Below are 100,888 nucleotides of genomic sequence, written 5' to 3'. Positions count from 1 at the left end.
GCGCGAGCATCATCGTGTCGGGCGGCCGCGGCCTGGGCAGCGGCGAGAACTACACGAAGGTGCTGGAGCCGCTGGCCGACAAGCTGTCGGCAGCACTCGGCGCATCGCGCGCGGCGGTCGACGCCGGCTACGTGCCGAACGACTATCAAGTCGGCCAGACCGGCAAGATCGTCGCGCCGCAGCTGTACATCGCGGTCGGCATCTCGGGTGCGATCCAGCATCTGGCCGGCATGAAGGATTCGAAGGTGATCGTCGCGATCAACAAGGATCCGGAAGCGCCGATCTTCGGCGTGGCCGACTACGGCCTCGTCGGCGACCTGTTCGCGCTCGTGCCGGAACTGGTCGACGAACTCTGACGGGAACGGCTGCAAGGGCACGCTCGCGCGAGCGCTTGCAGCCTTCACGACGCTTCAATCATCGAGAGCGCGAAACGACATGAGTGTCGAGCAACCCGAATCATTCGATGCCTGGATCGGCCGCAGCGAGGAAAGCACGGACCGGATCACCCACGCACCGATCCGGCTCCTGCAGGCGACGCTGGACTACGCGGATGCGTCCGCGCTGCCGGATGCCCTGCCGCCGCTGTGGCACTGGCTGTACTTCCTGCCCGGCGAGCGCCAGTCGAACATCGGTGTCGACGGCCACCCGCGGCGCGGCGGCTTCCTGCCGCCGGTCGCGCTGCCGCGCCGCATGTGGGCCGGCGGGCGGCTGCAGTTCCTGCGCCCGCTGGCTGTCGATGCGCCGGTGCAACGCCGGTCCACGATCCTGAACGTGCAGAGCAAGTCCGGCCGCAGCGGCCAGCTCGCGTTCGTGACCGTGCTGCACGAAATCGGCGATGCGCGAGGCGTGGCGATCCGCGAGGAACAGGACATCGTGTATCGCGATGCACCGCCGCCCGCTTCGCCCGGCGCAGCGGCACCGGCTCCGCAACCGGCCCCTGTCGACGAACAGTATTCGCGCACCATCACGCCCGACCCGGTACTGCTGATGCGTTTCTCCGCGCTGACCTTCAACGGCCACCGGATCCACTACGATCGTCCGTATGCGATGCGGGAAGAAGGCTATCCGGGCCTGGTGGTGCACGGCCCGCTGATCGCGATGCTTCTGATGGAGGAACTGCGCCGCACGCACCCCCGCAAGACCATCCGCACCTTCGAATTCAAGGCGGTCAGCCCGCTGTTCGACACCGCGCCCTTCACGGCGAACGGCGCGCTCGACGGTCACACCGCCCGTGTCTGGGCACGCGGCCCGCAAGGACAGCTGGCCATGCAGGCCAGCGCCGAACTGGAATAACGATCCGACCATGCAAGCTCGAAAAGGCCCCCTGAGCGGGATGACCGTCGTCACGCTCGAACACGCGATCGCCGCCCCCTTCTGCACCCGCCAGCTCGCCGATCTCGGCGCGCGCGTCATCAAGGTGGAGCGCCCCGGCGTCGGCGATTTTGCACGCGCCTACGATCACCGTACGCGCGGACTCGCGTCGCACTTCGTCTGGACCAACCGCTCGAAGGAAAGCCTCACGCTGGACCTGAAACAACCGGCCGCGCAGCACGTGCTCGGCGAACTCATCGCGCAGGCCGACGTGCTGGTGCAGAACCTCGCACCGGGCGCGGCCGCGCGCATGGGGCTGTCGTTCGATGCGTTGCACGCGAAACATCCGCGGCTCATCGTGTGCGACATCTCCGGCTACGGCGGCGACGGCCCGTATCGCGACAAGAAAGCCTACGACCTGCTGATCCAGAGCGAGGCCGCGTTCCTGTCGATCACCGGCACGCCCGACGAGCCGAGCAAGGCCGGCAACTCGATCGCGGATATCGCGGCCGGCATGTACGCGTACACCGGCATTCTCAGTGCGCTCCTGCAGCGCGGCGTCACCGGCGAAGGCTCGCACGTGGAAATCTCGATGCTGGAAGCGCTGGCCGAGTGGATGGGCTTCCCGATGTACTACGCGTACGACGGCCAGCAGCAGCCCGGCCGCAACGGCGCGGCGCACGCGACGATCTACCCCTACGGCCCGTTCGCGGCGGGCGATGGCCGCGTGGTGATGCTGGGCCTGCAGAACGAGCGCGAGTGGAAGGCGTTCTGCGACACGGTGCTGCGCGACCCGGCGCTGGCAACCGACCCGCGCTTCGACGCCAACGTCCGGCGCTCGGAACATCGCACCGAACTGAAGGCCGTGATCGAAGCGGCTTTTGCCGGCCTCACCGCGCAGGAGGTGATTGCCCGGCTGGACGACGCGCAGATCGCGAACGCGGCCGTCAACCAGGTGAGCGATCTGTGGACGCACCCGCAACTGCATGCGCGCGAACGCTTCCGCACCGTCGATTCGCCCGCCGGCGAACTGCAGGCGCTGCTGCCGCCCGCCACGATCGACAGCTTCGACATTCGCATGGATGCGGTGCCCGCGCTCGGCGAGCACAGCACGGCGATTCTGCGCGAACTCGGACGCTCAGACGCCGATATCGAACAACTGCGCGCCGCCGGCGCGATCTGAACCATGTCCACGCCCTCCTCTCCCGCGCAGCACGCGCGCAGTTTCCTGTTCGTGCCGGCCACCCGGCCCGAACGTTTTGCAAAGGCGCTCGATTCGGCAGCCGACTGCATCGTCATCGATCTCGAGGATGCGGTCGGCTTCGACAGCAAGGACGCCGCACGCGATCGGCTTTCGCAGCACCTGCCGCTGCTGACGCCGGAACAGCGCGCGCGCACCGTCGTGCGCGTGAATGCCGTGGGTACGCCGTGGCACGACGCGGACCTCGCGATGCTGCGCGACTGGACAACGTACGGCGTCGTCGTGATGCTGCCGAAGTCCGAAAACGCGGGCGCGCTGCGCCACGTTGCGCAACAGCTCGGCGACGCAGCACGCATCGTCGCGCTGATCGAATCGCTGGCCGGGCTCGATGCGGCCGATGCGCTCGCGCGCGATCCGCAGGTCGTGCGACTCGCGTTCGGCCATCTGGATTTCCAGCTCGACCTCGGCATGCGTGCATCGGCCGAAGAACCGGAACTGGCCTTCGCGCGCAACGCGCTCGTAGCCGCATCGCGCCGCGCCCGGCTGCCCGCGCCGATCGACGGCGTGACCGTGCGTACCGACGACGCCGGGCGCCTCGCGGCCGATGCCCGGCGTGCCCGCGCATTCGGCTTCGGCGGCAAGCTGTGCATCCACCCGGCGCAGGTCGCCGGTGTAAACGACGCATTGGGCTATTCGGATGAAGAACAGGCGTGGGCGCGCCGCGTGATCGACGAAGCCGCGAAGCACGGGGGCGCGGTGTTCAACCTCGACGGCCGCATGGTCGATCTTCCGGTGATCCGCGCGGCCGAGGCGATCGTCGCGAGCGTGCGGAAATAGGCGGGAGCTTCGCGATTCACACGCGACGTTGACGGCCCGGTATTCGAGGGTCAACGCGGAAAAGGATGGGCGGCGTCCGGTATCCCGGCGCCGCCCATTGTCTTGTGTGGCGCCCGCCCGGGGATGCGCATGGCGCCCCGGACGGCTCTCACGGTCAGCCTTCGACGGCCCACATCGCAGTCAGCTCGGCGGCCTTCGTCGCCGGATTCAGCTCACGCAGCGCGGCCAGCAGCGCGCGCGCGCGTTCGGCCCCCAGCACGTCGGCGGTCAGGTCCATGAACTTCGCATCCTGCTCGTGCTCCGGCATCGGGTTCGTGTCGGTGCCGATCGGGTCGCCGACGAACACGTGCTCGGTGCGGCCGTCCTTGAACGTGACGGTCACATCGGCCACGAACTTGCCCGGATGCTGCTTCTCCAGCTCGGGTTCCTCGGTGATGCGGATACCGCGCGCGACGTCGATCACCGGCGCCATGTCGACCTTGCCGGCCAGGTAGTCGCGATGCACCGGGTAGCCGTTGCCCTTGCCGAGCAGCGTGAACGCGGCCTGGATCGGCAGGCTGAACTGCACGTGCTCGATGTTCTTCGGCGCATACGCGTTGACATTGGCCGTGCCGACGACGACGTTGAAGTGCGGCGTGATCTTCAGGTGGATGTCGGCGATGTCGTCGCGACGGGCCGCGAACGGCCGCAGCGCGTCGATGTACGCGTGCGTGCAGTAGCACGCGCAATACGCCTTCAGCCACACCGTGCCGATCTCGAACGGCCGGTCGATGACGAAGCGCTTGTCGGCGTGGTCCCCGGCCGTGCGTTGCAGGAAGGTGCGGAAGAAGCCCTTGTTGCCGCTCAGGAACGCACGCGGGCCGGTGATGCCGGCGCGGGCCATGTCGGCCGCGGCCATCCCGTTGCGCGTACCGATGCCCGCATGGATGCGCTTGATCGAGCCGCCGGTCGACGTGTACTCGGTGGTACCCGACACGTGGCTCAGCGCGATCGCCAGCGCGTGCAGCGTCGTCTCGGCGTCGAACCCGCGCAGCTTGGCGGCCACGGCCGCCGCGCCGAAGTTGGACAGCGTGCCGTGCGGGTGATAACCGCGCTGCAGCAGCTCGGGTGCGGCCAGCATGCCAATGCGCGCATAGACTTCGTAGCCGGCCACCATCGCGACGATGATTTCCTCGAGCGACGAACCCAGTTCCTCGCCGATCGCGAGCGCGGCCGGAATCACGCAGCTGCCGGGATGGCTGTAGCTGGGGCCGTGCGCGTCGTCGTACTCGAAGCCGTGCCCGTACGAGCCATTGACGAACGCGGCGTCGGCGGCGCTCATCGTCAGCGCCGACGCGCTCACGCGGCTGTTGCCCGGGCGCTGCCGGGCCGTCGCATACGCGAGCAGTTGCTCGGACCACGGCAGTTTCGAAATGCCGACCTGCAACGCGATCTGGTCGCGCATCAACCGGCTGATGCCGGCATGCGCGCGCGCGTCGAGATGCTCGTATTTCAGTTCCTGGATGAAGCGCACCACCGCTTGCTCGAGCGGCGGGCAGTTGTCCGGCGCAACGGGCCGGGTGTCACGGGTGTCGATCATGACAGTCTCCTTGATGATCGAGAGATGAATGGCCCGGCGTGCGCGCGGGCCACGTCGGTTCATGCGGGGCGACAGGTGCGGCGCTGCCGCCCCACCGAAAGCGCGATGCCGGCGGCAAGCAGGGCGACGACGGCCATCAGCAGCAGCGCCGCCGCGTAGCCGCCCGTGCGGTCCCTGGTCACGCCCAGCAGGTACGGTCCGGCGAAACCGCCCAGGTTGCCCACCGCGCCGATCCACGCGATGCTGGCTGCCGCGGCGGCCCCGGACAGCAGGTCGGTATTGATCGCCCAGAACGCGGGCAGCGCGCCGAACACGCCGAACGCCAGCACGCAGAAGCAGCCGAGCTTGAGCACCGGCGCGTCGATCAGGCCGGCGCCTACCAGCGCAGCGGCGGCGATCAGCGCGGGAATCGCGATGTTCCAGCGCCGCTCGCCGGTCCGGTCGGCGCGGCGCGCCCAGAACACCAGGCTGGCCGAGCCGATCACGTAGGGGATCGCCGTGACGAAGCCGGTCTGCACGTTGGTCAGGCCGAAGGATTTGACGATCTGCGGCAGGAAAAAGCCGATGCCGTAGATCGTCAGGAAGAAGCCGAACGCCATCGCGGCCAGCATCCACACGCGCCGGTCGCTGAACACGCGCGCCACCGGGATGTCGTGTTCGTCGCGGCGCCGGTTGTCCTCGCTCGTCATGCGCGCGGCGAGCCACGCGCGCTCGTCCGCCTGCAGCCAGTGCGCGTCGCGCGGCGAACCCTTCAGGTAGCGCAGCGTGACGAAGCCCAGGATCACGGCGGGCGCCGCCTCGATCAGGAACATCCACTGCCAGCCTTGCAGCCCGCCCAGGCCGTCGAGCCCGCGCAGCCCCAGCAGCAGGCCCGAGATCGGCGAGCCGATCACCGACGACAGCGGCGCGGCCACCAGCAGGTAGCCCATCACGCGCGCACGGTACGCCGACGGGAACCACAGCGTGATGCAATAGGCCACGCCGGGGAAGAACCCGGCTTCGGCAAGGCCCAGCAGCAGCCGCACGGCATAGAAGCTCCACGGGCCGGTCACGAAGGCCGTGGCGCCCGAGATCAGCCCCCAGGTAATCAGGATGCGGGCGATCCAGATGCGCGTGCCCACCCGCACCAGCAGCAGGTTGGACGGCACCTCGAACAGGAAATAGAGCAGGAAGAACAGCCCCGAGCCCAGACCGTACTGCGCGGGCGTGAGGCCGATCGCATCGTTCATCTGCAGGCTGGCGAAGCCGACGTTGACGCGATCCAGGAACGAGATGAAATAACACAGCATGAAAAACGGGACGAGGCGCCGAAACACCTTGGCCATCGTGACCTGCTCGAGCGATTGCATGCGGTCTCCTCACATGTTTTTATGGTGCCGGGCGATCGCCGCGATTCGCCCGGCACGAACGTCCTGCTCCGGTTCCGTCCGGGTATCGATCAGTGCCCGGACGGAACGAGCGGATCGAGCAGCGCGGCGGCCACGTCGTCCACTTCGTCGAGGTGCAGGATGTCGCCGATCATCCTGTCGACGGTCTGCTGCGGCAGCTCAATCGCGGCATACGGCACGCAGAGCCTGAACTTGGCGACGAAGTCTTCTTCCGTGAACGGGTTGCGCGGGTGGCCCTTCACGTACACGCATTCCTGCTTCAGCACGCGCCCGTCGCGCAGCGTGACGGCGAGGCGCGCCCCCCAGTCGGATACTTCCGGGTTTTCCTCGGCGGTGATGCGCGTCATCAGCTCGCGCACCTCGGGCCGGCTGCGCGCGTCCTCGTTGTACGACTCGAGGAACACCTTGTCGTCGAACGCGGCAATGGCCACCACGTAAGGCAGGCTGAACTGGCACTCGGGCACCGTGACCGGATGCCACTTCTTCTCCCGTGGCTCGCACACGGCGCGCCAGCTCGGCGTGGACGTCTCGATGTGGATGCCGGCGATGTCGGCCGCGCCGAACCGGTGCGCCTTCATCAGTTCGCGGATGGCGTCGATCGACGAATGCGAGAAATAGCAGGCGCTGTAGCCCTTGGTGATGATGTTCTCCATCTCCCAGTGCTCGCCGAGCGCGTGCAGGATGAAGTCGGGATCGGTCTCCCAGCGCGCCGTGCTCAAATAGCCCTTGGGCCCGGTCAGCACCTCGTCGCGCGGGCCCGTGATGCCGCGCTGGGCCAGTTGGCAGCACGTGATCGCGGCCTGGCTCACCAGCCCGTGATGCATCCGCACCATCAGCGTGGCCGGCGAATAGATGCCCATCGTGTTGGGCTGCGTCATGGTCCGCGCGATGCCCTGCGCGTTTTCCAGCTGGTCCTGGGTCAGCCCGAGCAGCTTGCCCACGGCGGCCACCGCGCCGAAGATGTAGTGGCCGCCGCATTCGTGATGCTTGATCGCCCGGTTGATCACCTTGTAGGCCGTGCCGAGCCGCACCAGGATTTCCTGCCCGACCGCCATCGCCGCGAGGAATTCCTTGCCCGACACCTTGCCGCGCAGGCCGGTGGCGGCCAGCAGCGTCGGCACCACGTATTCGGTCACGTGGCCGGCTTCTTCGTGCAGGTCGCCGCAATCCATCGCGCGCGGCATCGGGCCGAGCGCGAGCGCCGCCTCGTGGGCCGGCACGCGGCCGCCGTAGAACGGCAGCGGCGTCTGCGGGTTGCCGCCCCGCTCCTTCACGAGCGCGACGATCTCGGGGATGCCCTCCATGGCCGAACCGCCGATGGTGACGCCCATCGCGTCGAGCAGCGTCTGCTTCGCATGGCGCGTGACGCCGGCCGGCAGGTCGGCATACCGCGTCTGCAGCGCCATCCGGCACAGCGTGGCCATCGGGTCTTCGATCCCTTGCCGTTCAAACTTCGCCATTGTTCCGTCTCCTTGTCGCGGGATGCCGTGGCGTGCTCAGAACAGGAACACGCCCTTGCCGCCCGCCTGCGCGTCGAACTGCCGGTAAGCCTCGTCGGCCTGCTCCAGTTTCCAGCGGTCGGTGAACAGCTTGTCGACGTCCACGCCGTGATTCGCGATGAAATGGATGCAGTCCTTCATCCCGACTTCCGAGAACGTGTAGGAGCCGATGATGGTGCGCTGCTTGCCGATCACGTCCTTCATGCCGTCGACGTTGAGGTTGCCCCCCACGGCCACCAGCGCGATGCGGCCCCACGGGCGCGTGCTGCGCACGGCCTGCTGCTTCGGCACGTCGCCGCCCGCGCAGTCGATCGCGCAGGTCACGCCGAGGCCGCCGGTGAGCTTGTGGATTTCCTCGATCGGATCCTGCTGGCTGCCGTCGATCACGTGGGTCGCGCCGAACTCCTTCGCGCACGCGACGCGGTCGGCCGCGATGTCGATGCCGATCACCTCCACCCCCATCGCCGCGGCGAGCTGCACGGCCGACAACCCGACCGGGCCGAGGCCGAACACCGCGAGCGTGTCGCGTGCGCTGATGTCGAGACGCAGCAGCGCACCCCAGGCCGTTCCGGTGCCGCAGGAAATCGCGGCGCCGGTGGCATACGACACTTCGTCGGGCAGGTGGACCAGCGACGTCACCGGCACCTTCATGTAGTGCGCGTGGCCGCCGTGCTTGATGACGCCGTGGATATCCGCGCCGTGGCTGCACATCTGCGTCCAGCCGGTGCGGCAGTGGTCGCAGTGCATGCAGCCCTCGTAGTGGAACACCGCGACGCGGTCGCCGACCTTGAACGCGCGCGGATCGACGCCCGCGCCGACGGCGACCACCTGCCCGCACGGCTCGTGACCGCCGATGATCGGCGTGTCCTCCGACATGCCGCGCGACGCGAGATCCTTGAAACCCAGCGAGCGGATCACGTCGGCCGGCTTGTTGCGATAGAAATGCAGGTCGCTGCCGCACATGCCCGACGCCTTCATCTCGATCACGGCATCGCCCGGGCCGGGCGTCGGGTCGTCGAACTCCAGGATTTCCAGCGTGCGCTCGCCTTTGAAAACTACGCCTTTCATGTCTTGTGTCTCCTGTGCGGTCGGGCAACGGCGTCGTGCCGGCTCAGACCAGGTTGATATAGGTGGCCTTCGGGTACAGGAAGCTCTCGACGTGCTCCTTCCCGCCCTTCCATCCGTAACCGCTCATCTTCGTGCCGCCGAAACCCACGGCCGGGTCGATCACGCCGTAGCAGTTGACCCAGACGGTGCCCGAGCGAATGCCCTGCGACACCTGGTGCGCGGTCGACAGGCTGCTCGTCCACACGCCGCCGGCGAGGCCGTACGGCGTGTCGTTCGCGAGCCGCAGCGCGTCGTCCATCGTGTCGAACGGGATCACCGACGCGACGGGCCCGAAGATTTCCTCGCGGGCGATCGTCATGTCGTTGCGGACATCGGCGAACACGGTCGGCTCGACGAAGAAGCCGCCGGCCGGCGCGCCGTCGGGGCGCCGGCCGCCGTGCACGAGCCGCGCCTCCGTGCCGCCGATGTCCACGTAATGCATCACGCGATCGAGCTGGCGCCGCGAGATCAGCGGGCCGATCTGCGTATCGGGATCGCGGCCGTCGCCGATCCTGATCGAGCCGGCGAACGCGGCCAGGCGCTGCACGAATTCGTCGTGGATCGCGCGCTGCACGAAGATCCGCGTGCCGGCCACGCAGACCTGGCCGGTGTTGGTGAACACGCCCATTGCCGCACCGGGCACGGCCTTGTCGAGATCAGCATCGGCGAACACGATGTCGGGCGACTTGCCGCCGAGTTCGAGCTGCAGCCGCTTCAGGTTGCCGGCCGACGCGCGCACGATGGCCTGCGCAGTGCCGACCGAGCCGGTGAAGGCCACGCGATCGACGTCCGGATGTTCGGCCAGCGCCTGGCCGACGTCCTTGCCGTAGCCGGTCACGACGTTGATCACGCCGTCGGGCACGCCGGCTTCCATCATCAGCCCGGACACGCGCAGCGACGACAGCGACGCATCCTCGGCCGGCTTCAGCACGGCCGTGCAACCCGTGGCGAGCGCAGGGCCGTAGATCCACCACAGCCCCATCAGCGGGCCGTTCCACGGAATGATGCCGCCGACCACGCCCACCGGCATCAACTGCTTGAGCGCGGTGAAGCCGGGTGCGATCGACATCGGCGGCGTTTCCACCGCGCCGGCGCCGGTTTGCGATGCGTAGAACTGCAGCAGTTGCGACAGCCATTCCTTGTAGCCGCGCGTGCGGGCGAGCGGCGCGCCCATGTCGAGCGTCTCGATCAGCGCGAGCTCGTCGAAGTGATCGAGGATCACGTCGTGCACGCGCAGCAGCAGCTTGCGCCGCTCATGCGGCGTGAAGCGGCTCCACGGCCCTTCGAACGCGCGGCGCGCGGCCGCGACCGCGCGGCCAACGTCCTGCGCGTTGCCCTGCGCGATATGGCACAGCACCTCGCCGGTGGCGGGATTGACGGCCTCGATGCGTTCGCCGCCGGCGGGTTCGACCCATTGCCCGCCGATCAGCAGTTTCTTGGTGCCGCGCACGAAATCCGGAATGCTCGGGTTGATGCTCAAGGGTGTCTCCTTCTGAATTGGTCCGGATGCCGAAATTACATGCGGAGCATGATCGACTTGGTCTGCGTGTAGGCCTCGATCGACTCCTGGCCGAATTCGCGCCCCCACCCGGATTGCTTGTACCCGCCGAATGCCATGGCCGGATCGGATTCGCCGAAGGTGTTGATCCACAGCCGCCCGGCCTTGAGCGCACGCACGACCTTGTGCGCGCGCGCCACGTCGCGCGTCCACACCGCGGCGGAAAGGCCGTAGGTCGTGTCGTTGGCCTGCAGCACCGCATCGTCCTCGTCCTTGAACGGGATGATCGACAGCACCGGCCCGAAGATCTCTTCCTGCGCGATCCGCATGCCGTTGCGCACGTTGTCGAACACCGTCGGCTCGACGAAGTAGCCGGCGCCGCTCCACGGCTGGCCGCCGAGCCGCAACGTCGCGCCGCCCTCGCGGCCCACGCCGATGTACGACCGGACGCGCTCGCGCTGCGTCGCCGAAATCAGCGGGCCGATCTTCGTGTCGGCCGCGAACGGGTCGCCCGCTTTCCATGCGGCCGCCACCTGCGCCACGCGCTCCGCCACCTGCTCGTGGACGCTCTCCTGCACGAACAGCCGCGTGCCGGCCGAGCACACCTGGCCCGAGTTGCCGCAGAAGGTCTTCACCGCGGCCTGCACCGCCTTCTCGATGTCGGCGTCGGCGAACACCACGTTGGGCGCCTTGCCGCCGAGTTCCAGCGTGACCTTCTTCAGGTTCCCCGTGGCGTCGCGCGTGATCTGCTTGCCGACCGCCGTCGAGCCCGTGAACGCGATCTTGTCCACACCGGGGTGCTGCGCCAGCGCCGCGCCCGCCGTCGCGCCGTAACCCGGCAGCACGTTGATGACGCCCGGCGGCAGGTCGGTTTCCTGGATCAGCTCCGCGAGGCGAATCGACGTGAGGCAGGCCAGCTCGGCGGGCTTGAGGATCACCGTGTTGCCGCAGCACAGCGCGTTGGCGAACTTGATCGCGGCCATCAGGATCGGCACGTTCCACGGGATGATCTGGCCGCATACGCCGAGCGGTTCGCGCAGCGTATAGATCAGCGTGCTGCCGTCCGACGGGATCGTGGTGCCGAGCACCTTGGAACACCAGCCCGCGTAGTAGCGCACGATGTCCACCGTGGCGGTCACGGCGCCCTGCGCGAACCATAGCGGCATGCCGTTGTCGAGCGATTCGATCGCGGCCAGCTCGTCGATATGGGCCTCGATCTTGTCGGCGATTTTCAGCAGCGCCCGCGTGCGCGCATGCGGCGACAGCGCCGACCAGGACGGCGCTTCGAACGCCTTGCGCGCGGCAATCACCGCGGCGTCCACATCGGCGCTGTCGGCCTCGGCGACCCGGCAAAGCAGTTGTTCGGTCGCGGGATTGATCGTCTCGAAGGTCTTGCCCGACGCGGCATCGACCCATTGCCCGCCGATCAGCAGGCGCTTCGCGCCCTGCCCGATCCACGCGAGCGCTTTCGTACGCGCGGCTTGCGCGGTGTCAGTGATGGTCGTCATGAATTCTCCAGTTGGTGTGGCCTGATGCCTCAGGCGAGCGGAACGTCGACGCGTGTCGACAGCACCGCGCTCAACGGATTGGCGCGGCGCACCTCCGGATTGAAATCGGCGGGCGTCACGCACATGAACAGCGTGCGGCCGTCTTCGCCGCCCAGCGCGCAGGCATAGCAGTTGCGCTCGCCGGTCTGGATCTCCTCGAGAATCCTCCCGCCGGGCGCCACGCGCAGCACGCGCGTCTTCGTGAAATCCGCAACCCAGATCGCGCCCTCGGCATCGACCTGCGAGATGCCGTCCGGCGCCACGACGATCTCGGCCATCGAGCGGATCACGTCCTCGTCCTGCGGCACCGGGCCGAAGGTCGCCCAGTCGCGGCGCGCGGAGAGCGAGCCGTCGGGCCGGATGTCGAACGCCGACATGCGGTTGCCCCAGGATTCGGACACCACCAGCGTGCGTCCGTCGACGATCGTCGCGCCGTTCGCGAAGTGCAGCGGCTCACTCACCATCGTGACCGTGCCGTCCGGATCGACGCGCGCGAGCCGGCCCGGGCGGCGCGGCGCAAGCTTCATCACGTCGAAGCCGAGGTTGCCGACCCACGTGCGGCCTTGCGTGTCCACCACCATGTCGTTGGGTTCGAATTCCAGATGCGGCGCCAGGTCGGCATGACGCACGACCGAGCCGTCGTGCTCGCGCCGCAACAGCGCGCGGTCGTGCATCGACACGACGATCAGGCGCCCGTCGGGCAGCCAGCCGATGCCGGACGGGCATTCGGGCACGTGCATTTCCTCGCAGAGGTTGCTGCCGTCCTCGCGGATCGAGTACACGCATTCGGTATAGAGATCGCTGAACCAGAAGCGGCCGTCGTGCCAGCGCGCGGCTTCGGTATGCGTCATGCCGTCGAGAAGCAGGGTGAGCTGTCTCATTTGACCTGTCGTTAGTTAGATTGAAGGATGCAGCGTGATCGCGGTCCGTGCGTTCGACCGGTCACGACTGCGGCAGCCGGGCCGACGGAAACTCGGGCTGGCGCTTGCCGCGCAATGCGGCGACGCCCTCCTTGACGTCCGCCCCGAGGAAACACAGCATCTCCAGCGCGAGCGAGTTGTCGAATACCGGCCCCGCCACGCGCATCCAGTTGTTGAGCGATTTCTTGGTCGCGCGAATCGCGGTCTGGCTGCCGCGCGCGAGGTTGGCCGCGATGGCCAGCGAGCGCGACAGCACCTCGGCGCGCGGCGCGCAAAAGCTGACCAGGCCGATCCGCTCGGCTTCCTTGCCGTCGACGAAATCCGCGGTCATCAGGTAATACTTGGCCTTGGCCATCCCGCACAGCAGCGGCCACACGATGGCCGCGTGATCGCCGGCCGACACGCCGAGGCGCGCATGTCCGTCGGTCAGTTTCGCGTCCTCGGCCATCACGCTCACGTCCGCCAGCAGCGCGACGGCGAGGCCGGCCCCGACGGCCGTGCCGTTGATCGCGGAAACGATCGGCTTGTCGCACGCGAGCATGTTGTAGACGATGTCGGACGCCTCCTTCATCACGCGCATCGTGGCCTCCTGGCTCGCCGCCATTTCCTCGACCACGGAAAGATCGCCGCCGGCCGAGAACGCGCGATCGCCGGCGCCGGTCACGACGACCACCTTCACGCCCGGATCGTCGCCGACGACGCCCCAGATCTTGGTCAATTCCCAGTGCATCCGGTCGTTCGTCGCGTTCATGACCTCCGGACGATTGAGCGTGACGAGCAGGACGCCGTCCGGCTGGCGATCGAACAGGAGGAACTGGAAATCTTCGTATTTCATGCTGGACCCTGGGATTGTCTGGAACGGCGGTCGACGTGTGTCGACACCCGCCGATGAAGTGACCTGCGTCGGTTCGCGGCACCGGGGAAAGCGCGAGGGATCGTCGAGATACCCTGCAATCTAACTAACAGTTGTTATTCTATTTTGCTTGCGGGGATTTCCCATCAGGGAATCCCCGCATGCTGCCGGTCGAGCGCGCGCCTTCCGGTGCGCGTTTTTCGACGCGCGGAACGTTTTCAACGCAAGCATTGCGCGCGGCGGATTCAGCGCCAACCCTGACGGCATTCGCGGACACGGAATCAGAACGAGGAGCGAGACACGTGAGTCACCCCACCCTCATCCAGCAACTGGCCGATTTCTCGGCCGGCGTCGATATCGCCCGATTACCCGACATCGTCGTGCAGGAGTGCAAGCGCGACATTCTCGATTCGCTGGGTGTCGCGCTGGCTGGCATCGATCATCCGAGGGGGCGTATCGGCATCGAAACGGGCCGTCGCATCGGCGGCAGCGCGGGAGACGCGACCATCATCGGCACCGGCGAGCGCTCGACCGTGTACGGCGCCGCGTTCGCCAACAGCGAATTGCTGAACGCGCTGGATGCGGACTCGGTGCTGTTGCCGGGCCACGTGAGCCCGTACGTGCTGCCCGGCGCATTCGCGACGGCCGAGACGCACCGGCGCTCCGGCCGCGACCTGATCGCCGCCGTGGCGGTGTCGCACGAGATGTCCTGCCGCTTCGGCGCCGCGATGAGCGGCTACCGGGACACCCGGGACGGCAAGCCGGCCAATCCCGCATCGGTCGTGGGCTACAGCAGCACCGTGTTCGGCGCGACCGCGTCCGCGGGCAAGCTCAAGCGCCTGTCGGCGACCCAACTGGCCAACGCGCTGGGGCTGGCCGCCGCATCGGCGCCGGTGAATGCGCAGCGCGCGTGGTTCACGCACGCGCCCACCGCCACCATCAAGTACCAGTTGGCAGGCGGCCTGACCAACATCGCGCTCACGGCCGCCGACCTGGGCGAACTCGGCCATCGCGGCGACGTGCGCATCCTCGACGACACGGTCAACGGCTACGCGAGCTTCATCGGCACCGACCGCTGGATGCCCGAGGTCATCACGCGGGATCTGGGCGACGAGTGGCGCTTCCCCGGCTTCCAGATGTTCAAGCCTTATCCGCACTGCCGCGTGATGCACGCGCCGCTCGACCTGCTGATCGACATCGTGACCCAACACGATCTGAAGCCCGACGAGATCGACGGCATCACGTCGTTCGGCGAAGGCTGGGCCTATGTGCTGCCCTGCTTCACCAGCCGCGAAATCCTGGAAGTGCACGACGCGCAGTTCTGCTTCTCGCACGGGCTGGCCGTCGCGGCCCACCGCATTCCGCCCGGCCCGCGGTGGCAGGACCCGGCCGTCGTGTTCGACCCGTCCGTGATGGCGCTGATGAAGCGCGTGTCGCTTGAAACCCATCCGGACTATTTCCAGTCGATCTCGGCGGACATCTCCAGCCGCCCGTCGCGCGTGGAAGTGCGGGCGCGCGGTCAGGTCTACTCCGGCGAGAAGATGTTCCCGAAAGGCACGCCGTCGGCGGATCCCGCGACCCGCATGACCACCGACGAACTGGTGAACAAGTTCCGCACGTTCGTCGACGGCCTGCTGCCGCCATCGACCATCGAGCAGGTCGTCGACAGCGTACTGAACCTCGAAAAGGTGGAGGACTTCGGCACCGTCATCCGCCGCTTCGTGCGGGCATCCGGCAACTGAGCGCCGGCATACGAACAATCAATCGATCACACGAGATCAGGAGGAGCAACGAATGAACACTGAATCCCACCACGCGGCACCGCACGACTGGATGATCCATTCACGCATCAAGGGGCTGGTCGCGCTGGTGGTCGGCGCGGGCAGCGGCATGGGCGAGGCCAGTGCGAAAACCTTCGCGGCGAACGGCGGCGCGGTCGCCGTTGCCGACCTGCATGCGGGCAACGCCGAACGCGTGGCCGGCGAGATCGCGCGACGCGACGGCCAGGCGCTCGCGCTCGGCCTCGACGTATCGAAACAGTCGGACATCGACGCGGCCATCGCCGGCACGGTCGAGCGCTTCGGCCGGCTCGACGTCGTCATCAACACGGCCGCGCTGGTGCGCTCCGGGATGCTCGAGGACGTGCCGATCGACGAATGGCGCAGCGGGTTCCAGGTGAACGTGGACGGCGCACTGATGCTCGCGCGCAGCGCGCTCCCGCACCTGAAGAAGAGCCCGCATGCGGCAATCGTGAACACGGCTTCGCTGGCGGGCGTGCACGGCTATTCGCAGGGCGGCGCCTATGGCCCGAGCAAGGCGGCGCTCATCACGCTCAGCCGGCAGATGGCGCACGAGTGGGCGCACTACGGCGTGCGCGTGAATGTCGTGCTGCCGGGCGTGATCGACACGCCGATGGCGCGCGGCTCGGTGCCGCAGGATCTGCTCGACCGGCTTGCGGCAATGCTGCCGATGAGCCGGGTCGGCCGGCCGGAGGAAGTCGCCGACCTGATCGTGTATCTCGCGTCGCCCGCGGCCGGCTACATCACGGCCCAGGCAATCGCATGCGACGGCGGCATGTCGCACATGATGTTCGCGAAACCGATGGGCAAGTAAGCGCGCGGCGCGAAGTACCCACGCCGTTGGCGGCGAAGTCCCGCCCGAGCCTTCGCCGCCGGCGCCCGCACTGTCAGCACCTCCCGCATCGCCCGGCGCGACCGCCCGGGCTGCGGGCAGCCGGCCCGATCCCCCGCAAGCGGGCCCCGGATCGCGGCTGACGTCCCCCTTCCCCTCCGTCTCTCCCGCGACACGCTGCCCGGGCCGCGCCAATCCGCACGCCCATCCGGCTTTCGATGACACCGCGCACGGTATCGATCGGGCCTCGCAGCTCGCGATGAAATACCGGCCAACGGACGAACACGCCGATTTCCGGTTCGGGCTGCGCTTGCAGCCCCGACGAGCCTGAAAAAGTTCGTTCCGTCGGATAAAACGCCATGCGACAGGGGCGTCTGCTTCGTATCACGTGAACATTGCCACCAACGCCAGGATGGAATCGCTTCCACACACATCATTACGTAGAACGGATCATGTTTCCGATCGCCACGATCGTTTGAATGCGTTGAAGTACGGAACGCCGAAATTCAGCCAACGGATCATTGCCTAAAAGCACGAATTCGCCTCGGGTTATACCCAATGGAGCTTCGATGTCTCGCGCTTCAATCTACCGAACGTTAGATTGTCTTGGCATCTGGAAACGACTATCCGCACCCGGATATCGAGTACCGACCGGCACGTCCATCCGGTCCTGAATCCGCCGCGCCGCAGCAGCAGTCCGACACACGCCGTTCCTTCACTTCTCATTGAATTCGGATAACGAAATGAATGTCAGCCGGTCATCAGGGTTGCACGCGAAGAAGACGATACTCGCGCTCGGCATGGCGCTCCTGCCCGCCTGGGCGTGGGCACAAAGCAGCGTCACGCTTTACGGCACGCTCGATACGGGCCTGCTGTTCACCAACAAGACGCTCAATTCGGCGACCGGTGCGAGCGGCGGCAAGCAGGTCAGTCTCATCAACGGCGGCCTGGAACCTTCCAATTTCGGCCTGTTCGGGCAGGAGGATCTGGGCGGCGGGCTGAAAGCGACCTTCAGGCTGGAAAGCGGCGTGAGTGTCGTCAACGGCGGCTTCGACAACAGCAACGGCAATTTCTTCGGCCGTCAGGCATGGCTGGCCCTCGACGGCCACTTCGGCCAGCTGAAGGCCGGCGTGCAGTACTCGCCGTTCGTGCTGGCGATCTACGAGGCCGACCCGCGCAACGCCGGCCAGTTCGGCACGGCGTTTTCCGTCTACGGCGCCAACACGTTCGTCGGCAGTTTCAATCCGAATGCGATCACCTATACGAGCCCGAAGTTCGCCGGGTTTTCCGCCAGTGCGATGTATGCGTTCGGCGGCGTGCCGGGCGACTATCGCGCGGCGCAGCAGTATTCGGTCAGCGCGCGCTACGAGTTTCACGGGCTGGTCGTGAACGCCGCGATGTACGACTCGAGTTCGGCCAGGAATTCCGCGGGGCTGACCATCTTCCAGCAGCCGTTCCTCGGCCGGATGATCGGGCTCGGCTACCACTTCGGCTCGTTCGCCGTGAAGGGCTCGTTCACCAGCTTCAAGCTGCCGACGACGGTCGCCGGCGGCGTGACGAACGGCGGCACCAACAACGTGTGGAATCTCGGCTTCGATTACTATCCGCTGCCGCAGCTCGATATCAACTCGGGCGTGTGGTACATCCGCGATCCGCAGGACTCGAACAATCACACGCTGCTCGGTGCGCTGACCACGCGTTACTTCCTGTCGAAGGCGACCTCGCTGTATGTGGAACTCGGCGCCGCGAACAATCATGGCCGGGAAAAATTCGGCCTGTCGATCGACAACGCGCTGTACGGCGCGCCGGGCACGACGATCGGCGCGATCGTCGGGATCAACAAGCGGTTCTAGTCGTGCGCCATGGAGCGCGACGCGACGTGCGCCGCCCCGTTCGGCCGGAGTACGGAACATTCCGGCCGCGTCGATTGACTCGCTTGCAAACCGCCGCGAACGTATGCGGGGGCGTGTCGAATTCCGTTCGACCGCATGACATTTCGGCAATTCAGCGCCGCACCCCGGCTGCAAAAAGGTCACGAATGGCGGGCGCTCCGGCCTGGGCGCGTGCAACGCAAATGCAATCGGATCATGAACAATGCGATGACGACGGGAACGCGCGCGGCCGGCCCGGCCGGTACGATGCACACATGGCAAGGCGCCGACGGAATCCGGCTCGCCGGCCGCTCGTGGGGCGACCCCGACGGCACGCCGGTCGTCCTGCTGCATGGCAGCGGGCAAACGCGCCATGCGTGGAGCGGCATGGGCCGCTCGCTCGGCGCGGCGGGTTTTCACGCCGTTGCCTTCGATGCACGCGGCCATGGCGATTCCGACTGGTCGCGCACCGGCAACTACAGCCAGGGGGCGATGATCCGCGATCTCGAGCGCGTCGTCGCGATGTTCGAAGGCCGGCGGCCGGTACTCGTTGGCGCGGGGCTCGGCGGCGGGACAAGCCTGCTCGCCGTCGGCGAAGGCTATCTCGACGCCGAAGCGCTCGTGCTCGTCAACATCGCACCGTACATCGAACCGGCGGGCGTCTTGCGCCTGCAGTCGTTCATGCGGCAGCAGCCCGACGGCTTCGGCTCGCCCGACGAAGCGGCCGACGCGATCCGCAACTATCGCTCGCACCCGGCGCACACGCTCACGCAGGAAAGCCTGATCCCGATCCTGCGCCGCGAGGACGGGAAATATCGCTGGCATTGGGACCCGCACTTTCTCGCCTGGCCGCGCGACCTGGCGCGCCGTCACGTGCGCTTTGCAGCCAGCGCGCGCCGCCTGAAGCTGCCGACGCTGCTCCTGCGCGGGGAAGATTCGGAAATCGTCAGCAAGGCCGGTGCGCGCGAATTCCTCGAACTGTGCCCGCACGCGGAATATGCGGACGTGCGGGATGCCGGCCACACCGTCGCGGGAGAGCACAACGATCCGTTCGCCCATGCCGTGCTCGGCTTTCTCGAACGCCGGATCCGGCGCGGCCCGGCGCTGCGGGATCGCGCGGTCGCGTGACCCGGCCGCGTGCGCGTTGAAGCGCACGGCCGGCCGGTCGGCCGTGCGGCGTCAGGAGGACGCGGCCAGTTCCGCCTTGCGGCTGCCGCGCCTGGCCTTCGCCGCGGGCTTTGCGCCTGCCGCGGGCTTCACGCCTTCGAAGAACATCGTGGCGAGCTGGTCGGCGACCTTGTCCAGCGACCCCTTCTTCGGATCGAACCAGGTCTGGACGGAGTTGATGCAGCCGAGGACGAACACACGGCACAGCGCGATGTCGACGTCCTCGCGCAGCCACCCTTCGGTGCGCAGGTCGTCGAACACGGCGGTCCACAGCTGTTGATGGCGCTCGCGCCGCTTGACCTGACGCTCCCGCACCTTGTCGGGAAGCTGGGTCAGCAGCCGGCCGTGCGCGAGCGCGTAGTCGCCGAACTTGATCAACGCGCTCATCTGCCCGACCAGCGCCGCCTTGAAGCGCGCCTCGGCCGTCGCATCGGGCGGCAGCGCGTCGAAGTGTTCCTTGATGTGCTGCACGATGCTGTCCGCGCCGTGCTCCATCACGACGTCGACCAGCTCTTCCTTCGACGAGAAGTGATAGTAGATGCTGGCCGCCTCGATCCCCGCCTGGTCGGCGATGGCCCGCATCGTCGTCGCGGCGTAGCCCTGCGTCGCGAATGAGCGCGCGGCAAGCTGCAGCAAGGTTTCCCGGGTATCCGCGCTGGGATTTACATTTCGCTTTCGCACGTTCGTGTATCAGCCGTCCGCTGTTGTCAAGATGAAGTGAAGAGCCCGATGCCGCCTGGGCGAAGCCACGGCCCGCGGTGCCCTGGAGGGCGCCGCGCGAGCGATCGCCCCGTGGCCGGTCGGGTTCGCCGATGGCGGCCGGCGGCATGCTTCGTCTCCCCGGGTACTGCCTGATCCTCTCGAATGCCGCCGTGCGGCACAAAACTAATGTTTGAGAGGGTAGCGCATTTTCATGGTGCGGGCCAGCGAACCCAAGCGCCGTCGGCGAGCCCGTCGCGCACGGTTCGCCGGCCGTGCGATTGCCTGAACCTCTCGCCGGCGGCTCGACATCGCGAAGCCGTTCGCGGCCAGCCGTCGAACGGCGCGTCGTCCGCACGCTCACTGTACGGAACGTCTTGGCCGCTCGCGTTGACACGCATGCGCCCACCGGCGAAGTTCGAAGTCGCGGCGCACCATGTAAGCGGCCCGCCGCTCTCCGTCCACCCTTCAACGCTCCGTCATGCCTTCATCGACCCAATCCGTCGTGCGCGCCGCGACCAGACCGGGAACCCGCCTGCCCGGCACCCCCGACCCCGCCCATCTGTGGCGCACCGCGGACGGCGTGCGGCTCGCCGGCGATACGTGGGGGCATCCGGACGCCCCGCTCGTCGTGCTGCTGCATGGCGGCGGCCAGACACGTCATGCGTGGGGTGACACGGGTGCGCTGCTGGGCAGCGCCGGCTACTTCGCCGTTGCCTACGATGCGCGCGGGCATGGCGATTCGGACTGGAGCGCCGCGGGCGACTACAGCCAGGACGCGTTCGTCGGCGATTTGCGCCATGTCGTCGACGCGCTCGGCGGGCGCCCCCCGATACTCGTCGGCGCATCGCTGGGCGGCGGCACCGGCCTCGTCGCGATCGGGGAACGCCGGATCGACGCGCGCGCGCTGATCCTGGTCGACATCGTGCCGTACACCGAGCCGGCCGGCGTGTCGCGCATCAGAACGTTCATGCAGCAGAATCCCGACGGTTTCGGCTCGCTCGACGAAGTCGCCGACGCGATCGGCCGCTACCGGTCGAGCCGGTCGCGGCCGCGCAATCCCGCCGGCCTGTCGAAGAACGTCCGGCTCGGCGACGACGGCCGCTACCACTGGCACTGGGACCCGCGCTTCCTGTCCGGCACGACCGATCTGCCGGCCCGTCACGCACGCTTCTCGGCTTGCGCGCGCAACCTCGCGCTCCCCACGCTGCTGGTGCGGGGCGGCAGCTCCGACGTGGTGAGCGAGGCCGGCGTTCGCGAGTTTCTCGAACTCTGCCCGCACGCGGAATACGTGAATGTCGCCGCGGCGGGACACATGGTCGCCGGCGACCGCAACGACGTGTTCGGCCAGGCAGCCGCGCAGTTTCTCGCGCGCCACGTCCCCGCGGCATGAACGCGACGCGCGGACGCCGGAGCGTCCGCGCATGTGGATCGGCCGATTCAGATCGGCGGCGTTGCGGGCGAAGTCGAAAAATGATGCTGGCGGACTTTCCATTCTCCCTGTTGCAACGCGATCACGAGCGTCGTGCGCAAACGCGAGCGCGACGTGTTGCCGTCGCCGAGGACGAACGTGAATTCGCCGTAGCCCTGCGCGAGAAAGCAATCGTCGGCCAACCGGATGAAGTGCTGGTCCACCAGCGCCAGCGCGGCCGACCGGATCACGCCGTCGTACGACGCGAAGTACGCGCGAATCGCGTCGCGGCCGGCCGAATGACCGGGCCGGCCGCCGAAGAACAATGCGTCCGCCGTGTAGATGCCCGTCAGTGCGTCGGGATTCCAGTCGCGCGCGGCCGCGTTCCACGCGGCCTGCACGATTGCCAGCGCGGGGCCGGGCGTGTCGTTCGTTCCCACCATCGTGTCCTCTCCTTTCCTGGGGCGCCGGCCGGCGCCGTTACCGGATGCGAGCGCCGATCCGCTCCGCCGTTGCCACGTTGCACGGGCACGGCGGATGCCGAGCGGAGCGCGACCGTTCAGACCATCCGCATCACGTCCGCCGTCGCCGCGCGCGTGGAGCGGAACGCGTTCGCCGGATGCGCCATGTCGGCGTAACCGAACCCGATGCCGCAGACGAATTTGCGCTCGTCGCCGATCCCGAAATAATGGCGGATGAATCGGGCGTGATGCGCCAGCGCCGCCTGCGCCGTCGTCGCAATGCCATGCGCGCGCGCCGCCAGCATGAACGATGCGACGAACGCGCCGCAGTCGAGTGCCGCATACGGCCCCAGCTCGGCCGGTATCGTCAGCAACGCGACGTGCGGCGCGCCGAACAGCCGGAAATTCTCCGCAACCTGCCGCTCGCGCGCCGGCCTGTCGCCGCGCGCGATGCCGAGCGCCGCATAGAGCGCATATCCGACCTCCCTGCGCCGCTCACCGTACACCCCGCGATATTCGTCCGGGAACGGCAGGTCGGAATCGATTCCGGGATGCCGCGCGGCATGCGCGGCGAGCGCCTCGCGGAAGCGTTCGGTCGTGTCGCGGGACGTCACGATCGCGTGCCACGGCTGCACGTTGCACCACGACGCCGCGCGTTTCGCGATGTCGACGATGCGTTCGATCGCGTCCGTCGGGACCGCATCCGGCAGATATGCACGGCAGGTGAACCGCTCGAACGACACGCGGCCGAGCGCGTCCGCGTCGGCTGTCGACCAGGCAGTTGAACCGCCGCTTCCGGCTTGCACTCGCATGTCACGTCTCCGGTTGTCGGCACCTCACGGCGCCTCGCGCATCAAATATAACGATCATTAGTTAGCCTTCCAAACCGGCCTGGCCCCTGCCCGCGCCAGGTTTTCAGGGCTCGCAGTCGACGTCGCTCAGGATGAAGGACAGCGTTTCGGCCGCCGCCTTCAATTCCGGCATCACGCGCTGGCGGATCGCTGCCATGTCGGGCTCCAGTTCCACGGCCCCGCAATTCAGCGCCATCAGCGTGCGGGTGCGGCCGACCACGATCGGCAATGCGATGCCGTACGCGTTGCGCTGATATTCGCCGACCGACATGCACACGCCCGATTGCCTCAGGTCGTCGAACGCCGCATCGAGGTTCTCGCGAACGGTGTCCGCATCGTCGCCCGCCGCGTCGAGCAGCTCGGCCATCAACGGCTCGCGCAGTGCGTCCGGCAGCCCGTACAGGTATGCTCGCCCGACCGAGGTCGTCGCCATCGGCAGCAGCGAGCCGACGCCGAGGCGCAGCGTCGCGATCCGGGCGCTCGCGCGCCATGCGATGTACACCATGTCGAGCCGATGCGGAACCGCGAGCGCGACCGACAGGTTCAGCCTGTCGGCCAGCTTCTGCATCACGGGTGTCACGAGGCGCGTGACGGGATTCGCTTCCAGGTAGGCGTGGCCGATGCTCAATGCGCCGGCACTGAGCTCGAACTGACGCCCGCCGCCCACCCTGCGCAGGTAGCCGATCGAGATCAGGGTGGTGGTCAGGCGCGACACCGTGGCTTTCGGCAGGCCGGTGCGCCGCACCAGTTCCGCGTTGGACAGCGGCGCGCGCGCCGCACGGAATGCGTGGAGTACCTCGAGCCCGCGTTCGACGGTCAGCGTGACGCCCTGTTGCTTGTCGGTCCGGTTCATGTTCGTGTCAGTCGACGACGACCGCCTGCTCCTGCAGATGCCGGGCCGCCGCGACCAGCCGGGGCCCGAGTTCGCGTTCGACCCGCGCGCGCCCGAGCCGCGCGCTGCGCCCGATGCAGGCGAGCACGAGCGGCGTGTGGTCCTGAACCACCAGCGGCACCGCGAGGATCGTCAGGTCCGGCTCCCACTCGCCGAGCGACATGCAATAGCCGACGTTGTGCACCTGCGAAATGCCCTCGCTGATGCGGCGGCGCAGGTTGGGCCAGTCGCGGCCCGTCTTGCGTTCGATGTTGCCGAGCAGGTAGAAGCGCTCGAGCTCCGGCAACGCAGCCAGCAACGCCCAGCCCATCGGCGACGACGCAATGCGCAGGCGCGTGCCCGCATACAGCTTCAGGTCGACCGACGCCGGCTTGCCGGCGCACGTTTCCAGCACGATCACGTCGAGACGGTCGCGCGTGCCGAGCATCACGTAGGTGTCGTTCGTGTTCGCGAACGCCTGCATTTCGAGGCGCGCGAGCAGTTGAACGTTGGAATGCGCGATCGCCGCATAGCCGAGCGACAGCACGGGGGCCGCCAGCCGGTACTTGCGGCGTTGCGGCGAGTAGTGAAGATAGCCGAGCGCGACGAGCGAGCGCACCATCCGCGACACGGTCGGCGCGGGAATGCCCGTTTCGATCACGAGCTCCTGATTGCCGAGCCAGGGTTCGTGCGGCGAGAACGCGGCCAGGATCGCCAGGCTTCTCGCCAGCGGAACGACCATCGCGCCGGACGCGTGCCCGCCGTCCGGGCGCTCGCCGTCCGGGCGCTCGCCGTCTCCGACCGGCACGTCATGCCAACTCGCGTCTTCCTGCCCTGACACGGGCAGCGCTGCCCGGTTTGCCTGCGGCGACATCGATTGCTCCGTTTGTCTCGATCCGGCTCTGAAAGCGGCCATGAAATGCTTGTTCCGATCGGTCGGGGCGGGACGCCGCACACGGCGACGACGCTCGCCCATGCGACCGTCCGATGGCTTCATTACACGAGCCAACCGGGAAGCGCGTCAATTGTAGCGCCGATATGTTCCGTACTTTGAAATACAAGCCGAAGCGACGATCGGGCGCCCGCCGTCCGAAGCGGGGCTGTTCCGACAATTTCGAGGCGGAACAAGCATGCGGGAATCCATCAATGTACGGAACATTGAATCGACTCCCGAAGCGCCTCGCGGCGCTGCGGCCGGCGCACGGCCGGCCCTGCGGAACCCGCCCGGTTCGAGCCGTGCCGCGCGGCAGGCCGCCGTGTCGAGACGGCCCGCCCGAGACGCAACGGGCGCCGCGCGCGTTACGCCGCGCCCTTCAGCTCGATCAGCAGGTCCTTCGCCGCGACGCGCTCACCGGGCTTCACGTGCACGGCCGCGATTTCGCAGTCGCGCTCGGCCGCGATATGCGTTTCCATCTTCATCGCCTCGAGCGCGAGCAGCGTCGTGCCGGCCGTGACGCGCTGCCCCGGCTGGACGGCGACCGTGACCACCGAGCCAGGCATGGGAGCGGCGATGTGCAGCGGATTGGACGGATCGGCGCGCTGCGGACCATGACGCTCCTTGCCCGCCTGCACCACGCTCTTCTGCTCGACGAGCGCCGAGCGCGACTGGCCGTTCAACTCGAACAGCACCTTCACGATGCCGTCCTGCGCATCGGCGTGCTGCCCCTGCAGCGACACGAGCAGCGTCTTGCCCGGCTCGATGTCGATCGCCGCCTCCTCCTGCGGCTGCAGCCCGTACAGGAACGCCGGCGTCGGCACGACCGACGTATCGCTGTATGCACGCACGTGCGCGTAGTAGTCGACCGTCTGCTTCGGGTACATCAGGTAGGACGCGAGTTGACGGTCGTCGAGCGGCTGCTCGCAGGCGGCTTCGGCCTGCGTACGCACCGCGTCGAGATCGACCGGCGGAATCTGGTCGCCGGGGCGGTACGGCGCCGGCGGCTCGCTCTTCAGCACCTTGCGCGACAGGTCCGCCGGGAAGCCGTCGGGCGGGAAACCCAGCTCGCCCCTGAACAGCGACACGACCGATTCGGGGAATGCGATGTCCTTGTCCGGATTGCGCACGTCGTCCACGCCGAGATCGTTCGCGACCATCATCAGCGCCATGTCGCCGACCACCTTCGACGTCGGCGTGACCTTCACGATGTCGCCGAACAGGCGGTTGACGTCCGCATACGCGCGCGACACCTCGGTCCAGCGATGATCGATGCCGAGCGAGCGCGCCTGCTCGCGCAGGTTCGTGTACTGGCCGCCGGGCATCTCGTGACGGTACACGTCGGCTGTGCCCGCCCGGATTTCCGATTCGAACGGCTTGTAATAGTGGCGCACGCCTTCCCAGTACATCGACGCTTCATGCAGGCGGTCCTGGTCCAGGCCCGGATCGCGTTCGCTGCCGGCCAGCGCCGCCGCGATGCTCGACAGGTTCGGTTGCGACGTGAGCCCGCTCATCGCATCGAGCGCGCCGTCCACCGCGTCGCAACCTGCCTCGACCGCCGCGAGCACCGACGCGGCGGCGATTCCGCTCGTATCGTGCGTATGGAAATGCACGGGCAGCCCGGTTTCCTCCTTGAGCGCCTTCACCAGCGTCGCGGCCGCCTGCGGGCGGCAGATGCCGGCCATGTCCTTGATGCCGAGCACGTGCACGCCGGCCTGCTGCAGCTCGCGCGCGATGCCGACGTAATACTTGAGGTCGTACTTCGAACGCGACGTGTCGAACAGGTCGCCCGTGTAGCAGATTGCGCCTTCGCACAGCATGCCGCTCTCGCCCACTGCATCGATCGCGACGCGCATGTTGCGCACCCAGTTCAGCGAGTCGAACACGCGGAACACGTCGACACCCGCGCTCGCGGCCTGCCGCACGAAGAAGCGCACGACGTTGTCCGCGTAGTTCGTATAGCCGACCGCGTTCGAGCCGCGCAGCAGCATCTGGAACAGGATGTTCGGCACGCGCTCGCGCAGCAGCGCGAGGCGCTCCCACGGATCTTCCTTCAGGAACCGCAGCGCGACGTCGAAGGTTGCGCCGCCCCAGCATTCGAGCGAGAACAGTTGCGACAGCTCGCGCGCGTAGAACGGCGCGATCGGCAGCATGTCGGCGGTGCGCATGCGCGTCGCGAACAACGACTGGTGCGCGTCGCGCATCGTCGTGTCGGTCAGCAGCACCTGCTTGCGGTCGAGCATCCAGCGCGCGAACTTCTCCGGGCCGAGCTCGCGCAGGCGATCGCGCGTGCCGGCCGGAATCGGCGCCACCGTATCGATCTTCGGCAGCACGGGCTTCGACAGCGGCAGCGCCGGCAGCGTGCGGCCGTTCATCTCGGCGTTGCCGTTCACGTTCAGCTCGCCGAGATAGCGCAGCAACTTCGTCGCGCGATCGCCGCGCTTCGCGAATTCGAGCAGCTCCGGCGTTTTGTCGATGAAGCGCGTCGTCACGTCACCCGCGATGAACGCCGGATGGTTGATCACGTTCTCGAGGAACTGCAGGTTCGACGTGACCCCACGAATCCGGAACTCGCGCAGCGCGCGATCCATCCGGTGAATCGATTCGGCGGCCGTCGGCGCCCAGGTCGTCACCTTGACCAGCAGCGAGTCGTAGTACGGCGTGATCACCGCGCCGCCGTAGGCAGTGCCCGCGTCGAGGCGCACACCGAAACCCGCGGCGCTGCGATAGGCGGTGAGCCGCCCGTAGTCGGGCAGGAAGTCGTTCTCCGGGTCCTCGGTCGTGATCCGGCACTGCAGCGCGTTGCCGTTCAGCGGAATCGCATGCTGTTCCGGCACGCCCGCCGCACGCGCGACGAGCGTGCCGTCGCCGTCCGTCGCGTCCTCGGCGAGACCGATCCGGCCGCCTTCCGTGATGCGGATCTGCGCCTTCACGATGTCGATCCCGGTGATCATCTCGGTCACCGTATGCTCGACCTGGATGCGCGGGTTCACCTCGATGAAGTAGAACCGGCCGGTATCGGCGTCCATCAGGAATTCGACGGTGCCCGCATGCGTGTAGCCCACGGCGCGCATCAGGCGCAGTGCGGATTCGCACAGCGCCTGCCGGCCCGCGTGATCGAGATACGGCGCCGGCGCACGTTCGACCACCTTCTGGTTGCGTCGCTGCACCGTGCAATCGCGCTCGTACAGATGCACGACCGTGCCATGCCGATCACCGAGCACCTGCACCTCGACGTGCCGCGCGTTGCGCACGAGCTTCTCGACATACACCTCGTCGTTGCCGAACGCGGCCAGCGCCTCGCGGCGCGCGACCGGCAGCAGGGTTTCGAGATCCTGGGCGTTTTCCAGTACGCGCATCCCGCGTCCGCCGCCGCCCCAGCTCGCCTTCAGCATCAGCGGATAGCCGACTTCCGCGGCCAGCGCCTTGCAGGCGCCGAGATCGTCCGGCAGCGGCGCGGTCGCGGGCATCACGGGCACGCCGGCGGCGATCGCCGCGTTGCGCGCGGCCACCTTGTTGCCGAGCGTGCGCATCACGTCGGGCGACGGGCCGATCCAGCGAATGCCGGCGTCGATCACCGCCTGCGCGAAATCGGGGTTCTCGGACAGGAAGCCGTAGCCGGGGTGAATCGCGTCGACCTTCGCCAGCCGCGCGACGCGCAGGATGTCGTCGATGTCGAGATACGCGGCGAGCGGCTTCTTGCCCTCGCCGATCAGGTAGCTTTCGTCCGCCTTGAAACGATGCAGCGCGAGGCGGTCTTCCTTGGAATACACCGCCACCGTACGCATGTTCAGCTCGGCGGCGGCGCGCATCACGCGGATCGAGATTTCGGAGCGGTTCGCGATCAGGATGGACTGGATGGGGATAGGCGTCACGGCAGCCATGGAGTATGAATGGTTGAATTAAGGTCGCCGACGCGCCGCCAGCCACCCGCCTGCTTCACGGGGCGGCGTGCGGATCGGCACGTCGGTCATTCGCGGTTGCATCGTCCCGGCTTTCGCCAGTCGACATGTTCGTCGCATCGCCCGGTGGTCGCTATCGACATCGCGACGGCGAACAGTATTCAGCCGACCGCCGGCGAGGACGAGCGGGCAGCCGGCCGGTCGTCATGCGGAACACGGCGGGCGGGCGCCACGCCGCGGCCCGCCACGGCTTCAGTCGCCGTGCTCGAACAGCGGCGCGTGATCCATCCAGTCGTAGCCCGCACCGGATCTCGCCCACGCCCAGTTCGCATCGCGGGGCCGCTCGCCGGGCCGCGCCGTCGATCGCCCGCCCTCCGCCCCCCGCTCGGGCACGCCCCCGCGTGCGTCGTCCTGCGGTACGCCATTTCGCTTCTGGTAGCCAGTCATTGCATCCCCTTACGTTTGTGCAAGCTTCCCGTTCTTCGGCCAGGCCCGTCCGGCGCAGGGAATATCCTCCTTGAGCGGCGGGCGACGAGTACGTCCAGGTTCAACCATGCAAAAAGCAGGCCACATCGGCGCCGGGGCTGACGGCCCCGATTCACGGGGAGATCATCCGAAACCGGATTTCAAAATGTGTTCAATTTTGAAATTGCGGCCCTGATTTTGAAATTTTCGCCATGCCGGCGCCGCGCCGCGCGGTGGCCCATCGTGGCCGTGCACGCACCGGCGACATGACCGGCGCCTCGTCCACGCGCAGGGTCGCGGCAGAACGCAATTCCGGCGTTGTTCCGGACCGTGTGCGCAATCGCGTCGCGGTAACGACGAGCGGCGCCTGCCGCCACGGATCGATGCGGAGCGACCCGTGCGCCTTCGCCCGGCTTGCACGAAGCGGCAAGACACCCCGTAAGCAGCGCCTTATTGCGCGTCGCGAACCATGTTGCGGGCAATCACGATCTGCTGGATCTGGGTCGTGCCTTCATAGATGCGGAACAGGCGCACATCGCGGTAGAAACGTTCGATCGCGTATTCGGCCATGTAGCCGGCGCCGCCGAAAATCTGCACCGCACGATCGGCCACCCGGCCGCACATCTCGGACGCGAACAGCTTCGCGCACGACGCCTCGGTGCTCACCGGCAGTTTGTCGTCGCGCCGGCGCGCGGCATCCACCACCATGCAGCGGGCCGCGTAGATCTCGGCCTTGCTGTCGGCAAGCATCGCCTGCACGAGCTGGAAATCGGCGATCGGCTTGCCGAACTGCTTGCGTTCCATCGCATACGCGAGCGCCATCGACAGCATGCGCTCGGCCACGGCGACGCACACCGCGGCGATATGGATGCGGCCCTTGTCGAGCACCTTCATCGCCGTCTTGAAACCCTGCCCCTCCTTTCCGCCGATCAGGTTCGCGGCGGGCACGCGCACGTTGTCGAAGATCACGTCGCACGTATGGGCGCCTTTCTGCCCCATCTTCCTGTCGCGCTTGCCGAAGCCGATGCCGGGCGTCTTCGCGTCGACGATGAACGCCGAAATGCCGCCCGAGCCCTTGTCTTCCGGGTTGGTGCGCGCCATCAGCGTGAAGATGCCCGCATGCGGCGCGTTGGTGATGAAGCGCTTCGTGCCGTTCACCACGTAGTCGTCGCCGTCGCGGATCGCGGTGGTGCGCAGCGACGCCGCGTCGGAACCGGCTTCCGGTTCGGTCAACGCGAACGAGGCGATCAGTTCGCCCGTCGCGAGGCGCGGCAGGTACTTCTCCTGCTGCTCGGGCGTGCCGTCGAACAGGATGCCCTGCGAGCCGATGCCCACGGTGGTGCCCAGCAGCGAGCGGAATACCGGCGAAGCCCGGCACAGCTCGAACACCGCCAGCACCTCCTCCTCCATCGTCAGCTCCAGACCCCCGAAGCGCTCCGGAATGGTGAGGCCGAACAGGCCCAGCGCCTTCATGTCGGCGACGATGTCGTCGGGAATCTCGTCGGTTTCGGCCACGTGCTCCTCGTTGGGCACGAGCCGCTCGCGCACGAACCGGTTGATGGAGTCGAGCAGGCCGTTGAGCGTTTCTTGATCGCGAATCATGTCGGTACGCCTGAAAGGATGGAGAAAACGCCCCGATGCTGCGCCGGCGGCCGGCGCGAAACAACCGCCCCGCCGAAAACGTTCCGAGGGATGAAATTGCGCCGGCGAGGCCGGCATTGGCGCGGCGAGCATGGCGCCCCGGGCGTCTGCCAAGGTACGGAACAATGTACGCCGATCCGTTGACCGGCCAATCGGGCGGTTCCATCGTGGGAACCCGAATCCACTGCCGTCACGTTCGCCATGCCGCTCCAGCCCGATCATCTGCTGTCTCGTCCGTTCCCGCCCATCGAGCATGCGTACTCGCTGCGCGATACGCAGCTGTACGCGCTCGGCCTGGGCTTCGGCGCCGACCCGCTCGACGCCGGGCAATTGCGTTACGTCTACGAAGGCCGGGAAGGCGCGTCGCTGCGCGCGCTGCCGACCATGGCGAACGTGCTTGCGTATCCGGGCTTCTGGGCGCGTGAGGCCGATACGGGCATCGCGTGGCAAAAGATCCTGCACGCGGAACAGGAAATCAGGATTCACGCACCGTTGCCGGCCAGCGGCCGCGTCAAGGGCACGACGCGCATCACCGGCCTGTGGGACAAGGGCGAAAACAAGGGCGCGTTTCTGCGGCAGACGCGCGAGATCGTCGATGCCGACACGGGCCGCCTGCTGGCGACCGTCGTGCAACTGAGCCTGCTGCGCGGCGACGGCGGCTTCGGCGAGGGCGGCAGCACCGAACCGCTGCCGGTGCCCCATGCAATGCCCGACGGCGAGCCCGATCACGTCTGCGAGCTGGGCACGCCCGCGCAACTGGCGCTGATCTACCGTCTGAGCGGCGATCTGAATCCGTTGCATGCCGACCCGTCGGTCGCCTCCGCGGCCGGTTTCCCGCGCCCCATCCTGCACGGCATGGCGCTGATGGGCGTGGCCGCCCACGCGGTGCTGCGCACGGTGCTGGCTTACGACGACACGCGCTTCGCGGGCATGCGCGTGCGCTTCACCGCGCCGGCATGGCCCGGCGACACGCTGCGCACCGAGATGTGGGTGCGCGACGACACGGTTTCACTGCGCGTCACGGCCGTGGAGCGCAACGTGGTGGTTTTGACCAACGCGCGGGTCGACCTGCGCTGACACGCCATTCTTCAGGAGACACACATGGATCTGGGTTTGACCGGCAAGGTTGCCATCGTCACCGGCTCGGCGCGCGGCCTCGGCGCCGCCACCGCGCGCCGGCTCGCGCAGGAAGGCGCGAGCGTCGTCGTCACCGACATCAACGCCGAACTGGCGCAGGCCACGGCGAAAGCGCTGCGCGACGACGGCCTGGCCGCGCACTGCGTCGTGGGCGACATCACGCAGGCCGCCGACGTGCAGCGCCTCGTCGACGAAACGGTCGCGCATTTCGGCGGCGTGCACATCCTCGTGAACAATGCCGGCGCGCCGCGCGACAAGTACCTCGTGAAGATGAGCGAGGACGACTGGGATTTCGTGATGACGGTGATGCTCAAGGGCGCGTTCCTCGCCGCCCGCGCGGTGATGCCTCACTTCATCGAGCAGGGCTGGGGCCGGCTGATCAACATCAGCTCGCGCGCCCACCTGGGCAACCCGACCCAGGCCAACTACTCGGCCGCCAAGGCGGGCCTGATCGGCATGGCCAAGGCACTGTCGATGGAGGAAGGCCGCTACGGGATCACCGCGAACTGCGTCGCGCCGGGCTTCATGGAAACGGAAATGGTGCAGGCGCTGCCGACCTACGAAACGATCAAGGAGCGCGCGGTGGCCGCGCAACCGATCAAGCGGGTCGGGCGTCCGGACGACATCGCCGACGCAGTGGCCTTCCTCGCCAGCGAGCGCGCCGGCTTCATCAGCGGCGAGGTGCTGCACGTCACCGGCGGCCGCTACGGCTGATCCGGCGGCCGCACCGCACACGATAGCCGCCGGCGCGTGACACGCGAGCACGGGTGGCTGAATATTGATGACATTCAAGAGGCATTCGAAATGAAACGAGCAGCCATCGTCTCCCCGCTGCGCACCCCCGTGGGCGCGTTCGGCGGAATGTTGAAGGGCGTACCCGTCGAGGAGCTCGGCGCGACCGTCGCGCGCGCCGTGGTCGAACGAACCGGGCTCGATCCCGCGCGCATCGACGACGTCGTGTTCGCGCAAAGCTATGCAAGCGGCGAGACGCCGTGCACCGGGCGCTGGATCGCGCTGCAGGCGGGCTTCCCGATCGAGGTGGCCGGCATGCAGCTGGACCGGCGCTGCGGCGGCGGCGTGCAGGCGCTGGCCACGGCGGCAATGATGGTGCAGACCGGCGCGGCCGACGTGGTGATGGCCGGCGGCGTCGAAAGCATGAGCAACGTCGAGTTCTATACCACCGACATGCGCTGGGGCAAGCGCGCGGGCTCGGTCACGATGCACGACCGGCTCGACCGCGGCCGCGAGCGCTCGCAGCCGGAAAGCCGTTTCGGCCGCATCAGCGGGATGATCGAGACCGCCGAGACGCTGGCGCGCGAGTACGACATCACGCGCGCGGCGTCGGACCGGTTCGCCGCGCGCAGCCAGCAGCGCGCGGCCGCCGCGCAACGGGCCGGGTATTTCGACGCCGAGATCGTTCCGGTATCCGTGCCGCAGCGCAAGGGCGATGCACTGATCGTCGCGCAGGACGAAGGCGTGCGCGGCGACACGACGCCCGACAGCCTCGCGAAACTGCGCACCATCGTGAAGGACGGCGTCGTCACCGCCGGCAATGCATGCCAGCAGAACGACGCGGCCGCCGCGTGCCTGATCGTGGCCGAGGACAAGCTCGACGCGCTCGGCCTCACGCCGATCGGCTGGCTGGTCGGCTGGGCCGCCGCCGGCTGCGACCCGGCCCGCATGGGCATCGGCCCCGTGCCCGCCGTGCAGAAGGTGCTGGCACGCACGGGCCTGACGTTCGGCCAGATGGACCTGATCGAGCTCAACGAAGCGTTCGCGTGCCAGGCGCTGGCCTGCGTGAAGGGCTGGGGCAGCTCGATGGACGCGCTCGAAGACACGCTCAACGTAAACGGTTCGGGCATCTCGCTGGGCCACCCGGTCGGCGCGACGGGCGTACGCATCATGACCACGCTGCTGCACGAGATGCACCGCCGCCAGGCCCGCTACGGGCTCGAGACGATGTGCATCGGCGGCGGCCAGGGCATCGCGATGATCGTCGAGCGCGCATAAGGCTGGAGACCGACCATGAGCAACCCTGAATCCGGCCAGACCTGGCAACCCGGCCAGCGCGAGCTGCAGAACGCCGGCATCGTGAAGCTGATGCGCGCGCTGGAGGTGCCGTCGTACGACGAACTGATGCGCGTGTCGCTTGCCGAGCCCGAGCGCTACTGGAACACCGTGATGCGCGAATGCGCGATCGCGTGGGACACGCCGCCGACCGGTTACGTGGACCTGTCGCGCGGCCCGCAGTTTCCGGGCTGGTTCCCGGGCGGCAGGCTCAACTGGGTCAACACCATTTACGGCTGGGCGCGCCACCCCGCCACTGCGCGGCAAAAGGCCGTCGTCGCCGAGCGCGAGGACGGCAGCGTGAGCGAGTTGACCTACGCGGAGCTGGAGCAACGCGTGCGCGATTTCGCGGCCGGACTCGCGCGGCACGGTGTCGCGCAGGGCGATCGTGTCGGCCTGCTGATGGAAAACGGCGTCGAGGCGACCGTCTCGCTGCTGGCCATCGTGCATCTCGGCGCGCTGGTCGTGCCGTTGTTCAGCGGCTTCGGCGTCGATGCGATCGTGGCCCGCCTGTCGGCCGCGGAGGCGCGCCTCGTGATCGCGTCCACCGGCTTCTCGCGTCGCAACAAGCGCGTGGACGTCCAGGGTACGTTGCGCGATGCATGGCGGCAGTTGCCGCTGCTCGGACGGGTGATCTGGAAGCGCGGCGAGGACGCCGCCGCGCAGGACGCGCGCGATCTCGACTGGCACGACACCGCGACCGCCGCGTCCGGCCAGGGGATCGCGCCGGTGTCGGTCACGCCCGATACGCCGTTCATGGTGATCTATACGTCGGGCACCACGGGCAAGCCCAAGGGCGTGGTGCACACGCACGGCAGTTTTCCGGTCAAGATCGCGCACGATTCGCTGGTTCACTTCGACGTGCATCCGGGCGACGTCTACTGCTGGCCCGCCGACATGGGCTGGATCGCGGGCACGCTGGTGCTCGGCTGCGCGCTGCTGCGCGGCGCGACGCTGGTGTGCTACGACGGCGCCCCCGACTACCCCGACTGGTCGCGCATGTCGCGCGTGGTGGCGCGCCACCGCGTCACGCACTTCGGCTCGGCGCCCACGCTGATCCGCGGGATGGCCAGCCACGAAGCGCTCGCGCTCGCGGGCGACCGCTCCACCGTGCGCTTGCTGATCACGGCCGGCGAAGGTATCGCGCCCGAGCATTTCAACTGGTTCCTGCAGCGCTTCGGCGACGGCACGGCGCCCGTCATCAACTACACGGGCGGCACCGAAGCGTCGGGCGCGCTGCTCGCGAGCGTCCCGATCCGGCCGATTCCGCCGAGCGGCTTCAACACCGTCTCGCCCGGCGTGGCGGCGGACGTGGTAAACGCCGACGGCGCAAGCGTGACCGGCGAAGTCGGCGAGCTGGCGATCCGCGCACCGTTCGTCGGCATGACGCAATCGTTCTGGCGCGACGACGACCGCTACCTGGAAACCTACTGGCAGACCATTCCCGGCCTGTGGGTGCACGGCGATCTCGCACTGCGCACGCCCGACGGCAACTATTTCATGATGGGCCGCTCCGACGACACGCTGAAAGTCGCCGGCAAGCGCCTCGGGCCGGCCGAGGTCGAGGAGGTCGTGCTCGAGCTGCCGGACGTGGCCGAGGCGGCCGCGATCGGCGTGGCCGATGCCGACAAGGGGCAAAAGCTGGTCGTGTTCATCGTGCCGAAACCCGGCGCGCGCGTCGCGGGCGCCGAGCTGGAAGCCGTCGTGTCGGGCCACGTCGACAAGCGCCTGGGCCGCCCGTTCCGGCCCGGCCGCGTGCACGTGGTCGCGCAACTGCCGAAGACGCGCAGCTCGAAGATCATGCGGCGCGTGATCCGCAGCGTGTACTGCGGCCAGCCGCCGGGCGACCTGTCGTCGCTCGACAATCCCGGCGCGCTCGACGAAGTGCGTGCGGCCTCGACCTCCGCCTGACTCAACCGTGAACGCAACATGAAAGTACTCGAAGGCATCAAGGTCCTCGATTTCGGCCGCTTCATCGCCGGGCCGTTCTGCTCGGCGCTGCTCGCCGACTATGGCGCGGACGTGATCCGCATCGACCGCGTCGGCGGCGGCGAGGACCGCTTCATCGTGCCGGTGACCGAACACGGCGAGGGCGCGCTGTTCCTGCAGGTCAACCGCAACAAGCGTTCGATGACGCTCGACCTCGACAGCCCCGAGGGGCGCGAGATCGTGCGCAAGCTGGTCGCCGATGCCGACGTGGTGATCGCGAACATGCCTCCGCGCACGCTCAAGAGCCTCGGGCTGGACTATGGCAGCCTGAGCGCGATCAAGCCCGACATCATCCTCGTCGCGTCCAACGCATTCGGCAACAGCGAGGCCGTGCGCGATCGCGTGGGCTTCGACGGCGTCGGCCAGGCGTTGAGCGGCGCCGTGTACATGGCGGGCACGCCCGACCGGCCGCAAAAGGCCATGGTGCCGGTGGTGGACTTCGCCACGGCGTTCTCGTGCGCGCTCGGCGTGATGCTGGCGCTCTACGAACGCCAGCGCAGCGGCATGGGCCAGGAAGTCAGTGCGTCGCTGCTGTGCACGGGCCTGAACATGGCCAGCGGCGCGCTGATCGAGGAAGCGCTGCTCGGCCTCGATCGTCAGGCCACGCTGAACCGCGCGTCGGGCTACGCGCCGTCGGACATCTTCAAGGCCACGGACGGCTGGTTCATCACGCAGGTCATCGGCCGGCCGATGTTCAAGCGCTGGACGCAGCTCGTGGGCCGGCCGGAACTGCTCGACGATCCGCGCTTCGCCGACGATACGTTGCGCGGGGAGAACGGCGCGCTCCTGAGCGATCTCATGAGCGCATGGTGTGCGGACAAGACGCTCGCCGACGCACTGGCCGCACTGGAGCAGGCGCGCATCCCGGCCAGCCCCGTCAACTCGCCGCGCCAGGCGCTGGAGGACGAAACCATCAAGGCCGCCGACGTGATCCGCTGGATGGACTATCCCGGCGCGCCGAAGCCGGTGCCCATTTTCGCGACGCCGGTTTCGCTGTCGCGCACGCCACCGGAAATCCGTACGCGTCCGCCGCTGACCGGCGAGCATACGGACGAAATCCTCGCCGGCATCGGGCTCGACGCGCACGCGGTGGCCGATCTGCGATCGCGCAAGATCGTCTGACGGAACCCGTCGCCGCGTCACGCGCACCGCCGTCGCAACGACGACGGTGCCCGCCCTCTCCGTTGTCCGCGCCGCATGCCGGACGGCCGCCGCGCATCCGCACGGCAACCGGGCCCGTCGACACGGCGTGCGGCGGGCCGTCTTCGCCTTCCCCCGTTTCCCGCTCGCCGTCCGGCGCATTGACGCGCGGCACGCCATCGCATGCCGCGCCTCGCGCCGACACCGGCATTGTGCCGATTACCGGACGATCAAATATCGACTATATTCGTCAACCGAACTTGACAATCGCATCATGGACCCGTCCCAGCTCCCTTCCCTCGCGTGGTTCGTGCATATCGCGCACCATCTCAGCTTCACCAGGGCCGCCGCCGAGATGGGCGTGTCGCGCGCCGCGCTGTCGCAGAACCTGAAAGCGCTCGAACGGCAACTGAACGTGAAGCTCCTGTACCGGACCACGCGCGACATGTCGCTGACCGAGGACGGCCAACGGCTGTACGACACGCTGCGGCCGGCATTCGGCTCGATCGAGCTGGCGATCCGCAACCTGCACGAAGTCCGGCACGAGCCGTCCGGGCTGCTGCGCATCAACACGTCGCGGGTCGCCGCCCGAAAACTGGTCGAGCCGCACCTGGGCGAGTTCATGGCCCGCTATCCGCTGCTGCGGGTGGAGCTCGTGATGGACGACGGACTGTCGAACATCATCGCCGACGGCTACGACGCGGGCATCCGGCTGGGCGAAAGCCTCGCCGAACACATGGTGGCCGTGCCGATCACGCCGATGCTCGAGATGGCGGTGGCCGGCTCGCCCGACTATTTCGCACGCCACGGCACGCCGGCCACGCCCGCCGACCTGATCGAGCACAACTGTCTGTGCTATCGCCACACGACGAGCGGCGCGATCTATCGCTGGGAGTTCACGTCGCCCGAGATCGAGGGTCATGCGTTCGAGGTCGAACCGCAGGGCAGCGTGGTCACGAACGACGACGACGGCATGATTCGCGCGGCGCTGCAGGGGATCGGCCTGATCCAGCACCAGGACATCGCGCTGCGCGAACACCTCGATGCCGGCACGCTGGTGCGCGTGCTCGATCCGTGGTGCAAGCCGTTTCCCGGCTACTACCTGTACACGCCGTCGCGCGAGCAGATGCCCGCGAAGGTGCGCGCGCTGATGGATTTCCTCGTCGAGAAGCGCGAACACCTGGCCACCGAGATGGCCAGCCGCGCGGCCAAACCCGCGAAGACCGCCACGCCGAACCCCCGCAAGCCGCGCGCCGCGCGAGCATGAGCGGCCGCGTATCGCCGCGCGCCGTTCAGCCCGGCTCGCGCCGCGCGAAATCGTGCACGGCCGTCACCAGCGACGGCGACTCGATGCGATAGCGGTACTGCATCCACCGCTCCATCGACAACCCGTCGTGCAGCGGCATGTCGAGCGCGCGGCGGGTCATGTGCTTCATGGCGGCCAGCGCATCGGCATCGGTGCGCGCGATCTCGCGGGCGAGCTGCATCGTTGCGGCGTCGAGCGCATCGCCGCTCACCGCGAGCGACGCGAGCCCCATCCGCTCGGCCTCGCGCCCCGTCATGCGCCGCCCGGTAACGAGGTAGTACATCGCGCGCGCGAGCCCGATCTTGCGCGGCAGCCGCTGCGAACCTCCGCCGCTCGGCAGCAGGTTGCGCTGCAGATGCGCGTCGCCCAGCTCCGCGTGTTCATCGACGACCACGATGTCGGACGCCAGTACCAGCTCGAACCCGCCGGCCACCGCATAACCGTTGACCGACGCGATCACGATCTGCCGCGACGCTTCCATCAGCGCGAACGTGTCCTGCATCAGGTCCTGATGCCGCATGTGCGCGGCGGGATCGGCGAGCACGCCGCTCGCGAGCCATTTCAGGTCGTTGCCCGCGCAGAATGCGCGGCCGCTGCCGCGAATCACGATCACGCGGACGTCGCGGCCCGGATCGGCGGCCGTTCGCACCGCGTCGTTCAATGCCGCGAGCGTCGCGCCATCCAGTGCATTCATCCGCTCGGCGCGATTCAGCGTGACGACGCGGATGCCGGGCGTCGAGTCGTCTGTCAGCAACGTGTTTGTCATGGTGTCTCCTGATCCGGACGAACCGATCCGCGCCGGCCGGCGCGTGACCGTTCTTCCGGAAAGTGGTGTCGGTCGGAACCGTCGTTCATCCGTCGCGCGTTGTCAGTACCTGCAGCGAAGCCCCGTTCCATCGCGATCGGCCATGCGGCGCGTGCGTCGTTCCGCCGGCCGGCAACGCGCATGCTGTCCGTCACGCGCGACGGCAATGCAAAGCGACAGCGGTATTGTCCTCACGTCTGCATCGCATACGACTCGCCCGCCGACACCGGTCCCGGCGCGATCGCAGCCGCGTCGTACCGCCGCGCGCCGCTCGCTTTCCGCATCGGCGACCCGTCGCCCTCGCGCACGACGAAACGCGAAATCATCGCGACGAGCTGCTTGCCCTGATCGTCCAGCGACTGCGCGGCGGCGGCGACTTCCTCCACATACGCCGCGTTGTGCTGCGTCGCCTGGTCCATCTCCGACACGGCCTGATTGACCTGATCGATGCCGTGCCCCTGTTCGACCGAGGCGGCAGCGATTTCCTCCATCAGGTCGGTCACGCGCGAGATCGCATGCATGATCTCGGCCATCGATGCCCCCGCGGCGTTCACGAGCGCTACGCCTCCCCTGACATGTTCGACGGATTCGTGAATCAAGCCCCGTATTTCCTTCGACGCCAACGAGGATCGCTGGGCGAGCGAACGCACCTCCGACGCGACCACCGCGAAACCGCGCCCCTGCTCGCCGGCCCGTGCGGCTTCGACGGCGGCGTTGAGCGCCAGGATGTTGGTCTGGAACGCGATGCTTTCGATGATGCCGACGATCTCGGCGATCCTGCCGGAACTTGCATCGATACTGCCCATCGCATCGACGACCCGCGAGACGACACCGTTGCAACGCCCGGCCGCCTGCACGGCCTGCACCGCGACCTGGCTCGCCTGGCGGACGTTGTCCGTGTTCTGGCCGACTCGCGACGAGAGTTCCGCCATGCTCGCCGCGGTCTCCTGCAGCGACGCGGCCTGCAACTCCGTACGCCGCGACAGATCCAGATCGCCGGCCGAGATCTGTGCGGCCGCCGATGCGATCGAATCGGCGCTTGCCTTGATGCCGTTGATGGCGGCCGACAGATTCGCCTGCATGCGCTTCATCGAGTACAGCAGGCTGCCGCGATCGCCCGGCGCGGTCGCGATGGCGGCCGTGAAATCGTTGGCCGCGATTCGTCCGGCAATCTCGACCGCATAGCCCGGCTCCCCGCCCAGCGTCCTCGCAATGCCGCGATTGAGCGCCACGACGATGCTGCTCATCGCCAGCGCGATCAACGCGCAAATGCCGAGACTTTGTAGCAGGCCCGCATGAAACGCCGTGTCGATGTCGTCGACGAACAGGCTGGTGTTGACGATCCAGTCCCACGGACGATAGGTGTCGATGTACGCGATCCGGGCCGCGTCCGTGGTCACCCCGGACGTCTCCTTCGGATAGTCGAAGCGCTGGAAGCCGCTGCCGGCGCCGGCCACCAGATCGATCTGTTGCCGGACGATGGCAGCGGCTTTCGGGTTCAGTTCGCTCAACGGCCTGTTCTGAATCGACGTGTCGAACGGGTACATCAGGACCACGCCCTTCGAATTCACGATCGTGAAATAGCCGCTGCCGGCTTCACCGTAACGCATGCCGCGAATCACGTCCATCGCCTGCCGTTGAGCCTGCTCGATGCTCAGCTCTCCCGAGGAGGCCCGCTTCGCGTACAACCCGACCGTGGCGAGCGCGATTTGGGTTGCGTGCACGAGGTCGGCCTTGCGCTCGTCGAGACGCATCTCGCGACTCCGGTACGCATCGGCGACGGACAGCAGGATCAGACAGAGCAAGCTCAGTACCAGCGGCAACCCGAGCCGCTGCTTGAATGACAACTTCATCGTCGTGGCATCTCCTCGTTTTTATCGATATGCGGGCCGCACCCGGCAGCCGGCAGACGGCTCGGGGTCGCGCTGCCCGCTGCCCGCCCCTCACCCGCTTCCGCCGCATCGGTGCGGCGACCGACCGACAGCGCCGCCCGACATCGACGACACGCAGCTGGGCCGATGCTACTGACGGCTAGGTTCCAGCGTCAATTTCGCATTATTTAGTGTTCCGTACATTGGCGATCTCGACGCGCCCATTCGTCCCGACGGGGCGGTCCTCGCCTGCATGCTCCGATGTACGGAACAGCGTGGCGGAGGATCGACCGCAACGCCGCACGCCGTGGTTGAATCCATCCGCCATGTACGGGCCCTCGCCAGGTATTTCTCGACGATGCCTGCCGGCTGCTCCCCCCGAGCGCCCGCGGTCAAGCGCCCCGCGCCCCCTCTCCAAGGAAGAACGCCATGCCGTTGCTGCACACCATTCGTTCCCGGATCGGTCGCGCGGAAATCGTGCAGATCGTCGAGATGGACATCGGTGGCATCCTGGGCACGCTGTTGCCGGAAGCCACACCCGACGTGATGAAGTCCATTCCGTGGATGAAGCCGCCCTACGTGGATGACGCACATCGCATGCGTGCCGTCAGCCAGTGCTTCGTCGTTGCGACCGGCAAGCGCGTGCTGGTGATCGACACCTGTGTCGGCAACGACAAGCAGCTCGCGGGCTTCGACGCGTTCGCCGAGCTGCGGCTCGACTTCCTGGCCACGCTGGAGCAGGCCGGAATCGACCGCCACGCGGTCACCGACGTGCTGTGTACGCACCTGCATTTCGATCACGTCGGCTGGAACACCTACAAGCAGGACGGCCGCTGGCTGCCCACCTTTCCGAACGCGAAATACCACTTCGGCAAGACGGAATACGCATACGCGCAACAGGGCGACCCGAACGACGCGATGTACGACGCGCAGGACATTTCGTTCCGGGAATCCATCCAGCCCGTCGTCGACGCGGGGCTCGCGAACTTCATCGATCGCGACACCGACCTGGGCGACGGCATCTCGGTGTTCTCCACGCCGGGACACTCGATCGGCCACATCGCGGTCGAGGTCGACGCGGGCACGGAGACATTCATCATCGGCGGCGACGCGATGCACCATCCGGTGCAGGTCGCCAGGCCGGACATGGCGCTGGTGCTGGACTACGACAACGCGCAGTCGGCCGCCACGCGGCACGCGCTCCTGTCGCGCCTCGACGGGAGCGCCACGCTGTTTGCCTGCACGCATTTCTGTTCGCCGTCGTTCGGGCTGGTCAGCAAGGACCCGCACGGCGGCTACGTCTTCACCGGGGTGCCGAAGTAAGCCCCTTACCTTTCCGAATCCATGCTCAGTCTCGTTTCCCGGCTCGACGCGCTGAATGTCAGCCCCGGCCGCCTTTTCATCGGCGGCCGGTGGCTCGACTGGCCCGATGCGCGTTTCGACCAGATCAATCCCTGCACGAACGAAGTCATGACCCGTTTCGCCGAGGCCGGCACGCGCGGCGTCGCGCTCGCGGTGGCCGCGGCGCGCAAGGCGTTCGACGAGGGTCCGTGGCCGCGCATGCGCGCGCAGGATCGCAAGCGCCTGCTGCAGCCCGTCGTCGAGCGGCTGTATGCGGCCGAGGACGAAATCGCCCGATTGCAGACGCTCGACAACGGCATTCCGTACACGTTCAGCCGCAACTCGCGCGTATCGGCCAAAGCCGCCGCCGACATCTTCGACCATTTCCTCGGCTGGATCGACAAGATCAACGGCGACACGCTGCCGATCTTCTCCGGCGCGTCGAACATGCAGTACATGACCTTCCGCGACCCGGTGGGCGTCGTCGCGGCGATCCTGCCGTACAACGGCCCGGTGATGACGTTCGCGATGAAGGTCGCGCCGGCGCTGGCCTGCGGCTGCACGGTGATCGTCAAGCCGTCGGAGCTCACCAACCTCGCCGTGAGCCGGCTCGCGCAGATCCTGGCCGACAGCGATTTGCCGCCCGGGGTCTTCAATCTCGTGACCGGTGCGACCGAAACGGGTACGGCGCTCACGTCGCACCCGGGCGTCGACAAGGTGACCTTCACCGGCAGCCCGCTCGTCGGCGAACGCATCACGGCGGCCAGCGCGCCGACCATGAAGCGCCTGTCGCTGGAACTGGGCGGCAAGAGCGCGGCGCTGGTCTTTCCCGACACGCGCAGCGTGCCGGCTACCGCGCAGGCGCTCATGGGGCTGTGCTCCACTTTTCTGTCGGGGCAGGTCTGCACCACGCCGTCGCGCGCGATCGTGCATCGCTCGATCATGGACGAGTTCCTGCATCACGCACAGGCGCAACTCGCGAAGGTACGGTTCGGCGATCCGTTCGACGCCACCACCACGTCCGCGCCGATGATTTCCAGGCGCCACCAGGCGCGCGTGCTCGACTACGTCGAAAGCGGCCGGCAACAAGGTGCGACGCTGCTGGCCGGCGGCGGTGTTCCGGGCGCGGGATTCGGCATCGGCAACTGGGTCGAGCCGGCGCTGTTCGCGAACGTGCGCAACGACATGCGGATAGCGCAGGAGGAAATCTTCGGCCCCGTGCTGTCGGTGATTCCGTTCGATACGGAGGAGGAAGCCGTACGCATCGCCAACGACAGCGAATACGGCCTCGCCGGCTGCGTATACACCACGGACGTCAGCCGCGCGTTTCGCGTCGCGCGCGCGGTGAAGAGCGGCTCGATCGGCGTCAACGGCTTCGCCAGCATTCCGAACGCGCCGTTCGGCGGCATCAAGCGCTCGGGCGTGGGTCGCGAAGGCGGCTGGTCGACGATCGAGGCGTTCACCGAGCTGAAGACCGTCAATTTCAATCTGGACGCGTGAACCATGACCGACACATTCGACTATGTGGTCGTCGGCGCGGGCAGCGGCGGCAGCGTGGTGGCCGCGCGGCTGGCCGAAGCCGGCCATACCGTATGCGTCCTGGAAGCCGGTCCGCCCGATATCAACCCGTTCATCCACATTCCGGCGGGCTACATCAAGAACCTGTTCAACGACCGGCTGGTGTGGCGCTTTCGCAGCGGGCCGATCGCCGGCACCGACGGGCGCACCATCGAGCTGACCCAGGGCAAGGTCGTGGGCGGCTCGGGTTCGATCAACGGCATGGTCTACAACCGCGGTCAACAGGCCGATTTCGACGGCTGGGCCGCACTCGGCAACCCGGGCTGGCGCTACGACGACGTGCTGCCGTTCTTCAGGAAGGCCGAGACGCGCATCGGTCCCGGCGACGATCGCTATCGCGGCCGCAACGGCCCGTTGATCGTGACCGACCCGATCATGCCCGCGCCACTGTGCGACCTGTTCGTCGAAGCGGTCGAGAGCCTCGGTTATCCGTATGTGGCCGACGCCAATGCCGACGCGCAGGACGGCGTCGGCCCATGGCATTTCATGATCGACACGCGCGGCCGCCTGGCGCGGCGCTGGAGCGCCGCGAGAGCCTACCTGCATCCAGCCGTCAGGAAGGGACGGGTGACGCTGCGCACCTGCAGCCCCGCGACGCGCGTGCTGCTGGACGGCCGCCGCGCGATCGGCGTGCGGTATCGGACCGGCGGCGCCGGCGCACCCGAGCGCGAGGTGCGCGCCAATCGCGAGGTGATCGTTGCGGCGGGTGCGTTGAACACGCCGCGCCTGCTGCAGATCTCCGGCATCGGCGACAGCACGCATCTGCGCGCCATCGGCGTGCAACCGCGGGTCGACCTCCCCGGCGTGGGCGCCAACCTCGTCGATCACTTCAACCTGCGCGTGGCCGTCAAGGTGAAGGACGTCGCCACCCTCAACGAACGCGGGCGCGGCCTGCCGCTTGCCCGGGAGATCGCCCGGTATTTCCTCGGGCGGCCGAGCATCCTGAGCATGGGCCCGGTCCCGATGCGCTTTTTCTTCCGCTCCGAGCCGTCGCTGCCGCGCCCCGACCTGCAGGTTTCCTTTACGCCCGGCAGCTATCAGGAAGGATTGCCCGGCCTGCTCGATCACTATCCGGGCATGACGCTGGGCGGCCACAAGCAGCGCCCCGACAGTCGCGGCTGGGTGCGGGCGCGTTCCACGAACATCGATGAACTGCCCGAGGTCCAACCCAACTACCTGACCGACGAATCGGACCAGCGCGCGATGGTGAGCGTGGTCAAAATGGCGCGGGCCGTACTGCAGGCGCGGCCGTTCGCGCCGTACTACGTCGACGAGATGTTTCCCGGCAGCGACATACGCAGCGACGACGAGATTCTCGCGTTCGCGCGCCAACGCGGCGGCACCGTCTATCATCACAACGGCACCGCACGCATGGGGCCCGGCAGCGACCCGATGGCGGTGGTCGACGCGCGACTGCGCGTGCGCGGTGTGCAGGGCCTGCGCGTCGCCGATGCGTCCGTGATGCCGCTGCCGATTTCGGGTGCGACCAATGCCGCCACCATCATGATCGGCGAGAAAGCCGCCGACATGCTGCTACAGGATGCGAAAACGACGCCCTGAGCACGCGTTCGAACCTCGCGTCGCGCCGGGCGGCCGCAGGCAGGCCCGGGCCGTTGCGCATCGCGGGTTTCGCGCCTCGATGAAAGCAGGCGGGCCGGTGCGTCGGCGACCGGCAGCGGCCGATCGCCGACACCGGCGCTACGCGATCGCGTCCTTCACGGTCGACGCCGACGACCATCGGACAACCTGCTCGAGCCCGTGCCGGCACAGGATCTCGCTCTCGTTGAAATGGACGAACGGTTTCGCGCCCGTCTCCATGCCGGCCTGCATCGATTCAATGTTGCCGAGATCCTCGAGCATGCCGTCGGAGATGTGCGACGTGAAATGCTCGAGTTGCAGACGCTCCCGCACGCTCTTCGGTTTCTTGTTGTAGAAGCGCGCTTCCCAGACCGTCGTGTTCGCCGACGTCGGCCAGAACTCGTGCGTCCAGAACTGGTTCGCCGAGATCTGCAGATGCCAGTTCGGGAAGAACCAGTTCACGTCCTGCGACCAGTCCGGATGCCGCTCGGGATTCACGCCGCGGTGCTCGGTGAGCGGATTGGCCTGCGCGACATTGCGCGTGCCGGTCACCGTCTCGCCGGCCGAGAACAGCCAGCGCATCACCTTCGCGTGCGCCGGCACCTGGACGCTCTGGTTCAGCCACAGCGAGAACGAGCGATGCGCCCCGCGCAGGGTCGCACCCAGCGGCCGCCCGAACGGGTTTTCCCTGCCCGTGTAGATCGGCCCGAACGTTTTCGGGTGGATCGACGCGATGTGATACACCTCGCTGAAGTTTTCGGCCACCGCCTTCCAGTTCGCCTTGAACTCGCCGCGCAGCACGATCGCGTTGTCGGCGTCCGGATAGTCGATGCCGGACAATGCATCGGCCATCGGCCCGAGGAATTCCGCGAGACCGACCTCCGGCGCCGGCGCCAGGTTGATGAAGATCCAGCCGTCCCACACGTCGAGCGCGACGGGCGTCAGCCCGCATTTCTTCCGGTCGAGATGGAAGAAGCCCGCTTCATCGGGCACGTTCGCCAGTTCGCCCGCGTTGTTGTAACCCCAGCTGTGGTAACGACAGACGAAGCGCTTCGCGTTGCCGGCCGGACGGTGCTCGACGATATTCGCGCGATGCGCGCAGACGTTGTGAAACGCGCGGATCTTGCCGTCTTCCGAACGCGCGACGATCACGGACGCCTTGGCAACCGCCAGATCCTTGACGAAGAAATCGCCCGGCTTCGGGATCCGCTCGACGCGGCCCACCATCAGCCATGCGCGGCGGAAGATTCGCTCGCGTTCGGTTTCGTATTGCTCCGGATCCGTGTACAGCGTGGTCGGCATCGGCCTCGTCGACAGGCCGACGGATTCGGTCAGGCTCGGTTTGAGTTCACCAGGGTGGTTCATGCCAGCTCCTGAAAGGGATGGGGACGACGGGTTCTGATCGCCCGAGGACGCGCGCTCAGCCGTGCGGCTGAAAGCCGGCCGCGATCGTCAATGCGTGAACGGGTGGCGCATGCCGGATGCCCGACGCCTTGTGCATTTCGACGGCGATCGCGGCATGGCACATCGCGAGCAGCAGGCGAAACAGGTTCCGCGCGGGCGCCGGCATGTCGTCGAGCGGAAATTGCTCGAGATAGACCGTCGCCTCCTCCGCCCGCTCGGACATCGCTTCGTAGAACGTCACGATCTCTGCGTACGGCGTGGCCGCGCGATGGATCCAGCGCGCGTGCGACGTCGGCGCATGCCATCGGTCGAGAAACGGTTCGAGCGCCTCGAAGCCTTCCGGCAAGCGCTGCGAATCGCGTGATACATCGTCAGTCATCGTGCTCCTCCAGTTCCGGAACGCTACGCCTGCGCCCGGGATGGGCGCAGCGCATTGCGTCGTGTCACAGCGTGATACGCGACCTCACGGCATCGACGCCGGGCCGTTCGTGCGGCCTCTTTTCCCCTGTCGATCGGCAACGCCGACGTATGCGCGTTCCATCGGCCAAGCGTCGCATTCCGTGCTTCGGAATGCGGAGCGGGCTGCCGGCGGGCACGCCATCTTCGGCATCCTCCGTTTACCTAACGAACGATAGATTGATTCGACGCAGGCGATCGCTCCATCCGGTCAAACCCGAACGCGGATGCCGATTCCGGCGGGACCGGGCGCGCTGACGTATCGACAACGCGCGCGCCGGACGCCGCGTACGCCACATCGGGTCGCACCGCGTGAAAGTCGCCGCTTGATTCATGGCCCGCGGCAGCGATGCTTAATGGATAACACGCATGGCACATCGCTTGGCGTCACGCCAAACTACCTAACGATAGTTTGGTAATCGAGCACGTGTGAGCGGCATCCCTCATGCGTCGAACGACCACCCAGGCTGACCAGATGCCCATGACCGGCCTGACGCGCAAGCGGCATGCCGTCCCGACATCCCCTTTCACATGCATCAGACGATCGTATCGGAGACAAGATGAGGAATGCCATGAATGAAGTGCCGCCTGTCGGCGGCCTGGACGATGCGCTATCGGGACGAACCTCGTCGAGGGTCGTCCATGACAGCCTCCGGTCGTGGTACATCCTGGCCATCATCACGCTCGCGTATTCCCTCGCGTACATCGACCGCCAGCTTCTCAACCTGCTCGTCGACCCGATCCGTCACTCGCTCGCCATTTCCGACACGCAGCTCAGCCTCGTTCAGGGCATCGCGTTCATTTCCGCCTACCTGATCGCGTCACCGCTCTTCGGCCGGCTCGTCGACATCGCCAACCGGCGCAACATCCTGCTGGTCGGCATTTGCATGTGGTGCATCTTCACGGCCCTGTGCGGCAAGGCCACGACATTCCAGGGGCTGTTCCTCGCACGCTTCGGCGTCGGGGCCAGCGAAGCCTGCGTGTTTCCGATCGCGCTGTCGATGATTGCCGACTGCTTTTCGGCAAGGCAGATGCCGCGCGCGATGAGCGTGTTCATTCTCGGCCCGATGCTCGGCGGCGGGCTTTCGCTCGTCGCCGGCGGCCTCGTCATCTCGTTCGCCCGCGACGTTCATCGACAGTTCCCGGTACTCGCCGGGTTCGAGACATGGCAACTGGCATTCGTGCTGATCGGGCTGCCGGGCGTGCTGTTCGCGTTGCTGGTGTGGCTGACGGTGCGCGAGCCCATGCGCAGCAAGGTCGTCAGCGGCGGTGCGGACGACCGCCAGTTCTCGACCCGTGAATCCGCTGCATTTCTGTGGGCGCGGCGCGGGTTCTACGCGCGCATTTTGCTCGGCGTCGGCATGCTCGCCATTGTCGTGCTGGGCATGCCCGCGTGGATGCCGACTTACCTGATCCGTTCGCACGGCATGCCCGCTGCGCTCGTCGGGTTTCGTTTCGGCGCGCTGGTGGTCTGCTGCGGGATGGCGGGCGCACTGGCGGGCCCGTGGGTCGTACGCCGCTTCGAACGGCGCGGGTACGAGGACGCACCGTTGCGCACGGCCGCGTTTGCAATGATCCCGATGCTGCTGTGCTGCGCGAGCATCCCGTTTGCGCCCGGTGCGACAGGTACGCTGGTCGCAGCCGGCGGCACGGTGTTCTTCTTCACGTTGCCGACCGGGTGCATGGCCGCGGCGCTGCAACTCGTCGCGCCCAGCCGCATGCGCGGCACCGTCGGTGCGCTCTACTCGTTTTTCGCGCAACTGATCGGTTTCGGGCTCGGGCCGACGCTGATCGCGCTCTTCAGCGATCGCGTGTTCGGCAATCCGAAGATGGTCGGCGATTCGATCGGGATCGTTTGCACGATCGCGGCCGCGCTCGCGGTGTGGTTACTGTTTGGGGCACTGCCTCACTATCGCCGGTTGCTTGCGGAGGAGCGTGGCGCGCAGGTGGGGTGACATCGGGCGATGCGGCCAGACTCCGTACCGTTGCGGCGAAAGTCTCGCGAAGCGGGTACGGGGCTCGATACGGACCGGCGTCACGTTCGCCCGTCCGATTTCAAACCAAAGGATTCCGATACGAGGTTGAAACGACAGGATCCCAATATCTTTATGAGGCGGTTTCACGAAGGTTGACGAGTCCGCTGCAAAGTATTCCAGGCGATCGAGCGGCAGCCGAGTTTGAGGAGTGCGCGGCGAATGTGAGCACGGCGCTCGAAACGCATACGAAGACGACAGAAGTGATGCAGCCTGGCATGCGTGCGCTCGGCGACCCACCGATATTTGCCGAGGCCGCTGCCATGGATGGCACGGCGCTCGGCGCGCAACGGCTCGATACCGCGCTTGCTCGACGTCAGAGCAGTACCCGTCGCACCGCTCCCCACGGCGGGTTCACGATTCACTCATGCCCTCTCCAGAATGCCAGCAGACCAATCAGGGAGATCCCCGTGAACGTGGCCCATCCCGGCGTAAGCACGGTCCAGCCGGCGGCAACGCTGCCAATGAAGTTGCCGAGCATCCCGCCGATCGCCCAGGAGATCGCCGATGCACCAAAATAGCTGCCGGCGTTACCCTCGGTCGTCAGATCGGCAAGCGCGATATTCGATGCCGGAAGGATCAGGCTTTCGCCAAACGTGAAGACGATCGCGACGACAATCAGAATGACCAGCGACGCGCCGGCGCCATCGATGCGACCGAACAGCAATGCAGCAATCGCAAAGCAGCAACACATTGCCGCGTGCCCAATGGTCATCAGGGATCGCCAGGCCGTCCTCTGAAACCAGTTCATGCCAAGCGAAGCAGTGGCAATTCCGATCAGCGCGTTCGCGATGTAGAACGGCCGAACGCCGTTGTAGCCGTTTGCGCCATGCGAAAACGTCAGCGGGATGAAGACATAGATCTGCGTGTACACCGTCCAGAATGGAACGAGCGCCCAGCATAGCCGGCGGAACCGCCTGTCTCCGAACACGATCAGCAAGCCGCGCAGCGGATGTACCGCGGCAGCTTTGCGTGCGCTCCGCCCCGAGATCCAGGGCGCCACGAATGCGAGCGCGGTGAAAATCACGCCGCTTGCCAGAAACGGCATCGAACGGTCGTTGTTCGGCACGGCAATCAGCAGCGCCGGACCGATCAGCGCCCCTAGATTGAGCGCCAGATTATTCAGTGCAAACACCTTTGGACGCACGGCAGAATCGAGCGACCCGAAGATCGAATACGCGGTTGTTTCATAAAGAGCAGCACCGAGCCCGGACAAGCATGCCCACATCAGCAGCCCCGGAAACGACGACGTAAACGCGAATCCGAAAAATCCTGCGGCACGGCAGATCAGACCGAGCGTGGCCAGCACGCGGCTGCTGAAACGATCCGTCGACGCACCCAGCACCAGCGGCATCAACCGGCTCGCCAGCAAGTTCACTGTCAGTACGCTGGCAACGCGGCCGGCGTCCAGATGACGCTCAAGGTCAAGAAACGCAGCGAGCAACGGCAGCGACCCGAACACGGACAGATTCACAAGGAACTGGAAGATCAGCAGGATTCGCGTTGAAATCGGCACGTCCTCGGCTATTCCGGCAAGCCATACCGACGCGCGCGTGAACTTGATTGCATCCATCGTCTCACCCCGGTAGTGCGATCGACTCGCGAGCCGTCTCCAGCCCGCGCTGGAACGTACGCTCGAGCGCAAGCGCGTCGGACCGCTCCCCCGCAGACACCATCCCCTCGATCGTGCCGCCGCCAGCCGTGCCTTCCGTGAGCACGACGGCTGCGCGGTCCCGCACCCCATCGTCGCCGGCACGGACCGCTGGCTTCGTCGACAAAGTCACATCGAATTCTCCAAACCCTGAATCTGCATGGATCGTCCGTGGCAACACACCGAATCGTGCGACTTTGGCCTCGATCCGATCAGGCGTACGGAGAACCTGGGCATCGTCCTGAGTGAACGCGCGGGCACGCATGGGGCCATGGCGCACCCCGGACGGTTCGGCTCGATGGACTGCCCCGAATGCGGAGTATCGAATCGGGAGATCCGGGTGCGATCGGGCGCCTTTCTTGAAGATCTGCACGCGACACGGGCAACTCATCGGCTTGAGACCGTGCGGGTTGCTATCGTCTTCAATGGGAAACATAGGTATCCATAGCGTCTCAAACCGACCGCTCCGTTTCCGAAGACTGCACGAGATAATCCGAGGAGGCCACGCGTCGGAGAAGCCGACCTGGCGCATGCGGACGTGGATATATCCCCCCACGATCCGATAAGGAATCATTCCGCGCCGGCACCCCAAAATGGCGACTGGACTTTCATCTTGCCGGTAAAACAGATCCAGTTTTTTACCAGGTACTCGGTGGTCGACTTCGCCCATTATGTTCTCCGTTGACATGGGTACCAGTCGAACGGAGCATTAAAAAAGCCCCGTCCGTTTCCGGCGGGGCTTGGGGATCGCTTGAGGCGCCAGCCTACGACGTACAACCTCTCCCCGGCCCGCCATTGGCGGTCGTGGTAGTAGTCGTGGCAGTCGTGGCAGTCGTGACGAAAAGTGCGCTCATGTGATCAATCTAACCAGTCGGCCCACGCCTGTCAATAAGACATTCGAGTCTTGATTTACTTTATACATCTCATGATTCTTAAAAATCGCCAAATTGCAGCGACAACGAAAGAATATGAAAGCAACAAGAAATGACGTCGTGGAAAGCGCACGACGTCTTTATTCGTGAATCAGAGATCGTCCGGCCACGGTATGCACATACTCGCCGCCAGCAGTCCCTCCCAACGCCTGGCTTGAATCGCACCTCGTCTGGTTCAGAGTCGCGGCACCGCAGGTTCGACACGGTAGAACGTCACGTTGCGCAACCAATTCCGCCGTTACTTGAAAAAGGGAATCCGATCTGCTTCCGGCTCCCCGCCCCGCCAATCGCCACGTCAACCTGTTCGCGAAATCACGCGCCCTGGTCATCGTGTACGACAGCCCGCAGTATTCAGTGCGGTCATCAGGAACGATCGTCCGCTGAATAGAGTAAGCGCTCGACATAACCCGACAACGTTGCGGCCTTCGACCGCACGCTTCGAACCGATTCGATAGCGTCCCACCGCCCGCGCGAGTAAGCTGCGCATCGATGCCGGCCCCGGGCATACCCCGGGAGCAACCACTGCGCAACACGAGATAGGTCTCCGCATGAATTTGCTTAGAACACTGATAGTGGGAAATTCCGGTTCGGGAAAGAGCTGGCTTGCCGAACGCATTGCAAATCGCATGGGGTCGCCCTGTATCGATCTGGATTCGATTCATTGGCTTCCAGGCGGGTACAACGTTGCTCGCGAGCGCAACGAGGCCATACGGTTGCTGCGAGACGCCGCGAAAACCGACCGCTGGGTGATAGAAGGAATTTACGGTTCGCTCGTCAATGAGATCCGCAGCGACTCCACGGCACTCATCTGGCTGTGTCCCGATGAAACGGAATGCGTCGAGAACATTCGCCAACGGGGCGTGCGTCGTGGAGGAGACGCGGCGTCATTCGACGCATTGCTGGATTGGGCTTCGACGTATCGAAGCCGTCAAGGGCCAAGTTCATACATTGGCCACCAGCGACTGTTTGGCGACTACGGGGCAGACAAGAAAATTCTTGGATCACGCGACGCGATAATGGCGTTCCTGGATCGCCTGGAAACGTAGCCTGCCCTCGTGTTTGCGATTTTCGGCGCAATGAATCGCGTCCATAGGGTCGCGACGTACCGAAGGCCCGCTCGAGAATACGTCGAACGACTGCAGAAGCGCGGCATCGACGTCAGCTTCGCGGACGCGCCAGCAAAGCCACCATGCGTGCCACGGGGCAAACCACCCCGCGGCACGCGCCCTGCCGTTCGGCAAGGACGCAGCGCAAGCGTCAGGCGGCCTGCTTCATCGCAGTGGCCGCGGATTCCGCCTTGAGCGCGGCAACCGCGCCGATCGTATCGACGCATGCACGCGCGAGCTCCGCGCCTTTCACGAGGAAGTGTTCGTGGAAGAAACCGACATGCTCGGCCGATCCATGGAAATGATGCGGCGTCAGCACCGCCGACAGCACCACCACCTCGGTATCGAGCTGCACCTGCATGAGACCCGAAATCACCGCTTGCGCGACGAAGTCATGGCGGTAGATGCCGCCATCGACAACCAGCCCGGCGCAGGCGATGGCCGCGTATTTGCCGGTTTTCGCGAGTAATTTGGCATGCAGCGGAATCTCGAAGGCGCCGGCCACTTCGAAGAAATCGCAATCCGCTTCGCTCATGTTCGCATGGCCCAGTGCATCGACAAACGCGATTCGGCACTGGTCGACGATCTCCTTGTGCCAGCACGACTGGACAAAAGCGATACGGGGAGCGGCAGTTGGGGAAACGTGGGAAATCTGTGTCATCGGCTGATCCTGTGTGAGTTGAATGGGCGCACAGGGACAAGCCGCGTACCTTGCGTACGCAACGAACCCCGCTCTCTCTCATCCGGACTTTAACCGTCGGCCCCGGAATCACACCGGGTCTGCTGACCTTGCCGTGACAACCATCCCCGGCAAGCGCTCGCGGGCTACGCGCAATCGCGCGATTACCGCCGGTGGGGAATTTCACCCCGCCCTGAGAACGTTCGCAGCACTTGGCTGCAGACGGAATCTACCACAGTCCTGCCGCGATTGTTTCTGGCTTCGATCGTCCTGTACGATCGCGCACGCGAACCTGGATTTTGCAGGCTGGCGGCTGACACGCTCCATGCCTCACCAGTTGCATCCGCCCATCAACGGGGCTCTTCGGCAAATTCAGACGGCCCCAAAGCGTGATCGGCTTGACGCAAGCGCAACCGGTTCATGGCAAGCCGCTGCCAGGTTCCGGCCACGTGTTCCGCAAGACTCGCGCCCGGATCGCTCCAGGTTTCCTTGGCGCGATTCCGTAGCACGAGAGCATCGCCGCATCGCCCGAAGATGCCTCCCGTCAGACCATCGCGCCCCGGCGGCCGGGCCGGAACCCATGCATCCTGGCCGACTGCGCCACGGCCGGCGCGAGCAACGCCAACGCCACCATCGCCCACGGCAACGAGGCGGCCCCTTCGCGCCCCAGCAATAATGACAGGGACGCGAATTCACGGATAGGTGTATAGAGTCAACCGATTATTCGATATTTCATGTTCCATCAATGCAATTGATTCGAAAATACATTTGCAAATCGATATCGACTTACCTTCTCGCCAGGCAGTTTTCCCGAACGAAATTGACGTCTCGATAGCGTTCCCGCTTCACACGATCGACCGCAGCTTGCGTTACATCAAGGCGATCGACATTCGCCACTGCGACAGCTCGCCCAATCGCAATGGCGAATGCAAACACGGGGAAACCGCCTGTAGCGGCCAGGATGTAAATCGGCGACCATTTCACGATCGCGATGGCGTTCGACTATCCTATCCGGCATCGTCACGCGCGCAACCAGCCATTGTGATGCGCGGAGGCCCCGTGGACCAACCCGCCGCGCTCGCTCGCCTACGGCTGCGTGCTACTCTCGTTAAAGGCACCGGCCGAGACAGTTCAGTGGTGCGCGACCAGTGAACATCGTGGATTTACGCATCATGTACTCGATCTTTCCCGCGTTCATATCTGCCCTGTTCCTCGGGTTCGGCCTCTACGTGCTGGCCACCAAGGGGCTCACGCGCGTGTCCGTCCCGTTCGCGTTGATGTGTGCGTCGACCTTCGTCTGGCAGGGAACATGGGCGTTCCTGTTCCAGACGACCGATGCGAACGTCGCCAACCTGCTGGTCAAGGCAGGCTATCTGTTCATCCTGTTCCTGCCGACGACCTTCTATCATTTCGTCACGGAGATCGTGTCGCGCCGGAGCGAGCGGCCGATCATGTTCGCATCCTACGGGCTCTGCGTCCTGATGGCCGGGCTGCTGGTCACGAGCAATGATGTCGTCGATGGATTCCGCCTGCATTTCTTTGGCCCGTATCCGAAGGCGGGATTCCTGCATCCGTTGCACGTCGTGCAGACGGCTTTCCTGGCCGGCCGCAGCGCCTGGCTCCTGATCGAGGCAAGGCGGCGGGAGAAGGCGCGAGACGTCCGTAAACTGCTTGCGCAATGCCTCGTCAGCCTGGCCCTCTACTCGCTCGCGGCCACCGACTATGCCGTGAACTACGGAGCCGATTTCTATCCGGTGGGGGTGCTGTTCATTGCGCTCAGTCTCGGGATTCTCGCGGCGTCGATCGTCCGCTATGGCCTGATGGGCCCCTATCTGCTGGCCGCGACGGTCGCACACGAGGTAGCCACGCCGCTGGCGGCGATCGGCCTGCACGCGGACGAGTTGCGGAACGTCCTGCCGGTGCTGCTGCGCGGGTATCGGTTGGCGGTGGAGCACCGGCTGTGCGCCGACGGCTTGTATCCTGGACAACTGGAGCGGCTGCCGACGCTCGCATCGTCGATCCGGCGCCAGGTCGACACCACGAGTACCGTGGTCGAAATGTCCCTGGCCTCGTTTACGCTGGACCGGCTGGATCGCCACGGCTTCGCCGCCTGTCCGATACGGGCCTGTGTCGACGCCGCGCTGGATCGCTTTCCCTTCCGGCCCGGCGAGCGGGACCGCGTATCGGCCGACGCGATCGATCCGGGCCTTCAGTTTTCCGGATCCGACTCGCTCGTGACCTTCGTCATCTTCAATCTGCTGAAAAACGCCCTGTACGCGATCCACGCAAGCGGCCACGGGCTGATCGAGATCGAGGCCGATCGCAGCGACGGTTACTGCGTGGTGCGTTTCAGCGATACGGGACCGGGCATCGCCCCCGATGTGCTCCCTCGAATCTTCGACGATTTCTTCTCCACCAAATCGCACGGCCAAGGCGCCGGCATAGGCTTGAGCTTCTGCCGCCGCGTATGCGAAGCGTTCGGCGGCACCATCGCGTGTGAATCCGTCCCAGGCGTCCGGACCACGTTCACGATCCGGCTGCCGGAACCCGGTTCGCCGGCGGACCAGGCATTGCGCGATCCGCCGGCGCCCACCCGGCGCTATCGCATCGGGTAAGGCAGTCTCACCTTCAGTTCGCGGCCGACGGCAGGATCAGTTCATACGCCTTGACCCGCTCGATGATGCCCGCCGGAAACCGGCGGATCCGCTTGTCGGAACCGGCAAACACGATCTGCTGATACCCCAGCGACACCTGCCGCCCGTCAACGTAGAAGCGGAACAGCAGATAGGCCGAGCACTGCCGAACCTCGAACGTATTGAGGTAGCAGTCGACCCGCTGGAACGGAAACGTCTCCTGGACGTATTCCTGATGCGCGCGCTTCGTCACGAACGACCCGCCGGCCGCCAGCAGGTTGTTGTGGATGCATTCGTGAAACCAGCGTTCACGGCACACGCCCTGCCATTCGAAATATCGTGCGAAATAGGTATTCATAAAGGCATTGGAATCCTTGAGGTAAATGTCGACCACGTGATGAAAGGTCTTTTCGGACAGATGGGTCGTTTCGTTGGAAAGGACGTGAAGAATCGCGTCTCGCGTCAGCATGGAAAACTCCTTGAGTCGCTACTGGCGGTAGCTGCGCATTCCTTCAACGAGAAGGAATGGCCCGATTCTCCCTGTGCATTTCTGCCGAGTGGCGCGATTGACACACGCCGAATGCGCGGATGAGTAACAGTTGATGCGCATCCCGTTTTCGCCGGATAATTGACGCGGTCGTGCAACGCGGCCGTCGTTTGCGGTAAAGCGTCTCCGGTACCGCACGTTCCTCTGCTGATTTATCGAGACTCGAATGCAATCCTTCGCTAGGCAGCCGGTGCTTTACCCCGTGTCCGTGGTGTTTGTCGACGACAACCCGGATTTCCTGCAGGCACTGCGCGGCGCATTTCCGGACGAACACCTGCACCGGTTCTTTACGCAGCCCCAGGCGGCGCTCGACTTCGTGTCGTCGCGTGACGCGGAGATCCCACCGGCCGCCGCGGACTATTTTGGTGCAGAGAAGAGCGGCGGAAATGCGATCGGCCACGATGTGCTCACCGATCCCGCCCGATTCGAGGCGGTGGGCGCGGTGGTCGTCGATTATTCGATGCCGGAGGTCGACGGCATCCGGTTTCTTGCGTCCATCCGCAACGCGAACTGCATGAAGATCCTGCTGACCGGCATCGCCGACGAGCGCGAGGCGGTGGAAGCATTCAACGCGGGACTGATCGATTGCTATCTGAAGAAAACCGACGTCGAGATGCCCCGCAAGCTGGCAACCGTGCTGGACAACGCGAAGCGCAAGTTCTGCGCGGCCCGCGGGCACATCGGCCTGCATGAGGCGGGGGCGACCTACCGGGATCCGCGGATCGTCAAGCTGATCGACGAGGTGGCCGCGCGGGAAGGCATCGTCGAATACTACTGGCGCCCCAATCAGGACGCGGTGCTGATGTTCGATGCCGCCGGTGCGCCAAGCGTCTTTCTCGCCTGGAACGAGGAGGACTGGTCGTTCCACTGCGAAATCGTGGCCGACGCGGGCGGGCCGGCCGAATTGCGCGAAGGCATGGAAGCGCGCCGCATCATGCCGCTGTTCTGGCCATCCCAGGCCTATCGGCCGGGCCTCGCGGACATTCGCTGCGCGGCTCCGCTGCCCGTTCCGGGATGGGACGGTACGTTCCATAGCTGGACCCGTCTGGACGATGCGGCCGTCGAGCGCGAACTGCCCACGTTGGCAAAATGGCGTCACGCGTAAGCGATCGTCCGCTCAGCCCTGAATGGAAACGGCGGGCAAGGCGGTGCTGCCGTCGGCTCGGTAACAACGTGAATCAGGGCGACACCTGTCAACATTGACAGTTATCATCGGCGCGGACTTTTGCTTTAATAGCGCCCTATTCCGAGGGCCACTCACTATTCCAATCAGGTGGCTCGTCCATTCGGGCAGGTTTCAGAAGCGAGGAAAAGGCCCGTCAGCGCGCGACCGATATCTACGTCGGTAAAACGCAGCGAAATCAACGGCCACCTGGTAGCGCCGCAGGGCTTCGATTGGCCGGCGGTACGTTCCCTGCCCGTCATCCGAATGCGAAACCTGCCGAGCAGATCGGACAGTTGGGCAGTCTGATAGAGCATGTCACCCTTGCGCTACCGCTCCCCATCCGCGCCTTTCGAGGCTCGATGTAGCCGATCCTGCTCCGCTGCCTTATTTGCAACACCCCCAACTGCTTACGCAGTGTCCAGAGTGTTGCATCGACCAGTTGAATCCCCCTGACGGCCACTCATCAACTTGTGCGACCAGATTGTCCACAATCGCCCTTTTTTGCAATCCGCCACATCTCGACACGCCGATTCGCGGCATACCGCAGTTCAGGCTTCTCATCGGCGCGTCACGCGCGGATGGTCCGAATAGAATCGCTTTTTTGTGGTGGAGAGGACTCAAATGTTCACGCCGGAAATGGTAAACACCGGGTTGGGCGAGTTCGTTCTGGTAGCCAACCACAGCCTGGAATCCACCGAAGCCGTGCGACTCAGCGTCGAATACAACCGTGCGCGAATTCTGCACGGTCGGCCGCACCTGCCTTCAGACTCCTGGAAATGCAGACTTGTCCATGACGTCCGTGGGCAATCGGTGAGCGAAGCGACGCTTGATCGAGTCAGAGCACAACTCCGTGATGTTGCCGCCGTGGAGTTCAAGCGCTGATGGGCATTCAAGTCGTCGTTGTGGCAGGGAGCCACGCCGAAGTGGTCGAGAAATTGGGCAGTGTGGCTCCGTTCGCCGAGATCTTTCCCCTGCCGGAAGGTCGTTTCGGAATCTCCGTCCCATTCAAGGTCGTCGATGACATCGGCGAGCAAGTCGTGCTCGGCCGAATCTCCGCCTTCAGGTATTTCGATCTATGGGCAGGCGAATGGAAGTCGCCGACGTAAACGCTGCATCGGGAAGAGAAGGCGACACGTAAAGGGCCGCCGGCGTCGGTCGCCAGGCGGCCAACTCCTGTCAACGATTGATGGCTTACAAATGACCGAACTGACTGTTGGTCTCAATACGTGGATTATCCAGGACGGAAACTACGAAGACTTCAAGCGCGGCGAGTCGTACACGCTTGCGCTTGAATTCGGTGGTTCGGCATTGGCTCCGTCCGACGAGCGCGCAATGCGTTGCGCCCCAAATGGGGATTGCCGCTACAACGTTGTAGCGCAAGTGATATTCGCGACCCGTCATGTGTGGGTCATAGACTTCGGAGTCAAGGTCTTCTCCAATACCAGACCACCAAGATTCGCGAGAGTCGGGCAGTGGGTGGAGGGTCTGATATGGCTGGGCGTCGACCCGTACTTTTATAAGGAGCAGTTGCACCGAACACCGCGAATGCCGAACCTTTTCCTGGAATGGATAGTCATTCGAATACAACTGGATATCGCACGCCCGATCGAAAATAATTTCGGATCTGGAAAAGTAGTCGAGCGTGACCTTGATCCCAAGGACCGGGTCGATCGAACAGAAACGAATGTGTGGAGGGACGGTGGTCTAGCGGACTATCTCCTGTCACTATCGAAATCATGAACCGGTCGAAGCGTCCCCTTCGGACGGCCATGGAAGTAGCATCCAGTGGGAGCGCCCCCATCTGCCGCGGTCGGCGATCAGCCAACAACGGTCCGTGAACTGACGCGTCCGGATTGGCGACAATCGGGCGATTCCCGGGGCGCCCGTCTCTGCGTGGCTACCATTATTCTTCTTCTGCCCTGAACTGAAAATGTTGCGTCTCTACAAACTTGTCCTCGGCCCCGTTCTGTTGATACAGGCGCGCAGGCTAAGGCGAACCGCGCTGCGTCTGCCGGAAGCAGCAGGACCTCGTTGCGGGAGTGAGGGCTTGCGAGACGCCCCGCAACCGGCATTGCGAATTCTGGTCGTCGGTGATTCCTCGGCGGCAGGAGTGGGCGTAGAAGATCAGACGCAGGCATTGGCGCAACCCGTCGCCAAACTGCTGGCCATCAAATTGGGCAGGCCAATTACATGGCAACTGGTCGCAAAGTCGGGTGTCAACACCGAGGAGTCGCTGGCGTTGTTAAGGCAGAGCCAATTGGAACCGGCGGACTTTCTCGTGATTGCATTGGGCACGAACGATGTAACGTCGCAACGTTCGCCACTCCAGTTCCTGCAAGACTACCGGCGGCTGGTCGAAGAAGTCCGCCGTCGCACCGGCGTAGTTGGCCTGGTTGCAACAGGGTTGCCGCCATTGAGGATTCTGCCGGCGGCCCAGCACCCGCTACGCTGGTATCTGGGCCGATATGCAACGCGTCTGGACCGTATGCTGCGACGGTGGATAAGCCAGGACGACGCCGCGCGCTATATATCGCTCGACTGGGCAGCAAAGCCGCTCGAGATGGCCCGTGATCGATTTCACCCGGGTGCTGGCCAATATCGTCGCTGGGCCGAACTCGTCAGCGAGCAAATCGTGGACTTGCTGGTCAAGCAGCGCGGTTTCAAACAGGCAACCATCCGCAGTGATTGTTGAGACCAACGTGCGTGCCGAGTGGTCGATATGGGCGGGTACGGCGCAAAGCCCGAACGTTCGATATCGAGAAAGGCAACGGGCCGAAATGGGTCGGCTACCTTCCTCCGCGTTCGTCGGTGTCGTGAGCGTGGACGTTCATGCGGCCTGTCGAATCGGCTAATGTAATCGGCATGACAAACGACCGGGATCAAAATGGATTTTCTCGAATTTTCTTTCGCCGAATCCCTTGAGTCAAATGACCATGAGGTGCGTCCGCTGGCCACCGGGATTGATATTCTGAACACGCTTGGGCCAGACTGTCTTGGCCTCGACCCTCCAGAGTTCTTTGGTCAGCCCGCACTTCGGGCCGGCGGAGAATTTCTTATCGGAAGATGCAGTTGCGGTGTAATTGGCTGCGGAGATCAGCTCGCAGACGTTGAGGTGTTCAGTGACCAAGTCGTCTGGCACCTGGCCCAAGGTCACCGCATCGTCTTCAAAAAGGAGCAATACGAAGCGGCCCTCGCGCAGGGCGCAGCGTCGACTCATTGGGAATCACCGGAGCGGACGGCTGAAAGACTCGTCAGTTGCCTGGACTTCTCCAGTCGAAACGAGCGTGGCTATGTTTTCCAGTGGGCCTCGACAAGAATCAAGAGGGGGCAGGTCACGCTTTTGTTTGGTGAAGGCGAGCGCCAAGTAATGATCGATGTCGGATGGAATCGTCGGGATCCAGAAGACGCCCGAAACAGCGTCCTGGCATGGATCGCGGCGGATGTTTAGTCCGTTTTTCCAGCAAACCTCTTGGTCGATCACTGAACAAGGCACGACCGCTTTCTGGCGTCGAAGTGGGCAAGTGGAAGGCCTGCAAAGGACCGGTTTCGACCGAGCGTATCGGTCGGTGGCCGGCCACTGCGAGACATTCGACACGCCAGGCCAGATCGATGATAATCGGCATGCAGTGCCATGAGATTGATTAGTCGCGTCACATTTTCCAGCATGCGCTCGTCAGTTGTCGTTTGGTAATTTCGGGCCGTCGGCATGCGGAGATCGACATTTTTTGTTAATCCGATGAAGCGCCGAATAAAATGCCAGCGATAAAGTTCAATCTTCTCGAGAGCGTTCCGATCCTCAACAGGGACGCCCCGGCAACTACGCAAGTTGCCGCCCTTATTTATCTGATTTCTTTCTGTCTATCCCTGCGTCTTTTGGCCAGCCTTTCCTACGCCACCTATCTGCTCTCCCTGGAAGATTTCTCCATTTCCACCAAGATTTCGGGTAGTACTTTTAGAAACATTACGATCTTCAGCGTGGCGGCATCCGCAGTATGGGTGCTAGTGAAAGGGACATTGATTGCAAAGTTGTTTTATCGGCGACGCTGGGCAAAGAACGTTTTGTCAGCAATATCGTTACTCACCTTCCTTCTTCTCCTGCTAAGCCACTCGATGAATCCGGAGAACCTATCGACGAGTCTAGGCAACAATCTTGAGAACGTCGCCGAAGTTCTGGCCGTAATACTTTTGTTTACACCGAAAAGCACGGCGTGGTATCGATCCAAAGCGTAGACACCGACGAGATTCCAATCAGTCGAGCGTCTGCTTTGTAGGGAGTCAAACGACCATTCAAGGTCGAACGAAGCCAGTCTCAACCTGCGAACGCGCCACCACCTTCTGTCATTCACGATCGGGGCGGCGCGAACGGCATCCGACATTCGCGCCCTCGCCATGCGGCCCCACGAGGGAAGCGAGCCATCCCCCTTGTTCTCAAAGGCAGCGCCTTAAACCCACTGATCGTTTGCCACAGTGCGCTCGCTCGTTGCGCTGTCCCCGGTATTCACAACCCCGCGCGGCTCGATCAGCAGCAGTTTGACTTCGGCAGGCGCGCAGGGCTTGTGCTCGACGCCTTTCGGCACAACGGCGATCTCGCCGGCGTGCAACACGATAGTGCCGTCGCCCGACGGCCCACCACGAAAGTCGATTCGCAATTCGCCGGCCAGCACGATAAAGGTCTCGTCGGTATCGCTGTGTTTGTGCCAGACGAATTCGCCCTCAAGCTTGACGACCTTGAACTGATAGTCGTTCATTTCCGCGACCACACGCGGTTGCCAGTGCCCGTCGATCAGTGCAATCCTGCCGATCAAGTCGATCGCCTCGCATTGACCGCGTGAGGCGGGAGCCGTGCCGGCATGTGTTGATGTGGACATCGTTCTCTCCGTTCGGTATGGACATGCCGTCGAGAATAATCAGCCGCCCGACGGCTGTATTGAACGATTGTGGGTAACGACTCAACCGGCGGGCACGTTGCCCGCGATCCGAAGCCAGCGCCCCGGAGTCAGACCGAAGGTCTTGAGGAAATGACGCGTCATGTGGCTTTGATCGGCAAAGCCTGCGTCCGCCGCCGCACTCGCGAGCGGCACGCCTGCGAGCAAAAGGCGCCGCACGGCATCGAGTCGACGCATCGTGAGGTAGCGATACGGACTCGTGCCGTAGAACGCACGGAAATCGTGCGAGAGGCTCCAGCGGTCGCGGCCTGTTGCGGCTTCAACTTCGTCGAGCGTGACTACGCGGGTGAAGTTTGCGAGCAGGAAATCGCGAGCACGGCGCGCCGCGAAATAATCGCCTTTGCCTCGTTCGCGCGGCATTCCCGCGACAGCGGACAACGCATGCGCCAGCTCCGTCAGCGCCTCGCTCTGCTCAAGCGGTTCGAGCGTGTCGCCCACCCCTTGCAGCAGGATTTCCGTTGCCGCGCCGATACGCGGATCCGTTGTCACGCCGCCTTCGAGGAACGGAAGCGCCCGGCCACCCAATATGTCCTGGATCAGTGCCGGTTCCACGTAAATCATGCGATACCGGAACCCCTCGCCCGTACCCGCCTGACCGTCGTGCGCCTCGTCAGGGTGCAGCACGATGGTGTTGCCCGGCAAGCTATCGCGCCGACTACGCCGATAGCTGAAACTCTGCACGCCAGCGAGGGTACGGCCGATCGCGTACGTATCGTGGCGATGCATCGCGTAAGCTTTGCCGCGAAACCAGGCCTCAATGCGCTCGATGCCGTCGGCCGGCTGGGCGCGCATCACCCAGTCAGGGCTTGTGGATGCAGGCTTTCGGTGCATGACGACCCGCAAGGGTAAGTGAGTGAAATCGCGCAAACGCGACGGGTTATTTTACATAGCGCCGCATGAGTGGCCCGAGCGTGGCCCACTTTCGCGTCGAACCGATCCCGTCGAGCGACGCAGATACGAAGCCGGCGTCAGCAACCCGGCACACACGGTTGCCGCACTCAGGCCTCGGCGCAGAACTGCTGATAAAGCACGGCCATCACGGCAAGCGCCTGCTGGCTCGCCACCGAGTAGAAAATGTTCTTGCCCTCGCGCCGGGCGGTCACCAACCCGTTTTCGCGAAGCACGGCCAACTGCTGGGAAAGAGTCGGCTGGCGGATGCCAAGTTGCTCCTCCAGTTCGCCGACGGACAGCTCGTCCTGCGACAGGCGACACATGATCAGCAGACGATCCGGATTGGCAAGTACCTTGAGCAACGCGCAGGCTTTTGCCGCCGACGCCTGCATGGTGCGAAGGTCAATGGAGGGATCGGAAGGGCTCATCGGACATCACCATTTTATGTTTTTATAATCTATCAAAAGCTTATGTGAAATGCTTGGTTTGAGGTGCAAGACCGCCTGCATAGACTTCGTCCCTGATAACTGTTCCAAACATTATTCGGGGAAACGCATGAGGCTACAAGGGATCACTTGCGCATTCGTTGGCGTCGTCGTCGCAGCACCGGGCTTTGCGTGGGCCACCAACGGTTACTTTTCCAATGGCTACGGGGTCGCGTCGCAGGGCATGGCCGGCGTCGGCATCGGCCTGCCCCAGGACGCACTCGCCGCCGCCGCCAACCCCGCAGGCATCGCCTTCGTCGGCAACCGGTTCGACGGCGATATCAGCCTCTTCCTGCCCAAGCGCGGTGCGGACGTGTCGGGCAACGGATACGGCGTGAACGGCAGTTACGCCGGCAACAACCGCTCGATCTTCGCCCTGCCGGAATTCGGCGTGACCTACCAGTTTCTGCCGAACGCATATGCCGGCCTTGCACTGTACGCGAACGGCGGCCTCGACACCGGCTACGCCAACAACCCGTTTCGCGCGTTCGGCGCCTCGGGATCGGCTGGCGTGGATCTCGAGCAGGTGTTCCTCTCCCCGACGATTGCCTACAAGCTGTTTGACCGGCACGCATTCGGCATCGGCCTGAACCTTGCCTATCAACGCTTTACCGCAAGCGGCCTGCAGCCGTTCACGGCGATGTCGGCCGCGCCCGACAACGTGACCGACCGGGGCGCCGATTCGACGATCGGCGTGGGCGTTCACCTCGGCTATACCGGCGAAATCACGCCGACACTGACGGTCGGCGTGACATGGGCGTCGAAGATCCACGGCCGCTTCGACAAATACAAAGGCCTCTTCGCGGACGGCGGTTCGTTCGACATTCCGGAAAACTACGGCATCGGCTTCTCCTGGAAGGTCACGCCGGCCTGGACCGTGGCCGCCGACTTCCAGCGCATCCTGTACGGCAACGTGAACGCGATCGCGAATCCGCTCGCCAACCTGTCTGCCGGCAATGCCCTCGGCTCCGCCAACGGCCCGGGCTTCGGCTGGCGCAATACCAACGTGATCAAGATCGGCACCAGCTACGACGTCACGAGCCATCTGACGCTCCGCGCCGGCTACAGCCATTCGAGCCAGCCGGTGGCCAGCACCGAGACGTTCCTGAACATCCTCGCGCCGGGGGTCGTGCAGGATCAGGCGACCGTCGGCGCCACGTGGAAGACCGACGCAAAGACGTCGTTCGGCGTGTTTTACGGGCATGCGTTCAGGAAGACCGTCGACGGCGACAACTCGATTCCCGCGGCCTTTGGCGGGGGCAACGCGAACGTGCATCTTTCCGAGGACGTGGTGGGCCTCTCGTTCGGCAGGCAATTCTGAGTCCGGCGGGCCGGCAGCGGCCCGGCGCCCGCGCGCCTGCCCGGATTGCGCGACATCGCATCACGCGGCCTTGCATTGGGGGAAATGGAAACGATGGCGACATCCTTGACGCCCTGGAGCGCACTCGCCGGCGGATTGCTGATCGGGCTGTCGGCAACCCTGCTTCTCTGGTCCAACGGAAAGATCGCCGGAATCAGCGGCATCGCCCGTCGGTTCATCTGGGGGCCGCGATCCGGGGCCGCGTGGCGGGCAGTATTTCTGTCCGGCCTGGTCGCCGGCGCGGCCGTCTGGTACGCAATCGCTCGCTCGATCGGGCATGCCGGGTGGGCGCCGCACGCGCGCCCCGGATTCCCTCCGGTCCTGCTGATTGCGGCCGGCCTCGCGACGGGCTTCGGCACCGCGCTCGCCAACGGTTGTACGAGCGGACACGGCGTATGCGGGCTTGCTCGCCGGTCGCGTCGCTCGGCCGTCGCGACCGGCACGTTTCTGGCGACAGCGATGGTGTCGACCTATGTGGTGCGTCATGTGATCGGACTGAGATGAAGGCACCGGAATACCTGACGACCTTCGTCTGCGGGCTTCTGTTTGGCGTCGGCCTCGCGCTGTCCGGCATGACTCGCCCAGAGAAGGTGCTTGGCTTTCTCGACGTCACCGGGCAATGGGACGGCAGTCTCCTGTTCGTCCTCGGCGCGGCCTTCGCGATCGCGCGAGTCGGCTTCCATTTCGTACTGACACGCGGCGCGCCTTTGTCCGGCGGACGCTTCGATCTGCCGGCGGAACGCGCCGTCGATCGCAAACTCGTTGCAGGCGCGGCGATTTTCGGCCTTGGATGGGGCGCGGCCGGGTATTGCCCCGGCCCCGCGATCGCCCTGCTCGCCCAGCCCGACATCGAGGCCGTCTACTTCCTGCCCTCCATGATTGCCGGATGGGGACTGTATCGACTCGTCGATTCAAAGGCGACCGAGCCGGATCGCAATTCATGACGCTGGCGAATACCGGCAGATCTACCGTGCATCGTTGCGCGCCCGACGCGCAATGACCGAGGTGGGACCCGAACGATCCACGCGGACAGGAAAGCGCGAGTGGCCGGAGCAGCCGACCGGTCACGGCATTCCGCCGCAGATCGGCACCGCCTGCAGAAGGCAACCGAGGCCGCTGTTATACTCGCACCGACTCTCCAGTAGCCAGGCTTGTCGGCCGTCGGCTCCGACTCGAGAAAGTGACCTTGACGAGCGCGACAGCCGGTACCCGCGAGCGAAACCGCGCCATGAATCCGGGCGCACCCGGCTGGCCGGAAACCCGTCAACGCCGGTTCGCCACGCTCACCCAGCGCGGGCACGCGGCGGCTACGCGAGTCAATTCAAAAGCCAAGGCGCGCACCATGATTCATGGCGGCCCTGGACAAAAAGCAGAGAGCCTCGCCGATGTCGATTTCCACGCATTCCGATCGCAACGCATTCAGGGAATATCCGCTGGACGGCGCCCTGCTGCGCTTCCACCCGGCGACGGGCACGCACGTCCGGATCGAGAATGCGGCAACCGGCCACTTGCGGCGCGTCGCCCCCCGGGTCGCGATGTTCGGGATAACGAACAAGTGCAATCTGTCCTGCGATTTCTGTTCGCGCGACCTGCAGCGCGAGAGCGTCTGGTCGGTTCAGTCGGCCGCCGACGTCCTGCGCGGCCTCAGCGCGGCAGGCACGCTGGAAGTCGCCTTCGGCGGCGGCGAGCCATTCGCGTTCCGCGGATTTGCCGAGCTGGTCGACATCCTCTACCACACCACCCCGCTTGCACTGAACGTCACGACCAACGGGACGCTGATCCGGCGCAGCACGTTCGCGCCCTATTCCGGCCGCTTCGGCCAGGTTCGCGTCTCGCTCTACGACGGCGTGCGCTGGCGCGATGCGGGTACGGTCCTGTCGGACTACGGGCAAAGGTGGGGCGCCAACCTGATCGTCGATGACGCCGTGCTGCCGGGCCTTCCCGCGCTGCTGGCCGAACTGGCTGCGCTGGGTTGCCACGATGTCTCGTTGCTGTCGTACGTCGGCCCCGATTTGCGCCGGCACCTTTCGCCCCGCGGCCGCGCGCAGCTTGCGGACATCGTGCAGGATTCGCCGATCGCTTGCCGGCTGTCGGTGTGCTTCGGCGACGCGGTTCCCGTCCCCCGGCTGTTCGACGGCGCCGATGGGAGCGGCGACTGCGGCGCAGGTCTGGACTTCGTATCCATCACGCCCGATCAACGCATGCAGGGATGCTCGTTCCACGACGGCGGCCTGCCCGCGACCCGCGCCGAGGAAATTCTGCACGGGTGGCGGAACGAGCGTGCGCGCCTCGCGCAGCCAAGCGCGCGGCGCGGTTGCGCGCGTCGCGAAGCGAACGCATATCGCCCCCGGCCCACGCCTTCCGTCAGCGTGTGGCAGGCATTCTCCGGCAACAACAGCGGTGAGTGCGTGATGGTCGCGAAGTTCGAAACCATCGCGGATGCGGACGCCTACCTCGCCCAATTGCTGCCGTCCTGGGCGCCTGATGCCGAGTATTCGTCCGGGTGGCAGCACCTGTTCAAGGAAGAAGGCGTTGCCGGCCCGCGATTGTCGGGCGGCGGGTCGCCTCGCGAGCTGACGGCGCTCGGCCGCTCGGTGATCGCGACGGGATACGAAGCGGACGACCTGTTTCCGGAGCTGCGCGCGTTGGCCTGGAAGAAAGGCGCGTATGTGGTACCGGGCGGCATCCACGCGCATGACGTCTTCCTGCTGGCGGCGGTACGCGCGTCAAGCGCAGACGACGCCCGCAGCCTGGTTCGGGTGGCGCCCCATCCGGCCGCCAGCACCTGTCTGCATGGCGATGTCGTCCTCGTCACGCTGGAATTGCAGGGCGATGGCGCGCCGGACGAACTCGCCGGAATCCGGCAGTGGCTCACGGCCTATGCGGCCGGTCGCCCGCTCGCGGCAGAAGTCGTGTTCGAGCACGTGAACGAGGCGGCCATGCTGTCGATCAGGAAGCGGCTCGGCGCGGAGATCGACAGGATTCCACGGCTCGCGCTGCAGTTCGGACGACACGAGGATTCCGGCGAGCGAGCGGCCCGATTCGGGCAGATGATCGGCGAAGGCCAGACAATCGTCGCCGGCGCATGCGTCCTGGTATCGGGGCTCGAGCGGCGCAAGCGGCTCGCCGTGCTCGCCTATCGTCAGGGCGCATATGTCAGCGCCGTCGACGGCCCGGAAGTGCGCGTCAGCGCCTATCTGTTCATGCCCGACGTTCAGCCTCGAAAAGGCCGGCGCGCGGAACCCCGGGAAATCGATATCGACCAGGTTCGCGACGCGCTGCGCCAGCGGTTCCCGAGCGACGTCCGCATCGACATCCGGGCGGGATATCGTCGAAGCATGGCGTTCGTGAACGTCGTCACGGCAGACCCCGGCTACGCGTTCGCACAACTCGAGCAGCTCGCGGCGCTGCTCGCTGCGAAGCTCACCCTCGGGGTCAGCGAGGTCGAGCCGCTGGCACTGGCCGTTCGACGCGTGATCGCGGACGTACGCGCCGGCTCCGCGGCGCGGCCAGCCGATGTCGCGCGCTCGCGTACTTCACCGTAACGGCGCAGCCCGCCCGCCGATGCACGGCGACATCCGGCGCGGCGGGCTGCCGGTGTCGCGCCCTTCCGTGCCCTCCCGGGCCGGCTCGCCGCATCGGCTCGTCGTCGCCCGCGTGTCGCGGCGAGCACGCCAGCGGCCCGCCGAACGATCCGCGACGGCCTAGTACGCAAACCCGATACGCCCGCGCCCCATCGGATGCGCGACGGTTCCCATCCGGATATCGTAGACGCTCGTCAGCACCTCTTCGCGCATGAAGGTGTCCGGCGTCCCCTCGATCACCACCCGCCCCTGCCGCAACGCCACGAGCCTGTCGCAATAGCGCGCGGCGAGATTCACGTCGTGCAGCACGACGACCACGCACAGCCCGCGTTCGAGCGCGAGTGTGCGCACCAGCGCCAGCACCTCGATCTGGTGCCGCACGTCGAGCGCCGAGATCGGCTCGTCGAGCAGCAGGCACTCGCTGCGCTGCGCGACGAGCATCGCCAGCCACGCGCGCTGCCGCTCGCCGCCCGACAGGCTGTCCGCCGCGCGGTCCGCGAATGTCGCGACGTCCGTCGCGCGCAGCGCTTCGTCGACCATCGCACGATCGTCGTCGCCGAACCGGCCGAGCGCACCATGCCACGGATAGCGGCCGAGCGCGACGAGTTCGCGCACGGTCAGGCCGTCGGTCGCGGGCAGATGCTGCGGCAGATACGCAATGGCGCGCGCCAGCGCGCGGTTCGCCCAGGCGTCGAGCGGCCGCGCCTGCAGGCGAATCGTGCCGCCCGACGGCTGCTGCTGACGGGCCAGCAGCTTCACCAGCGTCGACTTGCCCGAGCCGTTGTGGCCGAGCAGGCCAACCACGCTGCCGCGTTCGAACGCGAGATCGACCGGGTGCAGCAGCACGCGCCCGGCCGCTTCGAACGACACGCGTTCGAGTGCGAAGAACGGCGTGTGCGGCGCGGCAGCCCGCGTTGCGGCGGCCGTCGATGAGTCCGGCGCGCAAGCCTGCGCCGGTGCGGAAGCAATCGGATTCATGTCGGAGATACCATCGAATGCGGCGCCGCGGCGTCGGACCGGGCGACGATCTGCCCGTAGTCGAGCTTCACGCTGCGATCGGCCAGCGCGAAATATCGATCGTCGTGCGAGATCACCAGCACCGTCTTGCCGCGCGCCTTGAGTTCCGGCAACAGTTGCCGGTAGAACACGTCCCTGAAAAGCGGATCCTGGTCGGCCGCCCATTCGTCGAATACGTAGAACGGCCGGTCCTCCAGATACGCGACCAGCAGCGCGAGCCGCTTGCGCTGCCCCTGCGACAGGTCGAGCGTCGAGAACGCGCCGCCGTCGATCGCGACCTTGTGCGACAACTGCAGCGCTTCGAGCAGCGTGCGCGCGCGCTGGCGCTCGGCCGCATCGATCCCGAACAGCCGCTCGAACAGGAAGAAATCGCTGAACACGGCCGAGAACAGGTGCCGGTAGCGCTCGCGCGACGCCGCGTCGACCGGCTCGCCGTCGAGCAGGATCCGCCCGCCTTCCGGCGCGTACAGCCCCGTGATCAGCTTCGCGAGCGTCGTCTTGCCGCTGCCGTTGCCGCCGATCAGGAACACCGTTTCGCCCGGCACGAACGACAGGTCGATCGGCCCCAGCGTGAACGCCTCGCCGTCGCGCACATAGCGATGCGTCACGCCGTCGAGCACGATCCGCCCGAATGCGCGCCCGGGCCGCGCACCGTCGGCCGGCTCGCGCGGCAGCGCGGCATCGAGCTGCTCGATGCGCTCGAACGCGACGCGCGCGATGCTGATCGACGGAATCGCCGCAAGCAGCCCTTCGATCGGCATGATCATGTACAGGAACACCATCGCGTAGCCGGACGCGACGTGCGCATCGATCGCGTACCAGCGCGCGAGCACGAACAGCGTGAGGCCGATGAACGCAAACAGGACCAGGTTGCCCCAGCTCGCCGCCGCGGCATACAGCGTGTAGCCGCGCGTACGCTGCACGCGCACGGCCTCGACGCCCGGTTCGAGCATCTCGCCGACGAACGCGTCGCGCCGCGCGCGATGCAGCTTCAGCTCCTTGGCGCCGTCGAACAACGCGCGGAAGTGGCGCACGAGATCGTCCTCGCGCCGGCGCGAATCGCGCAGGTCGGTCAGCGCGCGCCCCTGGACCACGCGGAAGCCGAGCATCGCGATGCCGATCGTGACGGCGGCGAACAGCAGGATCTGCCACGACAGATAGCCGAGGTACGCGAGACAGCCGGCGACGACCGCGCCCTGCATCGCGATCGTCGGCAGGTTGACGAAAAACACGACGATCGTGTCGAGATCCTGCGTGAGCACCGACAGCGATTTCGCGCTGCCGAACCGTTCGAGATCGGGGTACGACGCATCGCCGATGCGGCGGATCGTGCGCATGCGCAGCATCGCCTTCGCGCGCTGGCCGAGCGACATGAACAGCATCTGCGACACGGCGCGCGCGGCGAGCACCGCGACGACGACGGCCGCGAAGCGCCAGCCGAGCGCGACGAGACGTTCGGGCGACGCGCCGAGCGCCTGGTTGATCAGCGCGATCAGCATCGCGTTGCCGATCCCGCTCGCGAGGCTCGTCAGCAACGCGAACGGCAGGATCCAGCGAAAACTTCCGGTCAGGAAACGAAACAGCGACATGGGGTGTCCTTGCGCGTGCGACGCCGCCCTGCCGCTCGCGCGACGGGCGGCGTGCCGCCATCAGTTGTAGTGGGGTTCAGGCTTGCCGTCGGCGTCATCGTCGCAACAGCCAGAGCAGATAGGGTCCGCCGACCAGCGTCGCGAGAATACCGGCCGGCAACTGCTGCGGAAACAGCAGGTTGCGGCCGAGCCAGTCGGCGGCCACCATCAGCAGCCCGCCGACGAGCGCCGCGATCACGAGCTGCGAGCGCGCGCGCGTGAAACCGAGCAGCCGCGCGAAATGCGGCGCCATCAGCCCGACGAACGACATCGGTCCGATCACGATCGTCGCGCCGGCCGTCAGGATCGCGGCCACCGCGAACAGCGCGGCGCGCGCATGGCTCGCGCGCACGCCGAGCGCGGTGGCCACATCCGCGCCGAGCGGCAGGATGTCGAGCCAGCGCAACGCCAGCCACGCAAGCGCGCCCGCCGCCACGGCGCAGACCCAGACGGCGATCGCGGTCTGCGGCAGGACCACGTAGGTCGAACCGAACAGCAGCGCGCGCAGCAGCTCGGCCTGCACGCCGCCGCGCGCGGTCGCGAGCACGATCGCGGCCTGCGAGAACGCGCTGATCGCCATGCCGACGAGCAGCATCCGGTCCGGCGCGAAGCCGGCGCGGCGGCCGAACGCCATGATCGCCGCCAGGCACGTGAGCGCGCCCGCCGACGCGCCGCCGAGCAGCAGGGGCGCGGACGGAACGCCCGCGCCGAGCGCGACGACCAGGAGCCCGAGCATCGCTCCGCCGCTCACGCCGAGCAGGTCGGGGCTCGCCATCGGATTGCCGGTCAGGCGCTGCAGCACGGTGCCGGCCAGCGCGACCATCACGCCCGCGCCGAGCGACGCGGCCAGGCGCGGCACGCGCCAGAATGCGACGGCCGGCCATTGCGCGGCGGGCGTCCATTGCCACCCGTCGATCGTCACCGCGAAATGCAGCGAGACCCACACGGCCAGCGCGAGCACGACGACGCCCGGCACGGCGAACCGGGCAACGGAACGGCGTCGCGTGTCGTGCGTATCCATCGCCGCGCGCACCCCGCCCGTACGGACGCGCCGCAGCATCGCGAGCAGCAGCGGACCGCCGAGCAGCGCCAGCGCCGCGCCGGTCGGCAGCCGTTCGCCCAGTACGCCGGGCAGGCATTGGACGAGCTGGTCCGCGAGCGTGAGCAGCAGCGCGCCGATGCACGGCGCCCACGCGAGCTGGTCGCGCAGCCGGCGCGCGCCCGCGAGCCGCGCGAGCGCGGGGCCGCCGAGCCCGATGAAGCCGATCACGCCGACCGCGCTCGTCGCGAGTGCGCTCAGACTCACGGCGATCGCGAGCGCGACGAGCCGCACGGCCGTCACCGACAGCCCGAGCTGGCGCGCGCCGCGATCGTCGAGCGCGAACAGCGCCAGCGGCCGCGCGAGCAGCCACGCGGCGATCATGCAGCCGGCCACGCGCGGCACGAGCCATGCCGCGACCTCCCAGCCGTTCTGCACGAGCGAGCCCGCGCCCCAGATGAACACCGCGACCAGCGAGCGCTCGTTCACGATCGCCAGCAGCACCGCGAGCGCGCCGCCGTACAGGCTCACGACCATGCCGGCGAGCGTCACCGACACGGGCGCGAAACCCTTGCGCCACGTCAGCGCGAGGGTCGCCGCGATCGCCAGCGTGGCGCCGCCGAGCGCGACCGCGAAGCGGTCGCCCGCCACCAGCGCCGGCGCCATGATCGACGCGGCCGACAGCGCGAGCGACGCGCCCGACGACACGCCGAGCGTCAGCGGCTCGGCGAGCGGATTGCGCAGCACCTGCTGGAACACGACGCCGGCAAGCGCGAGTGCCGCGCCCGTCGTGATCGACACGACGACGCGCGGCAGCCACGCGTAGCGCACGACGAGCTGCGCCAGCGACACGTCCGCGCCGCCAGTCAGCACGCCGGCCCATTGCGCGGCGGGAAGCTGCGTGGACAGCGTATGGACGACGGCCCACAGCGTCGCCGCCGCGAGCAGCGCCGGCAGCGCCCACGCGCGCGAACCGGCATCGACCACCATCGTGCGCGCCTTCATCGCGCGCCCTCCTGCAACGCGAGCGCGAGGCCCTGCGCGAAGCGCATCGACGCGACGACGCCGCCGAGCGACGGCAGCGCGCCGAGCGTGCGCACGCGGCCCGCCTTCACGAACGGCAGCGCGTTCCACAGCGGGCCGCGCGCCAGTTGCGCGCCGACGCCGGCCGGCATGTCGAGCACCAGCGCCTGCGCATCGGGCTGCTGCGCGAGCGCCGCGAGTTCGGTTTGCGTCGCGCCCTGCGGATCGGTATCGCCGCGCCACGCGTTCGCGATCCCGGCCCGCGACAGCACGCCGCCGTACAGGCTGTTCTCGCCGAGCACCGACATGTGCCGGTCGTCGATCGGATACAGCAGATAAACCGGCCGCTGCGTCGCCCGGAAACCGGCCAGCCGGCGCGTCACGTCGTCGAGCTGGGCGTCGGCCCGCGCGAGCAGCGCATCGGCCGCCGCCGGGCGGTCGAGGCGCCGCGCGAGCTGGCGGGTGGCGTCGCGCACGGCCGTGTAGACGTCGAGCCCGTGCCCGAACAGCCCGACGGTCACGGTCGGCGCGACCCGTTCGAGCATCGGGCGCAGCGGCGCATGCAGCGGCGTGATCAGGACGAAATCCGGCTTCAGCGCGCCGAGCACCTCGAAGTTCGGCTGGAACAGCAGCCCCGTATCGGCCACGTCGGGCGGCAACGGCGGAACCCCGTCGACGCGCTTGTACCACGGCGGGCGCGCGACGCCGACCGGCACGACGCCCAGCGACAGCACGATCTCGGTCAGCGGCCAGTCGAGCACGACGATTCTCGGCGCCTCCGGCACGGCAGCCGGCGTCACGGGCAACGGCGCCGCGTGCGCCGCGACGGCCGCCCGCGCCGCGCCGCTCGCGCAGCCCAGACCACCGAGCGCCGCCGCCGCGCACCACGCGAGCGCGCGGCGGCGCGTCGCGCAGGCCGGCCCCGCGCCGGCACCGGCCGGTGCATCGCCGCCGTTCGGGTTTCTCGACACCGGGCTCACCATTGATAGCGCGCCGTGCCGAGCACCGTCCGCGTCGCGCCCCAGTAGCACAGCGACGACGACGAGCAGTACGAGATGTATTCGCGGTCGAACAGGTTGTTCACGTTCAGCGCGAGCCGCCAGTTCTTCAGGTCGTAGTGCACGCCCAGGTCGACCAGCACGCGCGCCGGCACCTCGAAGGTGTTCGCGGTGTCGCCCGCCGAGCTGCTCGTGTAGCGCACGCCCGAACCGATGCCGAAGTGACGCAGCGGCCCGCTCGGGAACGTGTAGTCGGCCCATGCCGACGCCGTGTGGCGCGGCGCGATCGTCGGCCGCTTGCCGAGGTTCGCCATCGTGCTCTCCGTCACCGACTGGTTCAGGTACGAATACGACGCGATCAGCTTCAGGTTCGGCGTGACGTTCGCGTGCGCCTCGGCCTCGATGCCGCGCGAGCGTACCTGTCCGGTCTGGATCGCGAACTGCGGGTGGACGGGATCGGTCACCTGCACGTTGTCCTGCGTGAGCGTGAACGCCGCGACCGAGAAGAAACCGTCGAAGCCCTTCGGCTGGTAACGCACGCCGGCCTCGATCTGCTTGCCCTTCGTCGGCGAGAACGGCTGGCCGCCGTAGGCCGAGCCGAGCAGCGGCTGGAACGAACGCGCGTAGCTGACGTACGGCGCGATCCCGTTGTCGAAGCGGTACGCGAGGCCCGCGCGCCACGTGAACGCATGATCGTTCGAGTGATAGAGCGTGCCGGCCCCGGTCGCGATCGACGTCGTCTGCTGGTTGCCGCCGGCCCAGTCCTGGCGCATGCCGAGCGTGAGCACCCAGTTCCGGAAGCGCGCCTCGTCCTGCGCGTAGACCCCGAACGTGCTGAGCGCATAGTCGAGCCGCGTGTTGACGGGCTGGGTCGGCAGCGCCGCATAGTTCGGCTGGAACAGGTTGACCGTGCCGACCACCGCGTTGCCCTCGTTGTCGCCGAGCATCGAACGCTGGTAGTCGATGCCGAACAGCGCCGTGTGCTCGACCGGCCCGGTCGAGAAGCGCGCCTGCGCATGCGTGTCGACCTCGAACTGCGAGTAATGCTCGTTGTCGACGTTGCCCCACATCGCGACCGTCTTGCCGTTGGCCGCGAACGGGCTCGTGACCGACGTCTGGTAATAGTGCTGGTCGATATGCAGATAGCGCAGCGTCTGCGACACGCTGATGCTGTCGTTGAACGCATGCTCGAACTGATAGCCGAACCAGTACTGCGTGCGGTGCATGCCGTCCCGGTCGGGATCGCCGAAATAGCGGTCCGGGCCGAGCCGCCCGTTCGGGTTCGCGTACAGCGTGCCGCTCGCGGGCACCGGATTGAACAGGCCGCCGTTCGGATCGCGCTGGAAACTGCCCTGCAGCGTGAACGTCGTGTCGCGATTCGGGCGCAGCGTCACCGACGGCGCGATCGCGATCCGCTGGTCCTTGATCTGGCTGACCTGCGTGTCGGCCGTGCGGCCAAGGCCGACCACGCGGTACGACACGGTGCCCGCCTTGTCGACCGGGCCGCTGAAGTCGAAGCCGAGCTGGTAGTTGTCGTGGTTGCCGACCTGCAGCATCACCTCGTGATACGGCTCGGCGGTCGGCAGCTTGCTCACGTAATTGACGAGGCCGCCCGGGCTGCCCTGCCCGTACAGCACCGACGCGGGCCCGTGCAGCACTTCCATCCGCTCGAGAAAATACGGATCGATGCGCGGCGTCGCGAAACGCGGCGACTGGTACAGATGCAGGCCGTCGAGATACGAATCGAGCGAGAAGCCGCGCCCCGACAGCTGGTCGAAGCGGATATCGGTGCCGTCTTGCGAATAGACGCCCGGCGTGTAACGCAGCGCCTGGTCGACCGTCTGTACGCCGAGATCGTCCATCTGCTCGCGCGTCACGACCGACACGCTCTGCGGCTGCGTGAGCCGTGCCGAATCCGTCTTCGTGGCCGTCGTCGAACGGGTCGCGACGTACCCTACACCCGGCCCCGCCGGTTCCTGCGCCGACGCCGCCCGTACCTCGAGCGCCGGCAGCGTGCCGCCCGGCGCCGCCGCCGTCCCGTCGTCCGCCGCGCTCGCCCGCAGCACCGTGCCGCCAAGCAGCGTCGCCGCGATGCCCAGCTTCAGCGGCCCACCCATTTCCCCAAACCTCATTCCAGTCGCCCTTGCGTGTGGCTGTCGCCGATTTTGTTCACATGTAATGCGACTCATTATTATTTGCAGTCGCACTATCGTTTTCGTTCAATTGACACCCGGCAAGAATACCGGCTACCTTATTTCGCAGGTAGACAAAAAATGTTCAGTTTCAGCCAAATTTTGTCCGTTACTGAACAGTCCGTACTCACGCCTCTGATCCCGGATGAAGGAATTCCTGCTCAATCGCTATCCGCATGAACGGCGGCGCCTGCCGCGCCCCGTGATCGTGCGCACCCTCGCCTACGAGAACGGCCAGCACGAGCCGCGGCACCAGCACGAGTTCGGCCACGTGATCCTCGCGCTGCGGGGGGTCGTGCGGGTGCTGACGCCGTCGCGCAGCTGGACGCTGCCGCCGTCGCGCGGCGTCTGGCTGCCGCCGAGCATCGACCACGAGCTGCATGCGGTCGGGCGCCTCACGCTGTGCACGGTGAGCGTCGAGCCGGACGCCACGCCGTGGCACTGGCCGACCGGCCGCGTGATGGCGATCGACTCGCTGATCCGCGAGCTCGTCACGAACATGCAGCGCGACGGCTACGACTACCCGCCCGACGGCAGCACCGCGCTGTCGGTCCCATTGCTGCTGAAGCTGCTGGAGGAAGCGCCGCCGCTCGGCGAAGGCGGCTTGCCGCTGCCGCGCGACCCGCGCCTGCTGGCGATCTGCGAGCACATGATGACGGACCCGGCGAACGACTACACGCTGGACCGCTGGGCCGACGAGATCGGCACGAGCAGCCGCACGCTCGCGCGGCATTTCCGCGACGAGACGGGCATGAGCTTCGGCCACTGGCGCCAGCACATGCGCGCGGCCGAGGCGATGACGCGGCTCGCGCACGGCGCGAGCGTCGCGTCCGTCGCGCTCGAGCTCGGCTACAGCACGCCCAGTGCGTTTACCGTGATGTTCCGGCGGCTGTTCGGCCAAGCCCCCCATCAATACCTGTCCGAAGGGCGCTGACGCCGGACGAGGCTAACCGTCGCTACAGCGCGAGATAGCGCTGCGGCGCATCGCCGGCGACCTGCCGGAACATCGCGATGAACGCGCTCGGCGTGCTGTAGCCGAGATCCCGCGACACCTGCGCGACCGTCTGGCCCAGCGTGAGGCGCGTGATCGCCTCGGCCACGCGCATCTGCTGGCGCCACGCGACGAACGTCAGCCCCGTCTCGGCATGCAGCCGCCGGGCCAGCGTGCGGCCGCTCGCGCCGAACTGCTCGCCCCAGAAGTCGAGCGTGAGATCGCTCGCGGGGTCGTTCATCATGTGTTCGCAGATCGCCAGCAGGCGCGGATCGCGCGGCAGCGGCACGCCCGGTTCGGGCAGCGCCGGCGTCTCGGCCATCACCTTCAGCAGCAACGGCGCCGACAGCGCGGCGCGGCTGCCGCGCGCGTATTTCTCGCCGTCCTCGGCAAGCGTGACGGCCAGTTCGCGCATCAGCGGCGACACGGCGATCACGGCCGGCTCGCGCCACGGCCACGGAAACGCGTCGGGCTCCACATAGACACTGCACAGCTGCCCGTCGCCGACCGCGTGCAGTTCATGGTCGATGTCGGACGGCAGCCACACCGCGCGGGACTGCGGCAGCGTCCAGGTGCGCGACGGCGTCAGCACGCGCACCACGCCTTGCGCCGCGAACACGAGCTGGCCGTGGCGATGCTGGTGCCAGATCACGCGATCGCCATTCCGGTAAGGCCTGACGGACGCGACGATGTCGTGCGCCAGCGGCACGCGCGCGAGCGGATAGCGTTTGAGCAGGAACGTCTTCATCGATCGTTGTCGCGAAACCGGCCGGCAGGCCTATCGCGAATTCACCTCATTTTGTCAAAAATTCGCTATCGATTGTCAGCCTTTCTTTTCAGCGACCCGATAAGCTCCTTACCTGGCAAGGCTTCAGGGCGCATACCCTGAAACGTCGGTAATGATTCTCGTTTACGCCATTGTCGCACGGCCGGTCGGCCGTCGCGCGGCGGGAGCGAGCGGCCCGACACGCATGCCGCGGCGCGCGATGCGCGGCCGAGGGCAACGGGGCCCGTCGAAACCCGTCTACAACAACGTCCCCCGGAAACCTGTCGTGCCCGCCATCGGCGGGAGGACGTCGTGCGTCTTTTCAACAGTGGGATGAGTGCAATGAGAACAACAACGGACCGCTCGGGGGCGCTGCGCGCACCGATGACCGGATGGCGACTGCGGGCGCCGTGCGTGACGCCGCTGGCGCTGGCGATGCTGGGCATCGCGTCGCCGTGCGTGCGGGCGCAGACCGCCCCGGGCGCGAACGCCGAAGCGCTGCCGGCGGTGAGCGTCACCGCGACCGCGCAGGCCGACGCGACCACCGAAGGCTCGGGTTCGTATGCGGCGAAGCGCGCGACGATCGCGGGCAGGACGGCGGAACGGCTGAAGGAGATCCCGCGCTCGGTGTCGGTGATGACGCGCCAGCAGATGGACGACCAGAACCTGACGAGGCTCGAGGACGCGTTGCGCTACATGACGGGCGTGACGTCGGTCGCCTACGGCGACGGCACCGCGTATTTCCGCGCGCGCGGCACCCAGCTCGGCGTCGAGTTCGACGGCGTGCCGATCGCGAGCGGGCTGCAGTACAAGCAGCAGTTCGACCTCGCGATGTACGACCGCGTCGAGGTGCAGCGCGGCCCGGCCGGCGTGATCGACGGCGCGGGCGAACCGGGCGGCACGGTCAATCTCGTGCGCAAGCGGCCGCAGGACCAGTTCCACCTGTCGACCGAGACGCAGGTCGGCTCGTTCGGCAGCGTGCGCCAGATGGTCGACGTGACGGGCCCGTTGAACAAGGACGGTTCGCTGCGCGGCCGCGCGGTGCTGGTCGGCAGCGACGGGCTCGCGTCGGTCGACCGGACCCGCAACAAGAACGTGCTGGCGTACGGCGCGCTCGACTACGACGTCTCGCCGCGCACGACGCTGTCGCTGTCGGCCGCCTATCAGGTGTCGCCGGTGTCGGGCCTCGACTACGGCGCGAGCGGCGTCGTCAACGCGTCGATGACCGCACTCACCGGGCGCGTGCCGGGCGCCTATACGCAGAACTTCAGCCCGAGCTGGAACTACTCGTATACGTCGATGCAGGAGGTCAGCGGCAATCTCGTGCACCGCTTCGCGAACGACTGGACGTCGTCGACCACGCTGTTCTACCGCCACGAACTGACGAAAGGCTATTACGCGTATGCGGGCCCCGGTTCGCTGCCCAACGGGCTCGCGCGGTTCGGCGATCAGCGGCAGCGCAACACGTTCGACTGGTTCGGCGCGGACACCAACGTGTCGGGACCCGTCAGGCTGTTCGGGCAGACGCATACGCTGACGTTCGGCGCGAACTACACGGTGATGTCGACCACGGCCCATTCCGGCTATGTCGCGCTCAAGGGGCCGTACGGCGGGCTTTACAACCTGTTCGACCCGAACGCGGTGCCGGCGGTCGACGTGCCCTACACGTACGGCGAGAACGACCGCACCGTGCAGTACGGCTTCTATGCGCAGGCGCGCATCCGTCTGGCGGATCCGCTGACGCTCGTGCTCGGCGGTCGCGAGGCGTTCGTGCAGACGCGTTCGCAGACGCTGCTGCCGACCGTGCAGGACTGGACGACCGGCGCGCAGATCGACCACCGCTTCCTGCCGTCGGCGGGCCTCGTGTGGGACGTCGCGCCGTGGCTGGCCGCGTATGCGAGCTACTCGCGCTTCGTGACGCCGCAGTCGGAGACGTTCTACGGCGGCGGCGGCCTGCCGCCGCGCACCGGCGAGCAATACGAAGTGGGCGTGAAGGGCAGCTTCCTCGACGGCCGGCTCGACGCGACGGCCGCGCTGTTCCGGATCAACGACAACAACCGCGCGGTGAGCGACCCGTGGCACCCGAACTTCTCCCTGGCGGAAGGCCACGTGCGCGATCAGGGCGTCGAACTCGAGGTGACGGGGCAGCCGGCGCCGGACTGGAACGTCTATGCGGGCTACACGTATCTGGATGCCCAATACGACAGCGGCAGCGACGCCTACCTCACGGACGGCACCGATCCGAAGCACCTGTTCAAGCTGTCGACGAAGTACACGTTCTCGCGCGGCCTGCTGCGCGGGGTGTCGGTCGGCGGCGGCATGCTCGCGCAGACGCGCATCACGCGCGGCGTCGAACAAGGTGCGTACGCGATTTTCAATGCGCAGCTCGGCTACCGCATCAACAAGCATCTCGAGGCGTCGCTGCAACTGAACAACGTGTTCAACCGCGACTACTACATCCGGCCGCCGAGCCGCTTCTACAGCGTGTTCGGCGACAAGCGCAACGTGATGCTCACGTTGCGGTCGGATTTCTGACGACCGGCGTGAACGAAGCGGCGCGACGCGCCGCTTCGTCGGCGTGAAGTAAGGGCGGCACGCGCAAGGCGGGCCGCCCCGGCGCCCGCCGTCATGCGACGGCGGCACCTTCGTCCGGCCGCGCGCCCCGGCAACCCGACGCGGGTGGCATGCGCGGAGGCCGGCGAGAGACGGTGCCCGGATGCGCCGACGATGTTCATCGGGGCTCCTTCCGCCCCCTCATTTGCGGCACCGAACCCGCTCTCTCCTCCCGCCTTGCGCGCGTTCCACCGCCTCCGCGAGAGGGGCGACTCCACGCCGCCGCGCAATCGCGTCAACCGGACGACCGGATTCAAAAACAGTACGCTCGTCCGAAATCCGGATCTTAGTATGTGACGATATATCCTTGGACTGGCTTTGGCAGGGTCACTAAGATGCCGAGCGTACTGTTTTATTTTCGTTCGAATCGACGTGCCGCGTCGGGCAAGCTCCGGCACCGGTACGCCTCAGCCCTATGACCCTACTCACGTCCCCCGCCACGGGCCGCCAGCGACGCCCGCAAAGCGAACGTCGCGCCACGACCCGTCAGGCACTGATCGATGCGACGCTGCGATGCATGAACGAAATCGGGCTCGCCAGGACATCGATCACCGAGATCTGCAACCAGGCCGGGTTCTCCCGCGGCGCGCTGCTGCATCACTTTCCGCACAAGAACGACCTGCTCGTCGCATCGTACGTCGAGTGGCTGGAAGGCAAGCTGACCTCGCTCCAGCAGCGGATTCACAGCGCAGCCTCCGTGCGCGAGGAAGTCGCCGCCTGGCGCATCCAGATGCAGGAGACGTTTTCGATGACGCAGGAGTTCTATTGGGCGCTGCGCAACGACGAGGATCTTCGGGAACGCTTCAACGTCGCGCTGCTCACGCATTCGATCGGCGCGGACGTGAGCACGCACCTGCCGGGCACGTCGATCGACAACGCCGCAACGCCCATGCTCACCCGCTACGTGATCGCCTGCTTCATTCGCGGCTTGTGCTTTCAGGAACTGTTCGTACGGGATCGATCCATTCCGGATCAGGCATTCGACCATTTCGTCGAGATGCTGAGCGCCTTCGTGGAGCGGCACCCCACTTCTCAAACGTGATGTTCAACATCGGCTGATCCGATCTGGATTCAAATCGAAAAATGAAATTTCAATATATCGCACTCCTGAATATAAAAGACAGGAAATTCAGGATCCACGTGTTGTCCGCGCTGATGCTGGGCGCCGGATCGCTGTCGCTTGCGCACGCCGAGACCGACCCCGCTCCGGCCGCCGCCTCGACCCCCGAGACGCGCGACCCGTCCGGCAAGGGCGCTCGCCAGGATGCCGACAAGGCCAGGAGCCTCCCCACCGTGACCGTGAACGGCGCGCGTCGCCAGGCGCCGCAGGTGTCGAGCGGCGCGCTCGGTACGCGCTCCGACCTCGAAACGCCGTTCTCCACGCGTGTCGTGAAGCAGCAGGACCTGGAGGATCGCCAGGTCAAGGCGCTTGGCAAGGTCTTCTCGGAAGATGCAGCGGTCATGTCGCTCGGCGACACCTACTCGTTCAATGCCTACTCGATCAACGTGCGCGGCATCGCCCTCGACGATTACAACGGCTACAAGATCAACGGGCTGCCGTTCTACATGACGACGGTGGAACTGCCGGTCGAATCGTTCGACTCGATCCAGTTGCTCAAGGGCTCGTCCGGTTTCATGTACGGCTTCGGCGCCCCGGGCGGCATCATCAATTTCGTCACGAAGAAGCCCACCGAAACCTTCACGTTCAGCGCGGACGTCGGCTACAGTTCGGACAGCGTGTTCAGCGAGCACATCGATACCGGCGGCCGCTTCGGCCCGGAACACATGTTCGGCTATCGCTTCAACATCACGCACGAGCAGGGCGATACCTACAACGGATCGCATGTGCTGCGCAATTCGGAATCGCTGTCGCTCGACGCGCGCCTGGCAAACGGCCTGACCTGGACGTTCGACGGGATCTACCAGTCGCGCAAGGTCGAAGGCGGCATCCAGGATCTCACGCTCGATTCGTATACGAGCAAGGCGCTGCCGAATGCGCTGAGCGGCCGTACGAACCTGTCCGCATACAACGACACGTGGTTCAATTCGAACGTCTACTTCGCGACGACCGGCCTGCACTGGCAAATCAATCCCGTCTGGCAGGCGAAAGTCGACTACAGCCACAGCAAGGACGAACGCAGTTACTCCGGGCAATGGCTCGGGTTGCTCAATGAACAGGGCGACTTCGATACGTTCCTGAATCGCGCGCGCGGCTCGTCGATCTACGATCAGGTGCAGGCCACGCTGGAAGGCAAGTTCTCGACCGGCCCGGTCGATCATCAGGTCGTGGTCGGTGCGTCCGAGCAATGGCTCAGCAAGAAGACCGTGCCCGCGGCGCTCTACACCGACATCGGCGCGAACAACCTCTACCAGCCGATCGTCACGCACACGTGGAACGGCACGTATGACTACGGCCTCCAGTTCGACAACTTCAGCTCGCAGCAGAAGTCGGTGTTCGCAAGCGACACGCTGAGTTTCCTGAAGTACTGGTCGATCCTTGCCGGCATCCGCTACACCAGCTATCACCAGTCGTCGCTGACCAAGCCCGGCGCCACGGCCAGCGTCTATACGCTCACGCCCACCACGCCCACGCTCGCGCTGATGTTCAGGCCGCGCAACGACCTGCTGTTCTACGCAAGCTATGTCGAGGCGCTCGAGGACGGCGGGACCGCGGGCCCGACCTATGCCAACGCATATGAAGTGCTGTCGCCGCTCAAGAGCAAGCAGTACGAGGTGGGCGTGAAATACGACGGCAGCAGGGCCGGCGCCTCGGCGGCGCTCTTCCGGATCGAGCGTGGCGCGGAATACGGCAACGCGCAAAACGTCTATGTGTCGAACGGCTCCGAGCGTATCGAGGGCCTCGAGCTGAATGGCCGCGTCGACCTGCCTGCGGGGTTCCGCATCTCGGCGAGCGCATCGTGGCTGTCGGGCACCTATACCGAAACCGAGGCCGATCTCGTCGGCAAGCGCATCGAGGGCATCCCGCGCTGGCAAGGCGTGCTGCAGGTCAGCGATCGCATCCCGGGCCTGCCCGGCGTGACCGCGAGCGCCGAGGCGCACTATTTCGGCAACATGAAGGCCGATGCGCTCAACCAGTATGTGCTGCCGAGCTACACGCTCTTCAACGCCGGCCTGAGCTACCGCACGACGATCGGCGGGCATGGGGTCACGCTGCGGGCCGAAGTCGACAACCTCTTCAACCGCCACTACTGGGGCTTCCTGCAGTCCGACTACATCTTCGTCGGTCAACCGCGCACGGTGGCGCTGAACGCGAGGTTCGACCTGTGAGCGCCGTGCACCTGTCATGGAACGGCCCGATGCCGGGCGAGCGCCGCCGGGCGACGTATCTCGCGCTCACGACGCCGCGCCGGGAAACGCACGCCCACGATGCGGCTCGCTCGCGGGACCATCGAGCACGCACACCGGAGGCGCGCGGCCCGCGCGACGCCGCCGCCGTTTCGCCGCGCACCGCGCTCGCATGCGCGCTGGGCGCGGCGGCGCTGCATGCCGCACTGGTCTGGACGTGGCTGCACGCGCCGGCACCGGCGAGCAAGCCGCTCGTCACGCCCCCCATCGCACTCGAGATGACGGCGCCGCCCGAGCCGTTGCCGCAGGCGCCGAAGGCCGCCAGCGTCACGCCGCCGAAGCCGCTGCCGCAGGCGCGCAACGCCCATCCGCCCCGCCCGCGTCCCGCGCCCGCACCCACGCCGCTCTCCAGCACGCCGCCGCCCCCGGCGGCGGCGCCCTCGCCCGCTCCGGCGGACACGGCCGTGGCGGCGCCGCCGGCGGCGCCGCGCGCAATCGCGACGCCGGCCGCCGAGAAAACCACGCTGCCGGACGGCAATGCCGACTACCTCCGCAATCCCGCGCCCGCCTATCCGGCCATCGCGCAGGACTACGGCTGGCAGGGCAAGGTCGTCCTGCACGTGCACGTTCTCGCGAACGGCACGCCCGATCAGGTCGAGTTGCGCAGCTCAAGCGGACATCGCGTGCTCGACGACGCCGCCGTCACGGCCGTGCGCCGCTGGAGCTTCGTGCCGGCCAGGCGCGGAACGACACCCGTCGACGGCTGGGTCGACGTTCCCCTGAATTTCCAACTTGACTGACACATCAGGAGCTCGAACATGAATTCGCTCACGCTTACCGTCATCGTGCAGGGCGCGCTGTGGTCGCTCGGCCTCTTTTCCGTCGCCACCTGGACGATCATCGTCATCAAGACCGTCCAGCATGTCCGCGCGGCGCTGGCCGACGGCCGCGCCAGCGCATCGCTCGCCGACGCGAACGGCCTGCGCGAAATCGCCGCGCGGCCGCTGCCGGCCGGCCCCAAGGCGCGGGTCACGCAAGCCGCCCTCGATGCGCTCGCCGACGCGCACGCCTTCCCCGGCGAAACGCCGGAAGATCTGTGGAGCCGTCAGGACACGCTCGAGCGCCAGCTCGCACGGCAGATCGGCCACGAACGCCGCCGTCTCGAACATTCGCTCGCATGGCTTGCATCGGTCGGCAGCGTCGCGCCGTTCGTCGGCCTGTTCGGCACCGTGTTCGGCATCATCCACGCGCTCGGCGCGATCTCGAACGCGGCGTCGGCCAGCATCGACGTCGTGGCCGGCCCGATCGGCGAGGCGCTCGTCGCCACCGGCATCGGCATTGCGGTGGCCGTGCCTGCCGTGCTTGCCTACAACGTGTTCGTGCGGCGCGTGAAGGTGGTCGTGGCGCGCCTCGACGACCACGCAGGCGATCTCTACGCGCTCGCGCAGCGCGATCATTTCCGTCTCGCGCGCGACGGCGCGGACGCCGCCGGCACGGCCCCGTCGCGCGCGGAACGCGGCGCGGCGTCGTTCGTTCGCGCGCAGGAGGCCACCGCATAATGGCCTTTTCCTCTTCCAGCCAGGACGACGACGTCCTCAGCGAAATCAACATCACGCCGCTCGTCGACGTGATGCTCGTGCTGCTCGTCGCGTTCATCGTCACCGCGCCGCTGCTCAACAAGGCGATTCACGTCAATCTGCCGAAGACCGAAGCCACGGCCTCCGCCGATCCCAGGAAGCCGCTCGCGGTGAGCGTCGATGCCGCCGGCGCCGTATGGTTCGACAAGCAGCAGGTGCCGCTTGCGCAGGTGGAAAGTCAGCTCGAAGCGCGCAAGCGGCAGGACGCCGATCTCGCGGTCTCGCTGCAGGCCGACGAAACCGTGCCGTACGGGCCCGTCGCGAAAGTGATGGGGGCGATCCAGCATGCGGGCATCGCGAAGCTGTCGCTGGTCACGCAGCCGGGGCATCCATGACACGCCCCGGCCGCTCGTTTCCGCGTCATCCACGTCGTGCCGGCCGCCGTGCAGCGTGGCGGATCGCGGCGTGCATTGCGCTATGCGTCGTCGCGCCGGCCCGGGCCGCGATCGCGCCCGCCGCGCCTCCCGCGCCGGCGCCCGGCTGGCGGACCACGCTCTCCGAATTCGGCGACGCCCGGCCCGGCTCCGCGTTGACGCGCTTTGCCTACGCCGATCCCGCGCCGCCTCGCGACGGCACGCTCACGCTGTCCAACTACGGGGAAGTCTCGTCCTACGATTCGTTGAACCCGTTCCTGCTGCGCGGCAATGCGGCGCCCGACCTGCTCAATCTTGCATTCGAGACGCTGATGCAGCGCAGTCTCGACGAGGTCGGCGTCCAGTACCCACTGCTTGCCGACCGGGTCGCGGTGGCGCCGGACGGTCTCTCGGCCACGTTTCATCTCGACCCGGCCGCCCGCTTCTCGAACGGCGACCCCGTCACCGCCGACGACGTACGCTACTCGTTCGAATGCCTGACGAACCCGGCGACATCGCCCGTCTACAGCAGCCGCTATGCGCTGATCCGCGACGCCGTCGTGGTGGACGCACACACCGTTCGCTTCGAGTTCCGCCGCGCCGATCGTCGCGCGGCGCTCACGGCGGGCGATCTCTACGTATTTTCACGAAACTGGGGGCGTACGCCGGACGGCGGCACGCCGCGCTTCGATCAGCTCGCGACGGTCGAGCCGCTCGCGAGCGGCCCCTACGTGATCGCGTCGCGTGCAGGCAACCGCGAGATCGTCTATCGGCGAAACCCCCGCTACTGGGGCGCGAATTTGCCGGTGCGGCGCGGCATGTTCAATTTCTCGACGATACGCTTCCGGCTCTACAGCGATCCGTACGCGCCGCTGCAGGCGTTCCGCGCGGGCGAAATCGACGCGCTCTTCGAAGGCAGCGCCGAACAATGGGCGCACAACTACGATGGCCCGGGTTTCGCGAACGGCACGCTCCGCAAACGCGAATTTCCCGAATACGGCATCAACAGTGCGCAAGGCCTCATCTTCAACCTTCGCCGCGCGAAGTTCCAGGACGTGCGCGTGCGCGAGGCGATCGGGCTCGCGCTCGATTACGAATGGATCAACCGCAACATGTTCTACGGGCAATACACGCGCAGCCGCAGTTATTTCGACGGCAGCGAGTTTGCGGCCACGGGCGCACCGGGCAATGCCGAGCTGGCGCTGCTCGAGCCGCTGCGCGACGCGGTGCCGCCCGTCGTGTTCGGGCCGTTGCCGCCGCAACCCGACACGTCGGCCCCCAACGGCCTGCGGCGCAACCTCGCCAGGGCCGAAGCCCTGCTCGCGAGCGCGGGCTGGCAGTACCGCGACGGCGTGCTGCGCAACGCGGCCGGCGCGCCGCTCGCCGTCGAGTTGCTCGACGACGGCAGCGGGATGGAGCGCATCCTGATGATCGTGGTGCGCAACCTGCGGCGGCTCGGCATCGACGCGCGCGTGCGCATCATGGACCAGGCCGTCATCAACGAGCGGCTCAAGCATTTCGACTTCGACATGACCACCATGGGCTATCGCCCGGCCAGCATTCCGGGCGCGGAGCTTGCGCGCCGCTTCGGCAGCGCGGCGGCACGCACGCCCGGCTCGGAAAACTATGCGGGCGTGGCGTCGCCCGCGATCGACACGCTCATCGACGCCGTCCAGCGCGCGCCGTCCGAAAGCGCGCTGGTCGCGGCAACGCGTGCGCTCGACCGGGTGCTGCTCGGCGAACACATCATGGTGCCGGAATGGCACATCACGCATGCGCGCATCGCGTGGAATGCGCGCATCGCGCCGCCGTCGAGCGTGCCGCGGCAGTACGGCTGGGCCGACTGGGTCATCGGCTGGTGGCATCCGCAAGCGGGCGCGCCGCTGCGCAACGACGGAGGCCGCTCATGATCGCGTACATCGGCCGCAGGCTGCTGCTCATGGTGCCGACGCTGCTCGGCGTGCTGACCCTCACTTTCATCATCATGCAGTTCGTGCCCGGCGGCCCCGTCGAACAGGTCATGGCGCGCCTCCAGGGGACCTCGCTGCACGGCGAAAGCACGAGCGGAGGCGGCGGCTATCACGGCAATGAAGGCGTCGATCCCGCGCAGATCGCGGCGATCAGCCACGAATTCGGCTTCGACGCGCCGCCGCTCACGCGCTACGTGCGGATGCTCGGTCGCTACGCGCGCCTCGATCTCGGCCAGTCGTTCTTCCAGCATCGGTCGGTATGGGACCTGATCGTCAGCAAGCTGCCCGTCACGGTCGCGCTCGGCGGCTGGTCGCTCGCGCTCACCTACCTGATTTCGGTGCCGCTCGGCATCGCGAAGGCCCTGCGCCACGGCACGCCGTTCGACGTCGCGACGAGCATCGCGTTGCTCGCGGGATACGCCATTCCCGGCTTCGTGCTCGGCGTGCTGCTGCTGATGCTCTTCAGCGGCAACCTGTTCCTGCACGTGTTTCCGCTGGGCGGCCTGGCGTCGGACGGCTACGACCAGCTCGCCTTCGGCGCCCGCATCGTCGACCGTCTGTGGCATCTGGTCCTGCCCGTCACGGCGGCGGTCGCGGGCAATCTCGCGGTCGTCTCGCTGCTCACGCGCAACGCGTTCCTGGACGAGCTCACGCGTCAATACGTGCTGACCGCCCGCGCGAAAGGCGCGTCGCGCCAGCGCGTGGTGTGGCGACATGTGCTGCGCAACGCGCTGATCCCGCTCGTCACCGGCTTTCCGGCCGCGTTCGTCGCGGCATTCGTGAGCGGCAGCCTGCTCATCGAAACGCTGTTCTCGCTCGACGGCGTCGGCCGGCTCTCGTACGACGCCATCATCGGCCGCGACTATCCGGTCGTGCTCGGCGCGTTGTTCGTGTTCACCGTGGTGAGCCTCGTCGCGAAGCTCGTCGGCGACATCGCCTATGCGCTGATCGATCCACGCATTCATTTCGGCGGCAACGCCCCCTGACCCCTTCGTCCATCATGGCTGCCATCACCCCTCTTCGACCGCCGGCGCCGCGCCTTGCCGTGGCCCGTTTCGCGCCGACCGCCCGCACGGCGAGCTTCTGGCGGCGCTTTCGCGCGCACCGTGCCGGCTTCGCCAGCCTCGTCGTGTTCGCCGCGCTGTTCGTCGCGAGCCTGTTCGCGGGCTTCATCGCCAACGACCGCCCGCTTCTCGTGCGATACGACGGCGAATGGCTGTTTCCCGCGGTGCGCACGTACCCCGATACCCGATTCGGCGGTACGTTGCCGACCGAAGCCGACTATCTCGACCCGTTCATCCGCGAGCAGTTCGGCCGCGACGGCAATCTCGCGCTCTACGCGCCCGATCACTATCGCTACGACACCGTGAACTATCACGCGGCCACGCCGTTTCCCGCGCCGCCCTCCCGGGAGAACTGGCTGGGCACCGATGCGTTCGGCCGCGACGTTTTCTCGCGCGTGCTCTACGGCTTTCGCAGTTCGATCCTGTTCGCGCTCGCGCTCACGCTCTCCGGCGCGCTGCTCGGCGTGCTCGCCGGCGCGCTGCAGGGCTATCACGCGGGACGCGTCGATCTCGTCGGGCAGCGCTTCATCGAGATCTGGAATGCGCTGCCCGACCTCTATCTGCTCATCATCCTCTCGTCGATCTTCGAACCGAGCCTGCCGCTCCTCTTCGTGCTGCTCGCCGCGTTCGGCTGGATCACGCTGTCCGACTACGTGCGCGGCGAATTCCTGCAAAAGCGCTCGCTCGATTACGTGCGCGCCGCGCGCACGCTCGGCCTCTCCGACCGGCAGATCATGTGGCGGCACATCCTGCCCAACAGCCTCACGCCCGTCATCACGTACCTGCCGTTCCGGATGAGCACCGCCATCGTCGCGCTCACGAGCCTCGACTTCCTCGGCCTGGGGGTGCCGCCGCCCGCACCGAGCCTCGGCGAGCTGCTCGCCGAAGGCAAGAACCATCTCGACGCATGGTGGATCTCGGCCACGGCGATCGCGGCACTCGTCATCACACTGCTCCTGCTCACCTTCATCGGCGACGCGCTGCGCGATGCGCTCGCCGTCCGGAAGCCGGGCGCCCAGGGTTCGTCACGCACATGAATACGCCCGTACTGGCAGTGGAAAACCTGCGGATCCGCTTCGGCACGCACCCGGTGGTCAAGGGTCTCGACCTGTCGATCGGGCGCGGCGAACGGGTCGCGCTTGTCGGCGAATCGGGGTCGGGCAAGAGCCTCACCGCGCTCGCGATGCTCGGCCTCGCCGACGGCGCCGCGGTCAGCGGCAGCGTGCGCCTCGACGGGAAGGAACTGCTCGGCAATACCGAGGCAGACTGGTGCGGCGTGCGCGGGCGCGACATCGCCATGGTGTTCCAGGAACCGATGACCGCGCTGAATCCGGTGTGGAGCATCGGCCGGCAGATCCGCGAAAGCCTCCTTCTGCACGCGGGCCTGCGCGGCGCGGCCGCGCGGGACCGCGCCATCGCGCTGCTGCGCCGCACCGGCATTCCCCAGCCCGAGCGCAAGCTCGATTGCCATCCGCATCAGTTGTCCGGCGGGCAACGCCAGCGCGCGATGATCGCGATGGCGCTCGCCTGCCGGCCGCGCCTGCTGATCGCCGACGAGCCCACCACCGCCCTCGATGCCACGACCCGCCAGCAAATCGTCGACCTGCTGATCGGATTGCAGGAGGACGAATCCGGGCTCGCGGTGCTGCTGATCACCCACGACCTGCACCTCGTGCGCCGCTTCGCGCACCGCGTTGCCGTCATGCGTGACGGCGAGATCGTCGAAAGCGGCGAAACCGGCGCGCTGTTCGCCGCGCAGCGGCATCCGTACACGCGGATGTTGTTCGGCAGCGTGCCGGCGCGCACGCTCGCGCCGCTCGCGGCCGACGCGCCGCGCGTGCTGGAAATCGACGGGCTCCGCGCGGGCTATCGTCAGCGGGCACGCGGCTGGCGCGGCGTGTTTCGCAGCGATGTGTCGCCGGTGCTCGACGGCATCGATCTCCATCTGCGCGAGGGAGAAACGCTCGGCGTGCTCGGCGAGTCGGGTTGCGGAAAGTCGACGCTCGCATCGACCATCCTCGGCCTGTTACGGCCGCTCGGCGGCACCATCGGCTTTGCCGGGCTCGACCGCGCGCAGGCGTCGTCGCGGATGTCGTCGCGGATGGCGCGTGCGGCCCACGTGCAGATGGTGTTTCAGGATCCGTTCGGCTCGCTGCCGCCGCGCTTGACGGTCGGCGAGATCGTCGGCGAAGGGTTGACGCTGCATCACCCGCACCTGACGCCCGATGCGCGTCGCGCGCGCGTCGCCGCACTGCTTGCCGAGACCGGCCTGCCGGCCGACGCCGCCGCGCGCTATCCGCACCAGTTCTCCGGCGGGCAGCGTCAGCGTATCGCCATCGCGCGCGCGCTCGCCGTCGACGCACGCATTCTCGTGCTCGACGAGCCCACCAGCGCCCTCGACGTATCGGTCCAGCGCACCATCCTCGCGCTCCTGGTCGACCTGCAGCGCCGCCACGGGCTCAGCTACGTTCTCATCAGCCATGACATCGACGTGCTGCACGCAACCGCACATCGAATCGCGGTCATGCAGAACGGGCGCATCGTCGAAACCGGCGAGACGCTTCAGACGCTGCATTCCCCTCGACATGCCTGCACCCGGCAGCTCGTGTCGGCGACGCGCGATCGGCGTGACCTGGCCGCACTCTCCGTGATGGCCTCCCGTCCGGAGCCGGAACGCTGCGGATGACCGCACGAGCGCGCTGACATACGCCCACGGGAGGCGCCCAAGGTGGCATGCGGCGCCTGTCACGTCCGTGGACCTTCCCGTGGCTCGCCGCCGCGCGGCAGACGGCGCGACGGAGAGGGCGTCGACGCTTCGATGCATGGCGTGCTCCGCGAGGAGCGGCGGCGTCAGGCCGACAGGGTGCCGTGGAACCGCTCGATGTGCGCGGCGATGACTTCACCGTGGTCTTCCAGCGCGAAATGCCCCGTTTCCAGCACATTGAAATCGACCAGCTTCAGGTCCCGCTGATACGGATACGCGCCGGATGGCGGGAAGATGGCGTCGTTCTTGCCCCAGACGACGAGCGTCGGCGGCTGATGCGCGCGGAAGTACGCCTGCCATGCCGGATAACGCCCCGGATTGCTGCCGTAGTCGTACAGCAGCGCCAGCATCGCGTCCTTGTTGCCGGGCCGCTCCAGCAGCGCACGCTGCAGCAGCCAGCTGTCGGGGTCGATCCGCTCCACGTCGCGGACGCCGTGGGTGTAGTTCCACTCCAGCGCCGCCGCGGACATGCCGGCTTCCCGGATCTTCTCGTAGCGGGCCGGGGACGGGTCCCGCCACAGTTCGCGCACCGGCCCCCAGAAACTGTCGGGCAAGCCTTCCTCATACGCGTTGGCGTTCTGCACCACCAGGAACGACACCCGCTCCGGTCGCCGGCTCGCGATGCGCAAGCCCACCGGGCCGCCGAAATCCTGCATGTACAGGCCGTACCGGTCAAGGCCCAGTTGCTCGGCAAACCGCTCGATCACCTCGGACAGCCGGTCGAACGTATAGGAAAACGCATCCGTCGACGGCGCGTCGCTGTGGCCGAAGCCGGGGTAATCCGGCGCAACGAGATGGAAACGATGCGACAGCCTCGCGATGAGATCGCGATACATGAACGAAGAGGCGGGAAATCCGTGCAGCAGGAGCAGCGTCGGATGCGACGGATCGCCGGCCTCGCGGTAGAAAATCTTGAGATCGTCGACGATTGCGGTGCGGTAATAGGTCATGAGCAGACTCGTCCAGGGCAGCAGGTCGGGAAACAGGCGGGATTGCGGGTCGATCGGCAGCGGGCGCCAGCGCAATGTTCCAGGTACGCCGGGATGCGGTTGCATCTTGAAACCATTTGCTTTGTAGCAGACTTGGTTTTACTATGCAACCGAATTTTCATGAGCAACCAGGATGTGCCGAAGGCGGGATGCGAAGACGTCCGGCCGGAGGCAATCGAAGCGCGGCGGACGATATTCCGGGGACGTTCCGGGATCGGAAGCGGCGCGAGCAGGAGAAGCCGATGGTCAAGCGCACCAGCCACAAAGACGCCAGTTGCCCGGTGGCGCGCCCCCTCGACGCCATCGGCGACTGGTGGTCGCTGCTGATCGTCCGGGATGCCTTCGACGGCCTGACCCGTTTCGGCGAGTTTCAGAAAAGCCTGGGGCTGGCCAAGAACATTCTGTCGACACGACTGCGCAACCTGGTGGAACACGGCATTCTGGAAACCGTGCCGGCGTCCGACGGCAGCGCTTATCACGAGTACGTCCTGACGGACAAAGGCCGCGGACTGTTTCCGCTGCTGGTGGCGCTCCGTCAATGGGGCGAAACGTATTTCTTCGATCCTGAAGAGACGCACGTGCAATTGGTGGATCGCCGACACGGGAAGCCCGTGAAGCGTCTGGAACTGCGCTCGCAAGACGGCCGCCTGCTCGGCGCGCAGGACACGGTCGTCAAGCGGGGATGAGCGCCGGGGCGGCCCGCGCGGATCGTCGATGCCGGGGTGTCGGAGCGCCGGGCGACGCAAGTCCGCGTGTCGTGCCGTCGCGGCGATTTGCAGGCATGACGTGCGTGCCGTGATCGCGCGCCGCCATCTGCACCGCGCCATCCGTATCTGAAACACCCTGCAATCGCCGCCTCGCAACACGTGTCAACGCCACGGCGCCGCACATCGTTTTTTGCAAGCCGGCATTGCGTTCGGGCCTGCCCCGAGCAAGCAATCCGCGCCCCGATCATGACCCCGGAGAAGTCCTGCCGTGAATACCGTTCGCTGCCTTGCTTGCGCGCTTTCCCTCGTCGTGGCCGCCCCGCCCGTGCCGGCCAGTGCCGGAAACGGACACGGTGCGAATCCTGTCTTCTCGCCGACGGGCCCGGACGCAGCGGCCTACGGCGAGAACCTCGACTATCCGGTGGGATCGCCCCTGCTACGCCAGCAGAACATGGTCGGAAATTACGCTCACTTCGACAGCCTGCATCCGTCGCATGTCGTTGGAAAAGCCGCAACGCCTTCGACACTCGAGCGCGCACCGGCCGAACTGGGCGTGACCTATCGATACGACCGGCGTTCGCTGACCATCGACGACTATCTGGCGCGCAACCCCACAACGGGCCTGCTGATTGCAAGAGACGACACGATCCTGTTCGAGCATTACCAGTACGGGCGCACGGATCGGGATCGCTTGCAGTCGGACTCGATGGCAAAGACCTTCGTCGCGATGCTTGTGGGCATCGCCGTCGCGGAACACAGGATTGCGTCCGTCGACGACAAGGTGCAGGCATATGTGCCGGAGCTTCGGAACACCGGGATGGGCGCGGTACCGATTCGCGCGCTGCTCCACATGGCGTCCGGCATTGCCTTTACGCAAAAGTATTCCGGATCCGACGACGATACGACGCTGCATCGGCTGCTGTTCTCGCCCGCCGGCCCCGGCCCCGTTGCCGCGATCAAGCAGTTCAACACGCGGGTTGCGGAACCGGACAGCGTGTTCAACTACGCCAGCCTCGACACCGAAGTGCTGGGTGTCGTGCTGACCCGCGCCACCGGCATGACCCTTTCCGACTATTTGCAGACGCGCATCTGGCAGCCGATGGGGGCGGAAGGCAACGCGAGCTGGATCACCGACGACACGGGGCAGGAAATCGCCAACTGCTGTCTCAATGCCACGCTGAGGGACTACGCCCGGTTCGGGCTGCTGCTTGCGCACGCCGGCCGGTTCAACGGCCGGCAGATCGTTCCGCGACAGTGGGTGCTGGATGCCACCCGGCCCGTCGCGCCGGGCTCGTATCTCGCGTTGGGCCGTGGCGATCTTCCGGGAGGCTATGGATACCAGGTTTGGCTGTTGCCCGGGTCGCACGGGGCGTTCGCGCTGGAAGGCATCCACGGACAACGGATGTTTGTCGATCCGGTGTCCGGTTTTGTCCTCGTTCATACCGCGGTTCGCACGGAGGCCATGGGATCGCCGGGAGAAACCGAACTCCGTGCGCTATGGAACAGTTTGATCGGGCAGGACGACAAGGCGGCGCCGAACCAGATCGGGGATAGCGGGTTGCCGGTTGGGGGGGCCTGACCGGAAGTGTTTGAGGCAGTACCGGATTCGACCGGTGCGAGGGATACCCCGGCGACCGCGGCAACGCCTGGACAAAGTCCATGTGGACAAGGAATACGACTATGCGCATTGCCGGGAATCGTTGAAGCGACGCGCATCACGACACGCATCGCTCGTCGTCGTATCGAGAGCAGCAAAAAGCTCGGTCGTCACCGCTGGGTTGTCGAACGTACCCATGCGTGGCTGGCCGGCTTCGGCAAGTTGCGTATCCGCTTCGAACGGGAGTTCGATACTCATGTCGCGTTGCTCGCATCGGCTTGCGCCGTCATCTGCTCACGATTCGTAGATGCGGGAAATACGCCGTCAGCGTCTCGCGCAGGCTCATCAAACGCGCGTTGCCTTGAGTTCAGGAGATTGAATTTATCGAACTTGAAATCCAACGCAATCCTTACGTTGCCCCGGCGTCGGGGCGTTCAAGCTTCGTGTCATCGACACTCACGCCGCTTGGGCACATAGTCCATTGGAACGCACCGCAATTGTCATCGATCCCTGCCTTACCATCGAACGTATCGAATGGTTCGTTCGAAGCGATCGGGAGTTTCCGACCATGAAGGGACAATCGGTTGTCGCCGTACAAGATGTACGCCCCTCGAAACGGGTGGTTTACCGACCTCCAGACAATTCAAAGACACTCCAAAGGTCGAATAAACCTTCGACCTTTGGAGCGTGATTTATGTCAAGACATGAACCAACGCTTCGTTACATCGACACCTTGTTGATGAATGTCCTCTTGCCATCCTTGTAGGTGTAGATCGAAATAACACCGTGCTTCAGGTCGCCCTTTGCATCGAAAGTCGTTTCACCGATCACGCCCTTGTAGTCGCTCTTCGGCATGGCCGCGAGAACCTTGGCCGGGTCGGTCGAGTTTGCACGCTTCATTGCATCGACGATGATGTAGACGGAGTCGTACGTATACGGCGAATACAGCACAACGTCCTGGCCGAAACGCTTCTTGTACTTCGCCGCGAACGCCGCACCGCCCGCCATCTGATCGAGGCCGACCCCGGCCTGCGAGCAGACGATGTTGTCGGCCGCCGCCGCGCCTGCCAGATCGGCGATACTGGCCGTGCAGACGCCATCGCCGGCGAGGATCTTTGCCCGCAGGCCGAGTTGCTTGGCCTGCTTTGCAAATGCACCACCCGTCGCGTCCATCGAGCCGATCATGATGGCGTCGGGATTCTCGCCCTTGATCTTTGTGAGGATCGCACGGAAGTCAATCGCCTTGTCGTTCGTCGCATCATGCGACACAACGTTCAGTCCGTCGGCCTTCGCCGCCTTTTCGAACTCCTGAGCCAGGCCCTGACCGTATGCGGTCGAATCGTCGACGATGGCCACCTTCTTGACTCCCATCGACTTGGCGGCATAGCTCGCGAGCGCCGGCCCCTGCTGTGCATCGGTCGCAACGACGCGATAGGCCGTCTTGAAGCCTTGCTGCGTGTAGGTCGGATTCGTCGCCGACGGCGAAATCTGCACGATTCCGGCATCGCTGTAGATTTTCGACGCCGGAATCGACGTGCCCGATGTTTCGTGACCCACCACACCAATGACCTTGTCGTCGACGAGCTTCTGCGCTACTTGCGTCGCCTGCCGCGGATCGCCTGCGTCGTCTTGCGGATCGAGTTGCAGCGTGACCTTGTTGCCGGCGATCACGAGACCCTTCGCATTGATCTCCTCGATCGCAAGGCGAGCACCGTTTTCGTTGTCCTTGCCCTGGTGAGCCGAGCCACCCGTTAGCGGAGCGACGTGTCCGATCTTGACAATCGTATCGGCCGAAGCCGTATTGCAAAGTGCAAAAGAGAGCGCTGCGGCTGCGGCACAGCCCGTAAGAAGCGATTTGTACATTATCGATATCCCTTGTTGGGTCAGAATTGACTGGCACTACAGGTACAGCAGGACCGAAGCGGTCCGTTGACACAGCCCGCGCCGGCAGGCGCGGGCAGCGTGACAGCATAGCGTTACTCGCCCGGATACGCACCCCGTCCCTTCGGATCGTCAGCCACCTGCATCGCATCGCTTTCCATCGCGACCATGCCCGAATCCATCACGTAGCCACGGTCGGCCGCCTGCAGCGCGAGGCGCGCGTTCGGCTCGACGAGCAGCACCGTGATGTCTTCCTTCGAGATTTCGCGCATCACTTCGAATAGCGTTGTCACGGTAGCGTGAGCATGTCCAGAAGGTGCGCGAGCGCGGCCCGCGATTTCATGCCGCGGGCGGATTCCGGGGAAATTCGGTGAATTCACGTCACGTCGAGAAGCGTGCGGCCAAACGCCCCCACGCTGGAATTGCACGCGCTCGGTTTCCGCGCGATTCACTCGGCGAGCAGCCATACCTCTCCAACCTGGCTAGCTGGTATCGGCGACTGCAACGCAGATCGAGCAAACTCGGCCGTCTTCTCCCAAGACTCCTGGTAAAGAGACACCGACACGTTCGCGACGACCTCATCGAAGCGCGACATAACCTCTTCCATCGCCAGCAAGCTCGCTTCGTCGAGGTGCCAGTCCTTTCCAGAGGCTACCGCATGAACGGATTTCTCAAGCGCCGATTCCGTCTCCAACAGTCGTGGAATATCTCCATCGCCATAGCTTCCGTCAAGCATGAAGAAAAGCATGTACAGCACGCGCAATAGTACGCACAACGTTTCGGCGCTACCATATCCGCTACGCATCGCGGCAAGCGACATGTGGTTTTCAAGCGATATACTTCGCACCAGCGCCAAGGGCAACGGCAAAAGCATTGTCTTTGCACTCGCTTCGTGCGCCATACGTTTGTTCATCATGCGTTCCCGCCAACCAGCTCGATGCGCCCACCTCGTCCGGTCACCCGGCGACGTATTGAAAACCGCGAGGCGCAACCCGAACCCGACCATCTCCGTCCGTCGGAACGCTTCATCGCGCGGCTTCCACCCAACGGGCAATGTGATCGATCGACACGATCCTTCCCGAGTCGAATACGCGCCGACAACCCGCTGCCTGGCTCCAATTGAGCCAGAAATTTTATGAATGTATTACGCCAGCGTGCAATTACATCCGTCTCCACGCGGATCATCCCGGCACCTTAAGCAACATGAGACCGGCAATCTCCTTTGTCAGCACTTCATGCTTGGTTTTTTAATCATCAATGCAGTCTTTCACTTGGCGCGGGCCGGTCATTCGGCAGGCATTCTTCATAAAAAATGCAACCACCGAAGCGATTGCGAAATATACTCGATTCCGGGTGTATCGGGCACCGCCAAAATCTCTCTAATAGAACCAGTTCAACGAGTCGGGAGCCAGCGACGCCGTATTGTCAAGCTTGACCGGTTTTGGCCGACACGCGCCCGGACAGCGTCTCGCCCGAGCGCGACTGCGTGGCACTACCCTTGGCGCGCAATTCTGTCCCGACGCCGGCAAGCATCGAAATCTTCGACGTCCCGATCAGTTTTGCGTGACTCGTATGAAGAAATACGCTTGGGTAAATCCTGCCTTCTTTCCACTTCGGCGCGTTCACGCTCGCGAGCTCGTTTGGGGAGCAAGGACTGCGGACGCTGGCGATCTCACGACTGAACGTAACAGTCCGGACAGATTGGCGAACGATCCTACCAGCGCGTTACTATCGCGACTGTCAAGAAAGTTCAGGCCACTGCTTGTATCGCTTTCCAACGGAGCATGAACCCGGGCGGGGCCGCGCTGACTCTTGTCCCGTGTCGATGGCGCGTTTCCAATCGCAATCAGCCTGTTGTTGACCAGACATGCGCGAGTTGACCGACACTGCAACACCGGGGTGGATGCTCGTCCATTTGAGCGAATCGCAATTCCGTGCCCTGAACCAGGTACGCGCTGGCCTCGATGCTTCGGCACCAATCCGGCCGGTTTCCGAGGCGACGTAGTGCAGTTGAAAGACACTTTTTGCGATGTCGATTCCAGCACGCGTAGCACTCACTCTGGATCGTCCGGTTGTCGGGAAATGCGTGCATTTTCCACCTGGGCACATCGATGCCGTTGGCCCGCGAGGATCCACTGCCCTTTGATCTGCATTCGCGAGCGGGACGCGTTCATATCGCTAGTTCAAAAACCCGGTGGGGAAACCACTTACGTTCCCGGCAGGCCGTTACTCCTGGTTGCCTGAATCGATAAGGACGTGAAGATGAATATGCTGGTGCCGTTTGCATGTTCAAGCACCTGTGACACATACCGCTTTTGCCGTAATAGCTCAGATCAAGAATGTTGCGCCGTACGCCTCAAAATGTTCCAGCAGACGAGAGCGCAGCCAAGTTTCAAGAACGCTTCGTGAATGTCGGCTCGGCGATCGAATCGGATACGAATACGCCGGAACTTGTGGAGCCGCGAGTGTGCCCGTTCGACTAGCCTGCGGAATTCGGCCGGGTCGCTGCCATGTTCAGTCCTGCGTCGCGCGATCACCGGCCTGATGCCACGATCACGCAAGCGCTGGCGATAGGTGTCCGGGTCGTAGCCGCGATCGCCGTGGATGACCGTGGGCTCGCGAAGTGGTCTGCCGCGCGTGCCGCGAATCGGGGGGATGGCGTCGACCCATGGCAAGGCCGAACGCTTCGTCCAGTCGGCGCTACGCGAGCGGGCCTACGCATGGACGTACCCAAGCTCGGCCCATCGTATTGAAGCCTTGGCGAGTTGGCAGCATCACTGCAACCGGCATCGCGCTCATGGCGCCATCGGCGGTGTCGCGCCGATGGCCAGACTTCCCGCGCCGAGAAACAACCTCTCGACGCTTCACGGCTGATATGACTCCCGCTGTCAATTGGGATCGGTTTTCAGTTCTCGCTGAGAGGTTCCATTCGAATTTCCTGAGGGCGGCGTAGCAGTACGTCTCGACGGTGGATCACGCTGATATCCGCGGATTGGCTACCGCATTACAGAGGTCCGCCCGATGA

The 100,888-nt window shown here is 66.2% G+C and carries 85 protein-coding genes, 5 pseudogenes and 1 riboswitch; of the genes and pseudogenes, 48 read left to right on the top strand and 42 right to left on the bottom strand.

Going from position 1 to position 100,888, the window contains the following annotated elements; translation table 11 throughout:
- From GQ57_RS24060 to GQ57_RS24045, 4 genes are all read left to right on the top strand, one after another.
- Positions 1–356 (top strand): electron transfer flavoprotein subunit alpha/FixB family protein (locus tag GQ57_RS24060; RefSeq protein WP_034199223.1); only part of this gene is annotated, 356 nt, incomplete at its 5' end.
- A gap of 79 nt (positions 357–435) precedes the next feature.
- Complete coding sequence (locus GQ57_RS24055) at positions 436–1,293, top strand: FAS1-like dehydratase domain-containing protein (protein WP_034199222.1); 858 nt, start codon at positions 436–438, stop codon at positions 1,291–1,293.
- A 10-nt stretch (positions 1,294–1,303) separates the two neighbouring features.
- Positions 1,304–2,494 (top strand): CaiB/BaiF CoA transferase family protein, encoded by a 1,191-nt coding sequence (locus tag GQ57_RS24050; RefSeq protein WP_034199221.1) that lies wholly within the window; start codon positions 1,304–1,306, stop codon positions 2,492–2,494.
- A 3-nt stretch (positions 2,495–2,497) separates the two neighbouring features.
- Positions 2,498–3,349, top strand: coding sequence for an HpcH/HpaI aldolase/citrate lyase family protein (locus tag GQ57_RS24045; RefSeq protein WP_031400743.1), 852 nt, complete (start codon positions 2,498–2,500; stop codon positions 3,347–3,349).
- A 154-nt stretch (positions 3,350–3,503) separates the two neighbouring features.
- Here GQ57_RS24045 and GQ57_RS24040 read toward each other — a convergent pair whose 3' ends face one another.
- The 8 genes from GQ57_RS24040 to GQ57_RS24005 form a co-directional block, all read right to left on the bottom strand.
- Positions 3,504–4,928, bottom strand: a complete 1,425-nt coding sequence (locus GQ57_RS24040) for an MmgE/PrpD family protein (protein ID WP_031400742.1) — start codon at positions 4,926–4,928, stop codon at positions 3,504–3,506.
- A 59-nt stretch (positions 4,929–4,987) separates the two neighbouring features.
- Positions 4,988–6,277 carry an MFS transporter gene (locus tag GQ57_RS24035; protein WP_031400741.1) on the bottom strand — a complete coding sequence of 430 codons (1,290 nt, stop codon included), beginning with the start codon at positions 6,275–6,277 and terminating at the stop codon, positions 4,988–4,990.
- 89 nt (positions 6,278–6,366) lie between these two features.
- Positions 6,367–7,776 carry an MmgE/PrpD family protein gene (locus tag GQ57_RS24030; protein ID WP_034199220.1) on the bottom strand — a complete coding sequence of 470 codons (1,410 nt, stop codon included), beginning with the start codon at positions 7,774–7,776 and terminating at the stop codon, positions 6,367–6,369.
- A 36-nt stretch (positions 7,777–7,812) separates the two neighbouring features.
- A complete protein-coding gene (locus tag GQ57_RS24025; protein ID WP_034199219.1) occupies positions 7,813–8,883 on the bottom strand; it encodes a zinc-dependent alcohol dehydrogenase family protein in 1,071 nt (356 codons plus the stop codon).
- Between the two features lie 43 nt (positions 8,884–8,926).
- Positions 8,927–10,402: an aldehyde dehydrogenase family protein gene (locus GQ57_RS24020; RefSeq protein WP_031400738.1), complete on the bottom strand. Its 1,476-nt coding sequence runs from the start codon at positions 10,400–10,402 to the stop codon at positions 8,927–8,929.
- A gap of 35 nt (positions 10,403–10,437) precedes the next feature.
- Positions 10,438–11,928 (bottom strand): aldehyde dehydrogenase family protein, encoded by a 1,491-nt coding sequence (locus GQ57_RS24015; protein ID WP_034199218.1) that lies wholly within the window; start codon positions 11,926–11,928, stop codon positions 10,438–10,440.
- 29 nt (positions 11,929–11,957) lie between these two features.
- Positions 11,958–12,848, bottom strand: coding sequence for an SMP-30/gluconolactonase/LRE family protein (locus GQ57_RS24010; protein ID WP_031400736.1), 891 nt, complete (start codon positions 12,846–12,848; stop codon positions 11,958–11,960).
- Positions 12,849–12,909: 61 nt separating this feature from the next.
- Positions 12,910–13,722 carry an enoyl-CoA hydratase/isomerase family protein gene (locus GQ57_RS24005; RefSeq protein WP_034199217.1) on the bottom strand — a complete coding sequence of 271 codons (813 nt, stop codon included), beginning with the start codon at positions 13,720–13,722 and terminating at the stop codon, positions 12,910–12,912.
- 320 nt (positions 13,723–14,042) lie between these two features.
- On the opposite strand from GQ57_RS24005, the gene GQ57_RS24000 reads away from it, so the two are divergent.
- The 4 genes from GQ57_RS24000 to GQ57_RS23985 all read left to right on the top strand — a co-directional run bounded on the left by GQ57_RS24000 (position 14,043) and on the right by GQ57_RS23985 (position 19,370).
- Positions 14,043–15,482, top strand: a complete 1,440-nt coding sequence (locus GQ57_RS24000; protein ID WP_034199216.1) for an MmgE/PrpD family protein — start codon at positions 14,043–14,045, stop codon at positions 15,480–15,482.
- Between the two features lie 52 nt (positions 15,483–15,534).
- Positions 15,535–16,353 (top strand): SDR family NAD(P)-dependent oxidoreductase, encoded by an 819-nt coding sequence (locus tag GQ57_RS23995; RefSeq protein WP_081896754.1) that lies wholly within the window; start codon positions 15,535–15,537, stop codon positions 16,351–16,353.
- A gap of 761 nt (positions 16,354–17,114) precedes the next feature.
- Positions 17,115–18,224 (top strand): porin, encoded by a 1,110-nt coding sequence (locus GQ57_RS23990; RefSeq protein ID WP_081896753.1) that lies wholly within the window; start codon positions 17,115–17,117, stop codon positions 18,222–18,224.
- Positions 18,225–18,458: 234 nt separating this feature from the next.
- On the top strand, positions 18,459–19,370 hold the full coding sequence (locus GQ57_RS23985) for an alpha/beta fold hydrolase (protein WP_052001465.1): 912 nt from the start codon (positions 18,459–18,461) through the stop codon (positions 19,368–19,370).
- Positions 19,371–19,421: 51 nt separating this feature from the next.
- Here the strand turns inward: GQ57_RS23985 and GQ57_RS23980 are convergent, their stop codons facing one another.
- Positions 19,422–20,045, bottom strand: coding sequence for a TetR/AcrR family transcriptional regulator (locus tag GQ57_RS23980; RefSeq protein ID WP_031400730.1), 624 nt, complete (start codon positions 20,043–20,045; stop codon positions 19,422–19,424).
- A gap of 544 nt (positions 20,046–20,589) precedes the next feature.
- Here GQ57_RS23980 and GQ57_RS23975 point away from each other — a divergent pair.
- Positions 20,590–21,501, top strand: coding sequence for an alpha/beta fold hydrolase (locus tag GQ57_RS23975; protein ID WP_052001464.1), 912 nt, complete (start codon positions 20,590–20,592; stop codon positions 21,499–21,501).
- 47 nt (positions 21,502–21,548) lie between these two features.
- On the opposite strand, the gene GQ57_RS23970 is transcribed toward GQ57_RS23975, so the two are convergent.
- The 7 genes from GQ57_RS23970 to GQ57_RS23945 all read right to left on the bottom strand — a co-directional run bounded on the left by GQ57_RS23970 (position 21,549) and on the right by GQ57_RS23945 (position 30,605).
- The gene (locus tag GQ57_RS23970; RefSeq protein WP_052001463.1) at positions 21,549–21,962 is read right to left on the bottom strand and encodes a YybH family protein; all 414 of its coding nucleotides are present in this window, start codon (positions 21,960–21,962) and stop codon (positions 21,549–21,551) included.
- 116 nt (positions 21,963–22,078) lie between these two features.
- Positions 22,079–22,792: a nitroreductase gene (locus GQ57_RS23965; protein ID WP_031400727.1), complete on the bottom strand. Its 714-nt coding sequence runs from the start codon at positions 22,790–22,792 to the stop codon at positions 22,079–22,081.
- Positions 22,793–22,895: 103 nt separating this feature from the next.
- Complete coding sequence (locus GQ57_RS23960; protein ID WP_031400726.1) at positions 22,896–23,684, bottom strand: IclR family transcriptional regulator; 789 nt, start codon at positions 23,682–23,684, stop codon at positions 22,896–22,898.
- 7 nt (positions 23,685–23,691) lie between these two features.
- Positions 23,692–24,576, bottom strand: coding sequence for an IclR family transcriptional regulator (locus GQ57_RS23955; protein WP_034199215.1), 885 nt, complete (start codon positions 24,574–24,576; stop codon positions 23,692–23,694).
- Positions 24,577–25,001: 425 nt separating this feature from the next.
- Positions 25,002–28,520, bottom strand: a complete 3,519-nt coding sequence (locus GQ57_RS23950; RefSeq protein ID WP_034199214.1) for a pyruvate carboxylase — start codon at positions 28,518–28,520, stop codon at positions 25,002–25,004.
- A gap of 270 nt (positions 28,521–28,790) precedes the next feature.
- Complete coding sequence (locus GQ57_RS42025) at positions 28,791–28,985, bottom strand: hypothetical protein (RefSeq protein WP_152603339.1); 195 nt, start codon at positions 28,983–28,985, stop codon at positions 28,791–28,793.
- Between the two features lie 468 nt (positions 28,986–29,453).
- Positions 29,454–30,605, bottom strand: coding sequence for an acyl-CoA dehydrogenase family protein (locus GQ57_RS23945; RefSeq protein WP_031400723.1), 1,152 nt, complete (start codon positions 30,603–30,605; stop codon positions 29,454–29,456).
- Between the two features lie 240 nt (positions 30,606–30,845).
- Here GQ57_RS23945 and GQ57_RS23940 point away from each other — a divergent pair, with 240 nt between their 5' ends.
- From GQ57_RS23940 to GQ57_RS23915, 6 genes are all read left to right on the top strand, one after another.
- Entirely contained in the window at positions 30,846–31,721 is an 876-nt protein-coding gene (locus GQ57_RS23940; protein WP_034199213.1) for a MaoC family dehydratase, read from the top strand.
- 24 nt (positions 31,722–31,745) lie between these two features.
- Complete coding sequence (locus tag GQ57_RS23935; protein ID WP_034199212.1) at positions 31,746–32,495, top strand: SDR family NAD(P)-dependent oxidoreductase; 750 nt, start codon at positions 31,746–31,748, stop codon at positions 32,493–32,495.
- Between the two features lie 90 nt (positions 32,496–32,585).
- Positions 32,586–33,791 carry an acetyl-CoA C-acetyltransferase gene (locus tag GQ57_RS23930; RefSeq protein ID WP_034199211.1) on the top strand — a complete coding sequence of 402 codons (1,206 nt, stop codon included), beginning with the start codon at positions 32,586–32,588 and terminating at the stop codon, positions 33,789–33,791.
- A 15-nt stretch (positions 33,792–33,806) separates the two neighbouring features.
- Entirely contained in the window at positions 33,807–35,759 is a 1,953-nt protein-coding gene (locus GQ57_RS23925; RefSeq protein WP_034199210.1) for an AMP-binding protein, read from the top strand.
- Positions 35,760–35,777: 18 nt separating this feature from the next.
- Positions 35,778–36,959, top strand: a complete 1,182-nt coding sequence (locus GQ57_RS23920) for a CaiB/BaiF CoA transferase family protein (RefSeq protein WP_031400718.1) — start codon at positions 35,778–35,780, stop codon at positions 36,957–36,959.
- 292 nt (positions 36,960–37,251) lie between these two features.
- A complete protein-coding gene (locus tag GQ57_RS23915; RefSeq protein WP_034199209.1) occupies positions 37,252–38,244 on the top strand; it encodes a LysR family transcriptional regulator in 993 nt (330 codons plus the stop codon).
- Positions 38,245–38,269: 25 nt separating this feature from the next.
- Here the strand turns inward: GQ57_RS23915 and GQ57_RS23910 are convergent, their stop codons facing one another.
- Both GQ57_RS23910 and GQ57_RS23905 read right to left on the bottom strand, forming a co-directional pair.
- Positions 38,270–39,049, bottom strand: a complete 780-nt coding sequence (locus GQ57_RS23910; protein ID WP_031400716.1) for an enoyl-CoA hydratase/isomerase family protein — start codon at positions 39,047–39,049, stop codon at positions 38,270–38,272.
- 230 nt (positions 39,050–39,279) lie between these two features.
- On the bottom strand, positions 39,280–40,941 hold the full coding sequence (locus GQ57_RS23905) for a methyl-accepting chemotaxis protein (protein WP_052001462.1): 1,662 nt from the start codon (positions 40,939–40,941) through the stop codon (positions 39,280–39,282).
- Positions 40,942–41,388: 447 nt separating this feature from the next.
- Between GQ57_RS23905 and GQ57_RS23900 the strand changes: the two genes are divergently transcribed.
- Genes GQ57_RS23900 through GQ57_RS23890 form a run of 3 tightly spaced genes read left to right on the top strand, consistent with a single transcriptional unit; the run spans position 41,389 to position 45,438 of the window.
- Positions 41,389–42,282 carry an MBL fold metallo-hydrolase gene (locus GQ57_RS23900; RefSeq protein ID WP_034199208.1) on the top strand — a complete coding sequence of 298 codons (894 nt, stop codon included), beginning with the start codon at positions 41,389–41,391 and terminating at the stop codon, positions 42,280–42,282.
- 21 nt (positions 42,283–42,303) lie between these two features.
- On the top strand, positions 42,304–43,800 hold the full coding sequence (locus GQ57_RS23895) for an aldehyde dehydrogenase family protein (RefSeq protein WP_034199207.1): 1,497 nt from the start codon (positions 42,304–42,306) through the stop codon (positions 43,798–43,800).
- Positions 43,801–43,803: 3 nt separating this feature from the next.
- Positions 43,804–45,438 (top strand): GMC family oxidoreductase, encoded by a 1,635-nt coding sequence (locus GQ57_RS23890; protein WP_034199206.1) that lies wholly within the window; start codon positions 43,804–43,806, stop codon positions 45,436–45,438.
- 138 nt (positions 45,439–45,576) lie between these two features.
- Here the strand turns inward: GQ57_RS23890 and GQ57_RS23885 are convergent, their stop codons facing one another.
- Positions 45,577–46,821, bottom strand: a complete 1,245-nt coding sequence (locus GQ57_RS23885; protein ID WP_034199205.1) for an aromatic ring-hydroxylating oxygenase subunit alpha — start codon at positions 46,819–46,821, stop codon at positions 45,577–45,579.
- Positions 46,822–46,876: 55 nt separating this feature from the next.
- Positions 46,877–47,239, bottom strand: a complete 363-nt coding sequence (locus tag GQ57_RS23880; protein ID WP_031400710.1) for a hypothetical protein — start codon at positions 47,237–47,239, stop codon at positions 46,877–46,879.
- Between the two features lie 637 nt (positions 47,240–47,876).
- Between GQ57_RS23880 and GQ57_RS23875 the strand changes: the two genes are divergently transcribed.
- Positions 47,877–49,271, top strand: a complete 1,395-nt coding sequence (locus GQ57_RS23875) for an MFS transporter (RefSeq protein ID WP_034199204.1) — start codon at positions 47,877–47,879, stop codon at positions 49,269–49,271.
- A 164-nt stretch (positions 49,272–49,435) separates the two neighbouring features.
- On the opposite strand, the pseudogene GQ57_RS40050 reads toward GQ57_RS23875, so the two are convergent.
- The 3 genes and pseudogenes from GQ57_RS40050 to GQ57_RS40045 form a co-directional block, all read right to left on the bottom strand.
- Positions 49,436–49,654: pseudogene (locus GQ57_RS40050) on the bottom strand (IS5/IS1182 family transposase); the annotation flags it as partial.
- A 56-nt stretch (positions 49,655–49,710) separates the two neighbouring features.
- On the bottom strand, positions 49,711–50,922 hold the full coding sequence (locus tag GQ57_RS23870) for an MFS transporter (protein WP_031400708.1): 1,212 nt from the start codon (positions 50,920–50,922) through the stop codon (positions 49,711–49,713).
- Positions 50,923–50,926: 4 nt separating this feature from the next.
- Positions 50,927–51,670, bottom strand: a complete 744-nt coding sequence (locus tag GQ57_RS40045) for an aminoacyl--tRNA ligase-related protein (protein WP_081896757.1) — start codon at positions 51,668–51,670, stop codon at positions 50,927–50,929.
- An 810-nt stretch (positions 51,671–52,480) separates the two neighbouring features.
- Here GQ57_RS40045 and GQ57_RS40040 point away from each other — a divergent pair.
- Complete coding sequence (locus GQ57_RS40040) at positions 52,481–52,978, top strand: adenylate kinase (RefSeq protein ID WP_174923291.1); 498 nt, start codon at positions 52,481–52,483, stop codon at positions 52,976–52,978.
- A 211-nt stretch (positions 52,979–53,189) separates the two neighbouring features.
- Here the strand turns inward: GQ57_RS40040 and GQ57_RS23860 are convergent, their stop codons facing one another.
- Positions 53,190–53,699 (bottom strand): 6,7-dimethyl-8-ribityllumazine synthase, encoded by a 510-nt coding sequence (locus tag GQ57_RS23860; protein ID WP_031400706.1) that lies wholly within the window; start codon positions 53,697–53,699, stop codon positions 53,190–53,192.
- Positions 53,700–53,765: 66 nt separating this feature from the next.
- Positions 53,766–53,922, bottom strand: a riboswitch (FMN riboswitch).
- 563 nt (positions 53,923–54,485) lie between these two features.
- On the opposite strand from GQ57_RS23860, the gene GQ57_RS42020 reads away from it, so the two are divergent.
- The gene (locus GQ57_RS42020) at positions 54,486–54,869 is read left to right on the top strand and encodes a hypothetical protein (protein ID WP_152603338.1); all 384 of its coding nucleotides are present in this window, start codon (positions 54,486–54,488) and stop codon (positions 54,867–54,869) included.
- 20 nt (positions 54,870–54,889) lie between these two features.
- Positions 54,890–56,332: a sensor histidine kinase gene (locus tag GQ57_RS23855; protein ID WP_034199203.1), complete on the top strand. Its 1,443-nt coding sequence runs from the start codon at positions 54,890–54,892 to the stop codon at positions 56,330–56,332.
- A gap of 13 nt (positions 56,333–56,345) precedes the next feature.
- On the opposite strand, the gene GQ57_RS23850 is transcribed toward GQ57_RS23855, so the two are convergent.
- Positions 56,346–56,819 (bottom strand): acyl-CoA thioesterase, encoded by a 474-nt coding sequence (locus tag GQ57_RS23850; protein WP_031400704.1) that lies wholly within the window; start codon positions 56,817–56,819, stop codon positions 56,346–56,348.
- A gap of 244 nt (positions 56,820–57,063) precedes the next feature.
- Between GQ57_RS23850 and GQ57_RS23845 the strand changes: the two genes are divergently transcribed.
- On the top strand, positions 57,064–58,002 hold the full coding sequence (locus GQ57_RS23845; RefSeq protein ID WP_034199202.1) for a response regulator: 939 nt from the start codon (positions 57,064–57,066) through the stop codon (positions 58,000–58,002).
- Between the two features lie 164 nt (positions 58,003–58,166).
- On the opposite strand, the gene GQ57_RS42015 is transcribed toward GQ57_RS23845, so the two are convergent.
- Positions 58,167–58,376: a hypothetical protein gene (locus GQ57_RS42015; RefSeq protein ID WP_152603337.1), complete on the bottom strand. Its 210-nt coding sequence runs from the start codon at positions 58,374–58,376 to the stop codon at positions 58,167–58,169.
- A gap of 307 nt (positions 58,377–58,683) precedes the next feature.
- On the opposite strand from GQ57_RS42015, the gene GQ57_RS40035 reads away from it, so the two are divergent.
- The 6 genes from GQ57_RS40035 (at position 58,684) to GQ57_RS42000 (ending at position 62,292) form a co-directional block, all read left to right on the top strand.
- On the top strand, positions 58,684–58,944 hold the full coding sequence (locus GQ57_RS40035) for a hypothetical protein (RefSeq protein ID WP_081896751.1): 261 nt from the start codon (positions 58,684–58,686) through the stop codon (positions 58,942–58,944).
- Positions 58,944–59,168, top strand: coding sequence for a hypothetical protein (locus tag GQ57_RS23840; RefSeq protein WP_034199201.1), 225 nt, complete (start codon positions 58,944–58,946; stop codon positions 59,166–59,168). Before GQ57_RS40035 ends, GQ57_RS23840 begins: the two co-directional genes overlap by 1 nt.
- 91 nt (positions 59,169–59,259) lie before the next feature.
- Entirely contained in the window at positions 59,260–59,802 is a 543-nt protein-coding gene (locus GQ57_RS42010; RefSeq protein ID WP_152603336.1) for a hypothetical protein, read from the top strand.
- A 331-nt stretch (positions 59,803–60,133) separates the two neighbouring features.
- Positions 60,134–60,754 carry an SGNH/GDSL hydrolase family protein gene (locus GQ57_RS23835; protein WP_235215121.1) on the top strand — a complete coding sequence of 207 codons (621 nt, stop codon included), beginning with the start codon at positions 60,134–60,136 and terminating at the stop codon, positions 60,752–60,754.
- Positions 60,755–60,946: 192 nt separating this feature from the next.
- Positions 60,947–61,510 carry a hypothetical protein gene (locus GQ57_RS42005; protein WP_152601818.1) on the top strand — a complete coding sequence of 188 codons (564 nt, stop codon included), beginning with the start codon at positions 60,947–60,949 and terminating at the stop codon, positions 61,508–61,510.
- 305 nt (positions 61,511–61,815) lie between these two features.
- Positions 61,816–62,292, top strand: coding sequence for a hypothetical protein (locus GQ57_RS42000; protein ID WP_152603335.1), 477 nt, complete (start codon positions 61,816–61,818; stop codon positions 62,290–62,292).
- A gap of 212 nt (positions 62,293–62,504) precedes the next feature.
- Here the strand turns inward: GQ57_RS42000 and GQ57_RS23825 are convergent, their stop codons facing one another.
- From GQ57_RS23825 to GQ57_RS23815, 3 genes are all read right to left on the bottom strand, one after another.
- Complete coding sequence (locus tag GQ57_RS23825; RefSeq protein WP_034199199.1) at positions 62,505–62,930, bottom strand: cupin domain-containing protein; 426 nt, start codon at positions 62,928–62,930, stop codon at positions 62,505–62,507.
- A gap of 81 nt (positions 62,931–63,011) precedes the next feature.
- On the bottom strand, positions 63,012–63,839 hold the full coding sequence (locus GQ57_RS23820) for an AraC family transcriptional regulator (protein ID WP_052001458.1): 828 nt from the start codon (positions 63,837–63,839) through the stop codon (positions 63,012–63,014).
- 167 nt (positions 63,840–64,006) lie between these two features.
- Positions 64,007–64,327, bottom strand: coding sequence for an ArsR/SmtB family transcription factor (locus GQ57_RS23815; RefSeq protein ID WP_031400698.1), 321 nt, complete (start codon positions 64,325–64,327; stop codon positions 64,007–64,009).
- A 127-nt stretch (positions 64,328–64,454) separates the two neighbouring features.
- Here GQ57_RS23815 and GQ57_RS23810 point away from each other — a divergent pair, with 127 nt between their 5' ends.
- The 4 genes from GQ57_RS23810 (at position 64,455) to GQ57_RS23795 (ending at position 69,289) form a co-directional block, all read left to right on the top strand.
- Positions 64,455–65,705 (top strand): OmpP1/FadL family transporter, encoded by a 1,251-nt coding sequence (locus tag GQ57_RS23810; RefSeq protein ID WP_034199197.1) that lies wholly within the window; start codon positions 64,455–64,457, stop codon positions 65,703–65,705.
- A gap of 93 nt (positions 65,706–65,798) precedes the next feature.
- Entirely contained in the window at positions 65,799–66,248 is a 450-nt protein-coding gene (locus GQ57_RS23805; RefSeq protein WP_052001467.1) for a YeeE/YedE family protein, read from the top strand.
- Positions 66,245–66,688, top strand: a complete 444-nt coding sequence (locus GQ57_RS23800) for a DUF6691 family protein (protein ID WP_034199195.1) — start codon at positions 66,245–66,247, stop codon at positions 66,686–66,688. The genes GQ57_RS23805 and GQ57_RS23800 overlap by 4 nt, the downstream gene beginning before the upstream one ends.
- A 405-nt stretch (positions 66,689–67,093) precedes the next feature.
- Positions 67,094–69,289, top strand: a complete 2,196-nt coding sequence (locus tag GQ57_RS23795) for a radical SAM protein (protein ID WP_235215120.1) — start codon at positions 67,094–67,096, stop codon at positions 69,287–69,289.
- 159 nt (positions 69,290–69,448) lie between these two features.
- Here the strand turns inward: GQ57_RS23795 and GQ57_RS23790 are convergent, their stop codons facing one another.
- The 5 genes from GQ57_RS23790 to GQ57_RS23770 all read right to left on the bottom strand — a co-directional run bounded on the left by GQ57_RS23790 (position 69,449) and on the right by GQ57_RS23770 (position 77,150).
- Positions 69,449–70,306, bottom strand: a complete 858-nt coding sequence (locus GQ57_RS23790; protein WP_034199194.1) for an ATP-binding cassette domain-containing protein — start codon at positions 70,304–70,306, stop codon at positions 69,449–69,451.
- Positions 70,303–71,934: a cyclic peptide export ABC transporter gene (locus GQ57_RS23785; RefSeq protein ID WP_031400692.1), complete on the bottom strand. Its 1,632-nt coding sequence runs from the start codon at positions 71,932–71,934 to the stop codon at positions 70,303–70,305. The genes GQ57_RS23790 and GQ57_RS23785 overlap by 4 nt, the downstream gene beginning before the upstream one ends.
- Before the next feature lie 94 nt (positions 71,935–72,028).
- Positions 72,029–74,017 carry a Fe(3+)-hydroxamate ABC transporter permease FhuB gene (gene fhuB, locus GQ57_RS23780; RefSeq protein WP_034199193.1) on the bottom strand — a complete coding sequence of 663 codons (1,989 nt, stop codon included), beginning with the start codon at positions 74,015–74,017 and terminating at the stop codon, positions 72,029–72,031.
- The gene (locus GQ57_RS23775) at positions 74,014–75,006 is read right to left on the bottom strand and encodes an ABC transporter substrate-binding protein (RefSeq protein ID WP_235215119.1); all 993 of its coding nucleotides are present in this window, start codon (positions 75,004–75,006) and stop codon (positions 74,014–74,016) included. The genes fhuB and GQ57_RS23775 overlap by 4 nt, the downstream gene beginning before the upstream one ends.
- Positions 75,007–75,011: 5 nt before the next feature.
- Complete coding sequence (locus tag GQ57_RS23770) at positions 75,012–77,150, bottom strand: TonB-dependent siderophore receptor (protein WP_235215118.1); 2,139 nt, start codon at positions 77,148–77,150, stop codon at positions 75,012–75,014.
- A 220-nt stretch (positions 77,151–77,370) separates the two neighbouring features.
- Between GQ57_RS23770 and GQ57_RS23765 the strand changes: the two genes are divergently transcribed.
- Entirely contained in the window at positions 77,371–78,159 is a 789-nt protein-coding gene (locus GQ57_RS23765) for an AraC family transcriptional regulator (protein WP_031400688.1), read from the top strand.
- Positions 78,160–78,181: 22 nt separating this feature from the next.
- Here GQ57_RS23765 and GQ57_RS23760 read toward each other — a convergent pair whose 3' ends face one another.
- A complete protein-coding gene (locus GQ57_RS23760) occupies positions 78,182–78,964 on the bottom strand; it encodes an AraC family transcriptional regulator (protein WP_031400687.1) in 783 nt (260 codons plus the stop codon).
- 360 nt (positions 78,965–79,324) lie between these two features.
- Here GQ57_RS23760 and GQ57_RS23755 point away from each other — a divergent pair, with 360 nt between their 5' ends.
- The 10 genes from GQ57_RS23755 (at position 79,325) to GQ57_RS23710 (ending at position 92,611) form a co-directional block, all read left to right on the top strand.
- Entirely contained in the window at positions 79,325–81,517 is a 2,193-nt protein-coding gene (locus tag GQ57_RS23755; protein WP_034199190.1) for a TonB-dependent siderophore receptor, read from the top strand.
- 493 nt (positions 81,518–82,010) lie between these two features.
- Entirely contained in the window at positions 82,011–82,637 is a 627-nt protein-coding gene (locus tag GQ57_RS23750; RefSeq protein WP_031400685.1) for a TetR/AcrR family transcriptional regulator, read from the top strand.
- A gap of 41 nt (positions 82,638–82,678) precedes the next feature.
- Positions 82,679–84,883 carry a TonB-dependent siderophore receptor gene (locus GQ57_RS23745; protein WP_235215117.1) on the top strand — a complete coding sequence of 735 codons (2,205 nt, stop codon included), beginning with the start codon at positions 82,679–82,681 and terminating at the stop codon, positions 84,881–84,883.
- On the top strand, positions 84,880–85,701 hold the full coding sequence (locus GQ57_RS23740; protein ID WP_052001456.1) for an energy transducer TonB: 822 nt from the start codon (positions 84,880–84,882) through the stop codon (positions 85,699–85,701). The genes GQ57_RS23745 and GQ57_RS23740 overlap by 4 nt, the downstream gene beginning before the upstream one ends.
- Positions 85,702–85,719: 18 nt before the next feature.
- The gene (locus tag GQ57_RS23735) at positions 85,720–86,460 is read left to right on the top strand and encodes a MotA/TolQ/ExbB proton channel family protein (RefSeq protein ID WP_031400682.1); all 741 of its coding nucleotides are present in this window, start codon (positions 85,720–85,722) and stop codon (positions 86,458–86,460) included.
- The gene (locus GQ57_RS23730; protein WP_034199189.1) at positions 86,460–86,873 is read left to right on the top strand and encodes an ExbD/TolR family protein; all 414 of its coding nucleotides are present in this window, start codon (positions 86,460–86,462) and stop codon (positions 86,871–86,873) included. Before GQ57_RS23735 ends, GQ57_RS23730 begins: the two co-directional genes overlap by 1 nt.
- Complete coding sequence (locus GQ57_RS23725; protein WP_031400680.1) at positions 86,870–88,801, top strand: extracellular solute-binding protein; 1,932 nt, start codon at positions 86,870–86,872, stop codon at positions 88,799–88,801. The genes GQ57_RS23730 and GQ57_RS23725 overlap by 4 nt, the downstream gene beginning before the upstream one ends.
- Positions 88,798–89,847: an ABC transporter permease subunit gene (locus GQ57_RS23720; RefSeq protein ID WP_034199188.1), complete on the top strand. Its 1,050-nt coding sequence runs from the start codon at positions 88,798–88,800 to the stop codon at positions 89,845–89,847. Before GQ57_RS23725 ends, GQ57_RS23720 begins: the two co-directional genes overlap by 4 nt.
- A gap of 14 nt (positions 89,848–89,861) precedes the next feature.
- A complete protein-coding gene (locus tag GQ57_RS23715) occupies positions 89,862–90,962 on the top strand; it encodes an ABC transporter permease (RefSeq protein ID WP_034199187.1) in 1,101 nt (366 codons plus the stop codon).
- Positions 90,959–92,611 (top strand): ABC transporter ATP-binding protein, encoded by a 1,653-nt coding sequence (locus GQ57_RS23710; protein ID WP_034199186.1) that lies wholly within the window; start codon positions 90,959–90,961, stop codon positions 92,609–92,611. Before GQ57_RS23715 ends, GQ57_RS23710 begins: the two co-directional genes overlap by 4 nt.
- Positions 92,612–92,775: 164 nt before the next feature.
- Here the strand turns inward: GQ57_RS23710 and GQ57_RS23705 are convergent, their stop codons facing one another.
- The gene (locus GQ57_RS23705) at positions 92,776–93,744 is read right to left on the bottom strand and encodes an alpha/beta fold hydrolase (RefSeq protein WP_235215116.1); all 969 of its coding nucleotides are present in this window, start codon (positions 93,742–93,744) and stop codon (positions 92,776–92,778) included.
- Positions 93,745–93,920: 176 nt separating this feature from the next.
- Between GQ57_RS23705 and GQ57_RS23700 the strand changes: the two genes are divergently transcribed.
- The 3 genes and pseudogenes from GQ57_RS23700 to GQ57_RS43830 all read left to right on the top strand — a co-directional run.
- Positions 93,921–94,364 (top strand): winged helix-turn-helix transcriptional regulator, encoded by a 444-nt coding sequence (locus tag GQ57_RS23700; protein WP_031400675.1) that lies wholly within the window; start codon positions 93,921–93,923, stop codon positions 94,362–94,364.
- A 289-nt stretch (positions 94,365–94,653) separates the two neighbouring features.
- On the top strand, positions 94,654–95,964 hold the full coding sequence (locus GQ57_RS23695; RefSeq protein ID WP_052001455.1) for a serine hydrolase domain-containing protein: 1,311 nt from the start codon (positions 94,654–94,656) through the stop codon (positions 95,962–95,964).
- 25 nt (positions 95,965–95,989) lie between these two features.
- Positions 95,990–96,291, top strand: a pseudogene (locus GQ57_RS43830) (transposase); the annotation flags it as partial.
- A 411-nt stretch (positions 96,292–96,702) separates the two neighbouring features.
- On the opposite strand, the gene GQ57_RS23690 reads toward GQ57_RS43830, so the two are convergent.
- The 6 genes and pseudogenes from GQ57_RS23690 to GQ57_RS40025 form a co-directional block, all read right to left on the bottom strand.
- Positions 96,703–97,845 carry a branched-chain amino acid ABC transporter substrate-binding protein gene (locus tag GQ57_RS23690; protein WP_407638598.1) on the bottom strand — a complete coding sequence of 381 codons (1,143 nt, stop codon included), beginning with the start codon at positions 97,843–97,845 and terminating at the stop codon, positions 96,703–96,705.
- 113 nt (positions 97,846–97,958) lie between these two features.
- Positions 97,959–98,156, bottom strand: a pseudogene (locus GQ57_RS40030) (ABC transporter ATP-binding protein); the annotation flags it as partial.
- Positions 98,157–98,311: 155 nt separating this feature from the next.
- Positions 98,312–98,779, bottom strand: a complete 468-nt coding sequence (locus GQ57_RS23685) for a hypothetical protein (protein WP_034199185.1) — start codon at positions 98,777–98,779, stop codon at positions 98,312–98,314.
- Entirely contained in the window at positions 98,776–99,048 is a 273-nt protein-coding gene (locus GQ57_RS44415) for a DUF746 domain-containing protein (protein WP_152603334.1), read from the bottom strand. The genes GQ57_RS23685 and GQ57_RS44415 overlap by 4 nt, the downstream gene beginning before the upstream one ends.
- A gap of 240 nt (positions 99,049–99,288) precedes the next feature.
- On the bottom strand, positions 99,289–99,489 hold the full coding sequence (locus GQ57_RS41990) for a hypothetical protein (protein ID WP_152603333.1): 201 nt from the start codon (positions 99,487–99,489) through the stop codon (positions 99,289–99,291).
- Positions 99,490–100,196: 707 nt separating this feature from the next.
- Positions 100,197–100,538, bottom strand: a pseudogene (locus tag GQ57_RS40025) (IS5/IS1182 family transposase); the annotation flags it as partial.
- On the opposite strand from GQ57_RS40025, the pseudogene GQ57_RS40020 reads away from it, so the two are divergent.
- Positions 100,528–100,737: pseudogene (locus tag GQ57_RS40020) on the top strand (integrase core domain-containing protein); the annotation flags it as partial. The pseudogenes GQ57_RS40025 and GQ57_RS40020 sit on opposite strands and share 11 nt — an antisense overlap.
- Positions 100,738–100,888 lie beyond the last annotated feature (151 nt).

Origin of the sequence: Burkholderia sp. MSh2 (assembly GCF_000731655.1) — a bacterium.
In the GTDB taxonomy this organism is placed as follows: domain Bacteria; phylum Pseudomonadota; class Gammaproteobacteria; order Burkholderiales; family Burkholderiaceae; genus Burkholderia; species Burkholderia paludis.
Note: the sequence above shows the minus strand (reverse complement) of the source record. Positions and strands in the feature narration are given on the sequence as shown.

What these genes read in the sequence shown, in the direction of transcription:
- GQ57_RS23755 (WP_034199190.1), top strand. Translation starts at nt 79,325, where the DNA reads ATGAGAACAACAACGGACCGCTCGGGGGCGCTGCGCGCACCGATGACC.
- GQ57_RS24010 (WP_031400736.1), bottom strand. Translation starts at nt 12,848, where the DNA reads ATGAGACAGCTCACCCTGCTTCTCGACGGCATGACGCATACCGAAGCC.
- GQ57_RS24030 (WP_034199220.1), bottom strand. Translation starts at nt 7,776, where the DNA reads ATGGCGAAGTTTGAACGGCAAGGGATCGAAGACCCGATGGCCACGCTG.
- GQ57_RS23790 (WP_034199194.1), bottom strand. Translation starts at nt 70,306, where the DNA reads ATGAATCCGATTGCTTCCGCACCGGCGCAGGCTTGCGCGCCGGACTCA.
- GQ57_RS23785 (WP_031400692.1), bottom strand. Translation starts at nt 71,934, where the DNA reads ATGTCGCTGTTTCGTTTCCTGACCGGAAGTTTTCGCTGGATCCTGCCG.
- GQ57_RS23870 (WP_031400708.1), bottom strand. Translation starts at nt 50,922, where the DNA reads ATGGATGCAATCAAGTTCACGCGCGCGTCGGTATGGCTTGCCGGAATA.
- GQ57_RS23765 (WP_031400688.1), top strand. Translation starts at nt 77,371, where the DNA reads ATGAAGGAATTCCTGCTCAATCGCTATCCGCATGAACGGCGGCGCCTG.
- GQ57_RS23935 (WP_034199212.1), top strand. Translation starts at nt 31,746, where the DNA reads ATGGATCTGGGTTTGACCGGCAAGGTTGCCATCGTCACCGGCTCGGCG.
- GQ57_RS23820 (WP_052001458.1), bottom strand. Translation starts at nt 63,839, where the DNA reads ATGCACCGAAAGCCTGCATCCACAAGCCCTGACTGGGTGATGCGCGCC.
- GQ57_RS40045 (WP_081896757.1), bottom strand. Translation starts at nt 51,670, where the DNA reads ATGGGCGAAGTCGACCACCGAGTACCTGGTAAAAAACTGGATCTGTTT.
- GQ57_RS24055 (WP_034199222.1), top strand. Translation starts at nt 436, where the DNA reads ATGAGTGTCGAGCAACCCGAATCATTCGATGCCTGGATCGGCCGCAGC.
- GQ57_RS23845 (WP_034199202.1), top strand. Translation starts at nt 57,064, where the DNA reads ATGCAATCCTTCGCTAGGCAGCCGGTGCTTTACCCCGTGTCCGTGGTG.
- GQ57_RS23800 (WP_034199195.1), top strand. Translation starts at nt 66,245, where the DNA reads ATGAAGGCACCGGAATACCTGACGACCTTCGTCTGCGGGCTTCTGTTT.
- GQ57_RS40035 (WP_081896751.1), top strand. Translation starts at nt 58,684, where the DNA reads ATGTTCACGCCGGAAATGGTAAACACCGGGTTGGGCGAGTTCGTTCTG.
- GQ57_RS23705 (WP_235215116.1), bottom strand. Translation starts at nt 93,744, where the DNA reads ATGCAACCGCATCCCGGCGTACCTGGAACATTGCGCTGGCGCCCGCTG.
- GQ57_RS23890 (WP_034199206.1), top strand. Translation starts at nt 43,804, where the DNA reads ATGACCGACACATTCGACTATGTGGTCGTCGGCGCGGGCAGCGGCGGC.
- GQ57_RS23715 (WP_034199187.1), top strand. Translation starts at nt 89,862, where the DNA reads ATGGCTGCCATCACCCCTCTTCGACCGCCGGCGCCGCGCCTTGCCGTG.
- GQ57_RS23910 (WP_031400716.1), bottom strand. Translation starts at nt 39,049, where the DNA reads ATGACAAACACGTTGCTGACAGACGACTCGACGCCCGGCATCCGCGTC.
- GQ57_RS23880 (WP_031400710.1), bottom strand. Translation starts at nt 47,239, where the DNA reads ATGACTGACGATGTATCACGCGATTCGCAGCGCTTGCCGGAAGGCTTC.
- GQ57_RS23920 (WP_031400718.1), top strand. Translation starts at nt 35,778, where the DNA reads ATGAAAGTACTCGAAGGCATCAAGGTCCTCGATTTCGGCCGCTTCATC.
- GQ57_RS24050 (WP_034199221.1), top strand. Translation starts at nt 1,304, where the DNA reads ATGCAAGCTCGAAAAGGCCCCCTGAGCGGGATGACCGTCGTCACGCTC.
- GQ57_RS24005 (WP_034199217.1), bottom strand. Translation starts at nt 13,722, where the DNA reads ATGAAATACGAAGATTTCCAGTTCCTCCTGTTCGATCGCCAGCCGGAC.
- fhuB (WP_034199193.1), bottom strand. Translation starts at nt 74,017, where the DNA reads ATGAAGGCGCGCACGATGGTGGTCGATGCCGGTTCGCGCGCGTGGGCG.
- GQ57_RS24015 (WP_034199218.1), bottom strand. Translation starts at nt 11,928, where the DNA reads ATGACGACCATCACTGACACCGCGCAAGCCGCGCGTACGAAAGCGCTC.
- GQ57_RS24035 (WP_031400741.1), bottom strand. Translation starts at nt 6,277, where the DNA reads ATGCAATCGCTCGAGCAGGTCACGATGGCCAAGGTGTTTCGGCGCCTC.
- GQ57_RS23945 (WP_031400723.1), bottom strand. Translation starts at nt 30,605, where the DNA reads ATGATTCGCGATCAAGAAACGCTCAACGGCCTGCTCGACTCCATCAAC.
- GQ57_RS42000 (WP_152603335.1), top strand. Translation starts at nt 61,816, where the DNA reads ATGCCAGCGATAAAGTTCAATCTTCTCGAGAGCGTTCCGATCCTCAAC.
- GQ57_RS23965 (WP_031400727.1), bottom strand. Translation starts at nt 22,792, where the DNA reads ATGCGAGTGCAAGCCGGAAGCGGCGGTTCAACTGCCTGGTCGACAGCC.
- GQ57_RS23905 (WP_052001462.1), bottom strand. Translation starts at nt 40,941, where the DNA reads ATGAAGTTGTCATTCAAGCAGCGGCTCGGGTTGCCGCTGGTACTGAGC.
- GQ57_RS42005 (WP_152601818.1), top strand. Translation starts at nt 60,947, where the DNA reads ATGGATTTTCTCGAATTTTCTTTCGCCGAATCCCTTGAGTCAAATGAC.
- GQ57_RS24025 (WP_034199219.1), bottom strand. Translation starts at nt 8,883, where the DNA reads ATGAAAGGCGTAGTTTTCAAAGGCGAGCGCACGCTGGAAATCCTGGAG.
- GQ57_RS44415 (WP_152603334.1), bottom strand. Translation starts at nt 99,048, where the DNA reads ATGATCCGCGTGGAGACGGATGTAATTGCACGCTGGCGTAATACATTC.
- GQ57_RS23950 (WP_034199214.1), bottom strand. Translation starts at nt 28,520, where the DNA reads ATGGCTGCCGTGACGCCTATCCCCATCCAGTCCATCCTGATCGCGAAC.
- GQ57_RS23730 (WP_034199189.1), top strand. Translation starts at nt 86,460, where the DNA reads ATGGCCTTTTCCTCTTCCAGCCAGGACGACGACGTCCTCAGCGAAATC.
- GQ57_RS23770 (WP_235215118.1), bottom strand. Translation starts at nt 77,150, where the DNA reads ATGGGTGGGCCGCTGAAGCTGGGCATCGCGGCGACGCTGCTTGGCGGC.
- GQ57_RS23975 (WP_052001464.1), top strand. Translation starts at nt 20,590, where the DNA reads ATGCCTTCATCGACCCAATCCGTCGTGCGCGCCGCGACCAGACCGGGA.
- GQ57_RS42015 (WP_152603337.1), bottom strand. Translation starts at nt 58,376, where the DNA reads ATGCTCTATCAGACTGCCCAACTGTCCGATCTGCTCGGCAGGTTTCGC.
- GQ57_RS23960 (WP_031400726.1), bottom strand. Translation starts at nt 23,684, where the DNA reads ATGAACCGGACCGACAAGCAACAGGGCGTCACGCTGACCGTCGAACGC.
- GQ57_RS23990 (WP_081896753.1), top strand. Translation starts at nt 17,115, where the DNA reads ATGAATGTCAGCCGGTCATCAGGGTTGCACGCGAAGAAGACGATACTC.
- GQ57_RS23725 (WP_031400680.1), top strand. Translation starts at nt 86,870, where the DNA reads ATGACACGCCCCGGCCGCTCGTTTCCGCGTCATCCACGTCGTGCCGGC.
- GQ57_RS23825 (WP_034199199.1), bottom strand. Translation starts at nt 62,930, where the DNA reads ATGTCCACATCAACACATGCCGGCACGGCTCCCGCCTCACGCGGTCAA.
- GQ57_RS23925 (WP_034199210.1), top strand. Translation starts at nt 33,807, where the DNA reads ATGAGCAACCCTGAATCCGGCCAGACCTGGCAACCCGGCCAGCGCGAG.
- GQ57_RS23955 (WP_034199215.1), bottom strand. Translation starts at nt 24,576, where the DNA reads ATGTCGCCGCAGGCAAACCGGGCAGCGCTGCCCGTGTCAGGGCAGGAA.
- GQ57_RS23750 (WP_031400685.1), top strand. Translation starts at nt 82,011, where the DNA reads ATGACCCTACTCACGTCCCCCGCCACGGGCCGCCAGCGACGCCCGCAA.
- GQ57_RS23735 (WP_031400682.1), top strand. Translation starts at nt 85,720, where the DNA reads ATGAATTCGCTCACGCTTACCGTCATCGTGCAGGGCGCGCTGTGGTCG.
- GQ57_RS23745 (WP_235215117.1), top strand. Translation starts at nt 82,679, where the DNA reads ATGAAATTTCAATATATCGCACTCCTGAATATAAAAGACAGGAAATTC.
- GQ57_RS23850 (WP_031400704.1), bottom strand. Translation starts at nt 56,819, where the DNA reads ATGCTGACGCGAGACGCGATTCTTCACGTCCTTTCCAACGAAACGACC.
- GQ57_RS23760 (WP_031400687.1), bottom strand. Translation starts at nt 78,964, where the DNA reads ATGAAGACGTTCCTGCTCAAACGCTATCCGCTCGCGCGCGTGCCGCTG.
- GQ57_RS40040 (WP_174923291.1), top strand. Translation starts at nt 52,481, where the DNA reads ATGAATTTGCTTAGAACACTGATAGTGGGAAATTCCGGTTCGGGAAAG.
- GQ57_RS23930 (WP_034199211.1), top strand. Translation starts at nt 32,586, where the DNA reads ATGAAACGAGCAGCCATCGTCTCCCCGCTGCGCACCCCCGTGGGCGCG.
- GQ57_RS42025 (WP_152603339.1), bottom strand. Translation starts at nt 28,985, where the DNA reads ATGACTGGCTACCAGAAGCGAAATGGCGTACCGCAGGACGACGCACGC.
- GQ57_RS23895 (WP_034199207.1), top strand. Translation starts at nt 42,304, where the DNA reads ATGCTCAGTCTCGTTTCCCGGCTCGACGCGCTGAATGTCAGCCCCGGC.
- GQ57_RS24045 (WP_031400743.1), top strand. Translation starts at nt 2,498, where the DNA reads ATGTCCACGCCCTCCTCTCCCGCGCAGCACGCGCGCAGTTTCCTGTTC.
- GQ57_RS23710 (WP_034199186.1), top strand. Translation starts at nt 90,959, where the DNA reads ATGAATACGCCCGTACTGGCAGTGGAAAACCTGCGGATCCGCTTCGGC.
- GQ57_RS23685 (WP_034199185.1), bottom strand. Translation starts at nt 98,779, where the DNA reads ATGATGAACAAACGTATGGCGCACGAAGCGAGTGCAAAGACAATGCTT.
- GQ57_RS23840 (WP_034199201.1), top strand. Translation starts at nt 58,944, where the DNA reads ATGGGCATTCAAGTCGTCGTTGTGGCAGGGAGCCACGCCGAAGTGGTC.
- GQ57_RS23690 (WP_407638598.1), bottom strand. Translation starts at nt 97,845, where the DNA reads ATGTACAAATCGCTTCTTACGGGCTGTGCCGCAGCCGCAGCGCTCTCT.
- GQ57_RS23900 (WP_034199208.1), top strand. Translation starts at nt 41,389, where the DNA reads ATGCCGTTGCTGCACACCATTCGTTCCCGGATCGGTCGCGCGGAAATC.
- GQ57_RS23805 (WP_052001467.1), top strand. Translation starts at nt 65,799, where the DNA reads ATGGCGACATCCTTGACGCCCTGGAGCGCACTCGCCGGCGGATTGCTG.
- GQ57_RS23795 (WP_235215120.1), top strand. Translation starts at nt 67,094, where the DNA reads ATGGCGGCCCTGGACAAAAAGCAGAGAGCCTCGCCGATGTCGATTTCC.
- GQ57_RS24040 (WP_031400742.1), bottom strand. Translation starts at nt 4,928, where the DNA reads ATGATCGACACCCGTGACACCCGGCCCGTTGCGCCGGACAACTGCCCG.
- GQ57_RS23985 (WP_052001465.1), top strand. Translation starts at nt 18,459, where the DNA reads ATGAACAATGCGATGACGACGGGAACGCGCGCGGCCGGCCCGGCCGGT.
- GQ57_RS23855 (WP_034199203.1), top strand. Translation starts at nt 54,890, where the DNA reads ATGTACTCGATCTTTCCCGCGTTCATATCTGCCCTGTTCCTCGGGTTC.
- GQ57_RS42010 (WP_152603336.1), top strand. Translation starts at nt 59,260, where the DNA reads ATGACCGAACTGACTGTTGGTCTCAATACGTGGATTATCCAGGACGGA.
- GQ57_RS23940 (WP_034199213.1), top strand. Translation starts at nt 30,846, where the DNA reads ATGCCGCTCCAGCCCGATCATCTGCTGTCTCGTCCGTTCCCGCCCATC.
- GQ57_RS23720 (WP_034199188.1), top strand. Translation starts at nt 88,798, where the DNA reads ATGATCGCGTACATCGGCCGCAGGCTGCTGCTCATGGTGCCGACGCTG.
- GQ57_RS23860 (WP_031400706.1), bottom strand. Translation starts at nt 53,699, where the DNA reads ATGACACAGATTTCCCACGTTTCCCCAACTGCCGCTCCCCGTATCGCT.
- GQ57_RS23995 (WP_081896754.1), top strand. Translation starts at nt 15,535, where the DNA reads ATGAACACTGAATCCCACCACGCGGCACCGCACGACTGGATGATCCAT.
- GQ57_RS23815 (WP_031400698.1), bottom strand. Translation starts at nt 64,327, where the DNA reads ATGAGCCCTTCCGATCCCTCCATTGACCTTCGCACCATGCAGGCGTCG.
- GQ57_RS23875 (WP_034199204.1), top strand. Translation starts at nt 47,877, where the DNA reads ATGAGGAATGCCATGAATGAAGTGCCGCCTGTCGGCGGCCTGGACGAT.
- GQ57_RS23810 (WP_034199197.1), top strand. Translation starts at nt 64,455, where the DNA reads ATGAGGCTACAAGGGATCACTTGCGCATTCGTTGGCGTCGTCGTCGCA.
- GQ57_RS23885 (WP_034199205.1), bottom strand. Translation starts at nt 46,821, where the DNA reads ATGAACCACCCTGGTGAACTCAAACCGAGCCTGACCGAATCCGTCGGC.
- GQ57_RS23970 (WP_052001463.1), bottom strand. Translation starts at nt 21,962, where the DNA reads ATGGTGGGAACGAACGACACGCCCGGCCCCGCGCTGGCAATCGTGCAG.
- GQ57_RS23915 (WP_034199209.1), top strand. Translation starts at nt 37,252, where the DNA reads ATGGACCCGTCCCAGCTCCCTTCCCTCGCGTGGTTCGTGCATATCGCG.
- GQ57_RS23700 (WP_031400675.1), top strand. Translation starts at nt 93,921, where the DNA reads ATGGTCAAGCGCACCAGCCACAAAGACGCCAGTTGCCCGGTGGCGCGC.